Origin of the sequence: Exiguobacterium sp. R-39, from assembly GCF_049942815.1 — a bacterium.
Lineage (GTDB): Bacteria > Bacillota > Bacilli > Exiguobacteriales > Exiguobacteriaceae > Exiguobacterium_A.
Window position 1 is genome coordinate 1,017,918 of the sequence record NZ_CP187965.1, and the last position, 115,343, is coordinate 1,133,260.

115 protein-coding genes and 1 other annotated feature (2 of these 116 cut by a window edge) are annotated in these 115,343 nt (G+C 48.6%); of the genes, 91 read left to right on the forward strand and 24 right to left on the reverse strand.

Features of this window, described 5'->3' with window-relative positions; all coding sequences use genetic code 11:
* Positions 1–842, reverse strand: partial view of a chemotaxis protein CheV gene (locus ACP26N_RS05225; protein ID WP_131503052.1) — the 5' portion only. 37 nt of this gene lie to the left of the window's left edge; the window shows 842 of its 879 coding nt (coding positions 1–842); its start codon is at positions 840–842; its stop codon lies beyond the left edge, outside the window.
* Positions 843–1,057: 215 nt separating this feature from the next.
* Between ACP26N_RS05225 and ACP26N_RS05230 the strand changes: the two genes are divergently transcribed.
* From ACP26N_RS05230 to ACP26N_RS05280, 11 genes are all read left to right on the forward strand, one after another.
* Positions 1,058–2,497 carry an NADP-dependent glyceraldehyde-3-phosphate dehydrogenase gene (locus ACP26N_RS05230; protein ID WP_131973146.1) on the forward strand — a complete coding sequence of 480 codons (1,440 nt, stop codon included), beginning with the start codon at positions 1,058–1,060 and terminating at the stop codon, positions 2,495–2,497.
* A 182-nt stretch (positions 2,498–2,679) separates the two neighbouring features.
* Positions 2,680–3,666, forward strand: a complete 987-nt coding sequence (locus ACP26N_RS05235; protein ID WP_131503050.1) for an MBL fold metallo-hydrolase — start codon at positions 2,680–2,682, stop codon at positions 3,664–3,666.
* The gene (locus ACP26N_RS05240; protein ID WP_131973145.1) at positions 3,650–4,408 is read left to right on the forward strand and encodes an SDR family NAD(P)-dependent oxidoreductase; all 759 of its coding nucleotides are present in this window, start codon (positions 3,650–3,652) and stop codon (positions 4,406–4,408) included. Before ACP26N_RS05235 ends, ACP26N_RS05240 begins: the two co-directional genes overlap by 17 nt.
* Positions 4,409–4,423: 15 nt before the next feature.
* Positions 4,424–5,617 carry an ABC transporter substrate-binding protein gene (locus tag ACP26N_RS05245; RefSeq protein WP_426354958.1) on the forward strand — a complete coding sequence of 398 codons (1,194 nt, stop codon included), beginning with the start codon at positions 4,424–4,426 and terminating at the stop codon, positions 5,615–5,617.
* A complete protein-coding gene (locus ACP26N_RS05250; protein ID WP_426354960.1) occupies positions 5,604–6,368 on the forward strand; it encodes an ABC transporter permease in 765 nt (254 codons plus the stop codon). The genes ACP26N_RS05245 and ACP26N_RS05250 overlap by 14 nt, the downstream gene beginning before the upstream one ends.
* The gene (locus ACP26N_RS05255; protein ID WP_131503046.1) at positions 6,365–7,111 is read left to right on the forward strand and encodes an ABC transporter permease subunit; all 747 of its coding nucleotides are present in this window, start codon (positions 6,365–6,367) and stop codon (positions 7,109–7,111) included. The genes ACP26N_RS05250 and ACP26N_RS05255 overlap by 4 nt, the downstream gene beginning before the upstream one ends.
* Complete coding sequence (locus ACP26N_RS05260; protein ID WP_131503045.1) at positions 7,083–7,973, forward strand: ABC transporter ATP-binding protein; 891 nt, start codon at positions 7,083–7,085, stop codon at positions 7,971–7,973. Before ACP26N_RS05255 ends, ACP26N_RS05260 begins: the two co-directional genes overlap by 29 nt.
* A gap of 1 nt (position 7,974) precedes the next feature.
* Positions 7,975–8,556, forward strand: coding sequence for a CDP-alcohol phosphatidyltransferase family protein (locus ACP26N_RS05265; RefSeq protein ID WP_026828828.1), 582 nt, complete (start codon positions 7,975–7,977; stop codon positions 8,554–8,556).
* A complete protein-coding gene (locus ACP26N_RS05270; RefSeq protein WP_426354962.1) occupies positions 8,553–9,146 on the forward strand; it encodes an NUDIX hydrolase in 594 nt (197 codons plus the stop codon). The genes ACP26N_RS05265 and ACP26N_RS05270 overlap by 4 nt, the downstream gene beginning before the upstream one ends.
* Before the next feature lie 137 nt (positions 9,147–9,283).
* Entirely contained in the window at positions 9,284–9,820 is a 537-nt protein-coding gene (locus tag ACP26N_RS05275; protein WP_026828826.1) for a PadR family transcriptional regulator, read from the forward strand.
* A 130-nt stretch (positions 9,821–9,950) separates the two neighbouring features.
* The gene (locus tag ACP26N_RS05280; protein WP_131503043.1) at positions 9,951–10,574 is read left to right on the forward strand and encodes a hypothetical protein; all 624 of its coding nucleotides are present in this window, start codon (positions 9,951–9,953) and stop codon (positions 10,572–10,574) included.
* A gap of 65 nt (positions 10,575–10,639) precedes the next feature.
* Here ACP26N_RS05280 and ACP26N_RS05285 read toward each other — a convergent pair whose 3' ends face one another.
* Both ACP26N_RS05285 and ACP26N_RS05290 read right to left on the reverse strand, forming a co-directional pair.
* On the reverse strand, positions 10,640–11,296 hold the full coding sequence (locus ACP26N_RS05285; protein ID WP_131503042.1) for a type 1 glutamine amidotransferase domain-containing protein: 657 nt from the start codon (positions 11,294–11,296) through the stop codon (positions 10,640–10,642).
* Between the two features lie 68 nt (positions 11,297–11,364).
* Complete coding sequence (locus tag ACP26N_RS05290) at positions 11,365–12,219, reverse strand: aldo/keto reductase (RefSeq protein ID WP_131503041.1); 855 nt, start codon at positions 12,217–12,219, stop codon at positions 11,365–11,367.
* A 185-nt stretch (positions 12,220–12,404) separates the two neighbouring features.
* Here ACP26N_RS05290 and ACP26N_RS05295 point away from each other — a divergent pair, with 185 nt between their 5' ends.
* From ACP26N_RS05295 to ACP26N_RS05340, 10 genes are all read left to right on the forward strand, one after another.
* Positions 12,405–12,941 (forward strand): NUDIX hydrolase, encoded by a 537-nt coding sequence (locus ACP26N_RS05295; protein ID WP_131973142.1) that lies wholly within the window; start codon positions 12,405–12,407, stop codon positions 12,939–12,941.
* Positions 12,942–13,037: 96 nt separating this feature from the next.
* Entirely contained in the window at positions 13,038–13,520 is a 483-nt protein-coding gene (locus ACP26N_RS05300) for a Fur family transcriptional regulator (RefSeq protein WP_026828821.1), read from the forward strand.
* A gap of 125 nt (positions 13,521–13,645) precedes the next feature.
* Positions 13,646–14,530: a site-specific tyrosine recombinase XerD gene (gene xerD / locus ACP26N_RS05305; protein ID WP_114596255.1), complete on the forward strand. Its 885-nt coding sequence runs from the start codon at positions 13,646–13,648 to the stop codon at positions 14,528–14,530.
* A 117-nt stretch (positions 14,531–14,647) separates the two neighbouring features.
* Entirely contained in the window at positions 14,648–15,820 is a 1,173-nt protein-coding gene (deoB, locus tag ACP26N_RS05310) for a phosphopentomutase (RefSeq protein ID WP_188005288.1), read from the forward strand.
* A gap of 18 nt (positions 15,821–15,838) precedes the next feature.
* Positions 15,839–16,651, forward strand: a complete 813-nt coding sequence (locus tag ACP26N_RS05315) for a purine-nucleoside phosphorylase (protein WP_026833469.1) — start codon at positions 15,839–15,841, stop codon at positions 16,649–16,651.
* Between the two features lie 55 nt (positions 16,652–16,706).
* Positions 16,707–18,008, forward strand: a complete 1,302-nt coding sequence (locus ACP26N_RS05320) for a pyrimidine-nucleoside phosphorylase (RefSeq protein ID WP_114596253.1) — start codon at positions 16,707–16,709, stop codon at positions 18,006–18,008.
* A gap of 85 nt (positions 18,009–18,093) precedes the next feature.
* Positions 18,094–19,098: a S66 family peptidase gene (locus tag ACP26N_RS05325; protein WP_131973140.1), complete on the forward strand. Its 1,005-nt coding sequence runs from the start codon at positions 18,094–18,096 to the stop codon at positions 19,096–19,098.
* 103 nt (positions 19,099–19,201) lie between these two features.
* On the forward strand, positions 19,202–19,639 hold the full coding sequence (locus ACP26N_RS05330) for a peptidylprolyl isomerase (RefSeq protein WP_012369909.1): 438 nt from the start codon (positions 19,202–19,204) through the stop codon (positions 19,637–19,639).
* 96 nt (positions 19,640–19,735) lie between these two features.
* Positions 19,736–20,263, forward strand: coding sequence for a type 1 glutamine amidotransferase domain-containing protein (locus ACP26N_RS05335; RefSeq protein WP_131973139.1), 528 nt, complete (start codon positions 19,736–19,738; stop codon positions 20,261–20,263).
* Between the two features lie 208 nt (positions 20,264–20,471).
* Positions 20,472–20,819 (forward strand): GNAT family N-acetyltransferase, encoded by a 348-nt coding sequence (locus ACP26N_RS05340; RefSeq protein WP_026828814.1) that lies wholly within the window; start codon positions 20,472–20,474, stop codon positions 20,817–20,819.
* 31 nt (positions 20,820–20,850) lie between these two features.
* Here the strand turns inward: ACP26N_RS05340 and ACP26N_RS05345 are convergent, their stop codons facing one another.
* Positions 20,851–21,315: a DUF309 domain-containing protein gene (locus ACP26N_RS05345; RefSeq protein ID WP_114596250.1), complete on the reverse strand. Its 465-nt coding sequence runs from the start codon at positions 21,313–21,315 to the stop codon at positions 20,851–20,853.
* Positions 21,316–21,409: 94 nt separating this feature from the next.
* On the opposite strand from ACP26N_RS05345, the gene ACP26N_RS05350 reads away from it, so the two are divergent.
* The 24 genes from ACP26N_RS05350 (at position 21,410) to ACP26N_RS05465 (ending at position 46,332) form a co-directional block, all read left to right on the forward strand.
* The gene (locus tag ACP26N_RS05350) at positions 21,410–22,165 is read left to right on the forward strand and encodes a segregation/condensation protein A (protein ID WP_426354965.1); all 756 of its coding nucleotides are present in this window, start codon (positions 21,410–21,412) and stop codon (positions 22,163–22,165) included.
* Positions 22,155–22,727, forward strand: coding sequence for an SMC-Scp complex subunit ScpB (scpB, locus tag ACP26N_RS05355; protein WP_131973138.1), 573 nt, complete (start codon positions 22,155–22,157; stop codon positions 22,725–22,727). Before ACP26N_RS05350 ends, scpB begins: the two co-directional genes overlap by 11 nt.
* Positions 22,727–23,488 (forward strand): pseudouridine synthase, encoded by a 762-nt coding sequence (locus tag ACP26N_RS05360; RefSeq protein ID WP_014969990.1) that lies wholly within the window; start codon positions 22,727–22,729, stop codon positions 23,486–23,488. Before scpB ends, ACP26N_RS05360 begins: the two co-directional genes overlap by 1 nt.
* A gap of 126 nt (positions 23,489–23,614) precedes the next feature.
* A complete protein-coding gene (locus tag ACP26N_RS05365; RefSeq protein ID WP_026828810.1) occupies positions 23,615–24,205 on the forward strand; it encodes a redoxin domain-containing protein in 591 nt (196 codons plus the stop codon).
* Between the two features lie 21 nt (positions 24,206–24,226).
* A complete protein-coding gene (resB, locus tag ACP26N_RS05370) occupies positions 24,227–25,768 on the forward strand; it encodes a cytochrome c biogenesis protein ResB (protein WP_426354968.1) in 1,542 nt (513 codons plus the stop codon).
* Complete coding sequence (gene ccsB, locus ACP26N_RS05375) at positions 25,765–26,931, forward strand: c-type cytochrome biogenesis protein CcsB (RefSeq protein ID WP_131503033.1); 1,167 nt, start codon at positions 25,765–25,767, stop codon at positions 26,929–26,931. Before resB ends, ccsB begins: the two co-directional genes overlap by 4 nt.
* A 187-nt stretch (positions 26,932–27,118) precedes the next feature.
* Positions 27,119–27,835 carry a response regulator transcription factor gene (locus ACP26N_RS05380; protein WP_012369919.1) on the forward strand — a complete coding sequence of 239 codons (717 nt, stop codon included), beginning with the start codon at positions 27,119–27,121 and terminating at the stop codon, positions 27,833–27,835.
* Positions 27,836–27,837: 2 nt separating this feature from the next.
* Positions 27,838–29,565, forward strand: coding sequence for an ATP-binding protein (locus tag ACP26N_RS05385; protein WP_131503032.1), 1,728 nt, complete (start codon positions 27,838–27,840; stop codon positions 29,563–29,565).
* A 31-nt stretch (positions 29,566–29,596) separates the two neighbouring features.
* Entirely contained in the window at positions 29,597–30,148 is a 552-nt protein-coding gene (locus ACP26N_RS05390) for a cob(I)yrinic acid a,c-diamide adenosyltransferase (RefSeq protein ID WP_114596244.1), read from the forward strand.
* The gene (yfmF, locus tag ACP26N_RS05395) at positions 30,145–31,398 is read left to right on the forward strand and encodes an EF-P 5-aminopentanol modification-associated protein YfmF (protein ID WP_426354970.1); all 1,254 of its coding nucleotides are present in this window, start codon (positions 30,145–30,147) and stop codon (positions 31,396–31,398) included. The genes ACP26N_RS05390 and yfmF overlap by 4 nt, the downstream gene beginning before the upstream one ends.
* Complete coding sequence (yfmH, locus tag ACP26N_RS05400; protein ID WP_371819887.1) at positions 31,395–32,666, forward strand: EF-P 5-aminopentanol modification-associated protein YfmH; 1,272 nt, start codon at positions 31,395–31,397, stop codon at positions 32,664–32,666. The genes yfmF and yfmH overlap by 4 nt, the downstream gene beginning before the upstream one ends.
* A gap of 3 nt (positions 32,667–32,669) precedes the next feature.
* Positions 32,670–33,374: an elongation factor P 5-aminopentanone reductase gene (gene ymfI, locus ACP26N_RS05405; RefSeq protein ID WP_131503029.1), complete on the forward strand. Its 705-nt coding sequence runs from the start codon at positions 32,670–32,672 to the stop codon at positions 33,372–33,374.
* A gap of 61 nt (positions 33,375–33,435) precedes the next feature.
* Entirely contained in the window at positions 33,436–34,251 is an 816-nt protein-coding gene (locus ACP26N_RS05410; RefSeq protein ID WP_251135835.1) for a DUF3388 domain-containing protein, read from the forward strand.
* A 27-nt stretch (positions 34,252–34,278) separates the two neighbouring features.
* Complete coding sequence (locus tag ACP26N_RS05415) at positions 34,279–35,169, forward strand: helix-turn-helix domain-containing protein (protein ID WP_426354972.1); 891 nt, start codon at positions 34,279–34,281, stop codon at positions 35,167–35,169.
* Positions 35,170–35,233: 64 nt separating this feature from the next.
* Positions 35,234–35,812: a CDP-diacylglycerol--glycerol-3-phosphate 3-phosphatidyltransferase gene (pgsA, locus tag ACP26N_RS05420; protein ID WP_114596239.1), complete on the forward strand. Its 579-nt coding sequence runs from the start codon at positions 35,234–35,236 to the stop codon at positions 35,810–35,812.
* A gap of 70 nt (positions 35,813–35,882) precedes the next feature.
* Positions 35,883–37,127, forward strand: a complete 1,245-nt coding sequence (locus tag ACP26N_RS05425; RefSeq protein WP_426354973.1) for a competence/damage-inducible protein A — start codon at positions 35,883–35,885, stop codon at positions 37,125–37,127.
* Between the two features lie 101 nt (positions 37,128–37,228).
* Positions 37,229–38,272, forward strand: a complete 1,044-nt coding sequence (gene recA / locus ACP26N_RS05430; protein ID WP_131503026.1) for a recombinase RecA — start codon at positions 37,229–37,231, stop codon at positions 38,270–38,272.
* A gap of 193 nt (positions 38,273–38,465) precedes the next feature.
* Positions 38,466–40,028: a ribonuclease Y gene (rny, locus tag ACP26N_RS05435; protein WP_012369930.1), complete on the forward strand. Its 1,563-nt coding sequence runs from the start codon at positions 38,466–38,468 to the stop codon at positions 40,026–40,028.
* A 50-nt stretch (positions 40,029–40,078) separates the two neighbouring features.
* On the forward strand, positions 40,079–40,873 hold the full coding sequence (locus ACP26N_RS05440) for a TIGR00282 family metallophosphoesterase (protein WP_012369931.1): 795 nt from the start codon (positions 40,079–40,081) through the stop codon (positions 40,871–40,873).
* Between the two features lie 29 nt (positions 40,874–40,902).
* Positions 40,903–41,163 carry a stage V sporulation protein S gene (locus tag ACP26N_RS05445; RefSeq protein ID WP_131503025.1) on the forward strand — a complete coding sequence of 87 codons (261 nt, stop codon included), beginning with the start codon at positions 40,903–40,905 and terminating at the stop codon, positions 41,161–41,163.
* Positions 41,164–41,365: 202 nt separating this feature from the next.
* Positions 41,366–43,117, forward strand: coding sequence for a 2-oxoacid:acceptor oxidoreductase subunit alpha (locus tag ACP26N_RS05450; RefSeq protein ID WP_426355391.1), 1,752 nt, complete (start codon positions 41,366–41,368; stop codon positions 43,115–43,117).
* Entirely contained in the window at positions 43,104–43,970 is an 867-nt protein-coding gene (locus ACP26N_RS05455; RefSeq protein WP_026828795.1) for a 2-oxoacid:ferredoxin oxidoreductase subunit beta, read from the forward strand. The genes ACP26N_RS05450 and ACP26N_RS05455 overlap by 14 nt, the downstream gene beginning before the upstream one ends.
* Positions 43,971–44,065: 95 nt before the next feature.
* Positions 44,066–45,157 (forward strand): L-threonine 3-dehydrogenase, encoded by a 1,092-nt coding sequence (tdh, locus tag ACP26N_RS05460; RefSeq protein ID WP_426354976.1) that lies wholly within the window; start codon positions 44,066–44,068, stop codon positions 45,155–45,157.
* Entirely contained in the window at positions 45,157–46,332 is a 1,176-nt protein-coding gene (locus ACP26N_RS05465; protein ID WP_114596234.1) for a glycine C-acetyltransferase, read from the forward strand. Before tdh ends, ACP26N_RS05465 begins: the two co-directional genes overlap by 1 nt.
* 80 nt (positions 46,333–46,412) lie before the next feature.
* Here ACP26N_RS05465 and ACP26N_RS05470 read toward each other — a convergent pair whose 3' ends face one another.
* The 4 genes from ACP26N_RS05470 to ACP26N_RS05485 are packed head-to-tail and all read right to left on the reverse strand — an operon-like array spanning position 46,413 to position 50,238.
* Positions 46,413–47,165 carry an ABC transporter ATP-binding protein gene (locus ACP26N_RS05470; protein WP_131973132.1) on the reverse strand — a complete coding sequence of 251 codons (753 nt, stop codon included), beginning with the start codon at positions 47,163–47,165 and terminating at the stop codon, positions 46,413–46,415.
* Positions 47,162–48,217, reverse strand: coding sequence for an iron chelate uptake ABC transporter family permease subunit (locus ACP26N_RS05475; RefSeq protein ID WP_426355393.1), 1,056 nt, complete (start codon positions 48,215–48,217; stop codon positions 47,162–47,164). Before ACP26N_RS05475 ends, ACP26N_RS05470 begins: the two co-directional genes overlap by 4 nt.
* Positions 48,218–48,225: 8 nt before the next feature.
* Positions 48,226–49,245, reverse strand: a complete 1,020-nt coding sequence (locus ACP26N_RS05480; protein ID WP_188005297.1) for an ABC transporter permease — start codon at positions 49,243–49,245, stop codon at positions 48,226–48,228.
* Positions 49,246–50,238: a siderophore ABC transporter substrate-binding protein gene (locus ACP26N_RS05485; RefSeq protein ID WP_131973129.1), complete on the reverse strand. Its 993-nt coding sequence runs from the start codon at positions 50,236–50,238 to the stop codon at positions 49,246–49,248.
* Between the two features lie 543 nt (positions 50,239–50,781).
* Here ACP26N_RS05485 and ACP26N_RS05490 point away from each other — a divergent pair.
* The 14 genes from ACP26N_RS05490 to nrdG all read left to right on the forward strand — a co-directional run bounded on the left by ACP26N_RS05490 (position 50,782) and on the right by nrdG (position 67,983).
* Positions 50,782–52,404 carry a DUF3153 domain-containing protein gene (locus tag ACP26N_RS05490; protein ID WP_214853886.1) on the forward strand — a complete coding sequence of 541 codons (1,623 nt, stop codon included), beginning with the start codon at positions 50,782–50,784 and terminating at the stop codon, positions 52,402–52,404.
* On the forward strand, positions 52,401–53,858 hold the full coding sequence (locus ACP26N_RS05495) for a phytoene desaturase family protein (protein ID WP_426354978.1): 1,458 nt from the start codon (positions 52,401–52,403) through the stop codon (positions 53,856–53,858). Before ACP26N_RS05490 ends, ACP26N_RS05495 begins: the two co-directional genes overlap by 4 nt.
* A 129-nt stretch (positions 53,859–53,987) precedes the next feature.
* A complete protein-coding gene (locus ACP26N_RS05500) occupies positions 53,988–54,275 on the forward strand; it encodes a hypothetical protein (RefSeq protein ID WP_131503017.1) in 288 nt (95 codons plus the stop codon).
* A 115-nt stretch (positions 54,276–54,390) separates the two neighbouring features.
* Positions 54,391–55,659, forward strand: coding sequence for a DUF445 domain-containing protein (locus tag ACP26N_RS05505; RefSeq protein WP_426354979.1), 1,269 nt, complete (start codon positions 54,391–54,393; stop codon positions 55,657–55,659).
* Positions 55,660–55,671: 12 nt separating this feature from the next.
* Complete coding sequence (locus tag ACP26N_RS05510; RefSeq protein WP_131503015.1) at positions 55,672–56,493, forward strand: DNA-3-methyladenine glycosylase family protein; 822 nt, start codon at positions 55,672–55,674, stop codon at positions 56,491–56,493.
* A gap of 115 nt (positions 56,494–56,608) precedes the next feature.
* The gene (locus ACP26N_RS05515; RefSeq protein ID WP_188005300.1) at positions 56,609–57,046 is read left to right on the forward strand and encodes a RicAFT regulatory complex protein RicA family protein; all 438 of its coding nucleotides are present in this window, start codon (positions 56,609–56,611) and stop codon (positions 57,044–57,046) included.
* A 66-nt stretch (positions 57,047–57,112) separates the two neighbouring features.
* Entirely contained in the window at positions 57,113–59,644 is a 2,532-nt protein-coding gene (gene mutS, locus ACP26N_RS05520; protein WP_131503014.1) for a DNA mismatch repair protein MutS, read from the forward strand.
* 14 nt (positions 59,645–59,658) lie between these two features.
* On the forward strand, positions 59,659–61,482 hold the full coding sequence (mutL, locus tag ACP26N_RS05525; RefSeq protein WP_131973124.1) for a DNA mismatch repair endonuclease MutL: 1,824 nt from the start codon (positions 59,659–59,661) through the stop codon (positions 61,480–61,482).
* Between the two features lie 176 nt (positions 61,483–61,658).
* Positions 61,659–62,048: a CidA/LrgA family protein gene (locus ACP26N_RS05530; RefSeq protein ID WP_426354981.1), complete on the forward strand. Its 390-nt coding sequence runs from the start codon at positions 61,659–61,661 to the stop codon at positions 62,046–62,048.
* Positions 62,041–62,721: an LrgB family protein gene (locus ACP26N_RS05535; protein WP_251138678.1), complete on the forward strand. Its 681-nt coding sequence runs from the start codon at positions 62,041–62,043 to the stop codon at positions 62,719–62,721. The genes ACP26N_RS05530 and ACP26N_RS05535 overlap by 8 nt, the downstream gene beginning before the upstream one ends.
* Positions 62,722–62,765: 44 nt before the next feature.
* Positions 62,766–63,341, forward strand: a complete 576-nt coding sequence (locus ACP26N_RS05540; RefSeq protein ID WP_131503010.1) for an AAA family ATPase — start codon at positions 62,766–62,768, stop codon at positions 63,339–63,341.
* Positions 63,342–63,404: 63 nt separating this feature from the next.
* The gene (locus tag ACP26N_RS05545; protein WP_131503009.1) at positions 63,405–65,444 is read left to right on the forward strand and encodes an ATP-binding protein; all 2,040 of its coding nucleotides are present in this window, start codon (positions 63,405–63,407) and stop codon (positions 65,442–65,444) included.
* A gap of 267 nt (positions 65,445–65,711) precedes the next feature.
* Positions 65,712–67,550 (forward strand): anaerobic ribonucleoside triphosphate reductase, encoded by a 1,839-nt coding sequence (locus ACP26N_RS05550; protein ID WP_131503008.1) that lies wholly within the window; start codon positions 65,712–65,714, stop codon positions 67,548–67,550.
* Positions 67,525–67,983, forward strand: a complete 459-nt coding sequence (gene nrdG, locus ACP26N_RS05555) for an anaerobic ribonucleoside-triphosphate reductase activating protein (protein WP_188005303.1) — start codon at positions 67,525–67,527, stop codon at positions 67,981–67,983. Before ACP26N_RS05550 ends, nrdG begins: the two co-directional genes overlap by 26 nt.
* Before the next feature lie 50 nt (positions 67,984–68,033).
* Here the strand turns inward: nrdG and ACP26N_RS05560 are convergent, their stop codons facing one another.
* Positions 68,034–69,509: a DHA2 family efflux MFS transporter permease subunit gene (locus ACP26N_RS05560; RefSeq protein ID WP_131973120.1), complete on the reverse strand. Its 1,476-nt coding sequence runs from the start codon at positions 69,507–69,509 to the stop codon at positions 68,034–68,036.
* A 164-nt stretch (positions 69,510–69,673) separates the two neighbouring features.
* Between ACP26N_RS05560 and ACP26N_RS05565 the strand changes: the two genes are divergently transcribed.
* From ACP26N_RS05565 to ACP26N_RS05605, 9 genes are all read left to right on the forward strand, one after another.
* Entirely contained in the window at positions 69,674–70,582 is a 909-nt protein-coding gene (locus tag ACP26N_RS05565; RefSeq protein ID WP_114596216.1) for a TetR/AcrR family transcriptional regulator, read from the forward strand.
* Between the two features lie 69 nt (positions 70,583–70,651).
* A complete protein-coding gene (locus ACP26N_RS05570; RefSeq protein ID WP_214853870.1) occupies positions 70,652–72,097 on the forward strand; it encodes a SulP family inorganic anion transporter in 1,446 nt (481 codons plus the stop codon).
* Positions 72,098–72,196: 99 nt separating this feature from the next.
* Positions 72,197–73,024, forward strand: coding sequence for a fumarylacetoacetate hydrolase family protein (locus tag ACP26N_RS05575; RefSeq protein WP_426354984.1), 828 nt, complete (start codon positions 72,197–72,199; stop codon positions 73,022–73,024).
* Positions 73,025–73,255: 231 nt separating this feature from the next.
* Positions 73,256–74,002: a DeoR/GlpR family DNA-binding transcription regulator gene (locus ACP26N_RS05580; RefSeq protein WP_012369959.1), complete on the forward strand. Its 747-nt coding sequence runs from the start codon at positions 73,256–73,258 to the stop codon at positions 74,000–74,002.
* Positions 73,999–74,919, forward strand: a complete 921-nt coding sequence (gene pfkB / locus ACP26N_RS05585; RefSeq protein ID WP_131973117.1) for a 1-phosphofructokinase — start codon at positions 73,999–74,001, stop codon at positions 74,917–74,919. Before ACP26N_RS05580 ends, pfkB begins: the two co-directional genes overlap by 4 nt.
* Before the next feature lie 16 nt (positions 74,920–74,935).
* A complete protein-coding gene (locus ACP26N_RS05590) occupies positions 74,936–76,870 on the forward strand; it encodes a PTS fructose transporter subunit IIABC (RefSeq protein WP_131503003.1) in 1,935 nt (644 codons plus the stop codon).
* A gap of 117 nt (positions 76,871–76,987) precedes the next feature.
* Entirely contained in the window at positions 76,988–78,133 is a 1,146-nt protein-coding gene (locus tag ACP26N_RS05595; protein ID WP_114596212.1) for an FUSC family protein, read from the forward strand.
* A gap of 72 nt (positions 78,134–78,205) precedes the next feature.
* Positions 78,206–78,409 (forward strand) — a binding site (T-box leader).
* A 59-nt stretch (positions 78,410–78,468) separates the two neighbouring features.
* Positions 78,469–80,115, forward strand: a complete 1,647-nt coding sequence (locus ACP26N_RS05600; RefSeq protein WP_426354986.1) for an aromatic amino acid hydroxylase — start codon at positions 78,469–78,471, stop codon at positions 80,113–80,115.
* 79 nt (positions 80,116–80,194) lie between these two features.
* On the forward strand, positions 80,195–80,707 hold the full coding sequence (locus tag ACP26N_RS05605; RefSeq protein WP_426354987.1) for a hypothetical protein: 513 nt from the start codon (positions 80,195–80,197) through the stop codon (positions 80,705–80,707).
* A gap of 43 nt (positions 80,708–80,750) precedes the next feature.
* Here ACP26N_RS05605 and ACP26N_RS05610 read toward each other — a convergent pair whose 3' ends face one another.
* The 3 genes from ACP26N_RS05610 to ACP26N_RS05620 all read right to left on the reverse strand — a co-directional run bounded on the left by ACP26N_RS05610 (position 80,751) and on the right by ACP26N_RS05620 (position 82,621).
* Complete coding sequence (locus ACP26N_RS05610; RefSeq protein ID WP_131973114.1) at positions 80,751–81,038, reverse strand: MGMT family protein; 288 nt, start codon at positions 81,036–81,038, stop codon at positions 80,751–80,753.
* The gene (locus tag ACP26N_RS05615; protein WP_131502999.1) at positions 81,035–82,006 is read right to left on the reverse strand and encodes a cation diffusion facilitator family transporter; all 972 of its coding nucleotides are present in this window, start codon (positions 82,004–82,006) and stop codon (positions 81,035–81,037) included. The genes ACP26N_RS05610 and ACP26N_RS05615 overlap by 4 nt, the downstream gene beginning before the upstream one ends.
* A 126-nt stretch (positions 82,007–82,132) precedes the next feature.
* Complete coding sequence (locus tag ACP26N_RS05620) at positions 82,133–82,621, reverse strand: pyridoxamine 5'-phosphate oxidase family protein (RefSeq protein WP_131502998.1); 489 nt, start codon at positions 82,619–82,621, stop codon at positions 82,133–82,135.
* Between the two features lie 162 nt (positions 82,622–82,783).
* Here ACP26N_RS05620 and ACP26N_RS05625 point away from each other — a divergent pair, with 162 nt between their 5' ends.
* Positions 82,784–83,797: an LLM class flavin-dependent oxidoreductase gene (locus ACP26N_RS05625; RefSeq protein ID WP_131973113.1), complete on the forward strand. Its 1,014-nt coding sequence runs from the start codon at positions 82,784–82,786 to the stop codon at positions 83,795–83,797.
* A gap of 23 nt (positions 83,798–83,820) precedes the next feature.
* Here the strand turns inward: ACP26N_RS05625 and ACP26N_RS05630 are convergent, their stop codons facing one another.
* Entirely contained in the window at positions 83,821–85,092 is a 1,272-nt protein-coding gene (locus ACP26N_RS05630; RefSeq protein WP_131973112.1) for an MFS transporter, read from the reverse strand.
* 121 nt (positions 85,093–85,213) lie between these two features.
* On the opposite strand from ACP26N_RS05630, the gene ACP26N_RS05635 reads away from it, so the two are divergent.
* Entirely contained in the window at positions 85,214–86,401 is a 1,188-nt protein-coding gene (locus tag ACP26N_RS05635) for a helix-turn-helix domain-containing protein (RefSeq protein ID WP_131973111.1), read from the forward strand.
* A gap of 44 nt (positions 86,402–86,445) precedes the next feature.
* On the opposite strand, the gene ACP26N_RS05640 is transcribed toward ACP26N_RS05635, so the two are convergent.
* A complete protein-coding gene (locus ACP26N_RS05640) occupies positions 86,446–87,879 on the reverse strand; it encodes an SH3 domain-containing protein (protein WP_131973110.1) in 1,434 nt (477 codons plus the stop codon).
* A gap of 215 nt (positions 87,880–88,094) precedes the next feature.
* On the opposite strand from ACP26N_RS05640, the gene ACP26N_RS05645 reads away from it, so the two are divergent.
* On the forward strand, positions 88,095–89,807 hold the full coding sequence (locus ACP26N_RS05645; protein WP_131973109.1) for an ABC transporter ATP-binding protein: 1,713 nt from the start codon (positions 88,095–88,097) through the stop codon (positions 89,805–89,807).
* Positions 89,808–89,937: 130 nt separating this feature from the next.
* Entirely contained in the window at positions 89,938–90,798 is an 861-nt protein-coding gene (locus tag ACP26N_RS05650) for a DUF4003 family protein (RefSeq protein WP_131973108.1), read from the forward strand.
* Positions 90,799–90,859: 61 nt separating this feature from the next.
* On the opposite strand, the gene ACP26N_RS05655 is transcribed toward ACP26N_RS05650, so the two are convergent.
* Together ACP26N_RS05655 and ACP26N_RS05660 are read right to left on the reverse strand one after the other, a co-directional pair.
* A complete protein-coding gene (locus ACP26N_RS05655; protein ID WP_426354990.1) occupies positions 90,860–92,107 on the reverse strand; it encodes a lysine N(6)-hydroxylase/L-ornithine N(5)-oxygenase family protein in 1,248 nt (415 codons plus the stop codon).
* Between the two features lie 78 nt (positions 92,108–92,185).
* Positions 92,186–93,316: a trypsin-like peptidase domain-containing protein gene (locus tag ACP26N_RS05660; RefSeq protein WP_131502990.1), complete on the reverse strand. Its 1,131-nt coding sequence runs from the start codon at positions 93,314–93,316 to the stop codon at positions 92,186–92,188.
* 211 nt (positions 93,317–93,527) lie between these two features.
* Here ACP26N_RS05660 and ACP26N_RS05665 point away from each other — a divergent pair, with 211 nt between their 5' ends.
* On the forward strand, positions 93,528–93,884 hold the full coding sequence (locus tag ACP26N_RS05665; RefSeq protein ID WP_188005314.1) for a DoxX family protein: 357 nt from the start codon (positions 93,528–93,530) through the stop codon (positions 93,882–93,884).
* Positions 93,885–93,946: 62 nt separating this feature from the next.
* Here ACP26N_RS05665 and ACP26N_RS05670 read toward each other — a convergent pair whose 3' ends face one another.
* Positions 93,947–94,711: an SGNH/GDSL hydrolase family protein gene (locus tag ACP26N_RS05670; protein ID WP_131502988.1), complete on the reverse strand. Its 765-nt coding sequence runs from the start codon at positions 94,709–94,711 to the stop codon at positions 93,947–93,949.
* Between the two features lie 126 nt (positions 94,712–94,837).
* On the opposite strand from ACP26N_RS05670, the gene ACP26N_RS05675 reads away from it, so the two are divergent.
* The 4 genes from ACP26N_RS05675 to hfq all read left to right on the forward strand — a co-directional run bounded on the left by ACP26N_RS05675 (position 94,838) and on the right by hfq (position 98,437).
* Positions 94,838–95,758, forward strand: coding sequence for an ABC transporter ATP-binding protein (locus ACP26N_RS05675; RefSeq protein ID WP_131502987.1), 921 nt, complete (start codon positions 94,838–94,840; stop codon positions 95,756–95,758).
* A complete protein-coding gene (locus ACP26N_RS05680; RefSeq protein WP_131502986.1) occupies positions 95,751–96,749 on the forward strand; it encodes an ABC transporter permease in 999 nt (332 codons plus the stop codon). Before ACP26N_RS05675 ends, ACP26N_RS05680 begins: the two co-directional genes overlap by 8 nt.
* 451 nt (positions 96,750–97,200) lie before the next feature.
* Entirely contained in the window at positions 97,201–98,139 is a 939-nt protein-coding gene (gene miaA / locus ACP26N_RS05685) for a tRNA (adenosine(37)-N6)-dimethylallyltransferase MiaA (RefSeq protein WP_131502985.1), read from the forward strand.
* Between the two features lie 46 nt (positions 98,140–98,185).
* Positions 98,186–98,437, forward strand: coding sequence for an RNA chaperone Hfq (hfq, locus tag ACP26N_RS05690; protein WP_114596193.1), 252 nt, complete (start codon positions 98,186–98,188; stop codon positions 98,435–98,437).
* Positions 98,438–98,500: 63 nt separating this feature from the next.
* Here the strand turns inward: hfq and ACP26N_RS05695 are convergent, their stop codons facing one another.
* Positions 98,501–99,475, reverse strand: coding sequence for a tyrosine-type recombinase/integrase (locus ACP26N_RS05695; protein ID WP_114596192.1), 975 nt, complete (start codon positions 99,473–99,475; stop codon positions 98,501–98,503).
* 136 nt (positions 99,476–99,611) lie between these two features.
* Between ACP26N_RS05695 and hflX the strand changes: the two genes are divergently transcribed.
* From hflX to ACP26N_RS05730, 7 genes are all read left to right on the forward strand, one after another.
* The gene (hflX, locus tag ACP26N_RS05700; RefSeq protein WP_426354992.1) at positions 99,612–100,853 is read left to right on the forward strand and encodes a GTPase HflX; all 1,242 of its coding nucleotides are present in this window, start codon (positions 99,612–99,614) and stop codon (positions 100,851–100,853) included.
* Between the two features lie 2 nt (positions 100,854–100,855).
* Complete coding sequence (locus ACP26N_RS05705; RefSeq protein WP_426354994.1) at positions 100,856–102,133, forward strand: aminotransferase class I/II-fold pyridoxal phosphate-dependent enzyme; 1,278 nt, start codon at positions 100,856–100,858, stop codon at positions 102,131–102,133.
* A gap of 140 nt (positions 102,134–102,273) precedes the next feature.
* The gene (locus ACP26N_RS05710) at positions 102,274–102,672 is read left to right on the forward strand and encodes a MerR family transcriptional regulator (protein ID WP_012369985.1); all 399 of its coding nucleotides are present in this window, start codon (positions 102,274–102,276) and stop codon (positions 102,670–102,672) included.
* Between the two features lie 45 nt (positions 102,673–102,717).
* The gene (gene glnA, locus ACP26N_RS05715) at positions 102,718–104,064 is read left to right on the forward strand and encodes a type I glutamate--ammonia ligase (protein ID WP_426354996.1); all 1,347 of its coding nucleotides are present in this window, start codon (positions 102,718–102,720) and stop codon (positions 104,062–104,064) included.
* Positions 104,065–104,172: 108 nt separating this feature from the next.
* Positions 104,173–104,934: a DUF7225 domain-containing protein gene (locus ACP26N_RS05720; RefSeq protein WP_426355394.1), complete on the forward strand. Its 762-nt coding sequence runs from the start codon at positions 104,173–104,175 to the stop codon at positions 104,932–104,934.
* Between the two features lie 121 nt (positions 104,935–105,055).
* On the forward strand, positions 105,056–105,268 hold the full coding sequence (locus ACP26N_RS05725) for a (4Fe-4S)-binding protein (protein ID WP_131973105.1): 213 nt from the start codon (positions 105,056–105,058) through the stop codon (positions 105,266–105,268).
* On the forward strand, positions 105,268–105,537 hold the full coding sequence (locus ACP26N_RS05730; RefSeq protein ID WP_131973104.1) for a GNAT family N-acetyltransferase: 270 nt from the start codon (positions 105,268–105,270) through the stop codon (positions 105,535–105,537). Before ACP26N_RS05725 ends, ACP26N_RS05730 begins: the two co-directional genes overlap by 1 nt.
* A gap of 85 nt (positions 105,538–105,622) precedes the next feature.
* Here ACP26N_RS05730 and ACP26N_RS05735 read toward each other — a convergent pair whose 3' ends face one another.
* Entirely contained in the window at positions 105,623–105,949 is a 327-nt protein-coding gene (locus tag ACP26N_RS05735; RefSeq protein ID WP_426354998.1) for an AzlD domain-containing protein, read from the reverse strand.
* Positions 105,934–106,629 (reverse strand): AzlC family ABC transporter permease, encoded by a 696-nt coding sequence (locus ACP26N_RS05740; protein WP_131502977.1) that lies wholly within the window; start codon positions 106,627–106,629, stop codon positions 105,934–105,936. The genes ACP26N_RS05735 and ACP26N_RS05740 overlap by 16 nt, the downstream gene beginning before the upstream one ends.
* A gap of 166 nt (positions 106,630–106,795) precedes the next feature.
* On the opposite strand from ACP26N_RS05740, the gene dhaK reads away from it, so the two are divergent.
* The 3 genes from dhaK to dhaM are packed head-to-tail and all read left to right on the forward strand — an operon-like array spanning position 106,796 to position 108,745.
* Positions 106,796–107,764: a dihydroxyacetone kinase subunit DhaK gene (gene dhaK / locus ACP26N_RS05745; RefSeq protein WP_131502976.1), complete on the forward strand. Its 969-nt coding sequence runs from the start codon at positions 106,796–106,798 to the stop codon at positions 107,762–107,764.
* Between the two features lie 19 nt (positions 107,765–107,783).
* A complete protein-coding gene (dhaL, locus tag ACP26N_RS05750) occupies positions 107,784–108,383 on the forward strand; it encodes a dihydroxyacetone kinase subunit DhaL (protein ID WP_131502975.1) in 600 nt (199 codons plus the stop codon).
* Positions 108,380–108,745: a dihydroxyacetone kinase phosphoryl donor subunit DhaM gene (dhaM, locus tag ACP26N_RS05755; RefSeq protein ID WP_131502974.1), complete on the forward strand. Its 366-nt coding sequence runs from the start codon at positions 108,380–108,382 to the stop codon at positions 108,743–108,745. The genes dhaL and dhaM overlap by 4 nt, the downstream gene beginning before the upstream one ends.
* 105 nt (positions 108,746–108,850) lie before the next feature.
* On the opposite strand, the gene glpK is transcribed toward dhaM, so the two are convergent.
* From glpK to lexA, 4 genes are all read right to left on the reverse strand, one after another.
* Positions 108,851–110,368, reverse strand: a complete 1,518-nt coding sequence (gene glpK, locus ACP26N_RS05760) for a glycerol kinase GlpK (RefSeq protein ID WP_131502973.1) — start codon at positions 110,366–110,368, stop codon at positions 108,851–108,853.
* Between the two features lie 37 nt (positions 110,369–110,405).
* On the reverse strand, positions 110,406–111,110 hold the full coding sequence (locus ACP26N_RS05765; protein WP_131502972.1) for an MIP/aquaporin family protein: 705 nt from the start codon (positions 111,108–111,110) through the stop codon (positions 110,406–110,408).
* Between the two features lie 187 nt (positions 111,111–111,297).
* Positions 111,298–111,768 (reverse strand): metal-binding protein, encoded by a 471-nt coding sequence (locus tag ACP26N_RS05770; protein ID WP_426355000.1) that lies wholly within the window; start codon positions 111,766–111,768, stop codon positions 111,298–111,300.
* 30 nt (positions 111,769–111,798) lie between these two features.
* Positions 111,799–112,413, reverse strand: coding sequence for a transcriptional repressor LexA (gene lexA / locus ACP26N_RS05775; protein ID WP_426355002.1), 615 nt, complete (start codon positions 112,411–112,413; stop codon positions 111,799–111,801).
* A gap of 210 nt (positions 112,414–112,623) precedes the next feature.
* Between lexA and yneA the strand changes: the two genes are divergently transcribed.
* The 4 genes from yneA to tkt form a co-directional block, all read left to right on the forward strand.
* Positions 112,624–112,911 carry a cell division suppressor protein YneA gene (gene yneA / locus ACP26N_RS05780; RefSeq protein ID WP_026833384.1) on the forward strand — a complete coding sequence of 96 codons (288 nt, stop codon included), beginning with the start codon at positions 112,624–112,626 and terminating at the stop codon, positions 112,909–112,911.
* A 45-nt stretch (positions 112,912–112,956) separates the two neighbouring features.
* The gene (locus ACP26N_RS05785; RefSeq protein WP_026828734.1) at positions 112,957–113,610 is read left to right on the forward strand and encodes a YneB family resolvase-like protein; all 654 of its coding nucleotides are present in this window, start codon (positions 112,957–112,959) and stop codon (positions 113,608–113,610) included.
* A 113-nt stretch (positions 113,611–113,723) separates the two neighbouring features.
* Positions 113,724–113,960, forward strand: a complete 237-nt coding sequence (locus tag ACP26N_RS05790) for a DUF896 domain-containing protein (protein ID WP_012369999.1) — start codon at positions 113,724–113,726, stop codon at positions 113,958–113,960.
* Between the two features lie 195 nt (positions 113,961–114,155).
* Positions 114,156–115,343: the 5' portion of a transketolase gene (tkt, locus tag ACP26N_RS05795; RefSeq protein WP_131502971.1), read on the forward strand. 801 nt of this gene lie beyond the right edge of the window; the window shows 1,188 of its 1,989 coding nt (coding positions 1–1,188); it begins with the start codon at positions 114,156–114,158; its stop codon lies beyond the right edge, outside the window.

Consider the following 115,343-nt stretch of genomic DNA (forward strand, 5'->3'; position numbering starts at 1 on the left):
CCGATTTCTGGTTTTGTAATCTGTGCGTTCACACCGACAGATTCGCCTTTATGACGGAGGTCATCCGAAATCAAGGATGAGAAGACGACGATTGGTAACTCCGCATAACGATCATCTTCACGCAATCGTTTCGTCAAATGCAGTCCATCCATCTTCGGCATCTCGATGTCGGTAATCAAGAGATCGCAGTCGCTGCCTGCCTCAAACGCGTCCAATGCATCTTTACCATTGATGAACCATTTCAAGCCATGATAACCGGCTTCCTCCAGCGTTTCAATAATGAGAGTCCGGAGCATTTCCGAATCTTCCGCAATCCAAATCGTTTTGTTCGACCGGTTGCGGGGTGAAACACGGCGGCCTTCTTCGCGGGCAAAGATGTCTTTGCGGGAAAGTTCCAGCGCAATTTTCTCATAATCAAGCAAGATAATCATCTTGTCTCCCGTCTTGACGACACCATTCGTCAATCCTTCGATGCCGCGGGCAAGTTCGTTTGGTGTATCAATCTGTTCCCATGAAATACGACGGATTTCCGTTACGGAATCGACACGGAGGACACTCTTCTCGCCGTTAAACTCACAGATGATCAAGCGATCATCCGTTGTTTCTTCGTGGGCCACACCAATGACAGTCGGTAAATCGATGACCGTCATGACTTCACCCCGAAGCTCGATCAACCCTTTGACGGCGTCCGGTGTTCCGGGTAATGGTGTCATCGGTAACGGAACGATGATTTCCCGGACTTTCATGACATTGATGCCGAACGTATACGGTCCGCAATGAAAAATAACGATTTCCAATTCATTTGTTCCAGCTTCTAATAAAATATCGTGTTGATTGTACACGTAATTGAGCCCCTTTCCATCCTGCACTGCACTTCTGACTAGTTATCGGCAGAAAGAAGCGATTCTTCCACATCAAAAAGAATAAAAAAGTTATTGAAATCGCTTTCATTTTATGTTAAGCAAAAAGTTTGGCATTTGTCTGACCAATTGATTACAATAGGCTATGCAGCCACACACTGAAGTGAGAGAGAAAAAATAAATGGAGGTCGAGTGGAATGACTACAGCAACAACATACACATACTTATTAGACGGGCAATGGCAGGAAAGTGAATCCAATGAAACCATTGAAATTTCTTCCCCTTATAAAGAAGATACAGTCGGTCGCGTTCAAGCGATGACAAAATCAGAAGTAGACCGGGCTATTTCGTCTGCTAAAACAGCACAAGCGCAGTGGGCGAAAGTCCCTGCCAACAAACGGGCCGAATTGCTTCATGCCTGGGCAACGGAGTTAGAAAAACGTGCGGACGAAATTGGTAAAGTCATCATGCGTGAAGTTGGTAAAGGGCTTGCTGACGGAATCAAAGAAGTCAAACGGACGGCGGAAATCATCCGTTATACAGCAGAAGAAGGCCTTCGTTTTGACGGTCAAATGATGCAAGGAGACTCATTCCCGGGTGGAAGTGCTAAAAAAATCGCAATCATTAAAAAAGCACCGCTCGGCGTCGTACTGGCGATTTCACCGTTTAACTATCCAGTCAATCTTGCGGCTGCGAAACTTGCACCGGCTTTGATGACAGGAAACGCCGTCGTCTTCAAACCGGCAACACAAGGTTCAATCAGTGGTACGTTGATGGTTGAAGCACTTGTCGCGGCAGGATTGCCGTCAGGTCTTGTTAACCTCGTGACAGGACGCGGTTCAGTCATCGGAGATTATTTGACAGCGCATCCGGGCATCAACATGATTACTTTTACAGGTGGTACAGCAACAGGACAACACTTGTCACGTCAATCAGCGATGATTCCACTCGTTCTCGAACTTGGTGGGAAAGACCCGGCCCTCGTTCTTGAGGATGCGGATCTCTCGCTAGCGGCAGATCACATCATCAGCGGTGCGTTTTCGTATTCCGGACAACGTTGCACAGCCATCAAACGAGTATTTGTTCTTGAAGAACAGGCAGATGCGCTTGTCGCAGAATTGTCTGCCCGGATCGCGAAATTGACAGTCGGTTCGCCGGAAGACGAAAGTGTTGTCGTCCCGTTGATCGATGCGAAATCAGCTGATTTCGTCGAAGGATTGATTACAGATGCAAAAGAAAAAGGGGCAACGCTCGTTACAGGCGGAAACCGGACGGCGAACCTGATTGAGCCGACACTGTTTGACCACGTGACACGCGATATGCGGATTGCATGGGAAGAACCATTCGGACCGGTCTTACCCGTCATCCGTGTCAACTCGGTCGAGGAAATGATTGCCTATGCGAACGAATCGGAATACGGTCTTCAAGCAAGTGTCTTCACGGAAAACATCGACGCAGCATTCAGTGTCGCAGATGCGCTTGAAACGGGTTCTGTCCAAATTAACGGTCGGACGGAACGTGGTCCCGATCATTTCCCATTCATCGGTGTAAAATCATCGGGTCTTGGTGTACAGGGTGTCGGACGAAGCCTCGCTTCGATGACACGCGATAAAGTAACAGTGCTCAACTTAAAATAAGAACAATTTTTATGGAAGCGACCTTTCAATCTGCGGAAAGGTCGCTTCTTTTTGCATCCAAATGCTATCGTCAGCCGTATTCTTTTTAGAACTTTAGTGATTTGAGGGCGACAAAGTTTGCCGCTGTCGCTTCTTTCTCTCTATAATGAAGGAAACCATCCAGAGAGAAGAGGGGTTTACCGATGCGACAAGAAGATGAAATCTTTACGTTACCGATTCCGACACCATTTCCTGTCGGAGATATCAATTGTTATCTGCTACGGACCGATACGGAAACCATTTTAATCGATTGTGGTCCGGATACGGATCAAGCCTGGCAAGCCATGCAAGATGGTCTCGGGAAAATCGGAGTGACGGTTTCGATGCTCGATAAAGTGATCGTGACGCACCACCATGCGGATCATGCCGGGCTTGCCTATCGTTTTTCCGAACAGGGGATTCCGATTTATGGACATGCCCGACTAAGACCCTACTTAGAACAAGATCAAGCGTTTTTGAGCAGGGGGGATGATTTCCTGCAACGATTGGCCTTGTCGTTTGGTGTGCCGGACGAAATACGGGCGCTTTTACCAAGTTATTTATCCGCTTTGAAATGGCTCGGGAAGGGACAACTGGATCATGTCCTGCAAGAAGGGGACGCGATTACGACGTCAGGCGCCTATCGAGTCATTGAACTGCCGGGACATGCGAGCGATCAAATCGGTATTCTCGGTCAGTCGGGAGTTCTGTTTGCAGCAGATCATCTGCTGGCGCGTGTCGAACCGAATCCGTTGCTCGAGCAACCGCAACCCGGAGATGAATCGGACATGAAACGGCCGGTTCTCGCTTATATGCGCTCTTTGCGCAAACTGCAGGGAGAACGGATCGAGATTGCCTACACCGGACACGGTGAGCCGATTCGCGATGTTCCGTCCTTGATTGAAGAACGTTTGTTGCAACGTAAAGCGCGCGGCGAACAGTTGCTGAAGCATATCGTAGGTACGAAAACGCTGTTTGAACTCGCACAAGTGACGTACGGAAACCGTTTAAAGAAATCGTTCCCGCTCGTCATGAGTGAGATGAAAGCCCGCCTCGACTACCTCGTGGCCAGTGGACAGATCCTTGTCGAAAAACAGGACGGAATTTTACGGTATACGCGAAAGGGCAGTGAACATGAATCTCATGAATAAAACGGTCGTCTTGACCGGTGCCTCCAGTGGACTCGGGGAAGCTCTTGCATACGAGCTGAACCGGCAGGGGGCGAACTTAATCTTAGTCGCCCGGCGGGAAAATCGGTTGCAACAGATTGCAAAGACACTTCAAGCGGAATACGTGGTTTATGATTTAGAACATTCACCGGAGCGTCTGGCTGATCAAATAGCTGAACGATATGGCATGATTGATGTATTAATCAACAATGCCGGGTTCGGGGAGTTCAGTTTTTTAGAGGAGACGACGATTGAGACCATCGAATCAATGAACCGGGTCAATGTCCTGACGCCGATTCGATTGACGAAAGCCTGTCTCCCGCTGTTTCGTCCACATGGCATGATTGTCAACGTGGCAAGTCAGGCAGGGAAGTTACCTACACCTAAGTCGACGATTTATTGTATGACAAAAGCCGCCTTATATCAGTTTTCCAATGCTTTGCGTCTTGAACTGAGGCCGAAGGGGCTTCATGTCATGACCGTTAATCCTGGCCCGATTGCGACGGAATTTTTTGTTCGGGCGGATCTCAGCCGGAAATACGAAAATAACGTTGCGAGCATCGTGTTGTCGAAAGAAAAATTAGCACGAACGGTTACCCGGGCCATCATCCGCGAAAAACGCGAGGTCAATGCACCTTTGTGGATGGAAGGTTCGGCAAAAGCCTACGGATTGTTTCCGCGGGTCATTGAATGGCTTGGTAAGTCAGGCTTTGATAAAAAATAAAGGGGATTTTCACACATGATAAAACAAATGACTGCAATCGCAGCAACAGGCCTGCTTCTTGCCGGATGTGCGTCTCCAACAGCACCGGTTCAGGAAAAAGTATTAGGTTCTTCCTATACATCGATTGAAAAGGACGCAAACGCAACGACTGTCCGGATGTATATGTGGGGCGGCGATGAGGGGATCAATACCTATATCGATGAATACGTGGCACCAAAAGTAAAAAAAGAGCACAACATTACGCTGAAGCGGGTTCCGATTGAAACAGCCGATTTGATTCAAAAGCTCCGGGCGGAAAAGAAAGCCGGGAAAGAAACGGGCGTCATTGATGTCGTCTGGATTAACGGCGACAACTTCCGGAATGCGAAAAAGGACGGCTTGTTATACGGTGAGATCACGAAAGTGTTGCCAAACATGAAATATGTCGATCCACAGGCACAAGGGTCAGACAGCGGGACGCCGACCGATCATTTGGAAGCGGCATGGGGAAAAGTTCAATATACGTTCCATTACGACAAGGCGAGTGTCGCGAACCCACCGAAGGACCTCCAGGAACTCAAAAGTTGGGTGAAAGAAAATCCGGGCAAATTCACGTATCCGGAAGTGACGGACTTTACGGGGAATGCGTTCGTCCGCCATGTCATGTACGGGGTGGAGTCAAAAGAAACGTTAAAAAATCCGAAAGCAGACTTTAAGAAGACCTGGGCGTATTTAAACGAACTGAAGCCTTATTTATGGAAAGAGGGCAAAACGTATCCGAAAACACTGGCACAGCTTGACCAGTTGTACGCTAAAGGAAGTGTTGCGTTCACGATGGGCTTCAACGAACGCCGGGCGGAACAGGAAGTGAAGTCAGGGACATTCCCGAAAGAGACACGTCCGCTCGTCTTGACCGACGGTTCGATCGCTTCGACCCATTTCCTGTCGATTCCGTTTAATGCGCCGAATCCGAATGGAGCACTCGTTACGATCAACACGTTGTTGTCGCCGGATGCTCAACTCAAGAAATTCGATGGCACGTATTGGGGAGACGGAACAAGTTTAGATTTGACGACAGTAAGCTCAACGGAACGACAGGCATTTGAAGACGTTCCGGCAGCTGCGTCAACACCGAAACCGGCAGCATTCGACGGCAAAGTCCGTGCGGAACTGGATCCGGCATTCTTTGATGTGATCCGGAAAGACTGGCCGGAACGTGTGGCGCGGTAATGCCTGGCCTGCCACCTTGCTGATTACCGGTATGGTCGGCTATGGTCTTTTCGTCAGTCTGTCGATGACGACTTGGAGAGATTACAGTCGATTGTTCCGAGATCCGGTATTTTTGGAAAGTATTGGAATTAGTTTATACGTAGCAGTCAGCAGTACGATACTGTCTGTATTGATCGGGGCCTGGCTGGCTGGATTTTTTGCCAAACAAACGGGATGGACGGCACAGGTTTTGGCCGTTCCGTTATTTTTACCCCATCTTGGCGCCGCCTATTTGGCCATCCTTTATTTGAGTGATTTACCGGTCATCAGTCCGCATGAAGTGAATCAATTCAGCATCATCCTGACGTATCTCTACAAAGAAATTCCGTTTGTCTTTTTTTATTTGTTACCGGTCTATCGGCGCCTCGATCACCGGTATGAAGAACTCGGATTAATGCTCGGGCTGTCGCGACTGAAACGGTTTTGGCATGGAAAAGGCGTATTTTTACTGTTTCCTGTCCTCGAGGCAGCGTTCATTGTTTTTGCCTTTACCTTATTTGCTTACGAAGTCCCGGCGCTGCTCGGTGTGACGTATCCGAAGTTGATTGGCGTCTATACGTTTGATTTATATACGCAAGGGGATTTATCCCGTCAACCGGAAGCCTTTGCCATCAGTGTTCTTTTGACCGGAATCTTATTTTTGTTGTTAGTGATCTTTACACGTACGATTCGTCCGTTAACGGAGCGGATCAGTAAGGGGCGGGTAGAATGAAGAGAAGGGCAATAACAGCAGTAATCGGATTGCTAGTACTCGTTCCGTTACTCGGATTGATTCCGTCGACCTGGACCTGGAACCCGCGATTATTCGAAACGTTGACGACAACGGTTTCAATGATTGCGGTCTTGACATTTCTCAATCATTTGATTGGTTATGTCACAGGAAAGGCGATTGCGTTTCGGGCGGGACGACTCATCCGGTATATGGAACTGTTGATCAGTTTGCCGCTTTTCCTGCCGGTGTTATTATTGTCGTTTGGTCTCTATCTGACGTGGATCCGGTTAGGGCTCGCCGATCAATTTATCGGTGTACTGTTGGTTTTACTGCTTCCGACGTTACCGTACACGATCCGGATGTATACGAATGCGTTTCAAGCACTGGGTGAACAGATGATGGAGCAAATGGTGTTGATTGAACCAAGCCGGTTGAAACGGTTTCTTTTTTTGACAGGACCGATGATGCGTTCTGCGATCCAGTCCGTCACGTTACTTGTAACGGTCATCGCCTTGAGTCAGTATGCGCTCGTTACCTTAATCGGGGGCGGAGTCGTTCAAATGATTGCCCTTGAAGCGTTTCCGCTCTATTCCGGCAATTCCTTGGTTGCCGCTAAAGAAGCGACGATTTGGTTATTGGTTTTACCTTTTTTGATTTATTTTGTGCAACTCATTTTATTAGAAGGATGGGTGCAAGTAGTTCGGAGGCTGTTAGATGGACGTTACGATTCAGCACGTCAATAAACGATTTGGCCAAAAACAAGTCCTGCAGGCGATTGATTTACACATTCCGTCCGGTCAATGTGTTGCACTTGTTGGTCCGAGTGGAAGCGGGAAAACGACGCTGCTGCGATTGATTGCAGGTCTTGAGAAAGTATCAGGCGGTATCATTCGTTTCGGTGAAACCGACATGACGCACGTTGCTCCAAATCAACGGGGGGTGACGATGTTGTTCCAACGTCCGTTACTGTTCCCTCATTTGACGGTCGGACAAAATATCCGGATTGGTATGGCGACAGGTCGTCAACAGGACGTCCAAGAGTGGTTGACCAAAGTCGGATTAACAGGGCGGGCCGATGCCTATGTCCATGAATTATCCGGCGGAGAGCAACAACGGGCCAGTCTTGCACGGGCTTTGGCAAGCGGACCGAATTTCCTGTTGCTTGACGAACCGTTCTCAAGTCTTGATTTACCACGCCGCCGTGAACTGCGGACGCTGATTCGGCGCTTAACGGTCGCAGAAGGTGTGACGACGTTACTTGTCACGCATGACCGTGAGGAAGCGATGGCGATGGCGGATTATGTTTACGTCATGGAACAGGGACAAATCATTGATCAGGGACATCCGATTGAATTAGCGCAAAAAAGTCCATTTTTTGGTGACGGATTGTATCTGGACGGAGAGTGGTATCCGTTATCCGAAGTGAAGTTGGTCTTAAGACCGACGAACGGATTACAGGAACGTGTTACGATTACGAAAGAGCTGACACAGTACGGTGTTCGATTTTATGAAGTTGAACGCCAGACGGGAGAGCGGCTTGTCGTTCAAACGACAGAGACGTTCAGTGAGAAAGTGACAGCTTATCTTGTGAGGAAGGAGGGGTAGCATGTTAGATACGCGCGCCAGAAAAGTCGTCCAGCCCCTTTTTGAGCAAATGGCGACATTATTGAAGAAGATGGGGCTTTCAGCCAACCAAGTGACAATCATTTCCGGCATCATCGGTGCTTCGACCGGTTTTTTTGTCTATAACGATATGATGGGAATTGCAATTTTATTATTATGGCTGTCGGGAGCGCTTGATGTCGTCGATGGCACGATGGCACGACGGGAAAAAACAACGCCGATCGGAACGATTCTTGATTTAGTCCTCGACCGGATCGTGGAATTATCCGTCCTGATTGGTATTGCCCTGCGCTTTCCGGAGACGCAGGTCGTTATTTTATTACTCGTCGCTTCATTCGTCATCGGTATGACGATGTTTCTTGCAATCGGTGCAGTCAGCGATAATTACGGATTCAAATCATTTCAGTATCAGCCGGGTCTTGTCGAACGGACGGAAGGATTTCTTTTCCTGACTGCAATGTTACTGTTCCCAAGCGCCATCATTTGGATTGCCGTCATCTTTTTGATTGCTGAATTGTACACAGTCGGCGAACGGTTTTATCAAGCGTCGAAGGTGTTGCGATGAGTGAATCGGAACAGTTGATGGTCGTCGATTCATCCGGTCAGCGGCTGTATCCGGAGACCCGGGAAACGGTACACCGGGATGGATTATGGCATGAAACGTTTCATTGCTTTGTCATTGATCTCGACAAAGGACACGTTTTGTTACAGCAACGGGCGAAGCAGAAAAAGGATTTTCCGGATTTGATTGATATCACGGCTGCCGGACATCTGCTCGCAGGTGAGACGCCAAGGGATGGAATCCGCGAACTCAAAGAAGAGATTGGGCTTGTCCGGCAGTTTAATCAGTTGTTCCCCCTTGGCGTTTTCCTGGAAGAGTTGATAGTAGGGGACTTGAAAGATCGTGAACGAGTCCATCTGTTCCTGGCGGATTCACCAATGCCGCTCGAACATTATGTCCTGCAAACAGAAGAGGTCAGTCGATTGATCGCCTTACCATTTTCTGAATTTGTACGACTGGCAGACAGGACAGCAGAAACGTTTGAGACAGTTGATCAAGAAATCCTCCGGCGAAATCAATTCGTCCCGCATCCGCTTGCATACTTTAGACGTGTGAGCGAAGGGATTCAAGCATATCGTGTACAACAAATGTAACGAAAGGACGGTCACGCTATTTTCTGCGGAAGTCCTTTCGTCTTTTTTTTGTGGTAAAGCTAGGCAAAAAGTAGCATAATGGACATTTCTTTGAGATAATTAACAATATATACATTTGATGAAAGAAGGTGCAGCCAGTGGCGTTACGATTTGCATTGCTCGGACTGCTAACTCAAGGAGAAGCGACCGGATATGATTTAAGTACGACGTTCAAAAAACAGATGACACACTTTTGGACGGCGCATCATACACAAATTTACCGTGAATTATTGAAGATGGAAGACGATCAGCTTGTGACGAGCGTCTATATCGTCCAAGAAGACTTACCGGATAAAAAAGTCTATTCGATTACGGAAGCCGGTCAAACGGCACTTGTCGCCTGGTTGCGTGCACCAAGCGAATTCAAGCCGAAGATGAAAGATGAAAATTTGATGCGGGTGTCATTATTGCATCTCTTGCCGCCGGATGAAGCGATTCTGTATTTGGAGGAATCGAAGCGACATCATCAGTTTGCCGTCGATATGATGAAGGTCTGGCGGAAAGATCATTTAGAAAACGGGGCAACGCTCGGGGAAACCTTGACGAGTGAATACGGCTTACGCATGATGCTGAATTATCTCGACTGGTGTGACTGGGCGATGGAGGAAATAAAGAAAAGTCAGACGAATGTCTGAACCATACAGTGATGTCATCAATCCTTTGTCAAAACAGGGGATTGTTTTTTTGCGTCGTCAAAAGAGCATTCGAGACAGACGATATGGTACAGTAAATGAATTGTAAAGGGATTAGAGGAGGACTACGAACGTGAGTGTATTTACAGATTATGAAGAATGGTTGGATGAAGTCACGGATGAGATGATTGAACATCAAGTGCATTACGCCGTCGCAGAACTGAAATTAGGCGGAGAGATCGGTGACTATTATGAAGAATCCGGATTGATTGACCGGTTTGTCACGCAACAGTTGGTCTGGTTATCGTTTGAGGAAATGGAACAGATTTTAGATGAAGCGGGAGAGCTGAATCTTGAAATCGTAGCAGACGAAGCAGAATCAGATGTACAACGGTCACAAGTCAAACAGATTCTGAAGCAATCGATTAAACAACAGCTGGTGCTGAAGTCGCAACCGTTCGTCGCGACACGCCTCGAACAATTGCGTCAGGAGCATCCATCTGTCAAAGATCAGTTTGAAGAAGTCCGGTCGGCATACAATCAGGTCGGTCATCTCCTGAAGACGGGGCCGGAACCGACGATTATCCCAAAACGGTGGTACCGGCGGGAACGGGTTGTTCCCCGTGCGTTCACTCCGGCGGAACAAACGAGTTTAGAGCAGGAACATCTCGAGCTGACACCACAATACGAAACACAAAAACAGAAACTTGAAGAACTGAGTCGTGAAATCGCAGCGTATGAGCGGGTTTTACTATAAAGTAAAAACAACAAACCCCTTTTCGGTGCAGACACCGGAAAGGGGTTTTCACTTGCAGGATTGAGTTAGACGGTTGCGAGTTTAGCAATGACGAGTTTAGCGACAGCTTCACTTGATGCAGGATTTTGACCTGTGATGACGTTACCGTCGATGACAGCAAATTCTTTTCCGGCATCGGAAGTCAGGAAGGTTGCCCCTTCACCGCGTAATGTAGTTTCAAGTAAGAACGGAACTTTGTCTTCGAGTCCTGTTGATTTTTCTTCTTCATCCGTGAAGCCGTTGATTTGACGACCTGATACGAATGGTTTGCCATCAATCGTAACGTGGGCAAAGGCAGCAGGACCGTGGCAAACGGATGCGACGATACCGTCTTTTTTGACCATCGCTTCGATTGCACCTGCGACGAGCGGATTATTCGGGAAATCGACGACTGCCCCGTGACCGCCTGGGAAGTAAACAGCATCAAATGATGCAGCATCTACATCCGCAAGTGGCGTCGTGTCGTGTAAGGCACGGCGTGCTTCCTGGAATTTAGGCAGGATTTCTTTCACCATTGATGCCTTATCGATCGGAACGTCGCCGCCTTTGACCGAAACGACCGTGACATCATGACCGGCTTCTTTGAACAGGTTATATGGTGCAGCAAACTCCTCGAACCATAAACCGGTTTTATGGCCGTTCATTTCGTCAGCACTTGTAGATACGATTAAAATTTTTGACATGATAAAAACTCCTCCTCTGTAATAACGTTACAAAGAAGAAGTTTCCCTGCTGTTGAAAAAATCAAACCTCACCGGTGTTCTGTATACGTATGGACGGGAAGAAGTGATAAGACATGCGCAATCTGTTCAGCCGTCAACGGTTCCCGCATCGCGTGCAGATTCGACTGCAGTTGCGACACGCTTGACGCACCCGGCAGCACGATATCAGCTTGTTGATCAATGGCTTGCAGTGCCATGGCCGGGAGGGGATAGTCTTGTAACGTCGATAAAATGTGTTCCAGCTGTTCCTTATCGTACTGTTCGAACCGGTCGACCGATTGAAGACGAGACGTGCTCTCTGTAGTCAGAAGACCTTTGGCGAGCGGTCCGCGGGCAACGAGTTTAATGTTTCGCTCTTGAAGTCGCGGCAACAACTCTTCAATCCGTCGGTCGAGCAGAGAATAAGGTGTCATCAAATAACTGAAATCACTATGGTCAAGCCAATAGTTGATGACGTTTGGACGGAGTGACGAGAGGCCGTATTCTTTGATCCGTCCTTCTTCCTGCAAGTCTTTCATGGCACGAATTGAAGCGTCCAAATCATCGTCCATCGTTCCGCCATGGACATAATAGAGGTCGAGATACGGTGTTTCGAGACGGTTCAGACTCTCAATACACGCTTTTTTCAGGTAGTCGTAGCTCGGGTCCCATGTCCAGCCGGTCCCCGTATCATTCATCCGGTTGCCGCCTTTTGAGGCCAAAAACATCCGGCTGCGATCTTCCGGTGAAAAAGTCTGTCCAATCAGTGACTCGACTGCGCCGTTGGCATAGACATCTGCTGTATCGAAGTGGACGATGCCTTCGTCGAGCGCTGTCCGAAGTATCTCGGTTGCTTCCTCTTGACCCCGTTTTAAAATCGTCATCGTACCTAAACCTAGTGTCATATCAATCCCTCATTTCTTTCGACTAGTGCTACTGTGTATCAGTTTAGCATATTTGATACAGGATGTTCCCGGATGGATTTGTAAGGAATGGGCATTCCGTAGGAAAAGGAAACAGACTTGCAACGGGAATCAAAAAACAGGCATACTGTGAAAGAGAAGAAATTCGATTAGAAGAGGTGTCTATGATGGAAGAAAAAACATTAGAGCGGGAAGTTATTTATGAAGGAAAAGTCTTTAACGTCGAGAAACATGTCGTCAGTCTTCCGAACGGTAATACATCTGTCCGTGAATTGGTCTATCATAACGGCGCAGTCGCAATCATTGCGTTTGACGAAAAGGGAGATTTGTTAGTCGTCGAGCAATACCGGAAAGCGTTTGAACAATTATCGATTGAAATCCCGGCCGGAAAACTGGAAAAAGGGGAAAATCCGGAAGAGTGCGCAGGACGTGAATTGAAGGAAGAGACCGGATACGCGGCAGATGAGCTGACGCATGTGTTTGATTTTTACGGAGCACCCGGTTTTTGCAGCGAACGCGTACATATTTATGAAGCAACGGGTTTGACTGCGGGACAACGCCAACTCGATCCGGATGAATTCTTGGAGAACCAAACGTTGGCGCTTGAACGGGCACTTGAACTTGTCGCAGACGGGACGATTGTCGATGCCAAAACGATCATGGCGATTCAGCATTGGCACATTCGTACATTAAAATCATTCTAAAACGAATGATTTTCAGTTGATAATCATTTTAATTTGAAAAACAGTAGATTATCGGCTATGATAAAACCATCAGTTTCGACCAAAGGGGGCGCTATGATGGAAAGTCGTGTTGAACGCATTAAAAAACAGCTGAGCGGTAAAGGATATAAGCTGACTCCCCAACGTGAAGCGACCGTACGGATCTTACTGGAGCATGAGTCGGACCACTTAAGTGCAGAGAATGTCTTTTTATTGGTCAAAGAAAAAAACTCAGACATTGGACTTGCGACGGTCTACCGGACACTTGAATTATTAACGGAGCTTGAAGTCGTTGATAAAGTCAATTTCGGAGACGGCGTATCCCGATTTGATTTACGGCAGGAAGGTGCGAGCCATTCGCATCATCATCTCGTCTGTATCGAATGCGGATCTGTCGAGGAAATCCTAGATGATATGTTAGAAGAAGTCGAAAAAGAAATCGTCACGCGTTTCCAATTTAAAATCAAAGATCACCGCTTGACGTTCCATGGTGTATGTCGCGTTTGCCAGGAGCGGCATGCACGCGAAGCACTGGAACAATCACAAACACAAACCGTCTGACTGTCCTCATCAAAAAGGGGACGGTTTTTCTTTTTGAAAAATATAGGTCAGACCTCTTCACAACGGTTTACACCTTTGATATGATTGGAAAGTAAGCGATTTCTTAATGATAGAGGATGAGTTCAGTGAGGCAACAACTGGAGACATTTATCGACTATTTAGTGATTGAGCGGCAGATGTCAGCGAACACGGCAGCTGCTTATCGAAATGATTTAAACCAGTATTTGACGACGCTTGAACAGCAAGGGATTTCGTCCGCGGAAGAAGTCACACGCCACCATATTGTCCTTCATATTGAATCCTTGTTACAGGCGCAAAAATCACGGTCGACGGTCCGGCGGTCGACGAGCTCGATTCGATCGTTCCATCAGTTTTTAGTGGAACGTCAAATTGTCCGCCATGATCCGTCACGTCATCTTGATTTGCCGAAACCGGATAAAAAACTGCCGGTCGTTTGGAGTCAAACCGATATCGTCCGTTTGCTTGATTCGGTCGTCGGAAATGATCCGCTTGTCCGACGGGATGCAGCAATGCTTGAATTGCTCTACGGAACCGGTATGCGTGTCAGTGAATTGTTACAGTTGACACTGAGTGATCTGCAACTTGAACTTGGTTACTTGTCCTGTCTTGGAAAAGGTAACAAAACCCGGATTATCCCGATCAGTCAGACAGCGATTGACAGCGTCTCGACTTATCTTGAGCTGGCCCGCAACAGTCTCGGTGGACGGCAAACGGATTATGTGTTCCTCAACAGTCGCGGCGATCGTTTATCGCGGCAGGGTTTTTGGAAGATGATTAAACGCCGGGCAAAAGAAGCGGGAATTGAAAAAGACATCACTCCCCACGTCTTGCGTCATTCGTTTGCGACCCATCTTCTTGAGAACGGAGCAGACTTGCGTGTCGTTCAGGAAATGTTAGGGCATGCCGATTTATCGACGACGCAAATGTACACACATGTCAATAAAGCCAGGCTGCATGATGTCTATAAGAACCATCATCCCCGTGCATGATGGTTTTACGCTTAAAAGGTCTGACTTCAGACAAATAGGGTGTTTTGTCTAGTCCATTTACGGGAAAATTCTAACGGGATTTATATTTAGTAATAAGCATATAGGAGGAATTTTAATATGGCTCAACCATTCAAACGCGTATTTTTAGTCGTCATGGATTCGGTAGGAATCGGAGAAGCACCGGATGCAGAACAATTCGGTGACCTTGGTGCGCACACACTCGGGCATATCGCAGAACAACGTGATGGTCTGAATATGCCGCATCTCGCTCAGCTTGGTCTGTCGCATATCGAACCTGTTCAAGGTATATCAGCAGATGCTGCGCCACTTGCTTCTTACGGGAAGATGGAAGAAGTTTCAGCCGGAAAAGATACGATGACTGGTCACTGGGAAATCATGGGCTTGCGGATCGACACGCCGTTCCGCGTCTTTGAGAAATTCCCGGAAGATTTAATCGGTCGCCTGGAAACATTCTCGGGCCGAAAAATCATCGGGAACAAACCGGCATCCGGAACAGAAATTCTCGATGAACTTGGACAGGAACATGTCGAGACCGGTGCTTTGATTGTTTATACATCAGCAGACTCCGTGCTTCAAATCGCAGCGCATGAAGAAGTTGTTCCGCTTGAAGAACTCTACCGGATTTGCGAGTATGCCCGTGATATTACACGCGACGACCCGTATATGCTCGGTCGAATCATTGCCCGTCCGTTCCTCGGTGAGCAGGGAGCATGGGTCCGGACTTCAAACCGTCATGACTATGCGCTGAAGCCGTTTGACCGGACTGTCATGAATGAACTCGAAACAGCGGGTCTTGATGTCATCTCGCTCGGTAAAATTGCAGATATCTTTGATGGTGAAGGTGTCACGGACGCGATTCGGACAAAATCGAACATGGACGGTATGGATCAACTCGTCAACCAGCTCGATCGTGACTTTACAGGACTTTGCTTCTTGAACCTCGTCGATTTTGATGCGTTGTTCGGTCACCGTCGCGACCCGCAAGGATACGGTCAGGCATTAGAAGAGTTTGATGCCCGTCTGCCGGAAGTCTTTGACCGCCTGCAGGAAGATGATTTATTGATCATCACAGCAGACCACGGCAATGATCCGGTCCATCCGGGAACAGATCATACCCGTGAGTACGTTCCGCTGTTGGTCTATTCGAAAAACGGGGCTGCAAAAGATCTTGGTATCCGTTCGACGTTTGCCGACCTTGGAGCAACAGTTGCCGATAACTTCAACGTGAAGCTGCCGGCGCACGGTACGAGTTTCTTGTCAGAACTTTAATTTAAGGGAGCGATTCAGATGACAGTCAATTGGAATGAAACACGGTCGTATTTAGAAAGCAAAATGCAGGCGAAACCGGAAATCGGTTTGATTCTCGGTTCAGGACTCGGTGTCCTGGCGGATGACATCGAAAATCCGATTGCGATTCCTTACAGCGATATCCCGAACTTCCCGGTCTCGACAGTAGAAGGTCATGCCGGGCAGCTCGTCTTCGGAACGCTCGAAGGCAAACAAGTCGTTGCCATGCAAGGACGTTTTCATTTCTATGAAGGCTATTCGATGGAAATGGTTACCTTCCCGGTCCGTGTCATGAAAGCAATCGGTGTCGAAACACTGATTGTCACGAATGCAGCCGGTGCGTGTAACGAAGCATTTGAACCGGGAGATTTGATGCTGATCACGGATCACATCAACTTCTTCGGCACAAACCCGTTAATCGGCAAAAACGTTGATGAGATGGGACCACGGTTCCCGGATATGTCGAAGCCGTATGACGCTGAATTGTTGCGTCTTGCCCAAGAAACAGCAGACGAACTTGGTATTCAAGTGCGTCAAGGCGTTTACTTCGGCAATACAGGTCCAACCTACGAAACACCGGCAGAAGTAAAACTCGCCCGGTTGCTCGGTGGAGATGTCGTCGGTATGTCGACAGTTCCGGAAGTCATCGTCGCCCGTCACTCGGATATGCGCGTGCTTGGTATTTCGTGTGTCTCGAACATGGCAGCCGGCATTCTCGATCAACCGCTTCACCACGACGAAGTCATGGAAACGACGGAACGTGTCCGTGCGCACTTCCTGTCACTTGTCCGCGGTTCGATCAAAAAAATGTAAGATTAAGAATTGAAGCCCGATAAAATACGAACGACCCCCTGAGGAGGAACTTATTATGCGTATGGTAGATTTGATTGCAACAAAACGAGACGGCGGCGAGTTACCAACAGCCGATATTAAAGCGATGGTTGAAGGATTCACGAACGGTGACATCCCGGATTACCAAATGTCAGCGATGTCGATGGCGATTTTCTATCAAGGCATGTCAGACCGCGAAATCGCGGATTTAACGATGGCGATGGTCGAATCAGGTGACGTGATTGATTTATCACGCATCCACGGTAAAAAAGTCGACAAACACTCAACAGGCGGTGTCGGCGATAAAATCAGTCTGATCGTCGCGCCACTCGTCGCGTCAATCGGAATTCCTGTCGCGAAGATGAGCGGACGTGGTCTTGGTCACACAGGCGGAACAATCGATAAGCTCGAAGCGTTCCCTGGATTTGATGTCGAGTTATCGGAAGAAGCTTTCGTGACACAAGTCAATGACATCAAGATGGCGATCATCGGACAAACGGGCAACCTGACACCTGCTGACAAGAAATTATATGCGTTACGTGATGTAACAGCGACGGTCAACTCGATTCCATTGATCGCAAGCTCAATCATGTCGAAAAAAATCGCAGCCGGTGCGGACAGCATCGTCCTTGACGTTAAAACGGGTTCAGGTGCTTTCATGAAATCATTTGAAGACGCGAAAGCACTTGCAACAGAAATGGTATCAATCGGGAAAAGTGTTAACCGGAAGACGATTGCCGTCATCACGGACATGGATCAGCCGCTCGGAAACGAAATCGGAAATGCGAACGAAGTCAAGGAAGCGATTGAAGTGCTCCAAGGGAAAGATGTGCGCGATTTGAAAGTCATCGCCTTGACGATTGCATCACACATGGCAGTCCTTGGTGAGTTCTACCCGACGTTTGACGAAGCATACGCGGATCTCGAGACACGTCTCGCAAACGGAGCAGCTCTCGACGTCTTCAAGAAGTTCATCGCAGCGCAAGGCGGCGACGCCTCACTCGTCGATGATATGTCAAAAGCACTCGAAACGAAGTTCGAAAAAGATTTCGTCGCGTCGAAAGCCGGATACGTTTCAGAAATCATTGCCGATGAAGTTGGTGTCGCAGCAATGATTCTCGGTGCAGGCCGGGCAACGAAAACGGATGTCATCGATCACGCAGCAAGCGTTACATTGTTCAAAAAAGTCGGCGACAAAGTCGAAGTCGGCGATGTCATCGCGACACTCCGTTCGAACAAAGAAACACTCGATCAAGCGATCGAAAAAATGGATCATGCCTATCATATTAGTGATACGAAGCCGGAAGCACGTCCGCTCGTTCACGCGGTCATTCAATAAGGTGTTTTCTGACAACCGTCTGGGTTTCTTTCCCAGTCGGTTGTTTTTTGGTATAGTAAAAACAATAACGTGAGGGGGAAAACAGATGAAACCAGCTCAATTAAATGTCGGGGATACGATTGCGATTCTTTCACCGGCTTCTGCTGTCGCAGCGTACGTACCGCGTCGTCTGCAACGGGGAATCGAGACGCTTGAACGGATGGGCTTTCAAGTCCTCGTGATGCCGAACACGACAGCAATCTACAGTCATACGGCAGGAACAATCGGGGAAAGGCTTCAAGATTTACATATGGCATTCCGAAATCCGGATGTCAAAGCGATCATTGCGACGATCGGCGGCTTTAACTCACATCAATTGCTCGATGAACTCGATTACGACTTGATTCGGAATAATCCGAAAATCTTCATGGGGTACAGTGACATTACGGCTCTGCTTTCCGGCATCCAGACGAAAACCGGTTTGACGACGTTCGTCGGGCCCGCGATCTTACCGCAGTTTGGTCAACTGCACGGACTGGATGCATATACGCAGAAGTGGTTTGAAAAAACGTTGATGCAGACCGGACCGATTGGTCAAATCGAAGCATCGGATGAATGGACGGATGAAGGCTTGCGCTGGGACATCAACGATGACCGGAAACGGACGCATGTCGTCAACGACGGATACGTCGTCGCCCGCGCAGGAGAAGGGACAGGACCGATCATCGCCGGCAATCTCGGGACGCTGCTGTTGCTTGCCGGGACACCGTATATGCCGTCGTTCGACGGTGCTGTTTTAATGCTTGAGGATGATGAAAGTGAGACACCGGCGACGATCGACCGGTACTTTACGCAACTGCGTCATCTCGGGGCGTATGAAAAGATTTCGGCGATTGTCGTCGGACGTTTTCACGGAAAAGTCGAGTTTGATCCGGATTTCACGCTGAAGGACATCCTCCTGCGGGCGACCCGTGGATATGACTTCCCGATTGTGCTTGAGGCAGACTTCGGACATACGGATCCGGTCTTCCCGTTACCGAACGGCATTCAGGCATCGGTTACTGCCGGTGAAACGGTTGTGCTCGAAATTCTCGAATCCGCGGTCGAGTGAGTAAAAAACCTGCGTTTTTTGTAAAGATTTGATACACTAGGTAACGGAGCCGCGAATGTCGTGGCGAACACCACAGCTGAAAAGCGCGAAAGGTTGGTATACGATGCAAAAAACTGGATATATCTTATTGGAAGACGGAAATAAAATTGAGTTTGAACTGTTTAACGACGATGCACCGATCACAACAGAAAACTTCGAGAACCTTGCGAACTCGAACTTCTATGATGGATTGAACTTCCACCGTGTCATCCCTGGTTTCGTCTCACAAGGCGGTTGCCCGATCGGAAACGGTACAGGCGGATCAGGTAAGACGATTCCGTGTGAAACGTCAACATCATACCCGCACAAGCATAAAGCCGGTTCACTTTCAATGGCACATGCAGGTCGTAACACAGGATCAAGCCAATTCTTCGTTGTTCATGAGCCGCAACCACACCTCGACGGCGTGCACACAGTTTTCGGACAAGTGACATCAGGTCTTGAACATGCGACAAAAATGAAGCAAGGCGCTGGCATTAAAGAAATTCGTGTCGAAGCGTAAGTGATTTCTTCCCTTCTTTGATGAAAGAAGGGGAGTTTTTTTTTCGTTCAATACGGGAAGTGACAACAGAACCGAAAAACGAAGGAGCGATGCATCATGCGTTTAGCAGGAAAAAAGATCATCCAACTTGTCAGTAATGATTTTGAAGATTTAGAGCTGTGGTATCCGGTCCACCGGTTACGCGAAGAGGGCGCCACGGTCGACATCGTTGGTGAGAAGGCCGATGAAAAATACATCGGAAAATATGGTGTCCCGATTGTGTCGGACAAAACGTTTGACGAAATCAATCCGGCAGATTACGATGCGATTTTAGTACCGGGTGGCTGGTCACCCGATCTATTGCGCCGGTTTGATTCCGTCCTCGCCATGGTCCGTCATTTTGACCAAACGAAACAACCGATCGGTCAGATTTGTCACGCCGGATGGGTTCTGATTTCAGCAGGTGTCTTGAATGGTGTCAATGTCACGAGTACACCGGGAATCAAAGATGATATGACAAATGCCGGAGCAACGTGGCATGATGAACCGGTCGTCGTTGACGGACACATTATTTCAAGCCGTCGTCCACCGGATTTACCGGACTATATGCGCGAATTCATTAAAGTACTGGAAGATTCGAAGTAAAACAGTATCGTCTAAAAAGCGCGCCTCCCTGTCACCGGACAGGGAGGTCTTGTTTGAAATGGGGCAGAGGCATTTGTTTTACAGGAGTCCGCTTTTTTGATGGATTTGACGAAAAGTGAAGCATTTCAGGTCGAGAAGGTGTAGAATAAATAAGTCTCAGTTGATCATGTTCCTGAGAGTTGTTGAAACTAGGAAGGTGTAGAATCAGATGCTAGTAAAATATAAAAAGTTGAATGAACGGACCGCGATGGGGTTAATCGCTTTTTCGTGCGAAGTGAAGGATCCGAAGTATTTGCTTGAAACGGTTCAAACCTATGAACAAGACGAGAATCAACAGTTGTATCTCTATAAACAGGATGAAGATTTTATCGGCATCATCGGATTTCAATTAGTGGATGGCCACGCTGAATTGAAACATATCGCCTTGTCGCCATCGTTCCGTGGGGAACGGATGTCGTATATGTTACTGGATGCAGCCGAAAAGATGTTGCGGACAGAAATCACGGGTGCAACGGACGAAACGAGTCGACTTGTTGAGAAATGGAAAAATCAATAAAAACCGGTCCATGTAGTTACGGACCGGTTTTTCATTTTTTCTGCCGCGCGGCAAGTGCCGCTTGTCGTGCCGTGATGACATCCTGCCGGTCCCGCAGGACGTGTTTATGTCGCAAGAACGACAGGTCCTGCAACTGTTCAATCGGCAGACTGTTGATCCGTTGGTCCAAGTCATGTGCGAGGGGTAACGGAATATGCTCGTAGTCCGGCTGCATGAACACTGGTTGTAAGGCAAGCAGACGGGGGACGTCGATTCCTTGGGCGGACAGTGATCCGGCATGCCGTTCGAGTTTTTGGAAAGCTTTCGGGTAGGTCCGCATCGCTCCCTGTACATTGCCGCGGCGATGATGATAGCGGGCGACGGCGAGCTGAATCAAGGCGACGAGGGATTCATCTTGCCGTTGCCCGGCCTGCCACAGCTCTTCAAGGACTTCGTGGCATTCGAAATAGTCATGTTGGACGTTGAATTCAAAGGCAAATTGTTCGATTGGATGCATGGATGGATCTCCTTTCCTTTTAATATAGCATAGTCGAAATCAGGTGATGTGTGGTATACTAAGGCGCAAAAAACGTTGATGGGCAGGGAGAATCATGGAATCATACAGTGTAAAGATGGATGCGTTTGAAGGCCCGTTGGATTTGTTGTTACATTTGATTGGTAAACTGGAGATTGACCTGTATGACATTTCCGTCTCAATCGTGACGGATCAGTATGTGTCCTATATTCGGGCCATGCAACATCTCGAACTGGATGTTGCGAGTGAATACCTTGTCATGGCAGCGACGCTCCTGCAATTAAAAAGTAAACAACTGTTACCTGTCGAACAGACGGATTTCGAAGAAGTTCCGGATTTTGAAGAGGATCCGACACGTGAAGGGTTGATTCAGCAACTGATCGAATATAAAGCATACAAAGAAGCTGCACTTGTCTTAAAGGAAAAGGAAGAAGCGCGGCTCGAACTGTTTTCAAAACAGCCGGAAGACTTGATGACGTATCTGGATGCGGACAATCAGGATTACAGTGGAAACCTGTCTTTTAGTGACTTGTTGCGCGCTTATGAGAAAATGCGTCAACGCGTCGCCTGGAAAGTACGCCGTTCAAAAACCGTCAAACGGGAAGAACGGACACTTGAACAACAGATGGTTCACATTTCGGAATATGTTTTTGCCAATGAAGGAACGACGTTTTTTGGTTTTTTCACGGAACAACCGACCGTTGAAGAATTGGTCGTCAGCTTTTTGGCCGTACTCGAACTGGTCAAACAACGGGTCGTCGCCTGTGAGCAAATGAACGATGATATCCTGTTGCGTGCCTTAGTGAAGGAGGAGAATCAGATTGGCGTATGAGCGAATCATTGAAAGTTTGTTATTCGTCGTCGGAGACGACGGAATCGATCCGCGTGGTCTGAGTCAAGTCCTTGAAATCAGTGAGGCAGCGGCTCGGGAACAGCTACATGCTCTTCAGACGGCATTTGAAGCGGACGAACGGGTATTGCAAATCGTCGAATCCGGCGGTGTCTTCAAGATGGTCACCCGGAAAGAGATGTCACCGTATGTGCAGGCATATGCCGGTTCTCTTGCAGAGGACAGCCTGTCACGCGCTGCGATGGAGACACTCGTCATCATCGCCTACAAACAGCCGGTTACCCGGGCGGACATTGAAGTCATTCGTGGTGTGAAGACGGAACGTGTCATACACACGTTAAGTGCAAAAGGATTAATTGATGAAGCCGGACGTGCCAAAGGCGTCGGGCGTGCCAAATTGTATAAGACGACGGATCATTTTTTGGATCACTTCGGACTGAACAGTATCGAAGAATTGCCGCCGCTTGAGTTTGAAGAAACACTTGAAGCGGACGGGGATTTGTTTTTCCGGAATGAACCGTCACTAGAGGAGAGAATAAATTAATGGAACGTCTACAAAAAATTATTGCCCAGGCCGGTGTCGCATCACGACGCAAGGCAGAAGAACTAATCACAGAAGGTCGCGTCAAAGTCAACGGGAAAGTCATCACGGAACTCGGGACGAAAGTCGGCGGACGTGCAGAAGTCGAAGTCGACGGAGTGAAGCTGGAACGGGAAGAACACGTTTACTACATGCTGTATAAACCAACAGGTGTCGTTTCGACGGTAGAAGATGATAAAGGCCGTAAAACGGTCGTCGATCTTGTTCCCCCGGGTCACCGCGTCTTCCCGGTCGGTCGTCTTGACTACAACACAAGCGGATTACTGCTGTTGACGAACGACGGCGAGTTTTCGAATCTCCTGCTCCACCCGAAATACAAAGTACCGAAACGTTATATCGTCAAAATCAAAGGCGTGCCGGACTACTATCATGTCAAAGGTCTTGAAAAAGGTGTCGTCTTGCCGGACGGATTCAAGACCGGTAAAGCACGCGTCGAGATGCGCGATGTCGATAAGAAAAAAAATACCGCGATTTTAGAAATGGTCATCTATGAAGGCCATAACCGTCAAGTCCGTCAAATGGTCGAAACACTCGGCGCAGAAGTCATCAAGTTGAAACGGGAACAGTTTGGTTTCCTGACGCTTGCTGGATTAACATCAGGCGACTGGCGTGAACTTTCGAAAAAAGAAGTCAATCAATTGCGTGAGCTGGCGGATCCGGTTGCTCCCCCTACGAAAAGACGTAAGAACACAAAAAAACGTTAATTTGTAAAGCGAGAAGCTCAGCCTGCGGGTTGAGTTTTCTTTGTTTGTGACAAAACGATTAACGTATTTCACATTCTGTCAACAATTAAGCGATTTCAAGTACAATATGGGTGGAGGCGGTGCAACATGAAAAAAACGAATCAGAACCCGGACGAGCGGCTAGCAGCCGCGAAGCAAAAGAAGAAAAAACGTTCATTTTGGCGGTTAATGATCATGACGATGGTATTATTCGCCGGTGCGGTCGTTATCATGCAGTTTGTCGATCAGGCGACACGGGATAAAGACGGTCGTGTCCTTGCCGGAGATGACGCGCCAGGATTTGCACTTGTCGATTTGTATGGAGAAAAACAACATACGATGGACGAGTACAAAGGCAAAGGACTTTTACTCAATTTTTGGGGGACATTCTGTGAGCCCTGTAAAAAAGAAATGCCGTTGATCAACGACAATTACGACATGATGCAAAAAGAAGGTGTTAATTTTGCGGCAGTAAACGTCGGTGAGACACCGGTCCGAGTATCCAGTTTCATCAAGGAAATCGGAGGAACCGACTATCCGGTCCTGATGGATACGAACAGTGCCGTCGAGAAGGCGTACGGGATCTACAACCTGCCTGTGACCTTCATCATCAACAAAGAAGGTAAGGTCGTTGAAAAGTATGAAGGTGAAATTGACCAAGCGAAGTTAGAGGAAATGATCAAAAAAGCAAACGAGTAACGCATCGAGGGGGAATTTATGATGCAGCAGGAATATAAGCAACTGGATATGCGTTATGAGGAAGCCGAGCTTCGCTCAAAACGAAAAAATCAATCATGGATCGACCGGACATGGACATTCTTTTCATCCGTTAAAGTCGGTTTGTGGTTGATCGGCTTAATCATCATCGCAAGCGGCGTCGGAACCATCTTCCCGCAGGAGATGTACATTCCGCAAGCGATTCCGCCGGAAGAATTTTACGGAAAAGAATACGGGACGGCCGGGGAGATTTATTATGCCCTCGGCTTCCATAATTTGTTTGAATCCTGGTGGTACATCGGCTTAATCACATTATTACTGTTATCCATCATCATCGTATCGATCGACCGTTTCTTCCCGCTGTATCGTGCGTTGAAGAAACAACCGGTCATCCAGTCCGACCGTTTTATGGGCGGTCAGCGATTTGGCGCTGAAGCGACTGGAACGGTCAAACAGATTGATGCCATTGAACCATTACTGAAGAAAAAAGGCTACAAGGTCCGTCGTCAAGACAGTTCCTTGCTCGCGGAGAAACAACGATTCGGGCGCTGGGGTCCGTATATCAACCATATCGGGCTTGTCCTGTTCTTCGGTGGAGCGATGTTACGCATCGTTCCCGGCATGCACGAAGATGAGCTGATGTGGATCCGTGAAGGCGAAACGTTGCCGGTCGAAGCGACGGACAATAAGTATTATCTCGAGAATAACTCGTTTAACATTGAGTTTTATGATCCGGCAAAAGAACCCGAGAAATTCAGAGAAGCTCTGAAACGGGCCGGTGGAAGTGTTCCGAAAAACTATGACACCCAGATGACGTTGTATAAAAAAAACGGCATGACGGACGACTTTAAACCGAAACTTGAGAAAGTCAAAACTGGTGAAACAGCCGTCAACCAACCGTTCGAGTTCGGTAATTATCAAGTTTTCCAAGAGCAGTATGCAGCGGATCCGGAATTCAAGACGATGTCATTCAACATCGAGAATCAAAAAACGGGTAAAGTCGTCGATACGATTAAAGTCGACTTGCGCAATCCGCAGGAAACTTACAAATTAAAGAACGGTTATGACGTCGAACTGAAAGACTTCTTGCCGGACTTCGTCGTCAAGGATGGAAAACCGACAACGAACTCGTCCCGTCCCGTCAATCCGGCGTTTGTCTTTACGATCAAATCACCGGAACATCCAAAAGGGGAACGGAGTCTGATCGGAATTAAGCTGAATGTCGGCGGCGATGAAAACCAGTATAAGATGGGCTTCGCCGGTACGGAACTGTCGAACATTTCCGGCGTCCGGATTAAAAAAGATCTGACGCTGCCGTTCCTGTTCGCTGGCGGTATGATATTCATGATCGGGTTGCTGCTCGGCATGTACTGGCCGCACCGCAGACTCTGGTTGAAAGAAACAAACGGGCAGATCAACATTGCCGGATTTACGAATAAAAATGCACTTGGACTTCAAAAAGAAGTCAATCTCGCCTTGACTGAAGTGGGACTTCCGCAACTGGAAGACCGGCAGAAGTTGCGGGAAGAGGGGGAATCGAAATGAATCTGCTTAGTTTAAGCGGTAATTTACTGCTTACGTCGTTCATCTTATATCTGATCAGTACCGGTTTCTTTGCCGTCGCAACAAGTGGTAAAAAGGGACCAAGCCGTTCCGGGAAAATTGCTTTCTCACTTGCTCTTTTGGGATTTGTGGCCCAGCTCGGCTACTTCTTCACACGCTGGGCAGGAGCTGGACACGTTCCGGTTTCGAATCTTTATGAGTACACGACATTCTTCGGAATGATGATGGTACTCGGCTTCCTGATCGTCTACGGGATTTATCGCAACAATGTCCTCGGACTTGTGGCGATGCCGGTCGCGTTGCTTGTCATCGCTTACGCGTCGATGTTCCCGGATGAAGTTCAACCGTTGATTCCGGCACTTCAAAGTGTCTGGTTGAAAATCCACGTGACGACGGCAGCACTCGGAGAAGGGATTCTTGCAGTCAGCTTCGCAACCGGATTGCTGTATCTGATCCATGCGACAGACTTCAACAAAGAATCGAAAACACGGACATGGCTTGAAGTTGTCATGTTTTCACTCGCATGTGTCGTCGGTTATATCATCGTCGGTTTATTGTTCAATGCACTCGGAACGAACTCGACGATCGAGTATGTCGCGAAAAACGGTGCGACGATGCAACATGACTACACGATGCCAGTTTTGACTGGTCCTGAAAACGGAAAGATCATTTCCGGTTCTGGTGCTGTCGTTGAATTACCGAATTTCCTCAATGCCAATAAAGTCAATACGGTCTTATGGTCATTGATCGGCGGTTTAGTCTTGTATATTCTGCTTCGCTTCGTCATTTTACGGAAACGTTTGGCGGAGAGCCTGAAACCGATCGCCCGTAAGATTGATCTCGAGACAGCAGATGAAATCAGCTACCGTGCGATTGCGATTGGTTTGCCGGTCTTCATTCTCGGTGGATTGATCTTCGCGATGATTTGGGCACAGATGGCTTGGAGCCGTTATTGGGGTTGGGACCCGAAAGAAGTATGGGCCTTGATCACGATGCTGTTCTATGTCTTCTACCTGCACATGCGGATCCAGCGCGGCTGGATTGGTAAAAAATCAGCGTGGTTGTGTGTCGGCGGATTTGCCGTCATCATGTTCAACCTCGTTTTCGTCAACTTGGTCGTTGCAGGTCTTCACTCTTACGCGTAAGTAACGAAATCAATTACTGGAATCATCAGTCAAGGATGGACGGTGGAAGGAAACTTCCGCTGTCCATCCTTTTTTAGGCGAGACGATTGATTTCCACGGTCAGAGACGCTATTTCTTTTGTTTCATAGTATACTAGAAGAGTAGTAGGATAGAGTGAGACAGATTAGTTTATGGGAGGAATCAACTGATGTCAGAAGAAGCGCGTATTTTAGTCGTCGATGACGAAGAACGGATTCGACGTTTATTAAAAATGTATCTCGAACGTGAGAACTTTACGATTGAAGAAGCCGACAATGGAGAAACGGCTCTCGAGATGGCACTTGAAACGGAATATGATGTGATTCTACTTGATTTGATGATGCCGAAGCTCGATGGCATGCAGGTCTGTGAAGAACTGCGGAAAACGAAAGCGACACCAATCGTCATGCTGACGGCAAAAGGCGAAGAGACGAACCGGGTCCACGGTTTTGAAATGGGGGCGGACGATTATATCGTCAAACCATTCAGTCCCCGCGAAGTCGTCTTACGTGTCAAGGCAATCCTGCGCCGGGCAAGCGCAACGAAGTTCCTGCATACGGATGCGAAAACAAAAGATGTCATCGTCTTCCCGCACTTGACGATTGATAATGATGCCCACCGTGTCACAGTCGAATCGCAGGAAGTCAATTTGACACCAAAAGAATATGAATTGCTGTATTTCCTGGCGAAGCAGACGGACAAAGTCTTTTCGCGGGAACAGTTATTAAAAGAAGTCTGGAACTATGAGTTTTTCGGCGACTTACGGACCGTTGACACACATGTCAAACGACTGCGTGAAAAACTGAACCGTCTGTCACCAAATGCAGCCCAAATGATTACGACGGTTTGGGGTGTCGGCTACAAGTTCGAGAATAATCCCGCCTGACGATGAAATGGTTACAGAGCGTCGTCATTAAATTGTGGGGAACGATTTTATTACTCGTTTCCGTCGTCTTGATTGCCTTGACGATTTTATTACTCGAATTTTTCAACTCGTTCCATATCGAACAGGAACGGGGCCATTTGGCAAAACTCGGGCAACAGGTCGAAACGGTCTTCCAGGCCCACAGCGGTCTCGAAGAAGGATCTGCGACCGCGATCGAGATTACCGATATTTACGGGGCGACCTTGATTGCGACGACGAAGGATAATACGGTCGAAACGAATATCTCGGAAACAAAAGCAAAGCGGATCATCAAGGAACTCGAACGTCAGAACTGGAAAGCCGTTGACGGTGAAGAAGGGGAGACCGCGATCGGGAACTACGAGACGTTTAACGGAAAAGCAGCTCTTGCTTACCGTGCTCCGTTCATCACGGAAAGCGGAAGCGGGACGATGTATCTGATCGAACAGTTGACGAACATCGAACAGGCCAATGAAGGAGCGCGTCAAATCATTCAGCTTTGTGTCCTGCTGGCCATCATCGGAACGACCGTCTTTGCCTTCTTCCTGTCGACCCGGATTACGGCTCCGCTCCGAACGATTCGTCAAGCGGTCGTCGAGGCCGGTGAAGGAAAGTTTGATCAGAGTCTGACCCAGCGCTCGCGCGACGAAATTGGAGATTTGGCGCTTGCGTTTAATGAGATGAGCAGTCAGCTCAATCAGTACGTCACGGATCTTGATAAGGAACGTCATTTGTTATCGTCCATCTTAAGGTGTATGGCGGACGGTGTCTTGACCTTCTCGGAATCAGGTGAGTTACTGGCTACTAATCCGCCGGCCGAAGCGTTCCTGGCAGGTGGACCGGTTCCGGATGAGTTGATTGAGTTGTTCCAGACGGTCATGCGCAAAGAAAAAGAAATGACGGTTTCCTTTGAACGGGAAGGCCGCTTTTATATCATCATCGTCAGTCCGTTGCTTGAGCAGGAAGAACAAATCGGAGCAGTTGCTGTCCTGCGTGATATGACGGAAGCGCAGCAACTCGAGAAGATGCGTGCCGACTTCGTCGCAAACGTCAGCCACGAACTGCGGACACCGCTTGTCATGCTGCAAGGTTATTCGGAAGCGATTGTCGACGGTATGACCGAAAGTGATGAAGCGACAAAAGAGTTTGCGTCCATCATATACGATGAGTCGCAACGGTTGTCCCGCCTCGTCAATGATTTGCTCGATCTGGCACGGATGGAAGCCGGATATCAGGAAAAACGGGTTGAACCGATTGATGCCGTTCCGTTCGCGAACCGGATGATCAAGAAGTTTAAGCAGATGGGACTTGAAAAGCGGGTATCGTTTGAAGTGACCGGTCCCGACGTGCAGTTTGAAGCTGATCCGGATCAAATGGATCAGGTGATGACAAATCTGCTTGGAAATGCGTTACGGTATACAGAAGATGGACAAATCAAGATTGAAATCACAGAAGATAGGGAAACTATATCTTTATCTGTAATTGATTCAGGGGACGGTATTCCGGAAGAGGATGTCCCGTTTGTCTTTGACCGTTTTTACAAGGCGGACAAAGCCCGGACACGCGGCAAGACAGGGACCGGAATCGGTCTCGCGATTGTTGCAAACGTCGTCCGGTCGCACGATGGAGAAGTCCAGGTCGAAAGTGAACTGGGCAAAGGATCCGTTTTCCGAATTCAATTACCAAAAAAACAAAGGAAGCGAACTTTATGATTCGCTTCCTTTCGCTATAGGAGTGAGTCGTTTGAAAATCTATACTAAATCAGGTGATGAGGGAGATACGTCACTCGTCGGTGGACGTGTCAAAAAAAATGATGTGCGGATTACGCTGATGGGCGAACTGGACGAACTGAACAGTTTTGTCGGACTGGCCCGGACAAAAGCGACATCAATCGAAGTCAAAGAACAATTGACGGTCATCCAGCATGTCCTGTTCGATTGCGGGAGTGACTTGATGTACGTCGAACCGAAAGCATCCCGTCTGAGCACGACTGCGACGGAAGATCTCGAAAGCTGGATTGACAGTCTGACGGAATTGTCGCCGCCGCTCGATAAATTCATCTTACCGGGAGGCACGGAAGCAGCGGCTTGCCTGCACGTTGCCCGTACGGTCTGCCGGCGTGTCGAACGGGCGATGATAGATGTCGAACAGGCACATCATTTGTTACCGTTCATCAACCGTCTAAGCGATTTCTTCTTTACAGCGGCCCGTTATGAAAATGCGGTCAATGAAAAAGCGGACATCGAATATTTACGCAGTGCCCATGTGTTTAAACGAAAGGATGGAGAAGCATGAGTCAGTCATTTCAAACGTGGAACAAACAGGGAACGACCTTTCATCTCGTTCCAACCGATAAATTCAAGACGACGACGGTCCTCGTGACGTTTTCAGCACCACTCGAAGAGAAGACACTGACGAGCCGCGCCTTATTGCCCTACATCATGGAAAAGTCGACAGCTGCCTATCCTTCGATGAAGGCATTACGTGAGCCGCTCGAAACATTATATGACGCAGGTCTGTATGCCGATGCTTCGAAATTCGGGGAAGAACACGTCATCTCGTTCCAGCTCGATGTCGTCCGCGGTGACCTTGTACGTCATGAGACGCTGCTTGAAGAAGCGCTCGATTTACTGGAGCAGATGATTTTTTATCCGGACTTGACAGAGGGTGGATTCCGGGAACAGTTCGTCAAACAAGAAAAACGGTTGCATGCTCTCCGGATCAGCTCGTTATACGATGATAAGATGCGTTTTGCCCAGCAGCGTTTGCTCGAGCTGATGGCACCGGGAGAAGCGGTTTCATTATCTTCACTTGGTACACTTGAAGCACTCGAACAAATCACGCCGGTTTCCTTACGTGATACATACCGCTCGATGGTCGAACAGGACCGGATTGATGTATTTGTCGTCGGTCATGTCACGCAAAATGAGATGGAAGATGCCTTATCGTTCTTACCTTCCCATGATGAAAAGGCGAGTCACTACATTCCGGCTCAAAAACAGGTGGCAGGTGTCAAACGTTCGTCAGAGACGCAACCGATCAAACAAGGTAAATTGCATTTAGGATATCGTGTCAGTGTCGATCCGACGTCCGTCGATTCGATTCGGATGCAAATCGTGAACGGCCTATTCGGAGGATTCCCGCATTCGAAGCTGTTCATGAATGTCCGTGAAAAAGAAAGTCTCGCCTATTACGCGGCATCCCGTTATGCCGCACTGAACAGTGCATTGTATGTCTATGCCGGCGTAGAGACGAAACAGGCGGAACGGGCCGAGACGATTATCGGCGAACAACTGAAGGATCTCAAGGCAGGGCAGTTCACGGATCAGGAACTGACGCAGACGAAGGCGATGTTAATCAATGCCCGTCGGCAAATTCTGGATCAGCCGGGACAATTAATCGGCTGGTTGAATGGATCAAAGATGCGCGGACTGACGCTTGAAGATGAGATTCATCTCATCGAGACGGCAACACATGAGGATGTCGTCCGTTTAGCGGCAACGATCGAGCTTGAGGCAGTTTATCTATTGCGAGGTGAAGAATAATGGAACAGTTGACGTATCACGATACAGACGAAACAGTATTTTTTGAACAGCTCGATAACGGACTTGCTGTCTATTTACTTCAGAAAAAAGGCTACGAAAAGACGTATGCGACGTTTACGACGCGTTACGGATCAATCGATAACCGCTTTAAAAAGGATGGACAGTGGGTCAATGTTCCGGACGGTATCGCGCATTTTCTCGAGCACAAGATGTTTGAGTCGGAGCAAGGGGATGTTTTCCAAGAATTCGGACGCCTCGGTGCATCGGCAAACGCCTTTACATCGTTCTCGCGGACTGCGTATCTGTTCTCGGCGACATCGTTGATTGAACAAAATCTTGAAACGCTGATTGATTTCGTCCAGGATCCGTATTTCACGGAAGAGAGTGTCGAAAAAGAAAAAGGCATCATCACTCAGGAAATTCAGATGTATCAGGATAATCCGGGATGGCGCTTATTCTTCGGTCTGATCGAATCGATGTATGCGAAACATCCGGTCCGGATCGATATCGCCGGGACACCGGAATCAATCGATCAGATTACAGCGGATGATCTCTATACGTGTTACCGGACGTTCTATCATCCGTCCAATATGGTGCTGTTCGTCGTCGGTAATATCGATCCTGCCGAGACGCTTGCCTTGATCAAAGCGAACCAGGCGAAAAAAGATTATACGGATCGTCCGGCGATCGAACGCGATTACGGCGTCGAACCAGACAATGTCTTCCGTAAACGATTTGAACTTGAGCTGGACGTCAAGACACCAAAAGTCTTGATCGGTTATAAAGACAGTTCACTCGGCGGACAGGAACAATTGCGTCGTGAACTGACAAGCGAACTGTTGTTACACCTGTTATTTGACCAGACGTCATCCACATATCTCGAGTTGTACGAAGACGGTTTGATCGACGATACGTTCAGCTTTGATTATTCGAGTGAAGAAGAATTTGCCTTCGCGACATTCGGAATGGAGACGGAAGATCCGGACCGTTTCATCACAGCCTATGAAAAACTGTTGGCTGTCCGTCCCGACTTTGAAGAAACAGAAGTCGTCCGGAAGCGGAACATGATGCAAGGGAAGTTCCTCCGTTCGTTGAACTCACCGGAATTCATCGCAAATCAATTCTCACGTCATGCTCTTGCCGGAACGAATCTGTTTACGTTACCGACTTTGATTGCATCGATTACAAAAGAAGAAATCGAAGCCCGGTTCGATGAATTGTTCGCGCTTGAAAATCGTGCGATTTCCATCGTTAAACCGTATGCTTGACCGATGCGGATTTTAATTACGGGGGCAAGCGGAGCAATTGGTCGGGCGACAGTCTTCCGCTTAGCGGCGGAAGGGCATGAACTCGTCCTCCACACCCACCAAAAACAACATGAGCTTGAACAGATGGTGAAGCAGTTGCCTGTGACGGCGGAGATCGTCACAGGCGATCTGTCTGACCGGAGGAACTTGACGGCATTTTGTGAGAAATTACCGTCCGTTGAAGGATTCGTTCACATTGCCGGAACGAGTTTCAGTGGTCTGCTCGTTGATCAGTCCCGTTCCTCGATCGAGGCGATGATGACGTTGCATGTCGAATCCCTGATTCGGATTGCCCAGACTTTGACGAGCCGAAAAGCTTTTTCAGCATCACTTTCGATCGTCGTCGTCAGCAGTGTATTAGGTGAATTCGGTGCCGCCGGTGAAGTCGTCTATTCGACCTGTAAGGCGGCACAACTCGGTTTCGTCAAGTCATACAGTAAGGAGCTCGGTGCGATGAATGGACGGGTGAATGCCGTTACGCCGGGCTGGATCGAGACCCCGATGAATGCCGTCTTTTCCGCAGAAGACCGGGACCTGGCACTCGCTGAAATACCTGCCGGTCGCTTTGGACGGGTCGAGGAAGTGGCATCCGCCATAACGTATTTAATGGGACAAGATTCGGCGTATATGAATGGTGCCGTTCTCAAAATTGACGGAGGTTGGATGTAATCCGGTGAAATTTGCTTAGGGGAATGCTTTTCATTTTTCAAAAAATCATTTAACATGAGGGATGGATAATCGATTTGAAGAGGAGGCAGGGCGCGTGAGTGAATTCGAACAGTGGTATCTGGAGTACGAACTGAACGTCAATCGTCCTGGTATATTAGGGGACATCGCGTCACTCATGGGGATGCTACATATTTCGATTGTCACGATTAACGGTGTCGATCACCAGCGTCGGGGCATGTTGCTTCAAACCAAGCAACCGGATCAAATCCCGCGACTCGCAGCCATCCTGAAGACGATGACGACGATTGACGTGATCAAACTTCGTAAACCGAAACTCCGGGACCGGATTGCGATTCGCCATGGTCGTTACATCGACCACAGCAGCGGCGAAATCAAGACGTTCCGTTTTGTCCGGGAAGATTTAGGGATTCTCGTCGATTTCATGGCCGAACTCTGCAAACAGGATGGACATCTGTTGATTGGCGTTCGCGGTATGCCGCGTGTCGGGAAAACCGAATCAATCGTTGCGGCGAGTGTCAGTGCCAATAAAAAATGGTTATTTCTTTCATCGACGTTAATCAAACAGACGGTCCGGACTTCGTTGTTCGATGATGAACGGACAGGCGATTATGTTTATATCATCGATGCGCTTGTCTCACAGCGCCATTTCGACGAGCGGCATTGGCAGATTTTACGTGAAGTCATGCGACTTCCCGCTACAAAAATCGTTGAACATCCAGATGCTTTTGTTAAATCGAGCGAATACACGTGGGATGATTTTGATTACATCATTGAATTACGCAACTCGACAGAAGAAATCATTGTCACCGAACCACCTCGTGCCCATGGCGGGAACGATTGGTTCAATTTCGAATAAGTATTGAAAATGGAAGGTGTGTTACCGATGACTGAGCTCGGAACCTACTTAAAGGAACAACGGGAGACGCTAGGAATCTCTCTTGAACAAATTCAAAGTACAACAAAAATTCAAAAACGTTACATTGTTGCGATTGAAGAGGGCGACTATAAACAATTGCCGGGTGCGTTTTATGCACGTGCCTTTATCAAGACATACGCGGAAGCACTCGGTCTTGATGTCGATGAAGTGTTTACGACTTACAAACGTGATTTGCCGGAACCGGAAGCGCAACCTGTCGTTGAGCTGTCCCGGCGTGCGACGTATTCGAAATCAACGGCACCGAAGAAAAGTGTCGCCAAACGGTGGATTCCGAATATCATCATCATTGCCTTGATTTTTGCAATCGGGGTAGCCTTGTATTACGGATTCCAGGCGTTCCAGGATGGTGACGGAACGAAAACGGCGACACCGAAACAAAGTGAGGTCACGATTGATGAAGGTGACGCACCGAGTGAGGAAGCAGACGCGCCGGTAGCGGAAGAATCGAAAGACGAACCGGCGAAAAAAGAAGAACCTGTAAAAAAAGAAACGAAAAAACCATTGGCAGTCAAGACGACAGTCGGTCAAGACATCACCTATGAAGTCCCGACAGATGGTACAATGAGTGTATCCATCCGGATCAAAAAAGATGCATCACCGTCACCGTTCGTCGGTGTACGGGATACTTCTTTAGAAGGACAAGCACTCGCACCTGACCATATCAATGCGTCAGATCCAAACCCGATCGTCGTCAAAAATGCCAAAACGGACGTGATTCGGATTCGGGTCGGCTCCATCAAAGGAATCGACCGGATTCTCGTCAACAATCAGGAGCTTAAGCTTAACCGCTCCCTCCTCGTTCAAAATATTTACTTGAAGAAAGTAGCCACGCCATAAGGCGTGTCTTCTTCATGTCAGCCGTTTTGCTGACATACATAACCCGAAAAGGAGGGATACGAGAATGAACTTGCCCAATCAATTGACGGTCTTACGCGTGTTACTGATTCCCGTGTTCGTTGCCGTCTTAGCCATCAATCCAGACTGGGGACAGTGGGATGTCTTAGGAGCGGAACTCCCGGTTTCCCACTTCGTCGCCGCGATGATCTTTTCCGTCGCCGCCATCACCGATTGGCTCGACGGGTATATTGCCCGGAAAAACAAATTGGTCACGAACTTCGGTAAATTTATGGATCCACTCGCCGACAAGATGCTTGTCGCTGCGGCACTCGTCTATTTAGTCGAACTCGGATTCGTAGCTGCCTGGGTCGTCGTCATCATCTTATGCCGTGAATTTGCTGTGACAGGACTCCGTCTTGTCGCTTCAGATGAAGGGATCGTCCTTGCGGCCGGAAATTCCGGAAAAGCAAAGACCTGGGTCCAGTTGACATCCATCATCGCCTTTTTACTGCACGATATCGGATTTGCGTTATTCAACATTCCTTTTGCGGAAATCACGATGTGGTTGGCGTTGATTTTAACAATTTATTCAGGTCTCGAGTATTTCTCGAAAAATATCAAATTAATTACGAAATCCATGTAAGGTGGATCAAACAAGACTGTTCGTCAAACCGAACAGTCTTTTCGTATAGTTAAGAAAGCGGGGACGTAGGATGAAAGCAGAAATCATTGCTGTCGGAAGTGAATTGTTGTTAGGGGAAATTGCGAATACGAATGCCCAGTATTTATCGGAGTGGCTTGCGACATGCGGCATTGACGTGCATTACCATACGGTCGTCGGAGATAACCGGGATCGGATGGTCGAAGTCGTCACACGGGCCCAGGAACGGGCGGAATTGATTGTCATTACCGGAGGACTTGGACCGACGGAAGATGACTTGACGAAAGAGGTCGTGGCGGACCTGCTCGGACGGACGCTTCATGTGGATCAACCGGCCTACGACCGGATTGAGGCATTTTTAAAAACGCGGGGACGCACGATGACGGAGAACGAAAAAAAACAGGCCCTTGTCATCGATCAAGCCGATGTTTTGACGAACCAGGCGGGATTTGCACCGGGTATGTCCGTTCATACACCGGACCATCAATACATTCTGCTACCGGGTGTTCCGCGGGAAATGAAACGGATCATTGCGGACCATTTCGATCATCTTTTAGGCAAGGAAACGATTAAATCGAGAACATTACGTTTCTTCGGCATCGGAGAGTCGGCATTAAACGATCAGTTGGCGAATCTCATCCGGACCGCCCGTAATCCTTCCGTCGCACCGTATGCCGAATTAGCAGAAGTCCGTCTTCGTTTGACGGCAAAGGCGCTTGATGAACAAGTCGCCCTTGGTATGCTTGACACGCTGGAGCAGCAGATACTTGCCGAAGTCGGGAGTCACTTTTACGGTTACGGCGAAACGAGTTTACCCGAGGTCGTCCTCGACCGCTGCCGGAAAGCCGGTCTGACCCTGTCTGCAGCGGAGTCACTGACCGGAGGTGCTTTTGCGAGCGGTTTGACCGATATTCAAGGCGCAAGTGATGTTTTCCGCGGCAGTGCCGTCGTCTATGCGGATACCGCTAAAGTGAACGTCTTAGGTGTACCGCATACCTTACTTGATGAACAGACTGCCGTCAGCAGAGAAGTTGCCGTTGCCATGGCGGAAGGGGCACGCAAACTGTATCAAACGGATCTCGCGATCGCTTTAACCGGTGAAGCAGGTCCGACGAGCAACAGCGGACGAGCGGTTGGGACGGTCTATTGTGCCCTGGCACATTCAGGCGGTACGGAAGTACTTGAACTGACGTATCCCGCCTTCGACCGTGGTATGATTAGATTACGTTCTGTCAAAGATGCGTACTTCATGCTCATTCAAAATATCAGCCTGACGGACGAAATAGGCAAAAGATGATTTCTTTCAACTATGCGAATAAATGTTCGTAAAAAGCTTGTTATTCGGTCTCAAAAGAAGTACAATAATCTCAGTAAGATAAATAAAAGGAGGCCTGCTACGTGAGTGATCGTAAAGCAGCACTTGAGATGGCATTACGCCAGATTGAGAAACAATTTGGTAAAGGTTCAATCATGAAACTAGGTGAAAGTCCAGATCAGAGAGTATCCGTAATCTCTTCTGGATCCATCACATTAGATATAGCGCTCGGTGCAGGTGGATATCCACGTGGACGGGTAATCGAAGTCTATGGTCCGGAATCTTCTGGTAAAACGACAGTCTCGCTTCATGCGATTGCTGAAGTTCAAAAACAAGGCGGGCAGGCAGCATTCATCGATGCCGAACATGCACTGGATCCTGCTTATGCCAGCAAACTCGGTGTCAACATCGATGAGTTACTGTTATCACAACCGGATACAGGAGAACAGGCACTTGAAATCGCGGAAGCTTTAGTCCGTTCAGGAGCTGTCGATATCCTCGTTGTCGACTCAGTAGCTGCACTTGTTCCGAAAGCCGAGATCGAAGGCGAAATGGGTGACTCGCATATGGGTCTGCAAGCCCGTTTGATGAGTCAGGCGTTACGTAAATTGTCCGGTGCGACAAACAAATCAAAAACAATCGTCATCTTCATCAACCAGATTCGTGAAAAAATTGGTGTTATGTTCGGTAACCCGGAAACGACTCCAGGTGGACGTGCCTTGAAGTTCTACTCATCTGTCCGTCTTGAAGTCCGTCGTGCAGAAGCCTTGAAAAACGGTACAGATATCGTCGGAAACCGGACGAAACTGAAAGTCGTTAAAAACAAAATCGCTCCGCCGTTCAAACAAGCGGAAGTCGATATCATGTATGGACAAGGTATCTCGAAATTTGGTGAATTGATTGATCTTGGAACAGAACTTGATATCGTCCAAAAAAGTGGTGCTTGGTATTCATACAATTCAGAGCGTCTTGGTCAAGGACGTGAAAATGCAAAACAATACATGATCGAACATCCGGATGTTGCGGATGAGGTCGAACGATTGATTCGTGAACATCACGGTCTCGTCGATCGGAAAGAACCGGTTGACTTTGAAGAAGGTCAAGATGAAGATTTGTTTGCAGAATAAGCCGAAAGAGAGTGGAATCGATTCAGATTCTGCTCTTTTTTTGTTGAAAAGAGGAAAACATAGGAATTCTTTCCCGCCCGTTCGTTGACAATGAACGAGTGCTATCCTTACAATATAGATGTACGTTTTTTAGACAGCTTCGATGAATAACCGAAATGAACTAAGAAACACCTTGTAAAGGGGAGGTGAACCCATGGGTACAACAACTTGGATTGTCATACTTCTCCTCGCAATACTGATCGCATTCATCGTAGGCTACTTCTTGCGGAAATCGATTGCAGAAGCAAAGATTCAAGGCGCGGAAACAGAAGCGACGAAAATCGTGGAACGTGCACAAGTATCAGCGGAAGCAACGAAAAAAGAAGCATTGCTCGAAGCGAAAGATGAAGCCTTTAAACTTCGGAATGAAGTCGAAAAAGAGCTTCGTGAACGTCGTCAAGAGTTAACGAAACAAGAAGGACGATTGCTCCAAAAAGAAGAGACACTCGATCGCCGTGTTGATTCCATCGACCGCAAGGAAGAACAAATCAATACGCGTGATGCAGAGATCGCGAAACGGAAGCATCAAGCTGAAGAGTTAGAACGCAAAGTAGAGGACCTGTATGAACAGGGACGCCAAGAGCTCGTACGTGTTGCGAATCTTTCGCAAGACGAAGCCAGAGCTATCATCATGGATGAGACGAAACAAGCTGCCATGCACGATGCAGCCATTCTTCAAAAAGAAATCGAACAAAAAGCAAAAGAAGAAGCAGACAAAAAAGCACGCAACATTCTTTCACTTGCGATTCAACGGTTCGCCGCGGAACATATCGCAGAGACGACGGTTTCGGTCGTCAACTTGCCGAATGACGAGATGAAAGGCCGGATCATCGGTCGTGAAGGCCGTAACATCCGGACCCTCGAAACGTTAACGGGTATCGATTTAATCATCGATGACACACCGGAAGCGGTCATCTTGTCCGGATTTGATCCGATTCGCCGCGAAGTGGCGAAGATGGCCCTTGAAAAACTCGTTCAAGACGGTCGGATTCACCCGGCACGAATTGAAGAGATGGTCGACAAATCACGTCGGGAAGTCGACGAACGGATTCGTGAAATCGGTGAAGAAGCGACATATGATGTCGGGATTCACGGGATTCATCCGGATCTCGTCAAAATTCTCGGCCGCTTGAAGTATCGGACAAGTTACGGTCAAAACGTATTGTTCCACTCACTCGAAGTCGCTCATCTTGCCGGTATGATGGCAGCAGAGCTCGGTGAGGATGTAACACTTGCGAAACGCGCTGGTCTCCTCCACGATATCGGGAAAGCGATTGACCACGAAGTGGAAGGAAGTCACGTTGAAATCGGAGTGGAACTTGGTACGAAGTACAAAGAACATCCAACCGTCATCAATGCGATTGCTTCCCACCACGGGGATACGGAAGCGACATCTGTCATTTCCGTTCTGGTCGCAGCAGCAGATGCCTTATCTGCCGCCCGTCCAGGTGCACGTCAAGAAACACTCGAGAGTTACATCCGACGTCTCGAACGTCTGGAAGAAATCTCAGAATCATTTGACGGGGTAGAGAAGTCCTTTGCGATTCAAGCAGGTCGTGAAGTACGGATTATCGTTCGTCCTGATGTCGTCGACGATGTCCTTGCCCATAAGATGGCAAGCGATATCCGGAAAAAAATCGAAGAAGAACTCGATTATCCGGGTCATATCAAAGTCACGGTCATTCGGGAAACACGAGCGGTCGAATACGCAAAATAAGCAAAGTGGCGGGCGACCGCCACTTTTTTAATTACTTGGAGGAATGTTTCATGAAAATCTTATTTATCGGAGATGTCGTCGGAGCACCCGGCCGTCATATCTTACAGCAGTTTACAGCACGCATTAAATCCAAATATAATCCGACTGTCATGCTCGTCAATGGAGAAAATGCAGCGCATGGCCGCGGGATCACGAAATCGATTTATCATCAGTTACTTGAACTTGGATTCCATGGTGTGACGATGGGGAACCATACGTTTGATAACCGGGACATCTTTGACTGGATCGATGACGCGGATCGAATCGTCCGTCCGGCGAACTATCCGGAAGGTACACCGGGTCGTGGCATGATGGTCTTAAAAGTCGGCAACAAGAAAATCGCCGTCATCAACGTTCAAGGGACGGTCTTCTTACCGCCGCTCGGCGATCCATTCCGGACAGTCGATGAACTGATTGCTGAAGTCGAGGGTGAAGTCGATGCAATCTTCGTTGACGTTCATGCGGAAGCAACGAGTGAAAAAATCGCGATGGGCTATCACTTGGCAGGTCGTGTCCAGGCGGTTGTCGGGACACATACGCACGTCCAGACGGCGGATGAACGGATTCTTGAAGGTGGAACGGCTTACATCACGGATGTCGGCATGACAGGTCCACTCGACGGTGTTCTCGGGATGCGCAAAGAAGATGTCTTGCGAAAATTTAAAACACAGCTCCCAACCCGGTTTGAAGTTGCTGAAGGACGGGAACAATTAAATGGAGTCTTGATTCATATTGATGATGTATCAAAAAAAGCAACGAAGATTGAACGCATCCATTTAACGGATCAATCGATTTTCTTTGATTGAGTTTTGATTTTTGATTGGGAGGTACATGCATGGACGTCCTGAAAGTATCAGCTAAATCGAATCCGAATGCGGTCGCCGGAGCGCTCGCAGGTGTACTTCGAGAGAAAGGTTCTGTCGAAATTCAGGCAATCGGAGCAGGTGCACTCAATCAATCCGTCAAAGCGGTTGCAATCGCAAGAGGATTTGTCGCACCGTCAGGCATGGATTTGATCTGTATTCCGGCATTTACCGACATCATGATTGATGGCGAGGAACGGACGGCAATCAAATTAATCATTGAACCACGATGATGCATCATTGGACATAGGTCCTACGTTAAACCAGACCATTTACTCGTTGGAGTAGATGGCCTTTTTTTATGACGGATTACAGGAAAAAATCAACGGATTCGTCAGCGGAGCATTGTACAAGCATCGGGAAATCGGTATCATGGGGGAGGATAGTGAAGCAGACAGCTTCAATCATTTCAGGGGATTAAAGGAGCGAACGTCGATGTACAATCAATTGTCATGGAAAGTAGGCGGTCAGCAGGGGGAAGGGATCGAATCGACGGGTGAGATCTTTGCCATTGCCTTGAACCGCCTTGGTTATTACTTATACGGATACCGTCATTTTTCTTCACGCATCAAAGGTGGACATACGAACAACAAAATCCGGGTCGCGACACACGAAGTCCGGACCGTCGCCGACGATCTCGATATTCTGGTTGCCTTTGACCAGGAAACGATCGATGTCAATTTCCATGAGTTGCGTCAAGGGGCAATCATCATTGCCGATGCGAAGTTCAATCCGACCAACCCGGATCAGACACGTGCCGTCCTGTATCCGATTCCTTTTACGGAAATTGCGTCCGGACTCGGAACGTCGTTGATGAAAAACATGGTTGCCATCGGGGCATCGAGTGCGATTCTCGGGATTGCACCGGAACGTTTCCAGGCGGTCGTGGAACAGATTTTTGGCCGCAAAGGACCGGAAATGGTCGAGAAAAACTTATCGGCGATTCGCGAAGGGGCAGCGGCATTTGAAGCGATGGCTGGAACAGCGGAACGTTTCGTCCTCGATCCGGCAGACGGACAGCAACGGATGTTTATGATCGGCAATGATGCGATTGCGCTTGGTGCAGTTGCAGGGGGTGCCCGTCTGATGGCAGCTTATCCGATTACTCCGTCGTCGGAAATCATGGAGTACTTAATTAAAAAATTACCGCAGTTCGGCGGAACCGTCGTTCAGACGGAAGATGAGCTGGCCGCAGTTACGATGGCAATTGGTGCCAACTACGCCGGCGTCCGGGCCTTGACGGCATCAGCCGGACCCGGTCTGTCGCTGATGGCAGAAGCAATCGGTTTGTCCGGAATGACGGAAACGCCGCTTGTCATCATTGATACACAACGGGGGGGGCCTTCGACCGGACTGCCGACGAAACAGGAACAGTCCGACTTGATGGCGATGATTTACAGCACACACGGTGAGATTCCGAAAGTCGTCTTGGCGCCGTCGACAGTCGAGGAAGCTTTTTATGATGCAGCGGAAGCATTCAACATCGCGGAAGAATACCAATGTCCGGTCATTCTCTTGACGGATTTGATGTTATCGCTCGGGAAACAGTCTGTCGAACCGCTTGATGTCAACCGCGTTGAAATCCGCCGCGGGAAATTGATGCTTGATGAACTGCCGGAACTTGAAGGAAAAGCGTACTTCAAACGCTATGAAGTGACGGAAGACGGAATCAGTCCGCGTGTCGTCCCGGGTACGAAACACGGTATTCATCATGTGACGGGAGTCGAACATAACGAAGAAGGCCGTCCGTCGGAAGCGACGAAGAATCGGGTCGATCAAATGACGAAACGTCTCCGCAAGTTAAACCGGTTCCGGATGAAGGATGCCGTCCTTGTCACAGAACAGCATGCCACACCGGATATTCTGTTTGTCGGTTTTAACTCGACGCGCGGAACGATTGAAGAAGTGATACCGCGTCTTGAAGAACAGGGCATTCATGTCGATCATCTCCATATCCGGCAGATGCATCCGTTTCCGAGTGAACTCGTCCGTCCGCACCTCGAGCGGGCCAAACAGGTCGTCGTCGTCGAATACAATGCGACGGGACAACTGGCGAAACTGATTCAGATGAACTGCGGTTTTGCAGAAAAAATTGAACATATTTTAAAATTCAACGGCGATCCGTTCTATCCGGCGGAAGTGGTGGAACAAGTCGTTGCAGGAGGGGTTTTCCATGGCAACCTTTAAAGATTTCAGAAACGATGTCAAACCGAACTGGTGTCCCGGCTGCGGTGACTTTTCGATTCAGGCGGCCATTCAACGGGCGGTCGCAAACGTCGGACTGGAGCCGGAGGAACTGGCTTTGATTTCCGGTATCGGCTGTTCGGGACGGATTTCCGGTTATATCAATACGTACGGATTTCATGGTGTCCACGGCCGGTCGTTACCGATTGCCCAGGGCGTCAAGATGGCGAACCGTGAGTTGACGGTCATCGCGTCCGGCGGTGACGGGGACGGATTCGCCATCGGGATGGGACATACGATTCATGCATTCAAACGAAATGTCGATATGACGTACATCGTCATGGACAATCAAATCTATGGTTTGACAAAAGGACAGACATCCCCGACGTCGGCGCTCGGTTTTAAGACGAAGTCGACACCGAAAGGATCCATCGAAAAAAGTGTCTCACCGGTCGAACTGGCATTGACGGCAGGCGCAACATTCGTTGCCCAAAGCTTTTCGAATGACTTGAAAGGATTGACGAGTCTGATTGAACAGGCGACGCAACATAAAGGATTTGCCTTTATCAACGTGTTCAGTCCGTGTGTGACGTTCAATAAAGTCAACACGTACGACTGGTTCAAACAGAATCTGACGAAACTGGATGATCTCGATGACTATGATGCGACGAATCTTGATCTTGCGAAAAGGGTCGTCCACGAACATAACGGTCTCGTCATGGGCTTGATTTATCAGGACGATTCGCGTCCGGATTATCAGTCCCAAATCGACGGGTATGCCGATCAGGGGCTGACTTTTGCAAATCTCGACATGAATGAAGAAACATTTGGTAAACTTGCGGCTGAATTCATGTAAACTAGAAGTGAATGATTGTTTGGTTAGTTGGGGATGCTCAATACTTGGTCTTGACCGATTAGAGAAAGAGGCAAGGACCACGAAGGAGTCGGGGAATGATGACAAAACTAGTGACAGCTGTAGAAGACACGACGAAAGTAAAAACGATGCGGGCACTCGTCAAAGAAGAACGGGGATTTGGCGCCGTTTTAAAAGAAGTGGCGGTTCCGTCACCAAAACGCGGTGAAGTCTTGATCCGCGTCGAGGCGACTTCAATTTGCGGGACGGATGTCCATATTTACGAATGGGATGCCTGGGCAGCGTCCCGTGTCAATCCACCGTACGTCTTCGGACATGAGTTTTCAGGCGAAGTCGTGGAACTCGGGGAAGGGACAAAACGTCTGAAGCTCGGGGACCACGTCTCGGCGGAAACACATATCGTCTGTCATCAATGTAAACAATGTTTACGTGGTCAATATCATATTTGTAAAAACACAAAAATCATCGGGGTCGACACGCAAGGCTGTTTCGCGGAGTACGTCGTCATGCCGGAAGAAAATCTCTGGGTCAATCCGGACGACATGCCGGCCAGCATCGCATCGATTCAAGAGCCGATGGGCAATGCCGTCCATACGGTTCTTGCAAGTGATGTCAGTGCGAAAACGGTGGCAGTCGTCGGCTGTGGTCCAATCGGTCTGATGGCCGTATCCGTCGCGAAAGCGGCAGGCGCTGCGGAAGTCATCGCAATCGATGTCAATCCGTACCGCTTGGAACTTGCGAAGACGATGGGTGCAGATGTCGTCATCGATTCGCGTCATGAAGATGTCCTAGAACGGGTCCGTTTGATGACGGACGGAGACGGCATTGATGTCGTCTGCGAAATGAGCGGTCATCCGGTCGCGATCGGTCAAACATTCGAGATGGTGACAGCAGGAGGAGACGTTAACATCTTGAGTCTGCCGGTCAAACCGGTTGAAATCGATTTGACGAACCATGTCGTCTTCAAAGGAGTCCGCGTTCAGGGGATTACCGGGCGGAAGATGTATGAGACATGGAGTCAGGTGTCCGCTTTCCTGTCGAGCGGAAAAGTCGATGTGAAACCGTTGATTACGCATACGTTACCACTCGAACGGTTTGAAGAAGGATTCGAATTGATGCGACAAGGGAAATGTGGAAAGGTCGTACTACAACCAAGGGGGACAAATTAATGGGTTTTGAGCATTTACGGACAGAATTAGAAGAGATGAAACAAGCGGGAACGTTCCGCGAACTCGTCGCACTTGAGAGTGCCCAGCACAACCGGGTGACGGTCGACGGGAAAGAATTGATTCAACTGTCGTCGAACAACTATCTCGGACTCGCAGCGCACCCGCGTCTCGCGAAGCGGGCAGCGGACGCAGCACTTGAATTCGGTGCCGGAACAGGATCGGTCCGGACGATTGCCGGAACACTCGAAATGCACCAGGCGTTCGAACGGGAACTGGCGACCTTTAAACATACGGAAGCGGCACTTGTCTTCCAATCCGGATTCGCAACAAACCTCGGTGTGTTGTCAGCCTTGCTCGGACCGGAAGACGTCGTCATTTCTGATGCCTTGAACCATGCGTCAATCATCGACGGAATTCGTCTGACAAAAGCGAAACGCCGTATTTATAATCATGTTGATCTTGCGGACCTGGAAGCGGCGCTGCAGGAAACACAAGATGCGCGGACACGTCTCGTCGTAACGGACGGCGTCTTCTCGATGGACGGTAACATTGCGCCACTCCCGGAAATCGTCGAACTGGCTGAAAAATACGATGCCCTCGTCATGGTCGATGATGCCCATGCATCCGGTGTTCTCGGAAAAAGTGGCCGTGGAACCGTTAATCACTTCGGTCTCGACGGACGAGTCGCCTTACAGGTCGGGACACTCTCAAAAGCGATTGGTGTTCTCGGGGGATATGTTGCGTGTGAACAACACGTCAAAGACTATCTGATCCATAAAGGCCGTCCGTTCCTGTTCTCGACGTCGCATCCACCGGCAGTCGTCGAAGCGAACCGGGAAGCGCTCCGCGTCATGGAAGAAGAAACGGAACTGTTTGACCGTCTCTGGGAAAACACGGAATTCTTCAAACATGGTTTGCGTGAACTCGGCTTTAATATCGGCACGTCAACGACGCCGATCACACCGGTCATCGTCGGTGATGAAGCATTATGTCATCAGCTGTCAGACCGTCTGCGTCAACACGGTGTCTTTGCACAAGGGATTGCTTTCCCGACGGTCGCGAAAGGCAAAGCGCGTGTCCGGACGATCGTCACAGCGGAACACACACGCGAAGATTTAGAGCAGGCACTCGAAGCATTTAAGCAAGTCGGACAAGAGTTAGAATTGATTAAATAAGAAAGTCTGAAACTAAAAAGAAGGACGGCCATCACTCGATGCGCCGTCCTTCTTTTTGATATGTTTCCTGCTGGATTATCTCAGTAAACGGCAATCGGTCCGTATGGTCCATCCATGATTTCGAGATCGGTCTCAAAAATATCGGATAGCGTGTCCGCGACCATGATTTCCTGTACCGTACCGAACGCAGCAATCTGTCCATGTTTCATGGCACAAATATGGTCGGCATATTTCGCTGCAAAATTGATGTCGTGTAAGACGGTAATGATTGTTCGTCCGAGCTCATCCGCGACATGACGAAGATACCCCATCATTTGGACGGACCGGGCGATATCGAGATTGTTGAGCGGTTCATCCAGCAACACGTAATCCGTCTCCTGACATAAGACCATTGCGACATAAGCCCGTTGACGTTGTCCGCCTGACAGTTCGTCGAGATAACGGTTCTCGAGTGGTGTCAGGTCAAGAAAGTCGATGTATTTTGATGTGATGGCTTCGTCGTCCGGCGTCATGCGCCCCTGGGAGTAGGGGAAACGGCCGAACCCGACCAGTTGGCGAACCGTCAACCGGGTTACAAAATGATTTTCCTGACGAAGAATCGTCAGGATTTTTGCCAGATCCTTGGACTTCGTACTTGAGACATCGAGTCCTGCGACCTGGATCTGTCCTTCGTCGAGATGCAGCAGACGACCGATCATCATCAGTGTCGTCGATTTACCGGCGCCGTTCGGTCCGATCAGTGCGGTCAGCCCGGCTTGCGGGATTTCAAGTTCAAGCGGACCGATTTGGACATGATCCGAATACGTTTTTTTGACTTGCGTTAATTTAATCATAGGGACCCCTTTCGTAATAACACCGTTAAGAAAATCAGACCGCCAAAGAGTTCAATGATGACGGAGACGACGCTCGGTGCATTGAATATATGATACATGAAGAAATAGGCACTCGTCAGAACGAGAAAGCCGATCGAAAATGCCATCGGTAAGACGTATTTATGGTCGTATGTAGAAGCGACCTGATAACTGAGTGTGGCAACGAGAAAACCGAAAAACGTCAGTGGTCCAATCAGTGCCGTCGACATCGACATGAGTAAGGAAATGAGGATGAGGACATAGATGACACTTCGGCGGTGATTGACGCCGAACGAGGTCGCGACGTCTTTTCCAAGGGCGATGACATTCAGACGGTTCGCCGACAGAAACAACAAGATACTGACGATCAGAACGACCGGAATCACGATTGGAAAATAGGCAGCATCGGCATTTGTGACTGAACCGAACAGTCGCGCCTGCAGAATATCGAATTCGGACGGATCGAGCATCCGTCTCATGAAGCTTGCGAGAGAATTCAGTCCGGTGCCGAGGATGATGCCGATTAGCAACATGAGCTGTAAATCGGCATATTTTCCGGATAATAGCCATCCATAGAGGAGCAGACTCATCACGAGCATGAGACCGACTTGGGTCAAAAATGCTCCCGTCCCTGAAAAACCGATCAGAGCCCCTGCACCAAAGAAAAAGATCATCGACGTTTGAATCGTCGAGTACAGTGCATCGAATCCAAGCAGGGACGGTGTGATAATCCGGTTATTCGTGACCGAATGAAAGGCGACGGTGGCAAGGCTTTGGCAGAGTGCGGCAATCGCCATTGTCACGATGGCTGTGATCCGGCGTTCGACGACCGGCCAAAAGGACGGTGATTGAACGGGAACCGGATTGTTGTAGAGCAGGAGACCAAGCGAACAGAGCAGTCCACCGGACAAAAACAGGGACAACAAAATCCAGTAGCGGCGCGCAAGTCGCTTAGAAGGGAAGGCCGAAGCATTCCGGCTGCTCTTATGAGCGGTCGTTCGTTCAGCTGGGGAAGGTTTCGGTTTTCTGTGCATGACTGTACTCATCGAATACCTCCTCTTTTTCGTTGCCGCAACAGGATGAGAATGAAGACGGCTGCACCAACCGTTCCGAGAATCAGTGAAACCGGCAATTCAAAGGGTTGAATCAACGTCCGCGAAATTAAATCACTGACGAGAACCGTCCCCATCCCGATGATACAGACCCACGGCAAGTTACTGCGCAAGTCATCCCCGCGCATCATCGAGACGAGATTCGGCACGATCAGACCGAGAAACGGTAAGTTTCCGATAACCGTCGCGACGATGCCGACGGACAAGGCGATCAGACCCGTTGCAATGATCATCAGACGGTTGTAATGAATGCCGAGACTCGTCGCGATATCCTCGCCGAGACCGACTACTGTCAAACGATTGGCGAGAAAGAAAATACACATCGTGACCCCGACAATAATCCATAAGTATTCATAGCGCCCGATCTGGACGGATGAAAACGATCCGACAAACCATCCCTCCAGCGCCTGGCTCGCCCGGAAATATAAACCTAAGAAGGTGGAAATGGCTGAGATGACAGCACCGAGCATGAGTCCGATGATCGGTACGATCAATGAAGAACGGAGCTGGACTGAACGCAGGAACCAAAAGAACACCATCGTGCCGGCGAAAGCGAACACGATCGCACCGGTCATCCGCATCATCAATGTCGGTGCCGGAACAAGCAGATAGACGGTCAATAGTCCAAGTCCCGCCCATTCAATCGTGCCGGTCGTCGTCGGTTCGACGAGCCGGTTCTGTGTAATCAGTTGCATGACGAGTCCCGCCATCGCCATGGCTGCACCTGTCAGCATCAGGGCAATCGTCCTCGGGACACGTGTAATCCAAAACATAGAAAAGTCATTTGCCGTGTTCCCGAGATCATAGACTCCGGTAAACAGGGAAGTAACGGCAAGGAGACCGATGATCAGCAGGGCGATGATAAACGGTGGCGTCCAAACGACAGAAAAGGAAGGTCGAGCAATCGGCTCAACACTTCCATTCACTTGTTGCGGCTTGATCTGGTCCATTTACTTCACAAATGCTTTCGACACACTTTGAAAAAATTCTGAATAGGTCTGAATTGATTCGTTTAAGTACATGTCCTTTGGTGTATACACAATCCGGTCTTCTTTGACGGCTGTCGTCTTTTGAAGCGCCGGAGCACGATCGATGACATCTTCCGCCGGAACAGCATCTTTGGCGTTTCCGAGCGGAGCGTCACGGTCTAAAACAAGCAAACGGTCCGGATTGCTTTGCGCGATGGCTTCGACCGACACTTCGTCTCCTTGATCGTTACCTGATTTCTGCTTGACTTCAAGTGCCGGTTTCCAGCCGAAGATGTCATACATCGGTCCAAAGACACGACCGCTCATCGGAGCGGAGAAACCGATGTCTCCACCCGAGACGATGACCGACATGACGCTGTCTTTTCCGTTATAGGATTTTTTCACATCCTGAATCGACTGTTCGAAGGTCGAGACGAGTTGGTCGGCTTCTTTTTTCTTGGCAAAGATTTGACCGAGAGTGTGTGTCGTATCTTCAAGACCTTTGACTAACAGTTCACCCGGTGTTCCGGATGTTTCAGGCAATTCGATGTCCAAATCGATGACGGCAGCTTCCGGGACTAACTTTTTGATCTCGTCGTAGTAATCCGCAAAACGTTGACCGACGATGACGACATCCGGATTGACACCGGCGATGGCTTCGAGGTTTGGTTCGAAGTGCATGCCGACGTCGACGATTTCCTTGTCTTTGGCGTACGGCGATTCAGCCGGCAACAGTCCGACCGGAGCGGCAGCGAGCTCGACGTCCCAGGCAGCGAGTGTCTCGAATGTCCGGTTATCGAGTGCAACGACTTTCTTTGGTTGTACGGGTACCTTGACCGTACCGTGTGCATCCGTGATTTCGACCGTTTTTGTAGCAGATTGTTTACTGTCTGTAGTCGTTTCGTTCGCTGTGCCGCAAGCGGCAAGTAAGACGGCGAGTGAGCTCATCACCATCGATGTTTTGAGTGTCCCCATTTTAATTCATCTCCTTTTGGTTTTAGACAATGCATCAAATCAATTCTTTTGTGAATATGTATGTGTTTTTCTTTCACGAATTAACTGATAATGATTATCATTGTCATCTTCAAGTTGAATGATAACAAACAAAAATTGGAGATGCAATGACAATTTTTGTTTGCTTAACTTTCCGATTTTTTATTTCTATAAACTATACGGAAATAAAAATCTCGAAGTATTTTACAAAATTCATATGTTAATAAAGCAGCAATCACTTGCTGATAACGGTCAAATCAGCTGATATAATCATAAAAACAACAGAATTTAAATGATTAGAAGTTGAATGAATGTATTTGTTCACAACAGATACAAGCGTCGGATATTTTTCTGGAAAAGTAGAAGGACAAAGACTGAAGTGACTTCTTCATGTCTAAACAACTAGAGCGTGACGGCTTAAAGTCTGTTACATTTTTTTGGACATTCTCATTTTGAAGCATGAGGACTTCCGAGTTAGGGAAAAGAAAAACGAGCTGATAGCAGAGAGAAAGGGCGTGTGACGATTTGATCAGCAAACGAAAAAAACTTATTGTCCTGTCGTTCGCGTTGATGGCAATGGTACTTGGCGGATGTATCCGGATCCAATACGATGCGACGGTCCATACCGACAAAAGTGTCACCTTGAAAACGACATACGCGGCAAAAGAGCATCCTGTAGCGCGATTACTTAATCTGAACCCGGACTGGAATACGTATGTCAAACAGGCTGAGAAGAACGGGTACGCGGCAAAGACGTTCAAGACGCAGGATGATTACGAAGGCATCCGGATGGAAAAGAAATTTGCCAAATTCGAAGATTTGGCAACGATTAAAGATGAATGGAAAACAGGGATCGGCGGTATCCTCATCCCGCCGGATACAACGTATGAAGTCAAACAGGAAAAAGGATTTTGGTTTAATACGTATCGACTGGATACGAACATTGATTTAAGTATCGACCGGTTGAACATCAAAGGCTATCAGCCGACCGGACAGGTTAAAAAATTAGCCGATCGTTATCTCCGGCAGGCAGATATTGAAATCAATCTTCATGGACCGAAAGTGATTGGTCTGCAAAATGGGGAAAAAATCGACTGGTCGAATCATAATAATGTCTCGTGGAAACTGTACGGGACAAAGGCTAACGAGTTACAGCTGATCGCCTATGTTCCGAATCCGACCGGCTGGATCGTCACGGGAATCGTTTTGTTGATCGGGGTTTGTCTGCTTATCTTTTGGATTGTTCATCACGTCCGGAAATTACGCCGCAAACAACTGCAGACCATAGGTATCTCGGTACTCGTCTGTCTGCTTGTCGGTGGCAGTGCCTGGTGGTTCTTTGCCGACGAGACGTCGAGTGCACCACCGCCGACAAAACAGATTGTCGCGCAACAGGTCGGCGAAATCACGCCGACATTCATGGTTCACGGTCTGTTCGGGACAGAGCGGACCTTCCTGCCGATGATGGAGAACTTCACGAAAAAGAAGCTGGCAGATGACGGCGGACGATGTGATGTGTCACGAAATGGGAAAGTAGTTTGTGACGTCAAACCGTCTACGACCGGTTATCCGCTTGTCCGGATTGTCTTTGAAGACGATGAAGCAAGTCTTGCTAATCAACAAAAATGGCTCAGTACAGCAATTGAACAATATGACCAAAAGCAACAGGCGACGTTTACGGACATCCAACTCGTCGGTCACAGTATGGGCGGAGTCGATGTCGTCGCCTATATACTGAAAGAAGATATCCCGTACCATGTCCGAAAAGTCGTGACGCTCGATGCACCAATCAGCGGCTCGGATTATGCGACGCTCGGGCTGACGCTTGCTCCGTTCGGTACGAATACAAACAGTCCGGCGATTCAGGATTTGGCTGAAAACTCGGCGGCGATGAAAAATCTGAAGGATCGTTTGGAGACATGGCCCCGGGATGTGCTGGTCTATTCTTTTGGAGCGAAAGGTGGAGACTTCAATTTGATTCCGCTCAAAAGCTCGTTTGCGCTTGATGCGTATACGGATAACATTCAAACGAAATCCTATAAGTATGATCATTTTACGATCCATCGCCGGGAACCGGTTTTCAAAGAAGTCCGCAATTTTTTGTTTAAAGAAAATCTGGTCACAGAGACAGAGGAGGAACCGTCATGAAACGGATTGTCATCATCGGAGGCGGAATAGCGGGAGTCACCGCTGCGGCGTTACTCGCTCGAAACGGGCATGATGTGACTTTGTGCGAAGGAAGCCGTGAATGGGGCGGGTCAGCGGGTAAGTTTACCCGCAAAGACTTTACCTATCCGGTCGGTGCGACACTCGGAATGGGTTTTGAGTCCGGCGGTATTCATGACCGGGTGCTGCAGCACCTGCAAATCGACCAGCCTGTCGAATTGCTCGAAACCGTCATGACAATCAAGTTGGACGGGCATGATATCTTCTATTATCGGGAACGGGACCGTTTCATTGCGCATTTAAAGGACCAGTTTCCTGAGCAGGCAGATGCGATTCAACACTTTTTTGATGAACTGGACCGGATCCAGCAACACGTCCGACCGTTAATGCAGGCCTTACCGGCGTTACCGCTCAAAACGTTGCGTGATGCGCGGATGATTGTCCGGGAAACAAAAGCAAGTCTGCCGCTACTTCCCTATCTGGCGCGGACGGTTGGTGACATTCTCCGGAAACATCAGTTGGACGGGACGGTTTTTGCACAACTGATCGACGGGATTTTACTCGATAGCATGCAGACGGGAAAAGAAGCTTCGGCGTTGCTTGGAGCCGTTGCATTGTCGATTTATCATGACGGCGCGTATTACGTTCCGGGTGGACTGTATCAAGTCGCAGAACGTCTGAAAGCTGCTGCTGAAGCGGACGGAGCAACAGTATTGCTCGGTCGTAAAATCACCTCTGTCCGTCAAACGGCGGATGGCTTTTTAATCGAAGATCGGCGGGGACGACTTTTACTGGCCGATGCCGTCATCGGTGCCGTGCCGATCGAAGCGATGCAGAAACTGGTCGAACCGTCATTGCGACTTGCATTGGGCCGGACGTACAAGCGACAAGCTGACTTAACGCAGTGGGCAACATTTACGTATTACGCAGCGATTCCTGAGACAATCATTCAAGAGGATCACGCCTTTCGGCAAATTCACGATCCGCTTCTACCGTCGGGTCATGCGTTCATCTCCATATCCCGGACGGGAGACATCGAGCGGGCACCAATCGGGTGTCGGACGTTGACGATGTCCTGCCATATTCCGATCGGTCAGTTCGCACGCGACGACCGCGCGCAATATGACCGGCAAGTCGAAGCCATGCAGGAAAAGTTCGAAACGATTTTAGAACAAGAATTCCCCGGTTTTCAAGATCAAGTCATTGAACGCCATCCCGGTGGACCGGGTGCCTGGGTTCGCTATACATCACGTCCGGATGGCGGTGTCGGCGGATATCCGCAATTGCCGTCGACAAGTTTGTTTCGCGCTGCCTCGTTTCGGACGGGTGTCCCGGGACTTTATATCATCGGCGATACTGTATTTCCGGGTGCCGGAACAATCGGAGCGACGACTTCCGCCATTCATGTGGCCCGGGAGTTCGGTGTGAAGATTTAGAAAAGAGTTTGGGAAATAATGAAAGAAGCGGCCGGATGGTCGCTTTTTTTTGAGAACAGGATTATGATTGAGGCGAGACGGGAAGTAGTTATTCATGAGCGAAAAAAGAGAGAGAAGGAGTGAACGAGATTGAATCAGTTTGAAGACAAGTGTCAAGATTTCATTCAAGAACGTCGCCCGGAAGTCGGTCCGTTGATTTTTACAAACGCCCGCACCTTCATCAATGCCCGGGGATTAAGCGTATATGAACGAATTTATCAAGGAAAAGAAGAAGTCCGATTGGCGTTCGTCGAACAGACAGCCGGTCATCAAATCGTTTCATTGATGGAAAATACATTTGGAAACGGACTCGTCTACTTTGTGTCGACAGCGACAGCAACATGGGACGGCGAAAATTTCGGTGAATTTACGTTTTAACTACATAATGAGTCCCAGTCCGGTTGAGGCTGGGACTCTTTCATGTCGAAACTTGGATGCGTTTTTAAACGTATACGAAGTATGACAAAACATGCAGCGAGAAGGAGGAACCATCTTGCAACAACAATTAAAACCAAAATCATCGACCCGGCGTCTGGCGACCGTGTCCTTGATTTTCATGGCAGTCGGCTTTATCGTCTCATTGCCGTTTAAAGAAAACGATTGGGTATTTTGGTTGCAGAGCGGTTTTGAAGCAGGGCTTGTCGGCGGAATTGCAGACTGGTTTGCCATCACGGCATTATTCCGGCACCCGCTCGGATTGAAAATTCCCCATACGAACCTATTGCCGAAAAACCGGGAGCGGGTCATCGAGTCGATCGTCCAGATGCTCGAAAAAGACTTGCTCAATAAAGAGAGTATCGTTGAAAAGTTACGGCATATGACGCTCGCCGACCGTTTCATCAAATTGTTGCGTTCAATTGTCCTGTTACCGGCGTTTCGTTCGACGGTCACGGAACTGTTGGCCGGTATTCTACACAAACTGCCGAAAGAAGCGATCCTGAAGGTCGTCGATGAACGGATTTCCGACACGGTCAAAGCGTATCCATCCAAACGATTGGCAGAACGGCTGATGGGATTAAACGAGGAACGGCGTCTTGATGAACTCGCCATCGACCAATTGCTCGGGTACGGGCAACGGTTGCTCGAAGATCCCGTGATCCGTGATCAAATTGGCCGTTTGGCGTATCACGCCATGATTGATCAGGAAAAAAACACCTTTTTACGCGTTACGGCGAAGACGGTACAAAAAGTCTACTCGGAAGAACGGTTGAGCCTTGTCATTCAATCCGTCCTGCTGAGTGTGATTGAAGATATGAAGCAGGTGCATCACCCGAACCGTCTGGCGATTCTTGATCATGTACGCCGGAATTTGGCGCAATTGACGCAAGATGAAGAGCGGCTTGCAAAAATTGATCAATGGAAAGCAGCAGAAGTTGATCGTTTTGATTTGCAACCGGTCTTGAACCGGGCCTACACGACAGGAATCGAGGAGCTGAAAACGTACTTGGCATCTGATTCTTTCTGGGAAAATCGTGCTTTACCGTTGATGAACCAAGCGCTGAACGAGTGGGATCAGCATCCGACGTTCAAAGAAGAAAGTGACCGCTGGATGAAAGATCAGCTCGTACGGTTCGTGGATCAAAACCACCAAAAAATCGGCGGCCTGGTCCGGGAAAACTTAAACCGTTTTGATACGGAAACGTTGATTCATATGATTGAAGACAAGGTGGGGAACGATTTGCAATGGATTCGCGTTAACGGCGCGATTTGCGGATTTTTTATTGGTCTGATTCTTGGTGGGATCAAACTATTCATTGGTTGAGGGAGCGATTGTATGTGGCAGGAACAGTTACTGTTAGAAGACGACTATGACTTTGCCGGTATCCGGAAACGCCTTCGGGGTGACCGGTTACAGGTCGAACAGGACGGTCGGTTGTTTGTTCCGCTCTTGTTGCCGGAGGGAAACTTCATCGGTCAGATGGAAGCATCCGGTCCGCGGACACTGCTCTTGTCCGGAAACGGTCCACAGAAACCGATGGTGCAGCAATTGCGCCGCCGGTTTCGTCTGGATACGACGAATCCAAGCCAGCACTTATCAAACACCTCGCTTTCAGAAGTCGTGGCCACGTTTGGAGCGGAGCGGCTTGTGCTGGATATTAGTCCGTTCACTGCACTCATCCGGTCAATCATCCATCAACAAATCAATCTGGCCTTTGCGCAAGTCCTGATGGAACGGTTTTGCCGGACATTCGGAACGGAACAGGACGGGGTGATTTTCCCGCCGACGGCAGACCGGTTACGGAAGCTTGAACCGGAACAGCTTCGGGTACTGCAACTGTCCGGACGAAAAGTCGAGTACCTCCTGGGAGCAGCGCGGGCCGGGATTGATTTTGACCGGTTAACGGAAGCATCCGACGCAACGATCGCGGAGACATTGATTGCCTTAAAAGGAGTCGGTCCCTGGACGGTACAAAACGTTTTAATGTTCGGATACGGACGGGAGGACCTGTTTCCGGCGTCGGACATCGGCATTTTACGGGCGTTTGAGCACTTGCACGGGACCCGGCCGAGTGTTGAAGAGGCAGTTTCACTGGCGGAAGAATTTGCCCCATACCGTAGTCACGCCGCCTATCTGCTGTGGCGCTCGATTGAATAAGGAACTATTCTTGTCACCCCTCTAAGAGAACGGTATAATAAATGCGTTAAGAACGAGTCATAGTTTGTAGATATGATAAGCGTAGCGGGATCACCGCTTCCGATAGAGGGGACGAATGTTTATGTACACAGATGAACAAATCATCGAAAAGGCCAATGAGATCGCGAAAATGATTTCTGAGACATCAGAAGTAGAACGATTCAAAGCTGCTGAAGCAAACATCAACGGGAACGAAAAAGTTCAAAAGATGATGAAACAAATCAAGTTTCTGCAAAAAGAAGCCGTTAACTGCCAGCATTACGGTAAAACGGAAGCCTTGGCACGTGTCGAAGCAAAACTGGATAAATTATTCGCTGAACTCGACGAAATGCCCGTCGTGCAACAATTCCAGGAATCACAGGAAGAAGTAAACGGACTTCTTCAATACGTGACGGTGACGATTTCAAACGGCATCACGGATCAAATCATCGAAGCGACTGACGGCGATGTCTTGGCGGGGAAAACAGGCAGCGGCATGGATGCAGAAAATAAAAGCGGCGGTTGCGGCTATTAATCAATGAATTGAATTGGAAAAGCCGACGGATTCCCGTCGGCTTTTTACGCGAATGAGGTGAACAGCATGGAAGCAGTCCATAACACGCCGATGATGAAACAATATTTTTCGATTAAGGCCGACTATCCGGATGCCTTCTTGTTTTATCGGTTAGGTGATTTTTACGAATTATTTTTCGAAGATGCGAAACAAGTCGCACATGAACTCGAATTGACGCTGACAGCGAAAAACGGCAAAAATGCCGAACATCCGATTCCGATGTGCGGTGTCCCGCATCACGCAGCGAACGGTTACATCGAACAATTGATTGAACGGGGATACAAGGTGGCGCTGTGTGACCAGGTCGAAGATCCGAAGTTGACGAAAGGGCTCGTCAAACGCGAAGTCGTCCAAGTCATCACACCGGGAACCTTGATGTCATCGTTGACGGAAAAAGAAAACCGCTACCTGGTCGCCGTCGTCGAGCAGGACGGACGGTTCGGTATTGCCCGCGGAGACGTCTCGACCGGCGAAAGTGCCTTGACGAGCGTTGCGACGCTTGATGCGGTCGCAAAGGAGCTGAGCATCATCCTGCCGCGAGAAATCATCGTGACGACAAGTGAACATGAGGCAGCACTCAGCCATTTACAGATTCCATTGACGCAGAGTGCACGCCGGGAAAACCATCCTCACGGTGACCGGGCGATTGATACGGCACAAGCAGACGCCTTTGCTGTGCTCTATGCCTACATGCATGATACGCAAAAACGGTCGCTTGCCCACTTGCAACCGGCCATCGTTTACGAAGCGGCCGACTTCATGCAGCTCGAACCGAATACGGTCAAAAATCTGGAGCTGGTCCGGTCTGCCCGGACCGGCGATAAAAAGGGATCGTTACTGGGACTGCTTGACGTCACGGGTACGGCAATGGGCGGCCGGATGCTGAAGCGTTGGCTCGAAAAACCGTTGCTGTCACAACACACGATTGCCGAGCGGCTGGACGCCGTCGAAGAACTGCTGGCACATTATTTCGAGCGACAACAGTTGAAGGATACATTGCGGGAAGTTTATGACTTGGAACGATTGGTCGCAAAAGTCGGGTACGGGACCGCTTCCGCCCGCGATCTTGTCCAGTTGAAGTCAACGCTGCGTCTGATTCCGCGGATTCAAGCGGCACTTGAAGAATTACTCAGTGACCGGCTCGGACAGCTTGCACTTGGACTTGATCCGCACGATGAATTAACCGATCTGCTCGACCGTGCTTTTGTCGAGGCTCCACCGATTTCGACGAAAGATGGCGGAATGATCCGGACAGGATTTGATCCGGCGCTAGACGAATTACTGGTGGCGTCAAAAGACGGGAAGACGTGGCTGGCGACGCTTGAAGCAAGCGAACGGCAAGCGACGGGGATTAAGACGTTGAAAATCGGATACAACCGCGTCTTCGGTTATTACATCGAAGTATCACGGGCCAATGCCAAACTGTTGCCGGAAGGGCGTTATGAACGGAAACAGACACTTGCGAATGCGGAACGGTATGTGACGCCGGAACTGAAAGAGAAGGAAGCACTGATTCTCGGAGCTGAGGAAAAAAGTATCACGTTGGAATACGAACTGTTCTGTCAGGTCCGTGATCAGGTGAAGACACACATCGAAAGTCTGCAACGGGTCAGCCGGCGGATTGCCGAACTCGATGTTCTCGTCGCTTTGGCGGAAACCGCCGAACGGTATGATTACGTCCGACCAATCACGTTGACCGGTCGGAACGTAACGATCGAAAACGGGCGACATCCCGTCATCGAGACGGTATTGCCACGCGGGGAGTATGTTGCGAACGGCATCAATCTGAATGAAGACCGGGAAATGCTGTTAATCACAGGACCGAACATGTCCGGTAAATCGACGTATATGCGCCAGTTTGCCTTGATTGCCTTACTGCATCAAATCGGATCATTCGTCCCGGCAAGCCGGGCCGAGTTACCGATTTTCGATCAAATCTTCACGCGAATCGGGGCAGCGGACGATTTAGTCAGCGGTCAATCGACCTTCATGGTCGAGATGGTCGAAACGCAAGAAGCGTTGACACGGGCAACCGATAAATCGTTGATTCTCCTGGACGAGATTGGCCGAGGAACGTCGACGTACGATGGAATGGCGCTCGCACAGGCCATTGTCGAACATATTGCAGAGCACGTCGGCGCAAAAACCTTGTTCTCGACCCATTATCATGAACTGACGGTCCTTGAGGACTCGATGCCGCGTCTCGCGAATGTCCATGTCCGGGCTGTCGAACAGGATGGACGGGTCGTATTCTTACACGAAGTCCGGGACGGGAAAGCCGATCAATCGTACGGTATCCATGTCGCGCGCTTAGCCGATTTACCGGATGCCTTGATTGCCCGGGCGGAAGTACTGTTATCTGAATTTGAACAAGCCGATGAAAGGATGGTCGTACCACCCAAACAAACGACAGTTCAGGCGGAACCCGTTGATCAACTGAGTCTCTTTGCTGAGACGGATCCGGTCCGGGAGACGGTACAGACACTGGATTTAATCAATATGACACCACTTGAAGCATTAAACACGCTGTACCGTCTGCAGGCGGAAGCGAGAAAATAAGGAGGACGTCAGGCATGGGAATCATTCGGGAACTATCCGATTCGCTTGCGAACCGGATTGCGGCAGGTGAGGTCGTCGAACGCCCTGCCTCCGTCGTCAAGGAACTGGTTGAAAATGCGCTCGATGCGGGTGCGACACAAATCGATGTCGAACTGGAAGAAGCGGGAATGAAGCGGATGACGATCCGCGACAACGGACACGGTTTTTATCCGGAAGACGCGGAACTGGCGTTTGTCCGGCACGCGACAAGCAAAATAAAGGATGAACACGATTTATTCCGCATCAAGACGCTTGGATTCCGCGGCGAAGCCTTGGCGTCGATTGCATCTGTCAGTAAAGTCACCTTAAAGACGAAACGGGAAGAGCAGGAAGGGATTCAGCTGACACTTGACTGCGGACGGCTGACGAATCGGTCGGCGATTGCCATGAACCGGGGGACGGAGCTGACGGTCGAGCAACTGTTCTTTAATACACCGGCCCGACTGAAGTATTTGAAGACGACACATACGGAACTGGCCGCCATCACGGACATTTTGAACCGGGTCGCTTTTGCCCATCCGGAAGTCAAACTGTACGCGGTTCACGAAGGAAAAGTCTTGATTCAGACCAATGGTTCGGGTGACGTCCGGCAGGCACTTGCCAGTGTCTACGGGCATCAGACGATTCAGGGAACGCTTGTCGCAACCGGTACGACGGCTGATTATCAGTTGACGTGTCATCTTGTGAAGCCGGAAGTGACCCGGGCATCGAAAAATTACATCACCTTGATCTTAAACGGACGTTCGGTCAAAAACTTTGCCCTGACGCAAGCCGTTTTAAACGGCTATCACACGTTGTTGCCGATTGGGCGTTTTCCGATTGCTGTCATCGAAGTGACGATGGATCCGTTGTTGATTGATGTCAATGTCCACCCGGCGAAACGGGAAGTCCGTCTGTCAAAGGAGGCGGAACTCTGTCAATTGATTCAGGAGACAATCCGCTTAACGCTCAGCCGGCAGACGTTGATTCCGAAAGTGACACCGCCGAAACCTAAAAAAGATCCGAGTGCGCAGGAAAAATTAGAATTTTCCTATGTGGCGGAGCCGGTCGAGGAATTGTCTTCCCGGTCTGTCTGGAATTATCCGATTCCGAAACGGACCGAAGCCGGGAACGAGCCTGTCCCGTCAGGCAGCCGGATTCAAAAACCGGACCAATCAATCGAAGTACTGCATGAACCAGTCCCGGAACAAGTGGAACAGCCGGCCGCGACGGGTCCGAAGTTTCCGCATCTCGATGTCATCGGACAGCTCCATTCGTCTTATATCGTCTGTTCGGGAGCGGACGGGATGTATCTGATTGATCAGCATGCCGCGCAGGAACGGATTAAATATGAGACCTATAAGGTCATGTTCGGTCGTCCGCTTGAGCAGAAGCAACAGTTGTTGTTGCCGTATACTTTTGAGATTGCGAGTGACGATATGCGGCGGATGGAGGAAGTTTTGCCGCTACTGCGTGATGTCGGGATCGAACTCGAAGCTTTTGGTCCACAAAGCTTCATCGTCCGGGAAGTCCCGACCTGGTTCCCGTCGCACCGGCAGGAAGAGACAATCCAGGAATTGATGGATGAAGCCCTGATGAAACGAAAAGTCGACCTGGAAACGTACCGGGAAGATGCGGCGATCATGATGGCATGTAAAAAATCGATCAAAGCCAATCATCCGCTGAATTACGAGATGATGCGGCAGTTGATCGTCGACCTCGCTAAAACCGAGATGCCGTTCACCTGTCCGCACGGCCGACCGGTCATCATCGAATGGACGACGTATGAACTCGAAAAACTGTTTAAACGGATTATGTGACGAAAGAAGAGGCATCTGTCTTACGACAGGAGGCTCTTCTTTTTTTGTGCTAGGACAGAAAAAGAAGGGAACTGCTGTGAGAACGGTTACTTATATAAATCCGGGTAATTTCATTGATTGTTCACAAACTGAGGCGGATAATAGGACCCGAATACGTTAAACAAGGGGAAATCATTATGCGTTCAAAATTATTATTGAGTGTGACAATCCTACTGCAGATTGTCCTCATTTCCTGTTTCGCCATGATCGGGGATGTTGTGAGTACAGGACTGCAGTTGCCGTTACCCGGAAATATCATCGGCTTGATTTTATTGTATCTGGCATTAAAAAGCCGGCTGCTCAAAATCAGCTACGTCGAGCACGGGGGACGGGTCCTGTTGCTCGTCATGCCGCTATTTTTTGTACCGGCCTTATCCGGTATCATGGATTACACGGTTTTCATGCGTCAATCCGGCCTTCAGGTCCTGATCATCCTGATCATCAGCAGTCTGTTGACATTAACCGGATCCGCTTTTCTCGTCGATCGATTGGCCCGACGCAAAGAGGGGATCGATGCCCATGAGTGAAGGACTATTTTGGCTGGTGTTGACGACTTTGCTGTTTGGCGGCGCGTTTTGGTTGTACCGGGCGTTTCCGTTTGTCTGGACGCTGCCGATTTTGACCGTGACGGCGGCCGTGATTGTCATCTTATCGCTCAGCGGTACGACGCATGCTGTATACATGTCAGGCGGACAGTATTTATCACGGATGCTCGGACCGGCCATTACAGCATTTGCGATTCCGTTGTATCAGGTCCGGCATCATGTCCGGAAGTTTTTACCGGAAATCGCACTTGGTGTCGGGATTGGAACCATCATTGCCCTGACATCCGACTTACTGCTTGGTCTGTTATTGCATCTTGGCCGGACGACCAATCTTGCTTTGTTACCAAAGTCGGTGACATTGCCTGTTGCTTTGGCGATTTCGGAACGATCCGGCGGCACGCTTGCTTTAACCGCGACCTTTGTTCTTGTGACAGGGCTTGTCGGTTCGATTGTCGGTCCGCGCCTGATGACAGGGCTCCGGATCCGTCATTTTGTCGGACGCGGTGTCGGACTGGCATCGATTGCCCATGTCATGGGAGCGACGAAATCAATGAGTCTCGATCAGCGGGAAGGGGCGGTTGGTTTACTGACGATGATTTTGACGGCAATTCTCGCCAGCGTCCTTGCACCGTGGATCATTCAAATTGTATATTAAAGGAAACTCCTGCCAAGGAAAGATAAAGGTGGTATATCCGGACAATGATTATTTGGGTCAATGGTACATTCGGTGTCGGTAAAACGACGGCTGCCCGAGGATTACAGCAACGAATCACAGGCTCGTATTTATTTGACCCTGAGTTGACAGGTCAACTGTTACGCCAACAGCTTCCGCAAGAGAACCAGGCTGATGATTTTCAAGATGAGCCGCTTTGGCGCCGGTTGAATTTGTTAATGCTCGAACAACTGGATCAAGGTTCTGCCGTCATCATCGTACCGATGACGTTAACAAATAGTACGTATTTTGAAGAAATCATCGGGACGTTAAGAAAAAACGGACACCATGTTCACCATGTAGCATTGATGGCGAGTCCGAAAACCGTCAGACGACGGTTGCGAAGCCGGTTTGAACGCGGACAGTCCTGGGGCGGGAAACAAGCCGAGGACCGGTTGCGTGAGCTTTCCCATCCGCTCTTCTCGCATCATCTCCAGACGGACGGGATGTCGAAACAGCAAATCGTTGATGCCATCGGATTAGTCTGTAATCTCCGGTTATTGCCGCCACGGAGCGTAAGAGACAGGATTGAAACGGCAGGATTGAGGGAAATAAAGGTGTGATGCGAAACGAAAGTTTCGTATCACACTTTTATTTTTATAGTTTTAGTAGGAGGCTTTAGCAATATGAAACAATGGATGACTGAAAAACTAGGGAGACAGCTGATGGCGGTATTTTACAGCGTGTTTGCCTGGAGTGTACTCACATCTGTCGCCAGTTATCTTTATATCGACAATTCGGCTGGTCAGACGAAGGAACAAGTACTTGCTCAACTGCAACAAACCCAGTGGTTCTGGTTTTTGAACTTATTGATTTTTCTTTTATGCTTATTATTCATCGTCCGACCGTTGATTGGCCGGCTGACGATGCAGTTACATGAACTGAATATCAAAAGTCAGCGACTCGCGGAAGGAAAATCAATTTCGCTCGAACACGATGTACTGGTGGAGAACGAAGTCGGACAGCTGACGGAATCCTTTTATCGGATGGCCCGTTCAATCTCCTCGCAACACACGGAGCTGTCACGAAAAAATCAGTTGATGGAACAGAATCAAGAAGCCCTTAAAAGTAAACAAACGGAACTGGAACAGGCACTCGAAGTCACACGTTCGAACGAACTGCATCTGCAGGACCGCAATGAACTGATTGAAACACTTGCTTCGAAGGAAAGTTTGTTTGATTATTCATCGGTCATCAGTACGATTGTCCGTTTGACGAAAACCGAGTTTGGAGCCCTGTTATTGATTAAAAACAATGTGATCTCATCCGTCGTTCCAAAAGAAATGACGGAAGAACAGCAGGAGAGCCTGAAAACCGAATCGTTACTGCTCAAACGGGTCATGATTTCGAAAGAACGTGCCAATTCTTCGAAAAAAGTCGCAAATGACAGTTTGATTGGTTTCCCGTATTACATTTATGAAGCCGTCATCCCCGTCATGGATCAGGCGAAAGATGAACTGATTGCCTGTCTCTATCTGGCACGGTTCGATCAATCCTTCAACATAAAAGAATTGAATGAACTGGAATCGTTTTCGAAACAGATTGCAATTTCCTTGATGCGGATGTCACTGTATGAACAAATGGAATACGAACGAAAAGAGACAGCCCAACTGCTGAATTCAGTCCGGGAAGCCATCCTCTATATCAAACATGACGAAAAAACGATTCTTGGAAATCAGGCGTTATTTGATATCTTCGAATCGTTACAGATCGAAGAAGACAACGATTCGATGACATTCCTCGAAGTACGGCCGGAGACGATGTTTGAGCAGGTCGATCAAAAAGAGGCATTTGAAGCGTATTTTGAAGAAGTCTTATCGGGTCAGATTCCGGAAGGGATGTTTTCGTTATCGATTGATCAAGGGGAATACTTCATTCAGGTCTACGCGGAAGAAATCATGCTTAGTGAACAAGCGAAAGGAACGATTCTTGTGTTCCGGGACGTGACGGCGGAAACGGAAGTTGACCGGATGAAGTCGGAACTTGTCTCGACCGTCTCACATGAACTGCGGACACCGCTCTCTTCCATTTACGGGTTCACGGAACTGATGCTGAAACGGAAGTTGGATCCGGAACGGAACAAACGCTACCTGCAGACGATTCATGATGAATCGAAACGATTGACGGATCTTGTCAGCGATTTCTTAAATGTTCAACGGATGGAGTCCGGGAAACAGTCCTACGATAAAGAAGTGTTTGATCTGATTGATACGGTCCGGGAACAGACACGTTTTTATCAGGCGTCAACCGAACAACATCGTCTGCAGCTGGATGTCGATGAGAACCATGAGTTTTTGATTCATGCGGATAAAAACAGCATGAAACAACTGCTCGGTAATTTACTTCATAATGCAATCAAATATTCACCGGACGGCGGCGATGTCGTCATCTCGCTGACGCATCACCACAATCAGATTGAGTTAAGTGTCCGTGACTTTGGATTAGGGATTCCAAGCAGTGCGATGCCACATCTGTTCAGCAAGTTTTACCGGGTCGACAATTCCGACAGCCGTAAAATCGGCGGAACGGGCTTAGGTCTCTCGATCTGTAAAGAAATTGTCCGGGCACATGACGGCAATATTGATGTCGAATCCATTTTAGGGGAAGGTACCGTGTTTAAGGTGTTGTTACCAAGTGTCTCCGATACATTGATTGAAATGAATTAAATCAAATAGGACAGGGCAGGAAGTGCGGAAAAGAATCATCCGCGTATCCTGTCCTGTTTTTCGTGAACAGTGAGGTTTCTCATACCGGGAGAGGATAGAAGAAAAGTGGATGAGAGCAAATTCCATGCGATTTTCTGAAAACATTTGGTGACGAAACGGCTGTTTTCCTTGCAAATCGTTTCAGATATGCAGGGATTGTCGGTCTTGGAAAGCTCTCGCTATAGTGGGGATACAGATAGAAACCACACGATTTAGGGAGAGATGAAGATGGACATACAGACGTTATATGAACAAATCGTTCAGGATCCGTCAACGGATGAGATGCAGGAAAATGCGAATGTCGATGGGAAATCGCCGCTCGGAAAGCTGAACCGTCTTGCCGGTGTCGCGGCAAAACAGATGATGCAGGACATGTTGTTATCAGCAGAAGCGAAACAGGCACTTGTTGAAAATATCATCTATGTCCACGATGCCGACTATTATGTGACCGGGACGACGACCTGTGTTCAACTGCCGCTCGGGCGATTGTTAACGGACGGTTTTACGATGACCCACGGATCGATCCGTCCGGCACAGGATATCCGGTCGGCCCTGGCACTCGCTGCCATCATCATGCAGGCGAATCAAAATATGCAACACGGCGGACAGTCCTATCCGATGTTTGATTATGATCTGGCTCCGTTTGTCGAAAAAACCTTTCAGCGGCAACTGAAGAAAATCCGGGAACTGGTTCCGAAATGGTCAAATCGACGCAAGCGGGCCTATGCGATGTCTGAAACATATGAGATGACCTATCAAGCATGTGAAGCGTTTATTCATAATACGAATTCGATGCATTCACGCGGTGGCGGCCAAGTGCCGTTCATTTCCATCAATTACGGAACAGATACCTCAACGTTCGGCCGGCTGTTGATTCGGGCACTGCTTGAAGCCACTCGGGCAGGACTTGGAAAAGGGGAGACGCCGATTTTTCCGATCCAGATTTTTAAGGTTAAAACAGGAGTCAATTTTCAGTCGGAGGACCCGAACTATGATTTGTTTCAACTGGCGACGGAAGTGACCGGGAAACGTCTGTTTCCGAACTTTGCTTTTCTCGATGCGCCGTTTAACCAATCGACTGGTACACCGGACGAAGAAGTGGCCTACATGGGGTGCCGGACACGTGTGCTTGAGAACCGGCAAGGTCGAGCTTCTGTCGTCGGACGGGGAAATCTGTCATTTACGAGTCTGAATCTTGTACGCCTTGCCTTGATGACGCAGAGTCTCGATCGGATGTTTGAAGCGGTCTCCGCTTATACGGCAGTGATTTGCGAACAATTACTGGAACGCTATCATTACCAAGCCAACCGGACGGCAGACGAGTTTACCTTTTTATATCGGCATATCTGGCGGGACGGACAGACGCTGGCTGAATCAGACCGGGTCGAACCGGTCTTACGGCAAGGAACGTTATCCGTCGGGTTCATCGGTTTGGCGGAAGCGTTGATCGTCCTGACGGGGCAACATCACGGGGAGTCGAAACTTGCCCACGAAATCGGTCAAGCCTTGATTCGATTGATGCGGACGGTTGTCGATCAGTACGGGGAAAAAACCGGACTGAATTTTTCTCTGCTCGCAACACCGGCGGAAGGACTATCCGGAAAATTCACGGCCGCGGATGCCGAGCGATTTGGTGTAATGGAACGTGTGACCGATAAACCGTATTATACGAACTCATTTCATCTGCCGGTCGATACGACGGTGACCATCCGTGAAAAAATTCGTTTGGAAGCACCATTTCATGCCTTATGCAACGGTGGACATATCACGTATGTCGAGACGGACGGGGCTCTCGCGGAAAATCCAAAAGCAATCGAAGACATCGTCCGCCTGATGGCAGAAGCCGGTATCGGATACGGGTCGATCAATCATCCGATTGACCGCTGTCTGACGTGCCGGACGGAGCAGACGATTGAAACCTCCTGTCCGGTGTGCGGCGGAACAGAGATTGAACGGATTCGCCGGATTACCGGATACCTGGTCGGAACGATGGACCGGTGGAATCCTGCGAAGCGGGCGGAAGAACGGGATCGGGTGAAACATGCGACTACTCCACATTCTCGCTGATTCCGTCGTCGACGGACCCGGCCTCCGGACGGTCATCTTTTTTGCCGGTTGTCCCCACCAGTGTGCGGGGTGCCATAATCCGGAGTCTTGGGCGATGGATGGCGGCGCAGACTACACGGTTCGCCAAGTCCTGGAACAGATTGAAGGCATCGGTTCACGCCGGATTACGATTTCCGGCGGGGAACCGTTTTTGCAACGTACTGCCCTGGCAGAACTGGTTCACGCGTTAGCCGGCTGCGACATCTATCTGTTTACCGGTTACCGGATTGAACAGTTGCTGGAAGATACGCAAGCCCGACAGATTCTGTCACAGATTGATGGTTTAGTTGACGGGCGGTATATCAAAACCCTTCATGATTCTTCCCTGTCGATTCGTGGCAGTACGAATCAACGTATCTTGACGAGGGAACAGCTTCAGACTTTTCTAGGATAAAAAACAGGTCGTTTCTTCTCATGATAGAGAGGAAACGACCTGTTTGAGGTTTAAGCATATTTCTTTTCACGTGCTTCATCAATGTGAACGACGTCTTGCTCGACTTTCCGTTTCTTAATGAAGAACGATAATCCTAAAGCCAGTAAGGCGAGCAACGTGGCGATGAAGAACGTATCATTGATGCCTTCGACCATCGATTGTGTGATGATCGTTTGCGGATTCGTCCCGGGCGTTGCATTTGCCGTCAGTTCTTTGGCATAGTCAGCGGTCCGTGATGTCATGACCGTAACGAGCAGTCCTGAACCGATCGCACCGGATACTTGCGACAACGTATTGTTAAGTGCCGTTCCGTGCGGTGTCAAATGTTGCGGGATATGATTCAATCCGTTTGTCATAACCGGCATCATGACCATTGAGATCCCGAGGAAGCGTAATGTGTACATGATGACGAGGAACGAATACGCTGTATCCGCCGTCAGACGACTGAAGAAGAAAGTTGTCAGGACGGTCAAAGACAGACCGATCATGGCAAGGACCCGGGCACCAAAGCGGTCAAACAGACGACCGGTAATTGGTGACATGAATGCCATGACGAGTGCACCCGGCAACATCAAGAGACCGGAATGGAACGGTGAAATACCGCGAATCGTCTGGACGTAAATCGGCATCAGGATCATGGCGGAGAACATCGACATGTTCAAGACCATTGAAATGCCTTGCGATAGAGCGAACATCGGGTATTTAAAGATTCGGAACTCAAGCATAGGTTCATCGAGCCGGAATTGGCGTATAATGAACGAAGCGAGACTGATCACACCAATGGCGAGAGCACCGATGACGGTCCAAGATCCCCAACCGGCAGACCCGGCTGAACTGAAACCGTACAGTAATCCGCCGAAGCCGAAGCTTGATAAGACCAGTGAAAGTTTTTCAAGACGCAGTGTACTCGTGACGACTTCTTTCTTTAATAAGAAGAATCCGATGACGAGGACCAGCAGGGAAATCGGTGTAACGATATGGAACAGCATCCGCCATTCGTAATGTTCAAGCACCCAGCCGGACAACGTCGGGCCAATGGCGGGAGCAAACGTGATGACAAGACCGAAGATGCCCATCGCTTGTCCACGTTTCTCAATCGGGAAGCCGTTTAACAGAACGTTCATGAGAAGCGGCATCATGATGGCGGAACCGGATGCTTGCAACATCCGCGAACCAAGCAGGACCGGAAACAGATCGGCTTGACCGGCGACGATTGTGCCGATCGAGAACAATCCCATTGCCGTTAAGAACAATTGGCGTGTCGAAAACTTTTGAACAAGAAAGGCGGACGTCGGAATCATGATTCCGTTGACGAGCATGTAACCCGTTGTCAGCCATTGAGCGGTGCTTGCTTCAATGTTGAATGATTTCATGATGGATGGTAAAGCGATATTTAACAGCGTCGAGTTCAGGACAGCGACGAAGGCGCCGGCCATCAAGACCGCTAAAATTAAATAAAGACGAGATGATTGCTTCGTTGATTGCATTTCGTTATGCTCCTTTTGTACAGTAAGTCTAGTTTGTTATACACTGATTCTACAACTTAGCTATCTTACCGTCTCAAGCAAAACATTACAAATTATTTGCTTTATACACTAAAGTAAATGAGTGGTTTTTGAAAAACAGATCATTTAAAGAAAAGGATAATGTTATGAACCCGAAAAAGAAACAGCTCCTTGATGCTGCCTACCAACTGTTCGTCGAAAAAGGTTACCAGTCGACTTCGATCCAGGACATACTCGATCAAAGTGTCGTCTCCAAAGGAACGTTCTATAATTACTTTTCATCAAAAAATGAATTGTTCATTGATGTCTTCAATACGGTTTTCGAAAAGATGCGTAATGCCCGCAAAGAAATTTTAGTCGGCCGAGACGTCTCGGATTATGAAACGTTTATCCGGCAAGGGAACTGTTACCTCGAATTGATGCAGAAATATAAACTGTATACGTTGTTTGAAGAAGCGATTGCTTCTAATGAAAAAGAATTAAAAGCATTCATGGAAAATAACCGGTTGCTTGAAATCGAATGGACGTACCATCGTCTGCGTGATTTATTCGGGGAAGCGAAAACACCGTATCTGCTCGATTTAGCTGTCATCTATACCGGAATGTTACAGTATGCGATGTACTTCTTCCGGCAATCGGAACCAAACACGCAACCGGAACGGGTCGTCCGGTATGTCTTTAACCGGTTGACCCATCTCGTCGAAGATGTCAGCCGGACGGAAGAACAATTGATTCCGCCGCGGTTTTTATCGGTCTGGCTCGATCGTCCGCAAGATGAGGTCGTCATCCGGAAAGATTTATTCGAAAAGACGAATGCCCATATGAAGCGGCTGATCACGCTGTCCGCGATTTCAGACGAATCAAAAGAAGCGCATGATGAAGTGCTCGATTTCATTTATGAAGAATTACTGGAACGGAAAAAACCGAAGATCCATCTGTTGAAGCGGGCACTCGAAACGTTGCAGGAAGATCCGATCTTCACCGGTCAGGAAATCATGGTCCGTTATCAGGACATGGTCGACGAAATCGTCCGGATCCGGACACTGTTACAATAAGGGCTTATCGCTTCAGGTGAAACGTCTTATAATGAAAAAATATGTTCAAACCAAGAAATGAGGAATTAGATGTTATCACAATGGAGAAAAGAATGGGTCCTGCAACCGAAGGCGGATTTGTTATCCGGAATCGTGGTTGCCTTGGCACTGGTTCCGGAAGCCATCGCGTTTTCCTTGATTGCCGGCGTCAACCCGATGGTCGGCTTATATGCGTCCGTCATCATTGCCATCATCATCTCGATTGCCGGCGGCCGCCCGGGGATGATCTCGGCAGCGACCGGTGCGATGGCACTTGTCGTCGTCCAACTCGTCAAAGATCATGGTGTGGATTATTTACTGGCAGCAGGAATTCTCGCCGGAATCTTCCAGATTCTTTTAGGCGTCGCCGGTGTCGCCAAGTTATTGCGTTTTATTCCCCGCGCCGTCATGGTCGGATTCGTCAATGCCTTGGCGATCTTAATTTTTTCGGCACAATTGCCGCAGTTTGAAGGACAGAACTGGATCATGTATGCGATGGTCGCGGCATCTCTCGCCATCATCCTGATTTTCCCGCGGTTTACGAAAGTGATTCCGGCACCGCTCGTCGCGATTACAATCATGACGATCCTGACGGTTGCCTTTTCGCTGGATACCCGCGTCATCGGCGACATGGGACAAATTTCAGCTTCACTCCCAAGTTTCTTCCTGCCGAATGTTCCGTTTTCGCTTGAGACACTGCAAATCATCTTCCCGTATGCCTTGTCACTCGCATTCGTCGGTCTGATTGAATCGTTGTTGACGGCGCGGATTGTCGATGAGATGACTGATACGACATCGAATAAAGCGACCGAGTCACGCGGACAAGGAATCGCCAACATCGTGGCCGGATTCTTTGGCGGTATGCCGGGCTGTGCAATGATCGGTCAATCGGTCATCAATGTCACGTCAGGCGGACGGGGCCGATTGTCGACGTTTACGGCAGGGGCTTTCCTGATGCTGTTGATGGTGACGATGAATGATTTACTGATGACGATTCCGATGGGGGCACTCGTTGGTGTCATGTTCTTCGTGTCCTATGCGACATTTGACTGGGGATCCTTTAAAATGCTGAAAAATTCTCCGAAAAGTGACTCTGCCGTCATGCTGGCGACGGTCCTCGTGACCGTCCTGACACATGATTTGTCGATGGGTGTGCTGGTCGGGATTCTGCTCGCCGCGATTCTGTTCGCGTCGAAAATTTCGCGGATTGATGTGAAACGACATGCCGAAGAGAAAAACGTCGTCTACCGGATCAACGGACCGATCTTCTTTGCGTCGACGACGGCGTTCGTCGGACAATTCGATTTGCCGGCAGATCGCGACTTCGAACAGATTACGCTTGATTTTACGCAAGCCCATCTGTTTGATGATTCGGCAACGGAGGCGATTGAAACGGTCGTCTTGAAATATCAGGCGGCAGGTGTGTCAGTCGACTTGGTTTCCTTAAATGAAGAATCACAGGCGCTTGTTGACCGGTTAGCCCGTCGCATCGCCTGAAGAGGAACCGTCCGAGACGTATTTCGGATGGTTCTTTTTTCGTGAAAGCAGACGATTGGAGAGACTTTTCGGTATACTGGAAAAAAAGGGGGAATAGTCATGAAATGGTTTCGGTTTGAGCAAGAAGGAGAGTCACGGATTGGGATCGAGGAAGCAGGTTACCGGTATGACGTGACAGCGCAGGTCTATACGGATTCGTTGCTTGAAGTCATCGCACGGGGCTTCGAGATGGATCTTGATTTGGATGTCGCACTGCGGCTGAACCATGAGATCCGGTTACTCGCACCGTACATACCGCCTCGTAATGTGATTTGTGTCGGGAAGAACTATGCCGATCATATCAAGGAGATGGATACGGCAGGTGCCGGGAAGTTCGTTTTATTTACGAAAGCACCGAGTTCCATCGTCGGTCCGTTTGAGGCAATCGAACGGCATGCTGATCTGACACAGCAACTCGACTATGAAGGAGAGCTCGCAATCATCATCGGGACAACCGGTCGTGACCTGACACCGGAAAATGCATTGGATCATGTCTTCGGCTACAGTATCGTCAATGATGTGACGGCACGTGATCTGCAAAAAGAGCATGTTCAATTTTTCCGCGGTAAATCACTCGACGGTTTTTGTCCGTTCGGGCCGGTCATCGTGACGGAAGACAGTTTTGATCCGGCCGATGTACTGGTTGAGACGCGCGTCAACGGTCAACTGCGGCAATCGGGTTCGACGAAGCTGATGCTCCGGGATGTCGTGACGATTTTAACGGAAGTTTCTCGAGGGATGACCCTTGAAGCAGGGGATATCATTGCAACAGGAACACCGGCCGGCGTTGGACACGGGATGAAGCCGCCGACGTATCTTCAGGATGGGGACGTCGTGGATGTTTCGATTGAAGGAATCGGTCATCTGCAAAATCACGTCAAAGCCTAAAAATGAATACTTGATGACCGTCTTGTTTAAAACCGCTCAGAGAATGAGCGGTTTTTTTGCGTAAACGGTCATATTATGACCGTTTTTGATGTATAATAGATGTATAACAAGATGTTATTGTCGAATAAAGTCATATTTTGAAGGTTTTTTAACGAAAAACATAAAAAAGTGAATGTTTTTGATTGATTTTTGAATGTAAACGCTTTATATTAAGGATGTGGAGGGAAACTCATGTTAACGAAAAAACGCCATCAACTGATTCTCGAGCTGCTCGCCCGGGAAGAAGTCGTCAAAATGCAAACCATTGTTGATCAGACGGGAGCCAGTGAATCAACGATTCGCCGCGACTTATCACAACTTGAATCGGCTGGTCACTTACGGCGGGTTCACGGCGGGGCAACCGCCAACCATATGCAGATTGATGAACCGAGTTATTTCGAGAAAAGTGACCGTTTCGTCGAAGAGAAGGACCGGATCGCAAAAGCAGCGGCCGACCTGATCGAAGACGGAATGTACGTGTATCTCGATGCAGGAACGACGACACTAGCCATCGTCCCTTATCTCGAACAAAAGGCGATTACAGTCGTGACGAACAGTCTTCCTCTAGCGAACACGTTACTCTATCACCGTATCCCGACGTTCGTCGTCGGAGGGCAACTCAAGCATTCGACCCAAGCACTTGTTGGTTACAATGCGCGTGAAGGAATGTTGATTTACCATTTTGATGTCGCTTTCCTTGGGATGAACGGTGTTCATCCGACTCAAGGTTTCACGACACCAGATCCGGAAGAGGCACTCGTTAAGAAGACCGCGATTGAGTTAGCGAAAAAGTCTTATGTATTAGTCGATGAGACGAAACTGGATGACATCAGTTTCAGCCGGGTCGCGTCACTGCGGGCGGCAACGATTATCACGATGACATCCAGTGAACAGGAAGCGAAATACAGTCAATATACAGAGGTGGTGAACGCGAAATGATTTATACACTGACACTCAACCCATCGATCGATTATTACGTCACGTTGCCCGTATTTGAGGCCGGACAAGTCAATCGTGTGGAAAAAGCGGAAAAAGTAGCAGGCGGTAAAGGAATCAATGTCTCGTTGGTCTTAAGAAATTACGACGTCGAGACGGAAGCTCTTGGATTTTTAGGTGGCAGTACGGGACAGTTCATTCGTGACGAACTGGAAAAACAAGGCGTCCTGACAGCCTTCACACCGATTGCCGATGAAACGCGGATCAACGTTAAGATCCGTGCCGATCAGGAATCGGAACTTAATGCGGCAGGTCCTCAAATCAAGGATGAAGAATTGCAGGAGTTACTGGCAGCGTTCGAAACGATGCAGCCGGGTGACATCGTCGTCTTCGCCGGCAGCATTCCAAGCAGTCTGCCGCAGGATTTATACCGGAAGATTGCGCAAGTCCTGACGGAACGAGGCGTGAAGTTCGCTGTCGATACGACGAAGGAAGCCATGCTTGAAGTCTTACCGCTCGGTCCGTTCATGATCAAGCCGAACCATCATGAACTCGGTGAAATTTTTGATGTCGACATCACGTCAAAAGAAATGGCTGTCCCGTATGCGCAACAACTCGTTGAACGCGGTGCGGAAAATGTCATCATCTCTTTTGCAGGTGACGGAGCGTTACTTGTCAACAAGCAAGGGGCCTACACGGCGAACACACCGGCCGGTAAGCTGATTAATTCAGTCGGTGCCGGAGATTCACTCGTCGCAGGATTCGTAGCCAGTTACGCCCTTGGGCGATCGCCGGAAGAAGCTTTTCGCTATGCGGTCACGACAGGCAGTGCGTCCGCTTACTCATTTGGTTTATGTACAAAAGAAGATATTGACCGTTTATTGACCGATGTCCAAGTCGTTGAACTCATTCAATCCTAAAAGGAGTGACAAACTCATGAAAATTACAGATCTGTTAACCCGTGATACGATCCAACTCGATTTACGTTCGTCGAATAAAGCAGCTGTCATCGATGAATTGGTGGATGTACTCGATCGTGCCGGGAAATTAAATGACCGCTCGGCTTACCGCGAAGCCATCCTGGCCCGGGAAGCACAAAGTACGACCGGACTCGGTGAAGGAATCGCGATTCCGCATGCGAAGACGGCAGCCGTCAAATCACCGGCCATCGCTTTTGGACGTTCGACAGGAATCGATTACGAAGCACTCGACGGACAACCAAGCCGCTTGTTCTTCATGATTGCTGCCGGCGAAAATGCCGACAACGCGCACCTTGAAACATTATCAAAACTTTCTGTCTACCTGATGGACATGAAGTTCCGTGATACGATTCTTTCCGCCCGTTCGGAAGATGAAGTCATCGCTGCGATCGAAGCAAAAGAACGGGAAGAAGAAGGTCCGGTCGACGTCTCATCGCCAAACGTCGCACAGGACGCACCATACATTCTTGCCGTCACAGCGTGTCCGACCGGTATCGCCCATACGTATATGGCAGCAGATGCTCTCCGTCAAAAAGCGGAAGAAATGGGTGTCCGCATCAAAGTCGAAACAAACGGTTCGACCGGCGTGAAAAACGGTCTGACAAGTCAAGATATTCAAGAAGCGACAGCAATCATCGTCGCTGCGGATAAAGCTGTCGAGATGGATCGTTTCAACGGGAAACACGTTGTTGAAGTTCCGGTCGCTCAGGGAATCCGGAAACCAAAAGAACTGATTGACCGTGCCGTTAAACAGGATGCACCGGTGTATAAAGGCAGTGGATCAAGCGATAGCTCGAAACCAGCCCGCGGCGGTTTCTACAAACACCTGATGAGCGGGGTTTCCGCCATGTTGCCACTCGTCGTTGCCGGCGGACTCTTAATCGCAATCAGCTTCTTCTGGGGCATCAACTCAGCGAACCCGGAAGATCCATCATACAACGAATTTGCCGCTCAATTGATGTCGATCGGTAAAGCAGCCTTTGGTCTTCTGATTCCGATTCTTGCCGGATTCATCGCGATGTCGATCGCCGATAAACCGGGTCTTGCACCAGGTTTGATTGCCGGTTTCCTCGCAAGCCAAGGGAATGCCGGATTCCTCGGTGGATTGATCGCCGGTTTCCTTGCCGGTTATGTTGTTCTCTTACTGATCAAAGTCTTGCAAGGTCTTCCGAAAGCTCTTGAAGGGATCAAACCGGTCTTGCTTTACCCGCTGTTCGGTTCATTCATCACAGGTATGATCATGTTGCTTGTCATCAACGAGCCAATCGCTGCTTTCATGACATGGTTAACAGATTCACTCAACGGTCTAAGTGGCGGTAACGCCATCCTGCTCGGTATGCTCGTCGCAGCAATGATGGCAATCGATATGGGTGGTCCAATCAACAAAACGGCCTACGTCTTCGGAACAGCCGCTTTAACAGCAGGAAACACGGAAGTCATGGCAGCCGTCATGGCAGGTGGTATGGTTCCACCGCTTCTCGTCGCTTTCTCTTCCACATTGTTCGCACGTAAGAAATTTACACCGCAAGAACGCGAAGCGGGTATCGCTGCTTACGCAATGGGTGCGTCATTCGTCACAGAAGGTGCGATTCCATTCGCAGCAGCCGATCCACTTCGTGTCATCCCGGCAAGCGTCATCGGTTCAGCAATCGCCGGTGCATTGACAATCGTCTTCGGTGTGTTGCTTCCGGCACCACACGGCGGTGTGTTCGTCTTCCCATTACTTGACGGACCATCAGGCACATGGATGGCCGTTCTCAGCTACGCAGGTGCCATCTTAATCGGATCACTTGTCGGAGCCGCTATCCTCTCGATCTTGAAAAAACCGCTCGTCGATCAAGAAGTTGCGAAAAAAGAAATGACTTCTGGTACGGGAACAAAAGCTTCATAAGAAAAAAAGATTCGATAAAAATCACTCCAAGACTTCTTGGAGTGATTTTTTAATTGCCTTTTTCGGGTATTAGAGCAAGAATAGGGGGCGTATCCCCACTATGAAGGAGGTTTGTATATGGGCGGTCAGTCTTTACAAATCGGACCACGTACCATCAAGACCGGACTTGCGGTCATCTTGGCGCTGATTATCAGTAACCTGTTTAATCTAAGCCCGATCCTACCTGCGATTTCGGCAGCTACAACGTTATTACCGTCCGTGTATCAGACATGGAAACAATTCCTCGAGGAAGCGGAAGCCAACCTGATCGGAGCCTTCCTGACACTCGTCTCGTTATGGATTCTAGGTGACAACCCGGCCAATCCACTGGCAATCGGAATCGTCATCATGGCTGCCATCTCGATTTTACTGGCATTTGGTTTCGGCCGGACGATTCCCCACGTCGTCTTGATGATCATCGTCATCCTGGAAAGTGTTGAAGGGGCGACGGATCCGTTGTGGCAAATCGTCCTGATCCGTTACTTACTCGTCATGCTCGGGATCGGTTGTGCCCTCGGTGTCAATGCGCTGATTTTCCCGCCGCGTTACGGGAACGTCTATTATCAGAAAGCCTCGAAACTGTTCGAGAAGCTGCTTGTCGTGACCCGGGCAATTGCCTTTGAAGGGAAAGTCACACCGTACCGGTCAGCGATCGACAAAATGAGCCGTTCGATGCTCGAGACAAAGACGTTATTTAATCTGCACCGGGAAGAAATTCGCGGATCCCGGCAACGGCACGTCTCGTTATTGCGGAATTTGATCATTTTGCAACATATGCAGTCGTGTCTGGAACGGGGGGTTGCGACCGCTGAACGGTTCCGGGAGCGGGAGAAGGCGTTGAATTCGATTGCTGACGAGTTACGGAGCGAATTGTTCTATCACCTGATGCATATTGCCCAGCGTCAGGAAAAAGTCTTGCTGACGTACGATCTGTTACTGACGGAAGAACCACTCGCGATGGAAGACCTCGTCAAAGAAAATATCGCTTTCGTCAAACACTCGTTTCTCGACCGGGATGAACTGGAAGAAGAAATCATCATGGAAATCCTGCCGATCGTCGTTGCGATGAACGAATGGATTCAGGAACTGGAATTGTTTGAGAAACGGCTGAACGGGGCGCTTCGTCGCCATGTGACGTCGCTGTCGATCGAACAGAAATCAGTCCGTGATAAAACCTTTAACCGCTTTAAACGAAAAAAAGCGATTGACGAAAGTCAAAAGTAAGCGTATAGTCCTTCTTAACAGCACTTTAGTTGCTAACAGCATAACAGTATAACAGCATAACAGAACAAAAGAAGTTGGACGAAGACGAAACCGAAGTAGAAACAATCTCCCTGTTTCAGAGAGCACGTGGCGCTGCGAACGTGTACACAGATTGAATCGAATTACAGTTTCCGAGTCTCTTGCCATGCAAGCGGAGAAAACCGTTATCCCGTAATGAAGCGATCTATGTCTACGTAGATTATCAGGGTGGTACCGCGGCCTTTTGTCGTCCCTGTCGAACATCTTTGTTCGGCAGGGACTTTTTGTTGTTCATCTACTTTCAAGGGGGAATTCATATGTCTACACCAATCATTCCAAGTCACTTACAACCACACGTCGCACCACAGCACTACGACGATTACACGCCGACGGATCACGCGGTCTGGCGTTACGTCATGCGACTGAATTTAAAGACGTTACAAGATACAGCCCATCCGGCATACCTCGAAGGACTCGCTGCGTCCGGCATCAGTCCGGAACGGATTCCGGATGTCCGGGAGATGACGGCCAACTTGAGCCGGGGCGGCTGGGGAACGGTCGCCGTTGACGGTCTGATACCGGGCGTCGCATTCTTTGATTTCCAAGGACACGGCTTGTTACCGATCGCAACGGATATCCGCAAGGTCGATAACATTCTCTACACACCGGCACCGGACATCTTGCACGAAGCAGCGGGACATGCACCAATCCTGATGAATCCGACGTACGCAGAATTCGTTCGCCGGTTCGGTGAGATCGGTGCCCATGCCTTTAACCATAAAGCGGAGCACGACGTCTTCAAAGCGTTAAAAAAATTGACGATTGTCAAAGAAAGTCCGTTTTCGACACCGGCTGACATCGAGCAGGCGGAAATCGCCCTTGCTGAAACCCGGACCCATGTGACGGGAATCTCGGAAGCGAATGAAATTTCACGTCTGTTCTGGTGGACGGTTGAGTTTGGTCTCATCGGTGATCTCGACAATCCGCAAATCTACGGAGCTGGTCTCCTGTCATCAGTCGGTGAAAGCCGTCACTGTCTGACAGACGCGGTCGTCAAACATCCGTTTTCACTTGCGAAAGCACTGGCGACGAAACATGACGTCACGAGCATGCAAAAAGAACTGTTTGTCTGCGAATCATTCGCACAGCTCCGGGAAGCCCTGGAAGAGTTCGCGCAGACGATGTCATACGTCCGCGGCGGCATCCACGGATTAACGAAAGCCGTCGAGTCAGGCAACCTTTCGACGCTTGTCTTTGACAGCGGCGTCTCGCTCGTCGGTGTACCGGCAACACAGGAAATTCATGAAACCCTGCACATCGTCAAGCTGACCGGTCCGACGGCGCTAGCTGCGAAAGGTGAAGTCATGACAGGTCAAGGGCTGGCTGATCATCCAGAAGGATTTACACTCCTTCACGGACCGGAGCTGAACGAAGTCTTGCTCCAGGTCAAAGTCGGGGAAGAGCTGGACTGGACAGAAGGTGCAGTTCACGCCACAGGACAAATTTCAGCGATTCAAAACGTCAACGGTCACCGGGCACTCGTCGTCCTGGAAGACGCTCAATTAACGAACGACGGTCAAACGACGGCAATGGACCGGATGGAGTTAGTCGTCGGAGACATCACGTCGGCTTTCCCGGGAACAGAAGTCGAAGCGTTAAAACCGATTCCGGAGACAGTCGAATTCGAACGGATCGAACGTCCGTTGACAGCTGCTGATCCGATTTTTGAAGCCATTCGGGAAATGCGGGAAGGACGGGCCGATCGTCAACTGTTGCCGCAACTGATTGACCGGACGTTGACTCAATTACCGGATGCCTGGTTGTTGCGTCTTGAATTACTGGAACTGGCGGATGAAGTCGATCAGCCCCGGTTAATCGCGGATTTAGACCGTCTGAAGCAGACGTCGGCCGAACGGGACGAGCTGATCAGCCGCGGCATGCGCCTGCTGGATCTTGTCCGGTAATTCAGGCATCGAGAAATCTCCTGAAACCTGTTAGAATGGAAACCGTGTGAAAGTGATACGGAACAGGGGAGTGATCGATATGAAACAACCGAATTATTATCAGGACGTCAAACAATTTCATCAGACGTTCCGTCATCCGGGTGCTGAACAGCCGACAGCGATTCCGCTCGAACGGGGTGTCAAACGGGCGACCTGGACAGCGGAAGAAGCAGTCGTTGAGTTTCTCCACCAGTCGTCGCAAAACGAAACCGAGTTTTTGGCAGCCATCGAGACGTTTAAGACAGGACTTGATCAGGCGGTTCAAAAATCATTGAAGGAAACCTACCCGACGACGGAAGTCGAACGGTTGGTCGGTCAAGGCGATGCGTTGACGGATGCCCTGTACTTCATCATGGGCAGTTTTGTTGAAGCAGGTCTTGAACCGGGTCCGTTGTTTGAAATCGTCCAACAGGCAAACATGGCGAAACTGGGTCCGGACGGTCAGCCGATTTTCCGGGAATCCGACCAAAAGGTCATGAAACCGGACGGCTGGTTGCCGCCGGAACCGCAGCTCGAGGCAGAAGTAGTACGCCAAATGAAGGAAAAAGCATAAAAAAAGGAAGTAAGCCGCATCGATGCGGTTTACTTCCTTTTTGTTAGACCTGATAACGGGATAACGACAGTTTCCCGGGATGCTCAAAGACGACGCCTTCCGCCTCGAGTGCCAGTTGCTGTTCGTCACCGTCGAGTGAAATCTCACCTTTCGCATTCAAGACGCGGTGCCAGGGCAACTGTTCCGTCCGGCTGAGGCTGTGAAGAATCCGGGCCACTTGTCGGGCAGCCCGCGGATTTCCGGCAAGGCGGGCGATTTGACCGTACGTCATGACGCGTCCTGCCGGAATTGAACGAATGACCTCAACGACTTCTTGTGTGAACGGAATCAAGGGGTTTCGTTGGTCGAGACGATGTATTGTTGAATCTTGTCATCTTCGTCAAATCCAATCGTGACATCAGTGATTCCTTGCTGAAGCCGGATTTGCAGTTCGAGCCGGTCTTTGATGTCATCGGCCTGGGCAATCGTCAACGCCGGATCGACTTCAATCTCGACTTCGACATGGAAATGATCGCCTTCCTTGATGACTTCGAGTTTGCTGATGTCCCGGACATCGGCATCTTGCATGATAAGCCCGCCGAGCCGTGCTGCCATCGTTTCGTCTGCTTCTCCGAGGGCGCCGGCTGCATTTTGTAAAAAGACGTTGCCGACGACATAAAACATCATCAGTCCGATGATGATCGAGGCAATGCCTTCCGCCTGATGAAACGGTGTCAGATGCGAGATGATGACGGCGATCATTGCGACAAGTCCGCCGGCCGTTGCGACTAAATCTTCGAGGAAGACAAGGCGTGTCGCCGGTTTTGCCTGCTTTAAGGCACGGAAACTGTCGAGAATCAATTTCGGACCTTTTGTCGTGATACGGGCATCATGTGCGATTTCCTGCATCGCTTTATAAAAGACACCACTTTCAAGGACGACACCGACGAATAAGACGGACAAGGTAATCCAAAAACCGGTTGATTCGGTTGGTTGGATGATGTGAGCAATTCCTTCATGAATCGTTTCGTAGGCCATGATGCCGACGAATAAAATCGCGCCGAGCAACACGAGGTTGACGAGACGGCCAAACCCGTTCGGGAACCGTTTCGTCGGTGCCTTTTTACTGAGGGCGGAACCGATGAAAACAAAAAATTGGTTGGCGGCGTCCCCAATCGTGTGCATCATTTCCGCAAACATCGCGACGTTGCCGGTTAAGACATAAGCGACGGCTTTGATGATGGCGATGACCGAGTTGACGATGCCGGCCGTCAAAGCAGAACGATTGCCCCGTTTTAATAATGTAATGAATTCTCCCATGATGTGTCTCCTTTAGCTAATAAACTTGATTACTAATAGTAGTATGTTACACCAGATGGTCCCGATAAAACCAATTCAAACAAAAAAAGACCAAATCGCCGAAAGACGATTTGGTCTAAAAGAGACTTATGTCAAATCTACTTTTTTGTTGATTTCGTTCGAGTCATCGTTGCCGACTGCTTTTTTCAACAGTTGCTTAACGGATTTTGTTGTGTTGCCGGTTTCCCAATATTCAGCGCCTTCCGTGTTGACCTTGATCAAGACGACTTTTGGATCTTCATATGTCGTTCCGAGATACGCTTCATAACGCGGGCTCCATAATTCTTTTTTACGGGCCACGTCTTCGACGAATTCTGCTTTCCCGCGAATCGAAACGTAAGATTTATCAACGTAGGCGACGTTGACGTTCGGATTTTTAAGAATTTCATTATATTTGCCTGTATCTTTTGATGTAAGGAACCAGAGATCGCCATCGAACTCGATATCCTGAGTTTGCATCGGACGTGAGACAAGACCTTCATCAGAGATCGTCGTCAGCATGGCTGTTTCGATTTTATCGATTAATTTTTTGACCGTTTCAACGGCTTCTTGATTTGATGTATGGTTCGTTGACATGAAAAACACCTCATCCTCTAAGTTTTAATTGCTGCTACTTTAAGAATGTTCCCTGAATTTCAAATTGAAAACGTCGCCATCGGGTAAACAGGCAGTTTAATTGCATTCGATTATCAGACAGGCGTACAGTTTAGACATGAAGTCAACATCAGAGGAGAGATTATATTGAAATTAAGTATTTTAGACCAATCACCGGTCTCAAAAGGACAGACCCCGTCAGAAGCTTTACATGAAACAGTTGAACTTGCGAAGATTGCCGATGAACTCGGATATACACGATTATGGGTATCGGAACACCACTTTGCCAAAACACTTGCCGGATCAAGCCCGGAAGTCTTAATCGCTTACATGGCAGCGGTCACGAAACAGATTCGTCTCGGTTCAGGGGGCGTCATGTTACCACATTACAGTCCGTACAAAGTCGCAGAGAACTTCCGTGTCCTCGAAGGACTGGCACCAAACCGGATTGATTTAGGACTAGGCCGGGCACCGGGCGGTATGCCGCTCGCAACCCGTGCACTCCAGGAAGGATCGTCCCCACGATTCGGCGGAGCAGACTACGGGGCACAACTCGATGATCTCGTCGATTATTTAAAAGACGGGGCACCGGCTGATCACCGGTTTGCAGGACTCGTCGCAACACCGGAAGTCGATACGACACCGGAAGCCTGGTTGCTCGGATCAAGCGGCGGCAGCGCCTTGAATGCGGCGCAACGCGGATTCGGATTCGCCTTTGCCCACTTCATCAACGGACAGGGCGGTCAGGAAGTAATGGATTACTACCGTCATAACTTCATGGCGACGTCGTTCAATGAGACACCGCAAACGCTCGTCTCGATTTTCGTGACATGTGCGGAGACAACGGAAGAAGCGGAACGATTGGCTTCGAGTCTTGATTTGTCATTGCTCCTGCTTGAGAAAGGTATCTCGTCAACAGGCACACCGACTCCGGAAGAAGCAGCCGCTTACCAGTACTCGTTCCAAGACCAGTTCCGGATTGCCGAAAACCGGAAACGGATGATCGTCGGAAATCCGGAAGACGTCGCGCGTCAGTTGCAGAATCTCGCCGATTCGTACGGAACAGATGAAGTGATGATTGCTTCGATGATTGCCGACAAGGACGCAAAACAACAATCACTCCGTCTGATCATGGACGCAGTCAAAGCAACGGTTTAAACGAATGATCAAGGACGTTCATCTCAGCTCGCTGAGGTGGACGTTTTTTTTGTTTCAAGCGACGTGAGTTCTTCTGAGCATTCTGCCCGAACATCATGCCGCAAATGAAAGAATCCGATACTGACGGTCACGAGTAAACCGAATGAACTGATCCCGAGTATCAGAGTGAGCGAGACGTGATCACTTAAGAAGCCGAATAACAACATACCGAGCGGAATGATCCCCATCGCGAGTGATTCCATGACACCCATGACACGACCTAAGTATGCAGGGTCTGTTTGACGTTGAACGAGCAGTTGAATCGGAATGTTTGAGCGGAGGATGATGAACCCTACCGTGAAGGAGAAAATGAGAAAATAACCAAATGTCCAGTTCGATGGAACGATGTCGAGTAACGGCAACAGAGGTGAAAGAAACAGCATACCGACTAAAGCGATTGACTGAAATAAAGTCATCAACGGACGTTTGATCGTAAAGCGAGGCAGAGCAAGCATCAGTGAACTAAGTAAGAGACCAGCACCTAAAGCGGCTTCAATTGTTCCGAACTGGAAGGGTGTAAATTTGAGATGATCGAGTAAAATGATCGGATAGATGACTTCCAAGGCGATGAAAAAGAAATTCAAAACAAGGGCCATTAAGATGAGCGTCGTCAGGACACGTTGTTTGAACAAATAACGGTAGCCTGATTGAAAGTCTGTCCAGAGTGAAGGCGAACTTTCTTCACGGGTAAAAGGGATGACCCGGAACGTCAGCCGCATGTTCCAAAGTGCGGCGAAGGAAAACAAGCTTAACGGTAAGAGGGTGAAGAGATGAATCGGTGCAAAGGCTAACAGGAAACCGGCAAGCATCGGAGCAACAATTGATGAAAGGGAACTGATACTTGAAATGAGGGAATTACCACGCTGTAATTCCGCATCATCAAGCAATCGTGTCAACGAACTCATTAAGGTGACGGAAAGGAAAGTTGAAAGAGCAGTCAAAAGGGCGCTGACGATCATGTAATGCATCGTGTGGACAGGGAAAAAGGTCGCGTAACCTGCAAATATGGCAAGTATGAAGGCACTTGATACCTCGGTCGTGACGATGATTTTTTTCCGGTTCCAGCGATCAGACAGAACGCCGGCAACGGGAGATAACAGAATCCGCGGCAGTGTCCCTGCGAGTAAGACAAGTGCGAATTGAAGCCCGGATGACGTTTCCCGTAAAACAGTCAGACCGGCGACGAACGTAAACAGACTGGCGGCGAACAATGAACAAAACTTGCCGAATAATAACCTTTGTAAATTTTTAGACATCATAATTCCTCCTTTTTGTTCAATTAAATTGAACTTTCCTTTATACTAGAGGAATAGGGAAATATTGTAAATGTAAAAGTTAAATTTAATTTAACTTATTTAATAAATTGAGGTGACAACGATGCTGGGAAAACGCATTAAAAGTTTACGGAAAGCAAAAAAAATGACGCAGTCTGATGTCGCAGACGGCATCATGACGAAGTCGATGCTCAGTATGATCGAAAACGGAAAGGCGACACCGTCCTTACCGGCCTTACAGTCGATTGCCAATCGTCTGCATGTCTCAATCGACGAGTTATTGATTGATCCGCGCGCCGTTGAAATGAAGCAAGTGATTGAAAAAATCAATTCGACCGCAAGCGGTTATTATGCAGAGGGACAGATTGCGATGATGCTCGCACCGTATTTGGAGCCCGCCATCAATTCTTACTGGCAAGGACAAATATATTACGAGTATGGAAGTGCTTTACGTTTTTCCGATACGGAAAAAGGCTTACATTACTTCGATCTGGCAGAAGACGTATTTAAACAGCTCGGATTGCGGGATGAACAGATTAAAGTACAGATTTCAAAAGTCTATTTTTTATTTTTCCTGCGCCGTTATGAAGAAGCGTACCGAAAGATTGACGGGATGATGATTTTTCAGGATGTCCCGCTCGCGCACGAAACGTTTTTGGACTATCAAATGTTACAGGCGATTCGTGTCAGTGTGATTAACGATAACTGGAGTCAGTCAATCGTTTTCTTACGGGAAGGGATCAGCTATATGCGGGAAAAGGGCGTCTACAGTGATGTCAGGAACTACCACCGGCTCCTCGCCTTATTTTTAAGCTTAGAAGAGGACTATGAAGCAGCAGAATTTGAACTCGAAAAATTGCGGCACTTCTTTTTATTTACGGAAGCGACAGCGTTTGATCAAATCCTTGTCGACCTGACAAAAGGATCCATCGCGGTCCACCAGAAGGATTACGCCGGAATTCGTGAGGCACGGGAACGGCTGATCGAAGTCGAGATTGAAGCCTGCCTTCATTACATCGGGTATTTCGAAGTCTACCTTTGTTTGTGGAATGATTCAAAAGAGGAACTCACATTTGACCTGCAAAGCGCCGTTTCTAAAATTTGGAGGAATGCACACTTATGGCGGGCTGGTGGTGAGTACGATCATGCGATGATGTTATATGCGCTCGCGTTTGCCATGCGGGCCGGAGTTGGACTGGACCGTCAAGCAGAAGTAGAAGAATTGACAACACAACTGTCACCCGGTCATTTCAAACAAAAAATTGAACAAACCTTGACAGCATTAACGTAAAAAAAAAGGACCAACCGGGTATCATCCCGATTGGTCCTGTTGGATTAAAGTGCTTTAAAACCAAGTAACTTTTGTGTCCAGTATTTTTCAGACAGGCGACTGATCCCGAGTGACGGTGTATTGGCATGAATGAACTGATCGTTGTTCAACATGATGCCAATGTGAGTCGGACCGGCTGCATACGTATTTTCGAAGAAAATGATATCGCCGCGGACCGGTTGGCGTAATTTCGATAACTTTTGACCAAGGTAGCCGTCGTTGTTCCAGTAACCGTTGACATTGGTCCGGGCCACTTTGTAGCCGGCCGTATTCAACGCATAGTTGATGAAACCGGAGCAATCAAAACCACCGTTAACGGGACTGCTTGAACCCCAAACGTACGGAGTACCGAGATATTGTTGTCCGATGGAGATGGCTTTTTCCATGATGCCGGACGCTGGAATTGTCGTCGTTGGCGGCGTGACCGGTGGTGTCACAGGAGCCGTGACGGATCCTGTCGTAATGTAAGTTTTGGCGACGTAGTAATACGCAGTGCCGATTTTAATCTGGTACCAGCCGGCAGATGCTCCCGTCGTTTCACCGGAGACTTGAACAGTTGATCCGTGTGCGAGTTGCGTAAAGACCGTCGAAGTTGTACTTGGAGCCGTCCGGACATTTAAGCCGGTCGGCGCATCCACTTTATACGTCTTCGATTGATCGACCGGTGTGACCGAGACACCCGGTGTAGGCGGTGGTGTCTCCTTGGCCGTCGCTGAAACATAACTCGAAGCGACATACAGATCTTTTCCATCGAGCTGGATTTGATACCATTTATCAAGCGATCCAGTTACTTTTAAAACGGTTTTATGTGCTAACGTCTTGTAAATTTTAGCGGTCGTTGACGCTGACAGACGGGCATTTAACCCTTCTTTTGCATTGACTTCATATTGTTTGGACGAATCGACTGCTTTGACGGCAGTGGAAACAGGCGGTGTCACCGGCTTCGTGACCGGAGGTTTTGATCCTGTCGTCACTGTCGATGTTTTAGCTGTGACGAGTGTCGTATGGACATAAGCGGACTTATTTTTGTAATTGATTTCGTACCATTCACCGGTTTTCTTTTTAACGGAAAGACTGACATTCTTCGCAAGTTTACCAAGCGATTTCGAAGTGGTCGTTGCTTTCTCGCGCACGTTGACGGATGAGGTGTTCGTTATGTAGGTCGTGGTTGTCGGTGCTTTTGCTGGAATGGTTTTGACGTAAGCGGCAGTGATAAAGGCTTTTTTGGATTGATGACGAATCTCGTACCAGGAACCGGTCTTCTTGACTGCGGTGACCGTCGTTCCTTTTTTGAGAGTCGTAATGACAGGAGCGGAAGTAGTGGCAGCAGTCCGGATATTGACGTTGTCTGTCAAGATGAGTGTCGTTGATGCGGCTTCGACGCCAGTGGCTGAACTGATCAGCGCAAGTGTCGTCAAAGTGAGAAAAGTCTTTTTCACGTAGTGTGGCTCCCTTCCAAATGATGAATCTAGTTCGATCATGGATCGAATCGTTGTTACCATTTTGTCATAAGAAGCCGGGAATTCACCTGATTTTAAAATATATTTTTTGAGAAAGAAATTCGATTCGTTTTCAAAAAAAGAACGACGGTTTGTAAACGAGAATTATTTTCAGTAATCCTGTACACTAAAGATAATTTGAAAGGAGGACTCACATGTTAAAACGATTTTATCAGTATTACATACCGCACAAACGATTGTTTTGGCTTGATTTTTCGTCCGCCTTATTCGTTGGCCTGCTCGAGCTGGCTTTTCCGCTTGCTGTCAAATGGTTCATCGACTCATTGCTACCAGATGGAGAGTTGAACTGGATTATTTTAGTTAGTGTCGGATTGCTCGGCTTGTATGTCATCAGTACGCTGATGCAGTTCGTCGTCAACTACTTCGGGCATAAGCTCGGCATCAACATCGAGACGGATATGCGGCGGCAATTGTTTGGTCACGTCCAAAAGCAATCATTCCGTTTTTTTGACAACACCAAAACGGGGCATATCATGAGCCGGATTACGAACGATTTGTTTGATATCGGTGAACTGGCTCACCATGGTCCGGAAGATGCTTTCATTGCCGTCATGACACTGCTCGGTGCCTTTTCGATCATGATGACGATCAATGTGCCTCTCGCACTCGTCACGATCATTGCCGTACCGTTCCTAATCTGGCTGATCAGTTATGCCAATGTCCGGATGAACCGGTCATGGGACCGGATGTACGGTAACATTGCCGAAGTCAATTCGCGGGTTGAGGACAGTGTGTCCGGAATCCGTGTCGTTCAATCGTTTACGAATGAAGCCCATGAGGTCGCACGGTTCGAAAAAGATAATGCGACGTTCCGGCAATCAAAGATCAATGCCTATAAAGTGATGAGTACAAGTTTATCCGGCATTTATCTGACGACACGTCTGATGACGCTTGCTGTCCTCGTCGTCGGTGCCTATCTCAGCTATACAGAGAAACTCACTTACGGGGAACTCGTTGGATTCATTCTTTATATGAATATCCTGCTGAAACCGATTGATAAAATTACGGCACTTTTGGAACTTTATCCGAAAGGGATGGCCGGCTTCAAACGTTTTCTCGAGATGATTGATCATGACGAAGAACTGAAGGATGCACCGGATGCCATTCATGTGTCGGCATTACGCGGGGCGATTCGGTTTGATGACGTCAGCTTCGGTTATGAAGCCGAACGGTTGATTTTAAAAGACATCAGCCTGTCCATCGAACCGGGACAGACGATTGCCTTCGTCGGGACGTCGGGTGCGGGGAAAACAACGATCTGTTCGTTAATTCCGCGGTTTTATGATGTCACGGACGGTGCGATTACGATTGACGGAATCGACATCCGCCAGATGACGAAGTCGTCGTTGCGGCAACAAATCGGAATCGTTCAACAGGATGTCTTCCTGTTTTCGGGGACGATTGCTGACAATATCGCCTACGGGGATTTGACGGCAAGCCGGACGGACATCATCCAGGCGGCAGAACGGGCGCATCTTGGACAGATGATTGCCGATTTACCGGATGGATACGATACCGAGATTGGTGAGCGGGGGTTGAAGCTGTCCGGCGGGCAAAAACAACGGCTGGCGATTGCACGGATGTTCTTGAAAAATCCGCCAATCCTGATTCTTGATGAGGCGACGTCAGCTCTTGATACCGAGACGGAAGCCATTATCCAGGAGTCACTTGCTGAATTATCTAAAAATCGGACGACGCTGATCATCGCGCACCGCCTGGCGACGATTCGTCAAGCAGACCGCATCCTGGTCGTGACGAAAGATGGAATCGTCGAAGACGGGACACATGAAGAATTGGTCGAAAACGGAGGATATTTCTCACGACTCCTTGACCGGCAACGCGTCTGAAAAACCGGAAGTCAACTCATCATCAGGATGATCATGGCTTCCGGTTTTGTCGTCTTTTTCATTATCGTGGAAGAAAGGCGGAATGATTTCACAAGAACCGGGAACATATAAGGGAAGGGAGGATGGGAAGATGTATGGTTTGTTTTGCGAAAACTATGATGAGACCTATTCGACGTTACACGGGGAATCTTCACATGATTTCCACCGTTTTTTTGCCTTATCTTATACGATTCATGATACAGTCTTTGACAAAACCGCGTTTGATCGGATGATGCAGATCGTCAAACAAAAGACGACCCGGTTTTCAGCCTTACGCAGCCGGTATACGCCGCTCTTGATCTCACATATCCAGTTAAACAGTCCTGAACCGGAGCGATTGCTCGAACGGGTCATCGAGGCGGAGCGACACATCAAACGACGCTTCATTAAAGAAAAGGCAGTCCGACCGTTCTTTGCACTTGGTGAAGTCTTAAACCGTGAGCAGGGAATCGACGCCTTTCCGATCGTGGAACAACTGCGACAGACACGTCCCGTCCTCAATCTGGCAAAACAATATGTGGTGACTTCGACGCTGATGGAGACAGGGCAATTACCTGACTCTTTCGTTGAAACCGTCGAACAGGCCGAAAAATGGCTGGAGCGATGGATGAACCCTTCAAGCGAACGTTTGATGACAGCTCAGATTTTAGCTGCATCCGACGCAATTGACAGTCAAAAAAAACGGATTCAGGTCTGGTGCGAAATGATGGAAGAACGGGAGCTCCGGATTTGGGATCGGATTTTTCCGTTACTGGCGTTACTTGAGACGACCGAACGGGTTGATATGATTTATGTGACGCGTGTCGTCGACCGGGAGCGGTCCCGCAATCGCTTTTCAGATGAGGTCAACTGGTTGATTGCGTTTCATCTGTTGCTCGCGAAAAGCGGCAAAAGTCGTCTGCAATCGGCCTTACTGATTTTAGCGACGCTGGAACTGACGAAAAAACCATGAAAATAACAGCCCAAAAGGATCCTCGGAAAATCAACCGAGGATCCTTTGGTGTGTCTGCTGATTAATCAAACGTCGTGAAGGTGGCATGTTGTTCCACCGGATACAATTCTTTGCCGGCGACATCATTTAAGATGAGTTGATTGCGCGAAACGGACATGCCGAGGTTATCGGCTGCCGGACCGTGTGACAGTTCGAGGTTCGTTGTCGCATACAAGTGATGATTCGCCGAAACGCTTCGGCTGATCCGGTAGTTGGCATCGACCTTCCACGCTTGTTCCCCTTCAAACTCGATCTCGAGTCGGTTGATGAAGCGGGGGAGAGACGGGACGAAGCCGGTCGCAGCGACGACGGCACCGGTTGTTGAAGTCCGTTGGTCATTCAGTTCGGTATGCCGCATCGTGATGGTAAAGTCGTTCTCGTACGAAATCTGATCGACTTCCAGATTGGCACGGATCTTTACGCGATTCTGTTCTTCATTTGATAGATCATACAAATGTTCATAGATAGCTTGCAACGTTTCCGGGCTAATCCCGTTTTGCGACCGAGCGAATTTTGTGACGGCCTCTTGTCTGACAGCTAACGGCAGACTGTTGAAATAACGGACGTAACTCGGAGAGAAGATTTCTTCACCCAGTTTACCGGTTTCGAGCGTTTCAAAAATCGTCGAGCGGGAAATCCATTCGAGTTCGAATGTCTTTTTCCGGTCACTCGTTAACAGATCAAGGAAGATTTCGGCGGCACTTTGACCGGAACCGACGATACTTACTTTATCCTGTTGCAGGATGGTCTCTTTTTCCATGACGTATTGGGTGTTATGAATGACACCTTTATCGAAGCTCTCCGGAATCGACGGTTTTGAACCGGTTCCAAGCACGACGTTGCGTGTTTCATAAGTCGTCCGTTTCCCGGTGGTGACTTCTTCCACCAATACTTCGTAACTGTCACCTGTATCCTGGATGTCGATGACACGGGTCGAAAAATGTAAATCATCGAGCTGCGTTGAAACCCATTTCAAGTACGCATTATATTCTTGTCGGGAAATAAGTAGTTTTTCATAAAAATAAAACGTATGCAACCGGTTGATGGATCGTAAGTAGTTGAGATACGTAAAAGGACTGGTCGGATCAGCCAGTGTGACGAGATCGGAAATGAAGCTCGTCTGCATCATTGAATCCTTAATCATCATCCCGGGATGCCAGGAAAATTGTTCGCTTTCATCAAAAAATAATGTCCGTAAAGGTGTCGGATGAGCCAGGGCACTTAAGCCTAAATTCATCGGTCCGATACCTACGCCAATCAAATCATACATAAAAAAAGCCTCCCAATCGATATTGTTATAAAACAATACCCGATATGGGAGGGTGTTGAAACGTATCTTGTCAGTTCTTTACAGTTGATCCGTCGTTGTCGTTTGCGTCGACACTGTCATTTGTTTGCCGTCACGGATGATGGTCAAGGTGACGTTACCGTCAGATTTGATGAGTGCCGTCTTGATATCAACAAAACTTTTAATCTCTTCCTTGTTGATTTTCGTGATGACGTCTCCGGTTTTTAATTTAGCGGAAGCAGCAGGGCTGTTCGGTTCAACCGACATGACGACGACACCTGTTTTTTGGGACTCCGGTAATTTAACTTGATCAAGCAGATAGCCGGCCGGGAAAGCCGAGACGTCCTGCAGGGACACACCCAGCGTCGGGTGTTTCACTTCACCGTTTGTTTCGAGCTGTTTCAAAATCGGCAGAGCGTCATCAATCGGGATGCTGAAACCGACTCCTTCGACACCGGTCTCGGCAATCTTCATCGAGTTGATTCCGACCAGTTGCCCTTGTTCATTGATCAGGGCACCACCGGAGTTCCCCGGATTGATAGCGGCGTCGGTCTGGATGACCGTCGTATTGAAATCATCCTGTCCATCCTTGTTCGTATCGACGGGAACGGTCCGGTCGTTTGAGCTCACGATTCCGCGGGTGACGGAGTTTTGGAACTCACCGAGCGGATTCCCGATCGCAAGGACGGTTTGACCGGCTTTTAAGTCAGCCGATTTTCCGAGGGTGATGACGGACGGGACGTCACTGGCGTTGACTTCCAACACGGCTAAATCATATGTTTCGTCACTACCCAATAATTTGGCACTGAGTGTTTTTCCGTTGTTTAACGTGACTTCGAGTTTGGACGCACCGTCGACGACATGGTGATTCGTAATGATGTAGGCTTTGCCGTCTGCTTTTTTATAGATGACACCTGAGCCGGAACCTGCGGCTGCTTCTTCCTGACTCATCGCATTACCCGCCTGATAGTTCGTGACCGTAACGACGGCTTTTTGCGCTGTCGCTACAGCGTTCGTCACCGGATCGCTTGTTGTCGTCGAAACTTGTTTTGGCATGCCGTTTGAGAGTGGTGTATCGGCGACTTGCTGTTCTTGGTCCATTAAAATCGGAAAGGCGACCGTCGCGGTAAGTACAGCACCGATGATGCCTCCGGTAAGTCCTGGTAAGAGTTGTCTTGTTTTTCCTGCCATCGAAATCCATCCCTTCATGTGGTGTCTTTTCTAAGATTAATGTATCAGATTTCACCGAACGGAATGAAATTACGGTGGTTTTTCCAAAATGCCTCATCATTCCCCATAATTCGACAACAATCTCAAACAGTTGAGTCGAGCCGGTCAGTTCGGTACACTGAGTGTGTTTCGTACTTAAGCAACCGACTTAGTCGCAAAGGGAGAGATTCAGATGAAGTATGTACTGCGTATTTTATATGGTGCCGGTTTATTGTTCGCCGGAATCGGTCATTTCCGGAATGAAAAGGGATTTGTTAAGATTATGCCCGCTTTCATCCCGTTCAAACGTTTTTTCGTCCAGGTGACGGGGGTCATCGAAATTCTGTACGGTTTGATGTTGCTGTCCGGACGTGGCGTTGATCTCGTCCGGAAGACGTTACCGGCGTTTTTATATGCCGTTTTACCGGCAAATATCAACATGGCGGTCAATCCGAAACCGATTAACGGGAAAACATTGCCGGCTTGGGGATTATGGGGCCGTTTGCCGTTACAGTGGGTCTTGATTGCTTTTGCTAAACGCTTAAAATGAAGAGACAAAAGGGTTACCGGGAGCAGTTGAATCGCACCGGGTAACCCTTTTTTGTTGTTCCATTAAAACCGTTTTTCGACGGCGAGGATGGCTGCATTCGCAATGTCTTCGTATGTCGAGTCGTTCGGGTGGAACTGGTCGCTTGAAAGATCACGTTTGACGTCACGGACGAGGTTAAACGTATCGATGATTTCGATATCATGTTTTAGACCAAGTGTCCGGGATTTAGCGTTCCACTCTTGAACGATTGCGTCAAATGCTTCTCCGTTTTCGCTGGCGCGGAACGGATTATAGAGTCCGACATAGAAAATGACGGCATCCGGATTTTCTTCACGTAAAATGCGGAACGTTTTTGCCAGATTGTCTTGAGCCTTTTCAATCGTGGCGGCCGTTTTTTTTGCATTAAAGTTTGCGACACCTTCGCCACGGTTAAACAAATCGTTTCCGCCAATCGTCACGGAAATGACTTTTGCTTGGGACAACGTACGACGGACTTCTTTTTGTTCCAATTGTTTTAAGAGATTTTCCGTCCGTGCACCGCTGACGGCAAGATTTTGGAAACGTTCGACGCGGTCGTTTTTGACAAGGTCGCGACCAACGATGGCTGCATAACTGTTTCCGTTTGAGGCACCGACACCACGCGTCAATGAATCACCGAGCGCGACATACGTCCCGCCTTTTTTGACGGGTTCTTCCTTTGTCGGCGTCAAGACGGCCCGTTTCGGTGGATTGACGACATCGTTATAGGCACTGGCGAAACCGTACCCGAAGACTGCCGTTAAAATTAGAGAAACTACTAAAAAAAGTGGCCAAAGATATCGTTTCATGAACCGTTCCTCCTTTTGCTGTTACTATGATTGTAGCAAACCTTTTTGGAATGTGCGGTTTTGAAGTGTTCCGATAAGGTAAATCATTCATTATTCCGCTAGAATGGATACTAAGAGGTGAGAGACGTGAAACCAACTGTAAAATTAGAATCAGTCACAAAAGTCATTGGAAAAAAGACAATCATCGACAATATTTCATTTGAAATCTTCCCCGGTGAAGTATTCGGATTCCTCGGCCCGAACGGTGCCGGGAAAACGACGACGATTCGGATGCTTGTCGGGTTAATTAAACCGACATCCGGTAAAATCACGGTCTGCGACTTTGATGTCCGGAAACAGTTTGTCCAAGCGATGCAACGAATCGGCTCGATCGTTGAAAATCCCGAGCTGTATAAATATTTGACGGGACGTGAAAATTTACAAGTGTTTTCACGGATGTTGCCAGGTGTTGACGATGCCCGGATTCAAGAAGTCATTGATCTGGTCGATTTGACAGCACGGGTCGATGATCAAGTCCGGACGTATTCGCTCGGGATGCGTCAGCGTCTCGGGATTGCCCAAGCCCTGCTCGGACGTCCCGATGTCCTGATTCTCGATGAACCGACGAATGGGCTGGATCCGATGGGAATTCGTGATTTACGACAATTCATCCGGAAGCTGGTTGATGAGACCGGTTTATCCGTGCTCGTCTCGAGTCATATCCTGGCGGAGATCGAAATGCTGGCGGATCGTGTCGCCATCATGAGTTACGGAAAAATCGTCCAGGTCGGAACGGTCAAGGAACTGGTCGAGTCGCTCGCACCTGGTGTCGACTGGCGTGTCGACGATGCGTTCAAAGCAAACGAAATCCTGTCGGCGTCGCCTGACGTCCAGGTCTCGGAAATCGTCGATGCCAATACGGTCCATACATTGATGGATGCCAGCAAGACACCATCCTTAAATAAACAGCTGTTCGAAGCGGGTGTCGAAGTGTGGACGATCGAACGTAAAGTCCAGACACTCGAAGATCTCTTCATCACACTGACAGGAGGAGATCATATTGCGTAATCCGAACATGCTCGGCTTGATTCAAAACGAAGTCATGAAGATTGCTTCGAAAAAACGTTTTGCCGTCGTTGCGATCATCCTGGTCGTCCTCGTTTCAATGTTTACGTATGCCCAGTACCGTGATATTCAGGAGCAAATCAAGAAACAGGGCACACTCGACTGGCGGGTCGAACTGCAACAGGATATCGTCGACACACAAAACCGTTTGGCATCAAGCAGTATTCAAGACGAATTCCGACAATTTTTGGAGTTTGATTTAAAACAAAACCAGTATTATCTCGATAATGATATCAATCCGAACTATCCGGGGGCACCGACCTTCATCCGGATTTTCTTCTCGCAAGGATTGACGTTGATTCTGCCGCTGTTCATCATCGTCATCATGGCCGATATCGTCAGCGGGGAGCAAAATGACGGAACGATTAAGACGTTGCTGTCCCGTCCCGTAAGGCGCTGGAAAATCTTAATGGCGAAATGGCTGACGACGTTGCTGTATACGTCGATGCTGATGGCGTTGACTGCCGCCGTCTGTTATGCGATTTCCGGTATCGTCCTCGGATATGACGGATGGACCGCACCGATTCTGACCGGGTTCCAAGCGTCACCGAGCGGAACGTTCTCGACCGAATTCGTGCATACGATTCCGATGTGGGAGTATCTGTTGATGGCGATTGGCCTTGCCTGGATTGTGACCGCAGTCGTTGCGACGATTGCCTTGATGGTGTCCGTATTGGTCAAAAACACGGCAACCGGGATCGGCATCATGATGGCTGTCCTGATTTCCGGTACCTTGTTGACGACACTCGGTTCTAGTTGGACGAGTTCGAAATATCTCGTTAACGTCAACTTCGGATTAATCAACTACCTGGATGGACAAGCACCACCAATCGAAGGGATGACGTTACCGTTCTCGCTCGCCGTTCTCCTCTGCTGGACGATTGGAGCATTGGTCGTCGCGTTTTGGAACTTTACGCAAAAAGATATGTACTGATTTTAACCTGAATGAAAAAAAGTCCCTTCTCCGTAATGGAAAAGGGACTTTTTGCAGATGTCGGGCATCTGCGTGGAATCAAGAGGGGAATCCCTCTTAAAAGAAGCCGATGCAGGTCAGCTTCTGCGCTACGTAACAATCGTACTTTTATCATAGCGATTCCAGTAATTGGTGTCAAACCTGCTTGAAAGGGTTTACGAAATCCCGGATTTGTCAAAAGGTATCTAAAGACAACGAGGAGGTGCCCGACATGACAGATTGGGGAATCATGCTGACCGGTTTAGTGATTTGCGGATGGTGTGTATTTAGTGCAGTATATGACGACTTTATTCGTCGGGTCTAACAGAAGCAACTGAGTCGTCTTCCTTAGTGGGAGACGTTTTTTTGTCCTGTCGTCCGCTTGTCCGGATATGATACACTGACTACAAAAATGTATGAACTAGGAATGGTGATGTCATTGAGTAAACAGCCCGTCATTGTCATCGTTGGACCGACTGCCGTCGGAAAAACCAAGACAGGAATTGAATTAGCAAAACGGTTAAACGGAGAAATCATTTCAGGAGATTCCGTTCAGGTCTATAAACAGATGAATATCGGATCCGCGAAGGTGACCCATGAAGAAATGGACGGGATACCGCACCATCTGCTCGATCTGGTTGATCCGGACGACGAGATGAGTGTCGCCCGTTTTCAGACGTTAGCCCGGACGGCGATCGATGAGATTGCGGCAAAAGGCAAGTTACCGATCATCGTCGGCGGAACCGGACTTTATATCCGTGCGATCCTGTATGATTATCAATTTACCGTTCAGGCAGAAAATAAGGTCTTGCGCGAGGAACTGGAACAGTTTGCACAAGCGGAAGGAGCTGCAGCTCTTCATGACCGCCTGCGGCAACTGGACGCGAAACGGGCGGACGAGATCCACCCGAACAATATTCAACGGGTCGTCCGGGCAATTGAGGTCGCAATGAGCGGACAAACGCAGACGTCCGGCAGTGAACCGAGTTTGTATGACAGTCTGTTGTTCGTCTTACATATGGAAGACCGGGAACAGCTGTACACGCGGATCGATCAACGGGTCGATCTGATGCTCGATCAAGGGCTCGTCCCTGAAGTCGGACAGTTAGTCGCAGCTGGTTATAAAGAAACCAAAGCGATGCAGGCAATCGGCTACAAGGAAATCGTCCCGGTTCTTGAAGGAGCGCCGCTCGAACCGGCTGTTGAGCAATTGAAACGGAATACCCGACGCTTCGCAAAACGGCAATTAACATGGTTCCGCCATCAATTTGACGGAAATTGGATTGAAATGGGAAGGCTTTCATTTGAAGAAAACTTCAAAATTATCTATGATAGAACAGTAGGGTTTCTGAAAGCGGTTAAATCGGAATAGCCTGAAGTAAAAAAAACAGATAAAAATAGAGGGGGCACGGGGGCTTATGAAGGCAACGTACAACATTCAAGACTATTTCCTAAATCAATTGCGTAAAGATTCAGTTCCGACGACAGTATTTTTAATCAGCGGGTATCAGTTACGGGGATTGATCAAGTCGTTTGATAACTTCACCGTCATTTTGGAATCAGAAGGCAAACAACAATTGATTTACAAGCATGCCATCTCGACATTCGCACCGGCACGGAATGTGACGCTGTATGAACAAGAGGCGGAAACGGAAGAAGTCACACGTTAAAAAAAGACGGCCGGGGGGCCGCCTACTCGATGGGACAACGCCATGGCGTTGTTCCTTTTTTTGTTACAGTAAATCTTTCAGTTCGTCGACTGCTTCCGCATACCGACGGAGGGAGACTTCCTTATACAGACAGGTCTTCGTCAACCGTTCCTCTTTCGTCAACTCCTCGAGATACGTTCCGAGAATGAAACTGTTCCGCAACATCGATGGGGTGATGATCCGCTTATTGTCGGACCGTTCGTTTAACTGACGCATCATCTTCGTGATCATGACGATCGACAATTGTTTCGGGGCATTTTTGCTGTAGACCCAGCGGAACGTCATCCGTGAGAAATCAAAAGCGACAAAAAATGGATCGGTCGAATGATACCGCGGACGAACCGGTTCCGGGATTGTCTTTAAATACGCGAGCATCAGATCCTGATCGTCCCGCTCGAGGTGAAGCAGGTAGGCATTACCGAGCCGGTCATGAACCGTCATCTCCCGTTGGGCAAAGTTCAAGTCCTGCATCTTCAGACCAATGATATGGTGGACGCGAAGACCATACCGGTAAAAGAGTCGTAAAATCAATTCATTGCGGTCGATCAGATACGGCCGCGCAACGAGCTGATGGTCCGTCAAACCCCGGTCGGACCGGTTCGTCCGGATCAGTTGCTCATATTCGGCAAGGGACGCAACATGCTGCGGCGTCAACTCATGCGTCGGCTGGGCATACTCGATCAGCTTCGATTTTGTCTGACGAATCTGGTAGTTCAGCTGATTGAGGACGGTGACAATCCGGGCGACCGTCGCCTGTTGGTACAATTTTTCCTCGATCAGATAGTCGTTGATGAACGTTTTCCACGTTTCGAGCGGAATCGCCTTGAAATCGTCGATCGTCTCGAGCGGCTGATCGACTTCCGTCATATAACGATGAATTTCAATTAAATCGTAGCGGTACCGTCGGATCGTCGAGTCCTGTCTGCCGCTCGCGCTGAGGAAAAACAGATACCGTTCGATGAATTCCGGCAAGGTATAGTCGAGTCGTTCTCGTGCCATCACGGACCTCCTGTGTAAAGTACTTTTCTTTATGATAAACCGAACGGATGTTTCCTGTCCAAAAATGTTCAGACGGCAGGTCCGTGTGGTATGATTAGGGACGCAGAAGGTTTGTTATTTTGAAAGGAATGATTCTATGTCAGAACGCGTTATCGTCGTCGGTTGTCAGCTCCCCGGTGTACCGGATCATATTTATGAAGAATCGGTCGCGGAGCTCGAAGCACTCGTTACGACTGCGCACGCCGTCGTGGTAGGACGACTCGATCAAAAACGTCAATCGATCGACCGCCGCACGTTTATTGGAAAAGGGAAGGTTGAGGAACTGGTTGCATTGGCACAGGAACTCGAACCGGATTTGATTATTTTTAATGCCGAAGTCACGCCGGGGCAGATGAAAAACATCCGGATTGCCCTCGAAGATCCGGAATCGATCAAATTGATCGACCGGACCCAGTTGATTCTCGACATCTTCGCCGGCCGTGCCCAGTCGCGGGAAGGGAAGCTCCAGGTCGAACTCGCCCAGATGAGTTACCTGTTGCCGCGCTTAAGCGGACAAGGAACACAATTGTCCCGCCTCGGCGGCGGGATCGGGACTCGTGGTCCCGGTGAATCAAAACTTGAGACAGACCGCCGGCACATCCGCCGCCGTGTCGACGAAATCAAGAAACAGCTCGAAACGTTGGTTGCCCACCGTGCCCGCTACCGCGAACGCCGGAAGGAAAACCAGACGTTCCAAATCGCCCTTGTCGGATATACGAATGCCGGGAAGTCCACCATCTTCAACCGGTTGACCAATGCCGACACGTACGAAAAAAATGAATTATTCGCGACACTCGATCCGTTGACGCGTCAGTTCGACTTACCGGAAGGCGGACAGATCCTCCTGACCGATACCGTCGGATTCATTCAGGATTTGCCGACGAAACTAATTGCCGCATTCCGGTCGACACTCGAAGAAGTGCTTGAGGCAGACCTGATCATTCATGTCATCGATGCGTCAAGCGAACATTATCTCAATCAGATGCAGACGACCAATGATGTTCTCGATGAGCTCGGTGCCGGGGATATCCCGCAACTTGAAGTCTTCAATAAAAAAGACCGGTTAACGAAATTGTTCACAGGTGGAAAACTGTTGATTTCGGCACTCGATCCGGCAGATATCGAACGCCTGACCGTCGAAATCGAAAAAGCGATCAGTGAGATTCTCGAATATCTCGAGATCCGGATTCCGGTCAACGCATTTGCCCATTACAATCCGGCAAAAGAAGTCATGATGAATTTAACAGAACAATATGAAGAGGACGGCTCCGTGACCTTGAAAGGCTACTTGCGCAAAGATACACGTCTGTACTCGACATTGAAACAATACGAGGTGTAAGCATGTTTACAGAGTTAACGCATTATGAAACAATCCGTCCGTTCGTCGAGCGGGCGGAAGAAAAAATCGCACCCGGTATTCGCAAGGCACAACAAGTCGCGGAACAGAATCAGTTCCGTGTCCTGAATGCCTTCCGTGAGCATAAAGTGAGTGACTTTCACTTCATGCCGTCGACAGGTTACGGCTACAACGATGAGGGCCGCGATAATCTCGAACGGATTTACGCAGCGGTCTTCGGAGCGGAAGCCGGACTCTGCCGGGCGCAGATCATCAGCGGGACCCACGCGATCGGCATCGCGTTGTTCGGTTTGCTGTTACCGGGAGACGAACTGCTGTACATCACCGGTAAACCGTACGATACACTCGAAGAAATCGTCGGTATCCGCGGTGACGGCCGCGGCTCGTTAAAAGAACTCGGTGTCACGTATGACGTCGTCGAGATGAAACAGGCAGAGACGATTGATCTGGATGCTGTCCTCGCCCGAATCACGGACAAGACAAAAGTCGTCGGGATCCAGCGTTCAAAAGGGTATGCGACACGCCGGAGCTTGCCGGTCGCAGAAATCGGTCAAGCGATTGAAGCCATCAAGGCGCAACATCCGCACGTTATCGTCTTCGTCGACAACTGTTACGGCGAATTCGTTGAAACGATCGAACCGACCCATGTCGGAGCGGATTTGATGGCCGGCTCACTGATCAAGAATCCGGGTGGCGGTCTCGCGAAGACAGGCGGTTATCTCGTCGGACGCCGGGATTTGGTTGAACGGGCGTCGTTCCGAATGACGACACCGGGAATCGGTGCCGAGGCCGGTCCGTCGCTTTATTCGTTGCAGGACATGTATCAAGGGTTCTTCATGGCCCCGCATACGGTCAGTCAGGCACTGATGGGGGCGATGTTCACCTCGAGCATGATGGAACAGTTCGGATTCGATACAGCACCGCACTATGCAGCAGAACGGACGGATTTGATCCAGTCGGTCTCTTTCCATGCACCTGAGCCGATGATTGCCTTTTGTCAGGCGATTCAAGCGGCGTCTCCCGTCAATGCGCAAGCCTTGCCGATTCCGGATTATATGCCGGGATATGCAGATGATGTCATCATGGCTGCCGGAACGTTCATTCAAGGATCATCGATCGAGTTATCGGCAGATGGTCCGATCCGGGCACCGTACACGGCCTATGTCCAGGGCGGACTGACTTACAGTCACGTCAGAATCGCGATTGTCTCGGCCGTCAATCAATTAATGGAACAACAATTGATTCAACCGCAACAGGTTTAAAAAAATAGCTTGATGTGAAAAGACCTCTGTTACGCAGGACGTCTGACTTGTAAGAAAGTCATGTTAACTTTCCTTACATCTCTTGACAACTTGCCTCACAGAGGTTTATTCTCATGAGGTAAGGAAAAAGGAGGAACGAAATGGCAGACTTATCACGACAGTCCAAGCCACTATTCCCCATCGGAGTCGTTCAAGAGTTGACCGCGTTATCTGCCCGACAAATCCGATATTACGAAGAACAAGGATTGATCAAGCCGGAGCGGACAGAGACGAAACGTCGCCTCTATTCGTTCAACGATGTCGATCGCTTGTTATCGATCAAGGAATATCTGGACCAGGGACTGAATATCGCAGGGATCAAAATGATTTTTGACAATGATCTTGTCAAGCGCGAACGAGTTGCGGAGAAGGTCGTTACGGCCCGTCCGGAATTATCAGATGGCGAATTGTATAAACTCCTGAAAAATGAATTGCAGGAAGCAGGGCGACATGGGAAAACGTCACTCATCCAAGGTGAGCTCGGACGATTTTTCAAGTAAGCACCTGTTACCATATAAAAAAGAGCCGGAGAGGGGATTTGTCACATGACACGTCGCAACATTACACGAGAAGACATTATGAAAATCGCTAAAGCTGAGGATGTACGTTTTATTCGTTTACAGTTCACAGATATCCTCGGTACGATCAAGAACGTTGAAATTCCAGTGAGCCAATTGGAAAAAGCACTTGATAACAAAATGATGTTCGATGGTTCGTCAATCGAAGGATTCGTCCGCATTGAAGAATCAGATATGTATCTCTTCCCAGACCTCAACACATGGGTGGTCTTCCCATGGACAGAAGACGGAACGGGTAAAGTCGCACGTCTCATCTGTGACATCTACAATCCGGATGGCACACCGTTTGCTGGAGATCCGCGTGGTCAACTCAAACGTGTACTTAAAGAAATGGAAGAGCTTGGCTTCACTTCATTCAACGTCGGTCCAGAACCGGAATTCTTCTTGTTCAAGAAGGATGCTAACGGCCGTCCGACGCTTGAACTCAATGACCAAGGCGGTTACTTTGACTTAGCACCAGTCGATCTCGGTGAAAACTGCCGTAAGGAAATCGTCATCGAGCTTGAAAACATGGGCTTTGAAATCGAAGCATCTCACCATGAAGTCGCACCGGGACAACACGAAATCGACTTCAAATACGCTGACGCGATCACAACGGCGGATAACATCCAAACGTTCAAACTCGTTGTTAAGACGATTGCAGCGAAACATAACTTACACGCGACATTCATGCCAAAACCGCTTTACGGTGTCAACGGTTCAGGAATGCACGCCAACATGTCTCTCTTTAAAGGCAACGAAAACGTCTTCTTCGACGAAGTGAACAGCAACATGCAATTGTCGGATGATGCCCGTGCGTTCACAGCCGGTATCCTGAAGCACGCCCGTGCCTTCACAGCTGTCTGTAACCCGACAGTTAACTCGTACAAACGTCTTGTGCCTGGTTATGAAGCACCTTGCTACGTCGCATGGTCAGCGCGTAACCGTTCACCGCTCGTACGTGTACCGGCAGCCCGCGGTCTCTCGACACGAATCGAAGTCCGTTCAGTCGACCCGGCAGCAAACCCGTACTTGGCACTTGCGACCTTGCTCGCTTCAGGTCTTGACGGAATCAAAAACAACTTGAAAGCACCGGCTCCAATCGACCGTAACATCTACGTGATGGACAAACCGGAACGTGTCGCAAACGGCATTGACGATCTTCCGTCAACACTCAGCCACGCACTCGAAGTCTTGAAAGCGGATGACGTCGTCATGCACGCACTTGGCGAGCACATCGCAGAGCACTTCGTTGAACTTAAAGAAATCGAATGGGATATGTTCCGGACGCAAGTCACGGAATGGGAACGCGATCAGTACATGGTCTTGTTCTAATCTAAATGATGAAGAATGAATGAAAAACAGGCTAAGAATAGTCAATACGCTTTTGTATTGCTTTTCTTAGCCTTATTTTTTTAGGGAGGGATTGCAATGACTAAGCGTATTTCTATTTATGAACAGCTTAAAGAGATGTTAAAGCATAAAAAAGAAGAAGTTGTAACTCCGAGTGAAATGAAAGAAGCCTTGTTTCACAAATATGGAACAAATAAAGATAGTGTGATACTTTCTGACTATTGTTACAATCGTTCAAACCGTGGAATTTCTTTTAATAAGCATTTATTTGTATATCTAAATTATGGAATGTATAAATATATTGGCGAAAATGCTGATTATAACGGATTAATTTATGCGCGAACACGAAATTCTCCTGATGATCAAGTAGTAGGGATATGGACAGACGGAAAAAAACAACTATCTATAAATAAGTTATTAGAAAATCAGGAATTTCTTAAAGGTAATTACATAATCCAACTATTTGAAGAGTATATGGACATTTTGAAATTTGAAATGAACGTTCTTGGTTGTAAAGCCACAGAGTTGCGTCATTTAATAGGTCGATTGGGAGAGTTTTTTTGTGCTATACATACGAAAGGGAAATTAGCTCATGTGACCAACCAACACGGTTTTGATGTAATTAGTAATGGAAGACGGATTAGTGTAAAAACAACGGCTCAAAAATCTGGTTTCATCTCATTGAATATAAGAACTTTAGATCAATTTGATGATATCTTCATAGTCCAGTTCCTAAATAATGAATTTCACTTATTATTTTATGCATCAAAAGATCAACTACCTAAGGGACGGATTTACAAACAGCGGTTAGAAGTTGATTTATCTTCTTTAAAACAAGAGCAACTCCTATGACTGAATAAAGCTTTAGATTTTAAGTATAGGAAAGTACAAATCATCTTAAAAAGGGGTATGTATATATGATGTAAAACAGCAAGACTGCACTCTTAATCTACTTTGTAAGGAGGCGTTTTAAATGAAAAAGGCGTATGAAGGAAAAGGGATCACCGTTTATTTTGATGCCGAAGTCTGTATCCATTCCGGTCATTGTGTGAAGAGTTTACCGGCCGTCTTTGATGTTAAAAAGCGTCCATGGATTGAAACGGACGGGGCCCCGGCCGAAGATGTCATGCGGGTCATCGATGGCTGTCCGAGCGGCGCCTTATCGTATGAACGGAGGGAAGCATGATGGAATTTAAACGAGCGAATCAAAAGATTGAAGCCTATCAAGAGGGGCAAGTTGTCGGGGAAATCACGTACAGTGACACAAAAGGCGGCAAGTGGATCATTGATCATACGTATGTCGACCCGAATCATCGGAACCAACAAATCGGCGAACAACTGGTCAAAGCCATTGTCGAGTGGGCACGCGAAGAAAACGTCAAGCTGTTGCCGCTCTGTCCGTTCGCGAAACGGGAGTTCGAGCAGACGCCGGACTATGCAGATGTATCGGCTTAATCGAAAGCGTGTAATTATCAAAAGACGAGGAGAGCGGATCATCGGATCCGTTCTCCTCGTCTTTTTGATTTATTGTGAACAAGTTTTACAGAAACAAACGAAGCAACGCCATCGACAGGACACCGGTGATGACAGTGTAGGAAAGGCTTTTGCTGCTGACGGCGACGAGGACGGTCGGAACGGATGCTACGAGGTGGAGAAGGGAGAGTGTCGGATAGTCTCCGTTTCGTGCCACTAGTAAGTTTTGAAAGAATAAAGCACTTAACAAACAAACCGGGATAAACGACAACCAATCGGTCAGCAGACGGGGTAACGTCAGACCATGCATCAACAAAAACGGCAGTATCCGCGGAATCAACGTGACGAGACCGCAGGCAGCAAAAAGGACGAATAGTTCTAAGCGGATTTCCATCGTGAGATTACAACTCCTATACTGGCAGCTATCATCGTCGCGAATAAAACGGCGAGTTCCGGTGACAGATAGCGCATTGATATGTACAACAACAGGAAAACAAGGACGAGCAACAGACCATTTAGAGCGATGCGGGACCGCTCGCTTTCAAACTGCAGGTACAATAACCCGATGAACATCGCGGTTAAAGCAAAATCCAGTCCGAATCGTTCCGGATCCGGGAACCAACTGCCGACGAGTGCTCCGAGGACTGTCGAGGCAATCCAGCTCAAATAAGCGGTTATGTTCAATCCATGCATGAATGGTGCATCAAGCGGCCGTTTTAAGGAAGTATTCATGGCTACGGCAAACGACTCATCTGTCAAGAGAGCGCCGATTCCAAACCGATCGAAGAAATGCCGGCTTTTAACACGCGGTGCGAGCGTCATACTCATCAGAAGATGCCGGGAATTGACGATGAACGTCGTCAAGATGATGGCAGAAAACGGACTGTTTAGTAACAGTAGACTCGTAATGATGAATTGAGCAGCGCCGGCATAAATCAAGATGGACATCAATCCGATTTCAAGCGGACTGAGTCCGGCGGCGCGTCCGACGATGCCGGCAGAAAATCCGATGCCGAGATAACCGAGGACGGTCGGCAGACAGGCTTTGATACCTGCTTGAAACGAAGCGTTCATAGAAGGTGACTCCTCTCGCGATGATGTGTTATCAGCATAGCATCATCAAAACGGATTGGAAATGAACTGGTCAATATTTTCATATGTTTCCTTGACATAAGTCGTCTCGATTTGTGGTAAAGAGTAAGTGGTACGGCAAAATTCGTTAGACGAAGGAGCGTTCAAGATGGATAAATTAATGCAAGATGCGAACCGGTTTGTCTCAGATATGGTGGAAGGTCTCGTTTTAGCACATCCTGATCTTTATGCAAAAGTCGACGGAGTCAATGTCATTAAACGAAAAGAACCGTTGAACGGGAAAGTGGCCCTTGTATCCGGTGGGGGAAGCGGCCATGAGCCGGCGCATGCCGGATTTATCGGGGACGGTATGCTCGCAGCTGCTGTCTGTGGTGAAGTCTTTACTTCTCCGACACCTGACATGGTGCTTGAAGGAATCAAGGCGGCAGACGGTGGGAAAGGGGTGCTGCTCGTCGTCAAAAACTATTCTGGAGATGTCATGAACTTCGACATGGCGAAAGAATTGGCCGAACTCGAAGACATCGAAGTCGAGACGGTCATCGTCCGGGATGATATCGCCATCAAAAAAGAAGAAGACCGCCGCGGAGTCGCTGGCACGATTTTTGTCCACAAGATTGCCGGAGCTGCGGCAGCAGAGGGCAAATCACTTGCTGAAGTCAAAGCAGTCGCTGAGAAAGTCATTGCCGGCGTCCGGTCAATCGGAATGGCGTTGTCCCCATGTTATATGCCGGAGAGCGGTAAACCCGGTTTTGATTTGCACGAGGATGAAATGGAAATCGGAATTGGGATTCACGGTGAAAAGGGTCTGGAGCGGAAACCGATTGCCTCCGTCGAAGCCATCGTGACGGAATTACTCGATCGATTGACAGCGGAAGTAACCGATAAAAAAGTAGCGGTCATGGTCAACGGAATGGGCGGAACGCCTGAATCGGAATTGTACATCACCTATAAATATGTCGCGGAACAATTGCAGGCTAAAGGATACGAGATTGTTCGTCCGTTCGTCGGCAACTATATGACATCACTCGAAATGCACGGTTTCTCAATTACGCTGCTTCCGGTTGACGATGAACTGGTCGGCTACTTGGATGCAAAAACGAACGCAATCGGATTCTAATTAAAAGAGGGTGAGATAGATGAAGTTATCGACTGAAGAATTCCGCAAAGCATTGCTTAAAGCGGCTGCCGATCTCGAACACCATAAAGATGAATTGACGGATCTTGACCGGGAAATCGGTGACGGCGACCACGGCATCAATATGTCGCGCGGTTTCCAGGCTGTACAAAAAGAACTTGAGGCGCAAGAAGAGTATGAAGATCTAGGTGTCTTATCAAAACAAGTCGGAATGACCTTGATTAAAACCGTTGGAGGTGCATCCGGTCCGCTCTACGGTACGGCATTCGTTAAATTTGCCGGAGCGTTTAAAGGGAAAAGAGAAGTTGAAGGGGCGGAACTGGCAGCGGCGTTTAAAGAAGCGACGGATGGGATTAAAATGCGCGGGAAATCAGAGTTTGGACAAAAAACGATGGTCGATATTTGGACACCGTTTTACGAAGCACTGGAACAAGAGAGTGATTTGAACGCAGCACTCGATCAAGCATTGGCAGATACAAAAGAGCGTGTGGCGACAAAAGGACGGGCTTCTTATTTTGGGGATGCAACGGTCGGTGTCCAGGATCCCGGTGCGTTATCAAGTTCGCTGTTATTACGTTCGATTGTGGAGGTCTTGTCATGATTAATTTGATTTTAGTCTCCCATAGTGAAAAGCTTGCGACCGGACTAAAGGAACTATTGGCTGAAATGGCTCCGGATACACCCGTGTTACTCGCAGCTGGGCTTGCGGACGGCAGTATCGGGACCGATGCGTCCCGAATTGAAGAGACGATGAATGAGTTGAACGATGACGGCTTAATTTTGACCGACATCGGATCGGCGACGATGAACGCGGAACTGGCCTTAGAATTATACAGTGGGGACCGGAACGTTCAGTTCGTCGAAGCACCGCTGGTAGAGGGCGCTTTTTTGGCAGCGGTCTTAAGTGGTCAATCAAAAACGCTGGATGATATCGTAACAGGCGTCAAAGCAGAATTTTCGTAAAACAGGTAATCCGAATAACAGGTTCGTTTCCGAAGAGGAAGCGAACCTGTTTTTTTAGGGAAAACAAAAAAACTGGTATTCCGCGAGGGAATACCAGTAAAGAAATCAGGCGTTGACTTCTTTTTTGTTCGGTTTAAACGCCATTGTCGCTTCGACCGCTTTTTGCCATCCGGCATAACGCTGTTCGCGATCGTCTTCTTTCATTTCTGGTTTGAACTGACGGTTGAGTTTCCATTGTTTTTTGATTTCAGCTTTGTCTTTCCAGTAACCGACTGCGAGACCAGCAAGATATGCAGCACCGAGAGCTGTTGTCTCATTGATTTCCGGACGGTCAACCGGTACACCTAAGATATCCGACTGGAACTGCATCAAGAAGTCATTCGAAACCGCACCACCATCAACACGCAACGTTTTTAGTTCGATGCCTGAATCTTTTTCCATTGCCGTCAAGACATCACGTGTCTGATAAGCAAGGGATTCGAGAGTCGCGCGGACGAAATGTTCTTTCTCCGTTCCGCGTGTTAAGCCGAAGATCGCGCCACGAACGTCACTATCCCAGTACGGGGCACCGAGTCCGACGAAGGCAGGAACGACGTAAACGCCTTCTGTCGAATCGACTTTTAACGCATAACCTTCTGAATCCTTCGCGTTTTTCAACATCCGTAAGCCGTCACGCAACCACTGAATCGCGGATCCGGCAACGAAGATTGATCCTTCGAGTGCATATTCGACTTTTCCGTCGACACCCCAGGCGATTGTCGTCAGTAGACCGTGGTCAGACGAAACGGCTTTTTCACCAGTGTTCATGAGCATGAAGCAACCTGTACCATACGTGTTCTTTCCTTCACCCGGTTCGAAACATGTTTGACCGAAGAGAGCAGCTTGCTGGTCACCGGCAATTCCGGCAATCGGAATTTCGAAGCCGAAGAAGTGATACGGAACGGTATTGTCATACACTTCACTTGATTGACGGACTTCCGGTAACATTGATTTTGGAACTGTCAGGATTTCAAGCAACTCATCATCCCATTTTTGTTCGTAAATGTTGTACATCAATGTCCGGGAAGCGTTTGTATAGTCTGTGATATGCGTTTTTCCACCAGACAGCTTCCAAACGAGCCATGTGTCGATTGTTCCGAATAGAAGTTCTCCGTTTTCTGCCTGTTCCCGTGCCCCTTCGACGTTATCCAAAATCCACTTCACTTTTGTCCCTGAGAAGTAGGCGTCAATCAGAAGACCTGTTTTATCACGGAATGTTTGGTTCAGACCCTGTGCATTCAGCTCATCACAGATACCGGATGTTTGACGGGATTGCCAGACAAGCGCGTGATAGACAGGTTTACCTGTTTCTTTGTTCCAGACGACCGTCGTCTCACGTTGGTTCGTAATTCCGATACTTGCGATTTGGCTCGGTTTGATATCAGCCGTTCCGAGAGCATCCGCCATGACAGCGAGGATTGATCCCCAAATTTCATTGGCATCATGCTCGACCCAGCCCGGTTGCGGGAAGTATTGTTTGAATTCACGTTGCGCAGAGTTCACGATTTGACCATCGTGGTCAAAAATAATGGCGCGTGAGCTTGTTGTTCCTTGGTCGAGTGCTAAGATGTACTTGTTTTCCATGCTGAAATCCCCCTTGAGATGTAGGTGTCAAACAAAATCAGTTTTGCAGCAGTTGATACAGCAAGACGGCTACTCCACCACCGATGATCGGACCAACGATTGGAATCCACGAGTAACCCCAGTCAGATGAACCTTTTCCTTTAATCGGTAAGATAGCGTGTGCAATCCGCGGACCAAGGTCACGGGCCGGGTTGATGGCATATCCTGTTGTACCACCGAGCGAGAGACCGATGACGACGACAAGAAGACCGACGATGAATGGTTTCAGTCCGTCACCAAATGTTGTCAGACCAAATGACAGGATTCCGAATACCAAGACAAACGTCCCGATGATTTCTGAAATCAGGTTTGACGGTGTATGGCGAATCGCCGGACCTGTTGCGAACACACCCAGTTTTGCTGCTTGATCATCAGTCGCTTCAAAGTGTTTCATATAATGAAGCCAAACGAGTACTGCACCGATGAATGCTCCGATTAATTGACCGGCGATATAGACAGGTACGTCTGCCCACGGTAAATCGGAATTCATGGCAAGCGCCAATGTCAATGCAGGATTGAGATGTGCACCACTCGAGGCAGCAATGTATGCTCCCGTCATGACGGCGAGACCCCAAGCGAATGTAATGACAATCCAGCCGCCGTTCTCAGATTTCGTCTTTCTCAAGACAACCCCTGCAACGACTCCGTCGCCGAGCAAAATCAGAATCATTGTTCCAATCAGCTCACTTGTAAAGTTACTCATGCAAAAACCCTCCCTTTGGATTAAAGCAAATAATGGCCTTTCCATTTAAACCTACATCTAATTGAGAACGTTTTCAATACAATTAATTCAAATCTTTGAATTAAAATTTCCTTAATTTATGTTTAAAAAAATGAATAATGGATACTAAAAAAATCCTTCGTTCATTTTTACAATGAACGAAGGATTTTCAACGACGCTTTTTCCGCTTCTTTTTTGTTCGAAAGAAGCTGCTGGAGTGATCAAGGACAATATGTATCGTACTGGCAACCATGACGCCGATGATGAAAGCAGGCATGGACGCGAACCAGGAATCGACCGTACTCGATTCAATGATTTTCAGGTACAGCGCCAAAAATAAAAGCGGAATCAGAAAAGCGGCGCTGTACATCAGGCGAATGAGATCGCCGATGATCAAACCGTGCGACCAGATGGAGCGGTGGGGCATGATTTTGACATAAGGCATCCAAAAGACCCGTAAAGGACCGTGCCGGTAGTAAGGTTCGGACTTCAAGTCGAGGTCTGGTGAAAGCCAAAGGGTGCCGACGGCGATGCCGACAGCGGTTGGAAGCCAATCCGTCTGCTGGGTTGCGACCGAATACGCAACATAGCCGGTTAAAGCAACGGTATTGACTGTATCGTGTACATTTCCAGAAGGCATAAAAAAAGACCAGCTGTGCTGGTCCCTCGCTTAGTGGATCGTCCGATATACGCCGATGACCTTGCCAAGAATCGAGACGTTATCGAAATACATCGGGTCCATCGAATCATTTTCTGGTTGGAGACGTACTTGTTGATCTTCTAAGAAGAACCGTTTGACGGTCGCTTCGCTATCTTCGGTCATAGCAACGACGATTTCACCATTCTCTGCTGTGTTTTGCTGACGAACGATGACCCGGTCACCGTCTAGAATACCTGCGTTGATCATCGACTCACCATCAATCGTCAACATAAAGACATTTTCGTTCCCGACGTAATGGGCAGGAAGCGGGAAATGTTCTTCAATGTTTTCGATGGCCGTGATTGGAAAACCGGCCGTTACTTTCCCGATGACGGGAATATGAACGATGGCTTCGTGATTTTCATCAGTTTTATCAAGCAATATCTCAATCGCACGTGGCTTAGTTGGGTCACGGCGAATCAGTCCGCGTTTTTCTAGACGATCCAAATGACCGTGTACCGTTGAGCTTGAAGCAAGACCAACAGCCTCACCGATTTCACGAACTGAAGGGGGATACCCTTTCAGTTTTACTTGAGCAACGATGTAGTCAAGGATTTCTTGTTGTCGTTTCGACATTTTCCGCATATGAATTGCCACCTCTTTCCGGATTGGTTTTTTGAAGGTTATAGGAATACATGTTTCTAAAATCACTATAACATAGAACAAATGAGCGTACAAACAATTGTTCGACATTTTGTGTTGACCGAACACCGGTTCTTGGTTTAAGATGAGTTATGCGAACAATTGTTCCGAGAACATCTATTCTAAAAACATTTTTAACTGGAGGGATTTATCATGATGCATACGATTCGTACCCATGCCTTTTCCATTGTTTTTTATACGCTCAGCCTGGCTTTCATTCTTTTCCTTTTAACACCTCGACCGGACGAGAAGGTCGAGCAACTCTTGACGGCTTCTGTCACAGTCGATCAAAACGCGACCGTCGAACAGGTCGCCGAAGTCTATAATGACGGATCGATGACAGATCAGGAATATGTCGAGTGGTTGATCGAGAATAATGAACTGAAGACGACTCATGTCATTTCGAAAAACAAAATCGTTGTACCAATCGCGCAACAATGACAAACTGTAAAGGTTGTCAAAGAACGAACAGGGGTGTGAAGTACAGTGAAAGTAGTAATCTACTGTCGCGTCTCGACGGAAAAAGAAGCACAGGACAGCTCGCTTGAGCGGCAAAGATCGGAACTGTCGGGACTCGCTGCAACAAAAGGATTTGAAGTCGTGGAGATCATCACGGAAAAGGAAAGTGGTTATGACGTTGATCGGGAAGGGATGTTATCCGTTCTCGATTACGTCACACGTCAAGCCGTGGATGCCGTTCTCGTGACGGATGATACGCGGATCGGACGCGGGAATGCCAAAATCGCCATTTTACATACGTTCCAAAAACATCAGGTTCAACTGATGACGATGGAATCGGATGGCGAGTATAAACTGGCAGACGCCGAAGCGATGGTTCTTGAAATTGTATCGCTCGTCGAAGAGTATCAACGGAAACTGCATAATGCGAAAATTGCCCGCGGGATGCGACGGGCTGTCGAAAATGGATTTCGTCCCGAGCAGAACCTCAACCGTCAAGGTGAAAATGCCGGTCGGAGCCGAAAGGAAGTCCCGATTGAAGAAATCGTCCGGTTACGTGAGTTAGGACTGACATTCGCCGACATCGCGGTGACATTAAGAGGGATGGGACACGACATTTCGAAAGCGACCGTCAACCGGCGTTATCTGGAATATAAAGAAGTAGTCAGTACGTACGAATAAGGAAGTAAGTTTGATGCCTCAGCGGCGCATCAAACTTGCTTTTTTTTTTCGTGTCTTTTACAGTAAGGTTACTATTGAAAGCTCAACTTTGAGTCAACAGAAAGAGGGATATCATGTTATCACAAGAACAACTGGACCGGATTAACGAATTAGCCAATAAATCAAAAGTCGAACCGCTGACTGATGCAGAAACAGCGGAACAAAAAGAATTACGGACTGCCTATCTGGAAGCATTCCGTGGTTCGTTCAAAAATCAGATGATGGGCATCAAAATCGTCGATGAAGAAGGAACCGACGTAACACCTGAAAAACTGAAGCAAGCACAGGAAGAAGAACGGAACAAACAATAATGACAAAAGCTATGTCACTCATTGGGATGAGTGGCGTAGCTTTTTTTGGTGAAACGTTCGTAATATGTATCACGAAAGTGCCAAGAAAACGGCAATAGAGAGCGCATTCATTTCAATGTGACATACTATTTAGAAAAGTTGTATCACATTTGTGGGTATGCTAAAATGAGGAGGAATTTGTGAAAAAGAGAGAGGATGATTGTTTTGACGAACATGACAACAGTAGAATTATTAGCAGTAAATACGATTCGTACCTTATCAATTGATGCAGTACAAAAAGCGAACTCGGGTCACCCGGGAATGCCGATGGGTGCAGCACCGATGGCATTTACATTATGGGCGGATCATATGAACCATAACCCTAAAAATCCAGAATGGTTCAACCGTGACCGTTTTGTACTTTCAGCAGGACACGGTTCAATGCTTCTCTACTCACTCCTCCATTTATCAGGTTATGATCTCGCGATGGATGACTTGAAGTCATTCCGTCAATGGAACTCAAAAACACCGGGTCACCCGGAATACCGTCACACAGCAGGTGTCGATGCGACGACTGGTCCACTCGGACAAGGCATTGCGATGGCTGTCGGTATGGCGATGGCAGAACGTCACTTGGAAGCAAAATACAACCGTGACGAGTTAAACGTCGTCGATCACTTCACATACGGGATTTGCGGAGACGGTGACTTAATGGAAGGTGTTTCGGCAGAAGCGGCATCACTTGCAGGACATTTAGGTCTTGGCAAATTGGTTGTTCTGTATGATTCAAACGATATCTCGCTCGATGGCGATCTCGATAAATCATTCTCAGAAAACGTTCAACAACGTTTTGAAGCATACAACTGGCAAGTCATCCGTGTCGAAGACGGAACGGATCTTGATTCGATTTCAAAAGCAATCGAAGCAGCAAAAGCTGAAACAACAAAACCGACATTGATTGAAGTGAAAACAGTCATCGGATTTGGTTCACCAAACAAATCAGGTAAATCGGCTTCACACGGTGCACCACTCGGAGATGCGGAAATCAAGTTGACGAAAGCAAGCTACGTTTGGGATCACGAAGAATTCTACGTCCCGGAAGAAGTCAAAGACTTGTTCGAAGAACGCATTGTCAAACGTGGTGCTGATACAGAAGCAGCATGGACTGAGAAAATGGAACAATACAAAGCGGCGCATCCAGAATTGCATGCTGAACTTGTTCAAGCCATCAACAACGAATTGCCAAGCAACTGGGAAGCAGACCTGCCAACATATGATCTGACATCGAAAAAAGCGACACGTCAGACAAGTGGTGAAGTCTTGAACGCTCTTGCGAAAAACATCCCGTCAATCTTCGGTGGTTCAGCTGACTTAGCAGGATCAAACAACACGATGCTCAAAGGC

Bases quoted from the DNA above. Each gene is read 5' to 3' on its own strand.
- ACP26N_RS05230 (WP_131973146.1), top strand. From the start codon at position 1,058: ATGACTACAGCAACAACATACACATACTTATTAGACGGGCAATGGCAG.
- ACP26N_RS05235 (WP_131503050.1), top strand. From the start codon at position 2,680: ATGCGACAAGAAGATGAAATCTTTACGTTACCGATTCCGACACCATTT.
- ACP26N_RS05240 (WP_131973145.1), top strand. From the start codon at position 3,650: ATGAATCTCATGAATAAAACGGTCGTCTTGACCGGTGCCTCCAGTGGA.
- ACP26N_RS05245 (WP_426354958.1), top strand. From the start codon at position 4,424: ATGATAAAACAAATGACTGCAATCGCAGCAACAGGCCTGCTTCTTGCC.
- ACP26N_RS05255 (WP_131503046.1), top strand. From the start codon at position 6,365: ATGAAGAGAAGGGCAATAACAGCAGTAATCGGATTGCTAGTACTCGTT.
- ACP26N_RS05260 (WP_131503045.1), top strand. From the start codon at position 7,083: ATGGACGTTACGATTCAGCACGTCAATAAACGATTTGGCCAAAAACAA.
- ACP26N_RS05265 (WP_026828828.1), top strand. From the start codon at position 7,975: ATGTTAGATACGCGCGCCAGAAAAGTCGTCCAGCCCCTTTTTGAGCAA.
- ACP26N_RS05270 (WP_426354962.1), top strand. From the start codon at position 8,553: ATGAGTGAATCGGAACAGTTGATGGTCGTCGATTCATCCGGTCAGCGG.
- ACP26N_RS05285 (WP_131503042.1), bottom strand. From the start codon at position 11,296: ATGTCAAAAATTTTAATCGTATCTACAAGTGCTGACGAAATGAACGGC.
- ACP26N_RS05290 (WP_131503041.1), bottom strand. From the start codon at position 12,219: ATGACACTAGGTTTAGGTACGATGACGATTTTAAAACGGGGTCAAGAG.
- ACP26N_RS05295 (WP_131973142.1), top strand. From the start codon at position 12,405: ATGGAAGAAAAAACATTAGAGCGGGAAGTTATTTATGAAGGAAAAGTC.
- ACP26N_RS05300 (WP_026828821.1), top strand. From the start codon at position 13,038: ATGGAAAGTCGTGTTGAACGCATTAAAAAACAGCTGAGCGGTAAAGGA.
- deoB (WP_188005288.1), top strand. From the start codon at position 14,648: ATGGCTCAACCATTCAAACGCGTATTTTTAGTCGTCATGGATTCGGTA.
- ACP26N_RS05315 (WP_026833469.1), top strand. From the start codon at position 15,839: ATGACAGTCAATTGGAATGAAACACGGTCGTATTTAGAAAGCAAAATG.
- ACP26N_RS05320 (WP_114596253.1), top strand. From the start codon at position 16,707: ATGCGTATGGTAGATTTGATTGCAACAAAACGAGACGGCGGCGAGTTA.
- ACP26N_RS05325 (WP_131973140.1), top strand. From the start codon at position 18,094: ATGAAACCAGCTCAATTAAATGTCGGGGATACGATTGCGATTCTTTCA.
- ACP26N_RS05330 (WP_012369909.1), top strand. From the start codon at position 19,202: ATGCAAAAAACTGGATATATCTTATTGGAAGACGGAAATAAAATTGAG.
- ACP26N_RS05335 (WP_131973139.1), top strand. From the start codon at position 19,736: ATGCGTTTAGCAGGAAAAAAGATCATCCAACTTGTCAGTAATGATTTT.
- ACP26N_RS05340 (WP_026828814.1), top strand. From the start codon at position 20,472: ATGCTAGTAAAATATAAAAAGTTGAATGAACGGACCGCGATGGGGTTA.
- ACP26N_RS05345 (WP_114596250.1), bottom strand. From the start codon at position 21,315: ATGCATCCAATCGAACAATTTGCCTTTGAATTCAACGTCCAACATGAC.
- ACP26N_RS05350 (WP_426354965.1), top strand. From the start codon at position 21,410: ATGGAATCATACAGTGTAAAGATGGATGCGTTTGAAGGCCCGTTGGAT.
- ACP26N_RS05360 (WP_014969990.1), top strand. From the start codon at position 22,727: ATGGAACGTCTACAAAAAATTATTGCCCAGGCCGGTGTCGCATCACGA.
- ACP26N_RS05365 (WP_026828810.1), top strand. From the start codon at position 23,615: ATGAAAAAAACGAATCAGAACCCGGACGAGCGGCTAGCAGCCGCGAAG.
- resB (WP_426354968.1), top strand. From the start codon at position 24,227: ATGCAGCAGGAATATAAGCAACTGGATATGCGTTATGAGGAAGCCGAG.
- ccsB (WP_131503033.1), top strand. From the start codon at position 25,765: ATGAATCTGCTTAGTTTAAGCGGTAATTTACTGCTTACGTCGTTCATC.
- ACP26N_RS05380 (WP_012369919.1), top strand. From the start codon at position 27,119: ATGTCAGAAGAAGCGCGTATTTTAGTCGTCGATGACGAAGAACGGATT.
- ACP26N_RS05385 (WP_131503032.1), top strand. From the start codon at position 27,838: ATGAAATGGTTACAGAGCGTCGTCATTAAATTGTGGGGAACGATTTTA.
- yfmF (WP_426354970.1), top strand. From the start codon at position 30,145: ATGAGTCAGTCATTTCAAACGTGGAACAAACAGGGAACGACCTTTCAT.
- ymfI (WP_131503029.1), top strand. From the start codon at position 32,670: ATGCGGATTTTAATTACGGGGGCAAGCGGAGCAATTGGTCGGGCGACA.
- ACP26N_RS05410 (WP_251135835.1), top strand. From the start codon at position 33,436: ATGGATAATCGATTTGAAGAGGAGGCAGGGCGCGTGAGTGAATTCGAA.
- ACP26N_RS05415 (WP_426354972.1), top strand. From the start codon at position 34,279: ATGACTGAGCTCGGAACCTACTTAAAGGAACAACGGGAGACGCTAGGA.
- pgsA (WP_114596239.1), top strand. From the start codon at position 35,234: ATGAACTTGCCCAATCAATTGACGGTCTTACGCGTGTTACTGATTCCC.
- ACP26N_RS05425 (WP_426354973.1), top strand. From the start codon at position 35,883: ATGAAAGCAGAAATCATTGCTGTCGGAAGTGAATTGTTGTTAGGGGAA.
- rny (WP_012369930.1), top strand. From the start codon at position 38,466: ATGGGTACAACAACTTGGATTGTCATACTTCTCCTCGCAATACTGATC.
- ACP26N_RS05440 (WP_012369931.1), top strand. From the start codon at position 40,079: ATGAAAATCTTATTTATCGGAGATGTCGTCGGAGCACCCGGCCGTCAT.
- ACP26N_RS05445 (WP_131503025.1), top strand. From the start codon at position 40,903: ATGGACGTCCTGAAAGTATCAGCTAAATCGAATCCGAATGCGGTCGCC.
- ACP26N_RS05450 (WP_426355391.1), top strand. From the start codon at position 41,366: ATGTACAATCAATTGTCATGGAAAGTAGGCGGTCAGCAGGGGGAAGGG.
- ACP26N_RS05455 (WP_026828795.1), top strand. From the start codon at position 43,104: ATGGCAACCTTTAAAGATTTCAGAAACGATGTCAAACCGAACTGGTGT.
- tdh (WP_426354976.1), top strand. From the start codon at position 44,066: ATGATGACAAAACTAGTGACAGCTGTAGAAGACACGACGAAAGTAAAA.
- ACP26N_RS05465 (WP_114596234.1), top strand. From the start codon at position 45,157: ATGGGTTTTGAGCATTTACGGACAGAATTAGAAGAGATGAAACAAGCG.
- ACP26N_RS05470 (WP_131973132.1), bottom strand. From the start codon at position 47,165: ATGATTAAATTAACGCAAGTCAAAAAAACGTATTCGGATCATGTCCAA.
- ACP26N_RS05475 (WP_426355393.1), bottom strand. From the start codon at position 48,217: ATGCACAGAAAACCGAAACCTTCCCCAGCTGAACGAACGACCGCTCAT.
- ACP26N_RS05480 (WP_188005297.1), bottom strand. From the start codon at position 49,245: ATGGACCAGATCAAGCCGCAACAAGTGAATGGAAGTGTTGAGCCGATT.
- ACP26N_RS05485 (WP_131973129.1), bottom strand. From the start codon at position 50,238: ATGGGGACACTCAAAACATCGATGGTGATGAGCTCACTCGCCGTCTTA.
- ACP26N_RS05495 (WP_426354978.1), top strand. From the start codon at position 52,401: ATGAAACGGATTGTCATCATCGGAGGCGGAATAGCGGGAGTCACCGCT.
- ACP26N_RS05510 (WP_131503015.1), top strand. From the start codon at position 55,672: ATGTGGCAGGAACAGTTACTGTTAGAAGACGACTATGACTTTGCCGGT.
- ACP26N_RS05515 (WP_188005300.1), top strand. From the start codon at position 56,609: ATGTTTATGTACACAGATGAACAAATCATCGAAAAGGCCAATGAGATC.
- mutS (WP_131503014.1), top strand. From the start codon at position 57,113: ATGGAAGCAGTCCATAACACGCCGATGATGAAACAATATTTTTCGATT.
- mutL (WP_131973124.1), top strand. From the start codon at position 59,659: ATGGGAATCATTCGGGAACTATCCGATTCGCTTGCGAACCGGATTGCG.
- ACP26N_RS05530 (WP_426354981.1), top strand. From the start codon at position 61,659: ATGCGTTCAAAATTATTATTGAGTGTGACAATCCTACTGCAGATTGTC.
- ACP26N_RS05535 (WP_251138678.1), top strand. From the start codon at position 62,041: ATGAGTGAAGGACTATTTTGGCTGGTGTTGACGACTTTGCTGTTTGGC.
- ACP26N_RS05540 (WP_131503010.1), top strand. From the start codon at position 62,766: ATGATTATTTGGGTCAATGGTACATTCGGTGTCGGTAAAACGACGGCT.
- ACP26N_RS05545 (WP_131503009.1), top strand. From the start codon at position 63,405: ATGAAACAATGGATGACTGAAAAACTAGGGAGACAGCTGATGGCGGTA.
- ACP26N_RS05550 (WP_131503008.1), top strand. From the start codon at position 65,712: ATGGACATACAGACGTTATATGAACAAATCGTTCAGGATCCGTCAACG.
- nrdG (WP_188005303.1), top strand. From the start codon at position 67,525: ATGCGACTACTCCACATTCTCGCTGATTCCGTCGTCGACGGACCCGGC.
- ACP26N_RS05560 (WP_131973120.1), bottom strand. From the start codon at position 69,509: ATGCAATCAACGAAGCAATCATCTCGTCTTTATTTAATTTTAGCGGTC.
- ACP26N_RS05565 (WP_114596216.1), top strand. From the start codon at position 69,674: ATGAACCCGAAAAAGAAACAGCTCCTTGATGCTGCCTACCAACTGTTC.
- ACP26N_RS05570 (WP_214853870.1), top strand. From the start codon at position 70,652: ATGTTATCACAATGGAGAAAAGAATGGGTCCTGCAACCGAAGGCGGAT.
- ACP26N_RS05575 (WP_426354984.1), top strand. From the start codon at position 72,197: ATGAAATGGTTTCGGTTTGAGCAAGAAGGAGAGTCACGGATTGGGATC.
- ACP26N_RS05580 (WP_012369959.1), top strand. From the start codon at position 73,256: ATGTTAACGAAAAAACGCCATCAACTGATTCTCGAGCTGCTCGCCCGG.
- pfkB (WP_131973117.1), top strand. From the start codon at position 73,999: ATGATTTATACACTGACACTCAACCCATCGATCGATTATTACGTCACG.
- ACP26N_RS05590 (WP_131503003.1), top strand. From the start codon at position 74,936: ATGAAAATTACAGATCTGTTAACCCGTGATACGATCCAACTCGATTTA.
- ACP26N_RS05595 (WP_114596212.1), top strand. From the start codon at position 76,988: ATGGGCGGTCAGTCTTTACAAATCGGACCACGTACCATCAAGACCGGA.
- ACP26N_RS05600 (WP_426354986.1), top strand. From the start codon at position 78,469: ATGTCTACACCAATCATTCCAAGTCACTTACAACCACACGTCGCACCA.
- ACP26N_RS05605 (WP_426354987.1), top strand. From the start codon at position 80,195: ATGAAACAACCGAATTATTATCAGGACGTCAAACAATTTCATCAGACG.
- ACP26N_RS05615 (WP_131502999.1), bottom strand. From the start codon at position 82,006: ATGGGAGAATTCATTACATTATTAAAACGGGGCAATCGTTCTGCTTTG.
- ACP26N_RS05620 (WP_131502998.1), bottom strand. From the start codon at position 82,621: ATGTCAACGAACCATACATCAAATCAAGAAGCCGTTGAAACGGTCAAA.
- ACP26N_RS05630 (WP_131973112.1), bottom strand. From the start codon at position 85,092: ATGTCTAAAAATTTACAAAGGTTATTATTCGGCAAGTTTTGTTCATTG.
- ACP26N_RS05635 (WP_131973111.1), top strand. From the start codon at position 85,214: ATGCTGGGAAAACGCATTAAAAGTTTACGGAAAGCAAAAAAAATGACG.
- ACP26N_RS05645 (WP_131973109.1), top strand. From the start codon at position 88,095: ATGTTAAAACGATTTTATCAGTATTACATACCGCACAAACGATTGTTT.
- ACP26N_RS05650 (WP_131973108.1), top strand. From the start codon at position 89,938: ATGTATGGTTTGTTTTGCGAAAACTATGATGAGACCTATTCGACGTTA.
- ACP26N_RS05655 (WP_426354990.1), bottom strand. From the start codon at position 92,107: ATGTATGATTTGATTGGCGTAGGTATCGGACCGATGAATTTAGGCTTA.
- ACP26N_RS05660 (WP_131502990.1), bottom strand. From the start codon at position 93,316: ATGGCAGGAAAAACAAGACAACTCTTACCAGGACTTACCGGAGGCATC.
- ACP26N_RS05665 (WP_188005314.1), top strand. From the start codon at position 93,528: ATGAAGTATGTACTGCGTATTTTATATGGTGCCGGTTTATTGTTCGCC.
- ACP26N_RS05670 (WP_131502988.1), bottom strand. From the start codon at position 94,711: ATGAAACGATATCTTTGGCCACTTTTTTTAGTAGTTTCTCTAATTTTA.
- miaA (WP_131502985.1), top strand. From the start codon at position 97,201: ATGTCATTGAGTAAACAGCCCGTCATTGTCATCGTTGGACCGACTGCC.
- hfq (WP_114596193.1), top strand. From the start codon at position 98,186: ATGAAGGCAACGTACAACATTCAAGACTATTTCCTAAATCAATTGCGT.
- ACP26N_RS05695 (WP_114596192.1), bottom strand. From the start codon at position 99,475: ATGGCACGAGAACGACTCGACTATACCTTGCCGGAATTCATCGAACGG.
- hflX (WP_426354992.1), top strand. From the start codon at position 99,612: ATGTCAGAACGCGTTATCGTCGTCGGTTGTCAGCTCCCCGGTGTACCG.
- ACP26N_RS05705 (WP_426354994.1), top strand. From the start codon at position 100,856: ATGTTTACAGAGTTAACGCATTATGAAACAATCCGTCCGTTCGTCGAG.
- ACP26N_RS05710 (WP_012369985.1), top strand. From the start codon at position 102,274: ATGGCAGACTTATCACGACAGTCCAAGCCACTATTCCCCATCGGAGTC.
- glnA (WP_426354996.1), top strand. From the start codon at position 102,718: ATGACACGTCGCAACATTACACGAGAAGACATTATGAAAATCGCTAAA.
- ACP26N_RS05725 (WP_131973105.1), top strand. From the start codon at position 105,056: ATGAAAAAGGCGTATGAAGGAAAAGGGATCACCGTTTATTTTGATGCC.
- ACP26N_RS05730 (WP_131973104.1), top strand. From the start codon at position 105,268: ATGGAATTTAAACGAGCGAATCAAAAGATTGAAGCCTATCAAGAGGGG.
- ACP26N_RS05735 (WP_426354998.1), bottom strand. From the start codon at position 105,949: ATGGAAATCCGCTTAGAACTATTCGTCCTTTTTGCTGCCTGCGGTCTC.
- ACP26N_RS05740 (WP_131502977.1), bottom strand. From the start codon at position 106,629: ATGAACGCTTCGTTTCAAGCAGGTATCAAAGCCTGTCTGCCGACCGTC.
- dhaK (WP_131502976.1), top strand. From the start codon at position 106,796: ATGGATAAATTAATGCAAGATGCGAACCGGTTTGTCTCAGATATGGTG.
- dhaL (WP_131502975.1), top strand. From the start codon at position 107,784: ATGAAGTTATCGACTGAAGAATTCCGCAAAGCATTGCTTAAAGCGGCT.
- dhaM (WP_131502974.1), top strand. From the start codon at position 108,380: ATGATTAATTTGATTTTAGTCTCCCATAGTGAAAAGCTTGCGACCGGA.
- glpK (WP_131502973.1), bottom strand. From the start codon at position 110,368: ATGGAAAACAAGTACATCTTAGCACTCGACCAAGGAACAACAAGCTCA.
- ACP26N_RS05765 (WP_131502972.1), bottom strand. From the start codon at position 111,110: ATGAGTAACTTTACAAGTGAGCTGATTGGAACAATGATTCTGATTTTG.
- ACP26N_RS05770 (WP_426355000.1), bottom strand. From the start codon at position 111,768: ATGCCTTCTGGAAATGTACACGATACAGTCAATACCGTTGCTTTAACC.
- lexA (WP_426355002.1), bottom strand. From the start codon at position 112,413: ATGCGGAAAATGTCGAAACGACAACAAGAAATCCTTGACTACATCGTT.
- yneA (WP_026833384.1), top strand. From the start codon at position 112,624: ATGATGCATACGATTCGTACCCATGCCTTTTCCATTGTTTTTTATACG.
- ACP26N_RS05790 (WP_012369999.1), top strand. From the start codon at position 113,724: ATGTTATCACAAGAACAACTGGACCGGATTAACGAATTAGCCAATAAA.